Genomic DNA, 115343 nt, shown 5'->3' with positions numbered 1-115343 from the left:
TCTCAACCGTACTCAAGCCTGTGTACTCGCTGCTCTTTTAGACAGTAAATCCATTACGACATCGGGTTATACTATTCCTGCTGATTACGGTGTAAAGCGAGCTTCTGCTGTGATCCATGCCTTAGAGAAGGAATACTCCTTCCCTATCTCAAGTCGCCGTGTCGAAACAGAGTCAGATGTGGGGAACCGGACTAAACAGTCACTCTTTTTCATTACCCCAGAGGATCAAGAAAGGCTTAAAGCTGAGCCGGAAGTGGTATTCAAAGAACGTCATGACAGTGCCTGCCGTAAAAAGGAAAGCCAAGCTCAGAAAGATATCAGACGATTGGTGAAAGAATACGGTGAGGATGGTGTTCAAGAACTTCTGAGAAGAGCGGCAAACGACGAAGCTGGCCCGGATTCTAACGCAGGTTGATAGCGTGAACTTTAATCTTGGTTGGGGCTTCGGCCTCAACCAATTCTAGCTATCGATCAACGCGGAAAACGTATGAGTAAGGTGCTCAGCTTGATGAATATGAGACTCGATGGACTCACAGTGATTTAAAGTGTTGTAGAAAATCCGCATCTAATGTGTCGTAATCCCACTCCTGCTGGCGCAGGTCTCGAAGCCTCTTCCTGTTTAATTTAACACTACGCGTGTTACGTTTAGCCTCGTGTGCAAGCAATCGACCTTCAACTACCTTTAGCACCTTCTTCTTACGCATACATCACCAGAGTTCAAATTCCACTCTATTTTAGTGCGCTACCTGTTTCAGGACAATAGTAGCCATAAAGCCCCGTTGGTGGTAAGACAACAAGCGGAGCGGAGCGACATCATCAGGTTTATGTCAGTCAGTGAAGTTTATCAGGATAACCGTGTACCCTTGCGGGAGCGTGGCTGAAACGCTGGCAGAGCTTGCATTTGGTGTGCAAGTACCGAGACCACCATAAAACCTGTTTATCCTCTGCATTGTCATCACGACAGGTAGCATTAAGAGGGCATCGGGCTGAAATGCGATTCACTGAAAGTTTGCGGGAGAGTTTTGAGACGTTGGCTACGTCATTAGCTTCAAGTTTGATGCTGAACGGTGCGACTGTTCACGCTTATACATGTTTGAGCCTAGAATTACACGCCGCTGGAGGTTAACATCCCGATTCGCCACTACTAACCACAGCGGCAATTTCAGGCGAAGCGAAGATAGCAATTTTCCCGTGCAGAAAAGACAGAAACTTTTTTCTAATCCATTGATTTTACAGGAAAATGAATAGATGGTGCGAAGGCCGGACTCGAACCGGCACGTATTTCTACGGTTGATTTTGAATCAACTGCGTCTACCGATTTCGCCACTCCGGCATGGATAAGGATACGGAAAACGCTGGCGATTATACCGTTACCCGTGGGGTGTGCAACCGCTATTGAGCAGCGCGTGCGCTGAGCGTTGAAAAAAACAGCGTCATCATCTCATCTGAAACCAGAACACTCTCAATCTGCATGGCCCTGCCCCCTTCTCCGGAACTTTCTGAGATCTTCCTCCTCATATCCTGCATTATCGGCGTCTGAAAGACGGAACCATGAGGTTACACATGAATAAATCAATGCAACGCGGCGTTTGGGCATGGGGTATGGCGGCAGCACTGGTCGCGGGCAGCGCGTCGGCGGCGAGCTGGCAGGATCAGCTGAGCAGCGCCGCTTCACAGCTCTCGCAGCAGCAAAACAGCAATACCACCAGCAGCAATGGCGCGCAGAGCGGAGGGCTCTCGCTCTCCACATTGACCGGCCTGCTGAACGGCGGCGATAAAGCGGTAAGCGCCAGCAATATGACCAACGCGGCGGGCGTGATGGAGTACTGCGTGCAGCATAACGTGGTGGATAACAACGTGAAGTCGGTGAAAGAGCAGGTGCTGAGCAAACTCGGCCTGAGCACGCCGGCGGCGCAGGAGCAGAAAACTGATTATCAGCAGGGTATCGCGGGTCTGCTTAATACCGGTAACGGCCAGCAGCTTAACCTGCAGAGCCTGAGCAACTCGCCAATGGGCGAGAAGCTTAAAACCAAAGCGTGTGATGTGGTGCTGAAGCAGGGCAAAAAATATATCGGCATGTAATCAGCGCCGTGTGCCGGGGCGCTCTCCCGGCCTTATCGTGCTGATGAATGAGATTTTTTATGGCCAGATGCGTACGCTGCTGGCCTCCCCATGTTTTTCTGTGCGCCCTGACGCTATAGTGAGATTTTGTAGCAAACAGGACAGCGCGCATGAAAGGCATCAACATAGCGATTTACTTCGATCCCGATCTGATTCGACTCTGCGTACATGAGCAGGATGACAGCTACCTCAACCAGACCTTTCAGTATGACGACAGCGTCATTGAAGAGATCTATCAGTGGCTGGAACAGTACACGCCAAAGCGCACCCATATCTGCCTGATTGAGCACGACACCGCTGATATCCTCGCCGATGAGCTGACCGATAACGGCTATCACGTCCATCAGGTGAGCCAGCATGACCTGCTGAGCTGGTTCGCCAGCGAGCCGCCCGCTACGCCGGATGGATCGCCGGTGCGCGCCCTGCTGCGCTATCTCGAGAGCGAACGCCCGGCGGAGTATGAGTCGCGCACGCCGCAGATCGAAGCGCTGATGGATCTGCTGGATGAGCTCGACGCGCTGGAAGGCGTGGATGAGGTGGAGGATGAAGATAGCCTGCCGGATAACGTGCTGCGCCTGATGAAGCAGAAAAAAATCAGCGCTGATGATGCCGCGCAGCGCCTGCTGCCGGAGGTCAATGAGCGCATTCGTGAACACCTCATTAACTACCCCGAACTGATGACGCCCGAGCTGCTGGAAGATTTTTTCCCCGAGATGATCGAAGCGCTCGATACGCCAAAGCACTGAGTAATACATCCTGTCACAGGGCTGCGCACGCGGCCCTGCCCTGCGGAGATGCATGATGCTGGAACTCTTCAAAGCGATAGGCCTCGGGCTGGTGGTGATCCTGCCGCTGGCCAACCCTCTGACGACCGTGGCGCTGTTTTTAGGGCTGGCGGGCGAGATGAATTTTCAGGAGCGTAACCGTCAGGCGCTGCAGGCGTCGGTCTATGTGTTTCTGATCATGATGGTCGCCTGGTACGCCGGCAACGCGGTGCTGCACACCTTTGGCATCTCGATTCCCGGCCTGCGCATGGCGGGCGGACTGATTGTCGCCTTTATCGGCTTTCGCATGCTGTTTCCGGCAAAACCGGTCGGTCATTCGGTAGAGGCGCGCCATAAAAAAGATGAGCAGGATGCCAGTGACGATCCGCGCGAGACGGTGAATATCGCCTTTGTGCCGCTGGCGATGCCGAGCACCGCCGGTCCGGGTACCATTGCGATGATCATCAGTTCAGCCTCAACGGTGAAAGCCGGCGTCGATTTCCCCGCCTGGGTGGTGATGGTCGCCCCGGTGCTGACCTTTCTGGTGGTAGCCCTGATTTTATGGATTTCACTGCGCAGCTCCGGCGCGATTATGAAGCTGGTGGGCAAAGGCGGCATTGAAGCGATTTCGCGCCTGATGGGTTTTCTGCTGGTCTGTATGGGCGTGCAGTTCGTGATCAACGGCGTGCTGGAAGTGGTGCGCACGTTTCATTGAGTTTGGTGCGGGCATCGGCAAGGGCGCCATGAATGGCGCCCCTACGGGGCCGGTGTAGGGGGCGCATTTATGCGCCCCTGGTTAAATCCGGGCGTTATCGAATGTCGTATGAATCCCGTAGGGAGGCGCATTTATGCGCCCCTGGTTGAATCCGGGCGTATTGAATGTTGTGCGGGCATCGGCCAGGGCGCCATTAATGGCGCCCCCACGGGGCCGGTGTAGGGAGCGCATTTATGCACCCCTTGCTAAATCCGGGCGTTATGGAATGTCGTGCGGGTATCGGCCAGGGCGCCATTAATGGCGCCCTTACGGGGGCGGTGTAGGGGGCGCATTTATGCGCCCCTGGTTGAATCCGGGTGACGATTAATGCAGGGTTTTGCGGACGTCGGCGACCTGCTCTTTGGTCACGGCCGGGGCGCGGTTGCTCCAGCCCTGGCGAACGAAGGTGGCGAGCTGTGCGACCTCTTCATCGCTCAGGCGCTGGCCGAAGCCCGGCATCGCCAGCGTCGACGGCGCTTTAGCCGTTGAAGGCTGCTGCGCGCCGACGAGGATCGTGTGGATCAGCCCCGTCGGATCGCCTGCGTTCACGATCGTTGCCTGATCCAGCTCGGGGAAGATCCCCGGCGCACCCTTACCGGTCACGAAGTGGCAGGCGCCGCAGTTGTCGAGATAGAGACGCTCGCCTTCGCTCAGGTTCTTCGCGGCCGTCAGCTTCGCTTCGGTCTGCTGCTGCGCCTGCACGTTGTAGGCCTGCAGCGGCGGGTTACCGCCGAGGAACTTCAGGTAAGCAGCAATCGCTTTCAGATCGGCGTCGGTCATATGGGAGCTGGAGTGCTCAATCACCGACTTCATCTCACCGCCTACGGCAGCTTTATCGTTCCGCCCGGTCTGCAGGTAATCGATCACCTCCTGCTCGCTCCAGTGCGGCATGCCGCGCAGCGACGGCACATCCCAGTTATTCAGGCTGCCGCCGGCAAGAAAGGTTTTGTCGCTGCTGTCGAGCGATTTCTCATTCATACCGAAACCGCGCGGCGTATGGCAGCTGCCGCAGTGGCCAAGACTCTCAACGATATAAGCCCCGCGATTCACTTCAGCAGAAGCGCCGCCAATCGGCTGAAACGGCTTGTCGGAGGTAAACGCCCAGTTCCAGAAGCGCATACCCCAGCGCTGGCTGAACGGGAAGCTCAGCTTCGTCTCCTGCGGCTGTTCGCTGCTCGGCTTTACGCCCTTCATAAAGTAGACCCAGAGCGCATGCATATCAGCATCGCTGATCTTCGCATAGTCCGGATACGGCATGGCCGGATAGAGGCGTGAACCATCCGGCAGCACCCCTTTACGTACCGCGTCAGAGAACTGCTGTTCGCTGTAGTTACCGATGCCGTGCGCTTTGTCCGGCGTGATGTTGGTGGAGTAGATCGTGCCCAGGTTCGATTCAATCGCCAGCCCGCCCGCGTACGCCGCTTTACCTGCCACGCTGTGGCACGCCATGCAGTCACCCAGCCGCGACAGATACTCACCCTGCTTAATCAGGGCCGCTTCATCTTCCGCCTGCGCCTGCAGCGCCACGCCGCTCAGCGCCAGCGCTACAAGTAATGTTAGTTTTTTCATCTGCTTATGCCTGTACCAGTGGGCCGGGGTTCTTCAGATACTGCTCTTTGATCGCCTGCGCCGCCATCAGGGTGATCGCGCCGATGGTATCGGTCGGGTTCGCCTGGAAGTTTTGCGGGAAGGCGTTGCCGCCCGGCACAAAGACGTTATGCACGTCCCAGCTCTGCAGGTATTTGTTCAGCGCCGAGGTTTTCGGGTTATCGCCCATCACCGCACCGCCCACGTTGTGGGTTGAGACATATTTGGTGAGGTCAAAATCGGCGCCCATCGGCAGGAAGCTCATGCTCATGCTGTCCGGGTTCAGCTCTTTGGCAATATCGCCCACGATGCCTTTCAGATGCTGCTGCAGCTTCAGCTCGTTCTCTTTCCAGTTAAAGGTCATACGCAGCAGCGGGTTGCCGCGATGATCGGTGTAGTGCGGATCGAGATCGAGATAGATATCGCGATAGGACTGGCAGGTGGTGGTGATGCTGATCTTCATCGAATGGTTGTACCACTGCTCCAGCCCCTCTTTGTATCCCATGCCCCAGGCAGGCGTGCCTTTCGGCAGCGCAGCGGCCATCGGCGTACCGGTCGCCTGCGAGCTGTGGATCTTGGCGCCGCCGAGGAAGCCGAGGCCCGGGCCGTCGAAGTTGCCTGGTGAGATGTCATTGAACATCTGGCCGGTCGCGCCGGCGGTGGCGTAAGAGTTAAAGTTCTTATCTTTAAAGAACAGCGTGGCGCCGCCGTTGGAGAGAAACGCATAGTTGCGCCCTACCACACCCTCTTCAGTGATCGGGTTATACGGCTTGCCGATGCCGGAGAGCAGCATCAGACGCACGTTGTAGAGCTGGAAGCTGGAGAGCACCACAATTTTGGCTGGCTGAAATACTTCGTTGCCATCCGCGTCGTAATAGATCACGCCTTTTGCGGTTTTGCCATCATCGTGCAGCACGACTTTAGCCACTTCAGCGTTCACTTCGTAGGAGAAGTTCGGCAGACGCTTCAGCGCATCCATCACCGCCGTCTGCGGTGACGCTTTGGAGTAGTTCAGGCACGGATATTTTGAGCAGTAGCCGCAGTAGTTGCACGGTGCAATCTGGTTGCCGTAAGGGTTTTTCCACGCGCGCGATACGCAGGCAGAAGGGTTCGGGAACGGATGATAGCCGAGCTTCTTCGCCGCCTCTTTAAACATCACGTTGTTAAGCGTATCGTCCAGCGCCGGCAGCGGGTAAGGCTCTGAGCGCGGCCCTTCAAACGGATCGCCGCCTTCAAGGATCTGACCGCGCAGATTGCCGGTGGTGCCGGACTGCCCGCAGATCAGCTCAAATTTATAGAAGTAAGGCTCAATCTCTTCCCAGCTGAACGGGAAGTCCATAACGCGCATATCATCCTGCAGAATGCCCGGCTTATACGCCTGATCAACATAGGTTTTCAGTTTGATATCGGTCGGAGTCGGACGGATCAGTACCGCTGTCCAGTGCATGCCTGCGCCGCCCACGCCGGTGCCAGGTGCAAAGGCGCCCCATTTGCGGGTAGGCAGCGCGGTCTGGTCCATATTGTAACGCACCGTCACCGCCACCTCTTTCGGCGTGGCGAAGACTTTATTACGCACGTTGTAAGCGTATTCATCGGCCGGTTTCGGGTAGGCGAAGTCGGGATAGTCACGCTCGCCGCCGCGCTCCAGCGCGCGCACCTCAAGTCCGGCCAGCGCCAGCTCGATACTCATCAGCGAGCCGGCCCAGCCGAGGCCGCATACAACGACATCGACTTCTTTTTTTGTAATCTGTGCCATGTTAGTTCTGTCTCATATACCAAATAGGGAAATTCAGGCGCGCTGGCCCAGCAGGCTGACCGGTCCGAGCGGATACGGCACGTTGTGCTGCTTCACCCATTCGGTAAAGCTGGCGCGGGCACCCGGGAAGCCGATAGCGATCCACGCCTTCATACCTTTATTACCGCCGTACATCGGGTCGGCAAGATAGCCATGTTTGGTATCAGCCAGCAGCTGGCTGAAGAACTGTGAGGCTTTCAGCGACGGCTCGCCCAGCGCCGCAAAATCGAGGCCATCATTCTTGTTGATACGGGTCAGCACGGCATCTTTCTCTTCCGTGCTCAGCTCGTGGAAGGCTTTCTGATAGGTCGTCTGCGTCCACTGCTCCACCAGCTTGATGGCGGTGCGGTACATTTGCTGCGGCGTAAACGGGATCTGATAGCCCATGGTCGCCGGGGCGTGCACATCAAACGGCCCCTGCAGATAGATTTCTGCACCGAACTCCGGCGTGTGCAGCTGCTGGTCGATAAAAATTGGCACGTTGGTTTCCAGCGCGCCGGGCGCCTTGCCGCTGCCGCCAGCCGGGATCAGACGGTCGGTTGCCGCCAGGATAAACTGCCATTCACTGGCGCTGAAAAAGATCGGTTTATAATCGGCGAGTTCCGGCGCAGCCATTTCTGCCGCCTGCGCGGCGGTAACGCCTTTTAATAAAAGGTCGCTGACCGGCAAAGCCAGCAGCGCCCCGAGTAAAAATTTACGTCTGGTGGTGGGTTTTTCTAACAGCATGGCGCGACAATTCTCACTAGCTAAGAAAGATAATTTATATTTTTGTTAATGACGTTATAAATCGGCAAACAAGCGGGCAATCTTATGGATACAAATATTTCAGGATGTAAAAATTAAATTTAAAATGTGTTTAAGTGAAGGATGGTTATTTTTTTACAGTGTCATGCGCGTGCAACAGTGCCATTTATTAACTGAAATTGTGGTTTAAACCCGCTAAAAGCAGGGGTTTTTAGCGCTTTATCTTGGTATAACGCTGAAAGCGCTGTATTAAAGAAATAATCGCCTGGCGCAACTGTTGAAAATAAATCACGCTTAACATGCAGTTATTGTGAGCGTAAATATTCACCTTTGTTAACTTTGAGCCAGATTTCTCTCTATCTGCGTTTTATTTATCCAGCTGGCGTAGAAAAATCAGGCACAATAATTAATTTCGGGTATTAATTTTATATTCTGGCAATGCTCAGCATAAACCAGCTTATTGATGTGGTACCGTCTGTCTTTATTTGCCGGGAGGATGACGTCGATCCCAGCGCCCGCATCTTTGCCTGTAACCTTCCGGTGGCCTCTGCTTTTTCAGGCAATCAGTTGCGCTACCGCAGGCTGCGCTTGCTATCCTTGGTGTCATAACGCATTGCTGAAGAGCGAGAGATTATGACCACCCCTCTGCTGATTGCTCAAACCCACGATATCCGGCTGTCGCTGCTCCCGGCGATGGCCAATCGCCACGGGCTGATCGCTGGCGCCACCGGTACCGGCAAAACCGTTACGCTGCAGAAGCTGGCAGAATCCTTTTCACAGGCCGGCGTGCCGGTATTTATGGCTGACGTCAAAGGGGATTTAAGCGGCATTGCCACTCCCGGCAGCGCCTCTGAGAAGCTGCAGGCGCGGCTGTCACAGATTGGCGTCAGCGACTGGCAGCCGCATGACAACCCGGTGATGCTGTGGGATATCTTCGGTCAGCAGGGCCACCCGGTACGTGCCACCGTTACCGATCTGGGCCCCCTGCTGCTGGCGCGGCTGCTGGGGCTGAATGAGGTGCAGTCGGGCGTATTGCAGATTATTTTCCGCATTGCAGACGATCAGGGGCTGCTGCTGCTCGATTTCAAAGATCTGCGCGCGATGACGCAGTATATCGGCGACAACGCCAAAGCGTTTCAGACGCAGTATGGCAACATCAGCAGCGCATCAGTGGGTGCGATTCAGCGCGGCCTGCTGGCGCTGGAGCAGCAGGGAGCGGAGCATTTTTTTGGTGAGCCGATGCTCGATATCCGCGACTGGATGCGCTGCGACGAGCAGGGCCGCGGCTATATCAATATTCTCGCAGCAGAGCGGCTCTATCAGATGCCTAAACTCTACGCCACCAGCCTGCTGTGGCTGCTGGCGGAACTCTATGAGCAGCTGCCGGAAGCGGGCGACCTGGATAAGCCGAAAATAGTCTTCTTCTTTGATGAGGCGCATCTGCTGTTCAGTGATGCACCGCCCGTGCTGCTGGAAAAGATCGAGCAGGTCATCCGCCTGATCCGCTCCAAAGGCGTGGGCGTCTGGTTCGTGACGCAGAACCCGTCAGATATTCCGGACAAGGTATTAGGCCAGCTTGGCAATCGCGTGCAGCACGCCCTGCGCGCCTTTACGCCGCGCGACCAGAAAGCGGTAAAAAGTGCCGCTGAAACCCTGCGCGCTAATCCGGCGTTCGATGCCGTAACGGCGCTTCAGGCGCTCGGTACCGGTGAGGCGCTGATCTCTTTCCTCGATGAGAAAGGCAGTCCATCCATCGTGGAACGCGCTATGGTGATCGCCCCCGGCTCACGCATGGGGCCGCTGACGCAGGATGAGCGCAACGACCTGATCAACCATTCGCCGCTTTATGGCAAATATGATGAGGAGGTCGATCGCGAGTCGGCGTTTGAGCGCCTGCAGCAGGGTGTTGCCGCCGCACCGCAGCAGTCAGCGGCGCCGGACGTTAAAGGCGCCGACGTGAAGGTAGACAGCGGCATTCTTGGCGGTCTGAAAGATATTCTGTTTGGCACCACCGGACCGCGCGGCGGTAAACGCGACGGCGTGGTTCAGAGCGTGGCCCGCAGCGCAGCGCGCCAGGTCACCAGCCAGATCGTGCGCGGCATGCTGGGCAGCCTGCTCGGCGGGCGCCGCCGTTAAGGACTCTCTGCTAAGATCGGATAATGGATAAATATCAACAACTGAAGCGCAGCAAACAGCTGGCGCTGGCGCTGCTGCTGGCGGCAGCGGCAACCTTTATCGTTACGCTGTTTCTGCCCGCTAATTTCTGGGTGCTGGGCGTTAAAGCGATCGCTGAAGCGGCTATGGTCGGCGCACTCGCCGACTGGTTTGCGGTGGTGGCGCTGTTTCGTCGCGTGCCGCTGCCGCTGATTGCGCGCCATACGGCGATTATTCCGCGTAACAAAGATCGCATCGGCGAAAATCTTGGTCGCTTTGTGCAGGAGAAGTTTCTCGATACCGATTCGCTGCTGGCGCTGATCCGCCGCAACAATCCGGCACAGCTGCTGGCGCAGTGGCTGAATGCGCCGGGCAACGCCGATCGCACAGGGCGTCATCTGCTGCAGGTCATGCGCGGCTTTCTCGATCTCACTGACGATGCCCGCATTCAGCAGTTTATACGGCGCGCCGTGCATCGCGCGCTGGATAAGGTCGATCTGACCCAGTCCAGTGCGATGATCCTCGACAGCCTGACCAAAAATAACCGCCATCAGGCGCTGCTGGATGCGGCGATTGAACAGCTGCTGCAGCTGCTGCACAAACCCGGCACGCGTGAGTTTATCGCCCTGCAGATTGTGCGCTGGCTGAAGCGTGAACATCCGGTTAAAGCCAAAGTATTGCCAACCGAGTGGCTGGGCGAGCACAGCGCCACGCTGGTGGCTAACGCGGTGGACTCCATTCTCGACGAAGTGGCGCGCGATCAGGGGCATGAGCTGCGTCTCGGCTTTAATCGCGCGGTGCAGCGGCTGATTGACCAGCTGAAAAACGATCCGGAGATGGCGGCGCGCGCAGAGTCAGTTAAGCAGTGGCTGAAAGAGGATGAGTCGCTGAATCGCTATATCGGTGAGCTGTGGCAGGATCTGCGCGCCTGGCTGAAGCGCGATCTCAGCAGCGATGATTCCCGCGTACAGGAGCGGGTACGGCTGGCGGCGCTGTGGCTGGGAGAGACGCTGCTGGCCGATGAGGCGTTACGCAGTTCGATGAATCAGCATCTGGAGGATGCGGCGCGCAGCGTGGCACCGGAGTTTGCTGCTTTTCTGACGCGTCATATCAGCGATACGGTAAAAAGCTGGGACGCACGCGATATGTCACAGCAGATTGAGCTGAATATTGGCCGCGATCTGCAGTTTATCCGCATCAACGGCACGCTGGTCGGCGGCACCATCGGCCTGCTGCTCTATCTGCTGTCGCAGTTGCCCGCGCTTCTGCAGACGCTGCCCTGACCCGCCGAGGCTGAGCCAGGGCGCCATCATTAACCGAGGGCGCCATAAATGGCGCCCCTACGTTATCCTGTAGGGGGCGCATTCATGCGCCCCTGGTCCAGGCCGAACACCAAAAAATCAGGGCGCCATAAATGGCGCCCCTACGTTATCGTGCAGGGGCCTCATTAATGAGGCCCTGGCGCATTCATGCGCCCCTGGATCTCTCCCGCTTAACGTCGTTTCAGCAACAGATAGAGACTGATAGCGAAGAAAGCGCCGCTGGGCAGGATTGCCCCTAATATTGGCGGCAGGCCATAGACCAGGCTCAGCGGACCAAAAATCTGATCCAGCACGTAGAACAGGAAGCCGAAGCTGATACCCGTCACCACGCGCACGCCCATCGATACGCTGCGCAGCGGTCCGAAGATAAAGGAGAGCGCCATCAGCATCATGACCGCTACCGAAAGCGGCTGGAAGATTTTACCCCACATATTGAGCTGATAACGGCCCGACTCCTGCCCGCTCTGCTTCAGATATTTACTGTAGTTATACAGTCCGCTGATAGAGAGCGCGTCCGGATCCAGCGCCACTACGCCCAGCTTGTCTGGCGTCAGGTTGGTTTTCCACTCGCCGTTCAGGCTCTGCGAACCGGTGATCTGTTTTGGATCGGTGAGGTCTGACTCATCCACCTGCGCCAGCTCCCACCGCTTACGCGCCTGATCCCAGGTCGCGGTGGCCGCATAGCGCACGCTCTGCAGACGGCGGGCGTCGTTAAAGCGGTAGATGCTGACCCCATCAATCTCGTTATCGCCCTTAATGCGTTCGATATAGATAAAGTCGTTGCCATCCTTCGCCCAGAGGCCGTTCTGCGTGGAGACCAGCGACCCGCCGTAAAGCTGCTGCGCGCGGAAATTACGCGCCATCTGCTCGCCCTGCGGCGCCACAAACTCGCCGACGGCCATGGTCAGCAGCACCAGCGGGATCGCGGTTTTCATGACGGACAGCGCCACCTGCAGACGGGTAAAGCCGGACGCCTGCATCACCACCAGCTCGCTGCGCTGAGCCAGCGTGCCGAGGCCAAGCAGCGCGCCAAGCAGCGCCGCCATCGGGAAGAAGATCTCGATATCTTTCGGCACGCTCAGCAGGGTGTAGTAGCCCGCATCCAGCGCGGAATACGCGCCCTGCCCGGTTTTGCGCAGCTGATCGACAAACTTGATAATGCCCGACAGCGACACCAGCATGAACAGCGTCATCATGATGGTGTTAAAAATGGTTTTACCGATATAGCGGTCAAGAACCTTAAACATCACACCGACCCTCCGCGGCTGAAACGCGCCCGCAGACGACGCATCGGCACGGTATCCCAGGCGTTAAGCGCCACCGCCAGTGCCAGATACGCGACGTTAACGGTCCACATCCAGATAGCCGGATCGAAGCGCCCTTTGGCCGCATTGGAACGCAGCGAACTCTGCAGCAGGAAGAAGATCAGATAGAGCAGCATCGCAGGCAGCATCGACAATACGCGGCCCTGACGTGGATTGACCACGCTAAGCGGCACCACCATCAGCGCCATAATCAGCACCGAGAAAACCAGCGTCAGACGCCAGTGCAGCTCAGCCTGGAACTGCGGCGTTTTGGTGTTGATCAGCGTAAGCAGATCGGCCTGATCGGCATCGTTAGGATCGAGCGTCGCTTCTTTATAGCCGACTACCGCCTGATAGTTCACAAAGTCAGTGATGCGGAAATCACGCAGCAGCGCGGTACCTTCAAAGCGGGTGCCTCTATCCAGCGTCACCACCTGCGAGCCATCCTTGCGCTGCTCCATATGGCCGCTGTCCGCCAGCACCACCGACGGACGCGCGTTGCCTTTAGGCCGCAGCTGCGCGAGGAACACGTTGCCGAAGGTGTTGCCTTTCACATCCTCGACAAACAGCACGGTATTGCCGTCGCTGGAGGTCTGGAACTGGCCTGCGGCCAGCGCAGCAGCGCCCGGGTTCGCTTTGGCATTCTGCGTAACCTCATCCTGGTAACGCGATGACCAGGGGCCGAGCCAGATCACGTTGACCGCCGCCACCAGCGAGGTCATCAGCATCAGGATCATCGCCGCTTTAACCAGTAACCCTTTACCCAGGCCGCAGGCGTGCATCACCGTAATTTCACTTTCGGTGTATAGCCGGCCCAGCGTCATTAAAATCGCCAGAAACAGACTTAAGGGTAAAATAAGTTGCGCCATTTCAGGCACACCGAGTCCTAACAAGGTCAGAACCAGATTTGTGGGGATTTCGCCATCCACCGCCGCCCCTAAGATCCTGACTAACTTCTGACAAAAGAAGATTAGCAGCAGGATAAACAGGATAGCCAGCTGGCTTTTGAGCGTTTCCCGAACCAGATATCTAATAATGATCACGCTTAGTACGCCTGTGAAAACTTGTCTTTTTGCAGGAAAATCGCTAGTTTCAACGCTTATCAGCCATTTTTCTTCATCAATGGCCGTATTGGTCGCTAAAATGGTCTGTTAATGCGTCAGGGTGGTGAAAAAACATCATATTGTCACCCCACTCATTATGACCAGCGGCGTTAAATTGTCATGGCGTCGCGCCAAATAATGGGTGACGAACGCGCTACATTCTAACGACAGCTACGGCCGTTGTCTTTAAGATTCAGGAGAGTGCATGGAGTTCAGTGTAAAAAGCGGCAGCCCGGAAAAACAGCGGAGCGCCTGCATTGTTGTAGGCGTTTTTGAGCCGCGCCGTTTATCGCCCATTGCCGAACAGCTGGATAAAATCAGCGACGGCTATATCAGTGCGCTGCTGCGCCGCGGCGAACTGGAGGGCAAAGTCGGCCAGACGCTGCTGCTGCACCATGTGCCGAATATTCTCTCTGAACGTATTCTGCTGATTGGCTGCGGCAAAGAGCGCGAGCTGGACGAGCGTCAGTATAAGCAGGTGATCCAGAAGACCATTAACACGCTGAATGACACCGGCTCCATGGAAGCGGTCTGCTTCCTGACCGAACTGCATGTTAAAGGCCGCAACACCTACTGGAAAGTGCGCCAGGCTATCGAAACTTCGAAAGAGGCGCTCTACAACTTTGATCAGCTGAAAAGCAATAAAGTTGAGCCGCGTCGTCCGCTGCGCAAGCTGGTGTTCAACGTCCCGACGCGTCGCGAACTCACCAGCGGTGAGCGCGCTATTCAGCATGGCCTTGCCGTAGCAGCCGGCGTGAAAGCGGCAAAAGATCTCAGCAACATGCCGCCAAATATCTGTAATGCGGCCTATCTCGCTTCGCAGGCACGCCAGCTGGCGGACGCTTACAGCAAAAACGTCACGACCCGTGTTATCGGCGAACAGCAGATGAAAGAGCTGGGCATGAATGCCTATCTTGCAGTTGGTGCCGGTTCGCACAATGAGTCGCTGATGTCGGTCATTGAGTACAAAGGCAACAGCGATCCGGACGCGCGTCCTATTGTGCTGGTGGGTAAAGGGCTGACCTTTGACGCCGGCGGCATCTCTATCAAGCCTGCTGAAGGCATGGATGAGATGAAATATGATATGTGCGGCGCGGCCTCGGTCTATGGCGTAATGCGCATGGTGGCAGAACTCAATCTGCCGCTGAACGTCGTGGGCGTGCTGGTGGGCTGTGAAAACATGCCGGATGGCCGCGCAATGCGCCCGGGCGATGTTCTGACCACGATGTCAGGCCAGACGGTAGAAGTGCTGAATACCGATGCTGAAGGTCGTCTGGTACTGTGCGACGCCCTCACCTACGTTGAACGTTTTGAGCCTGAAGTGGTGATTGACGTGGCGACCCTGACCGGTGCCTGCGTAATTGCGCTGGGTCATCACGTCAGCGGCCTGCTTTCGAATCACAATCCGCTGGCGCATGAGCTGATCAGCGCTTCTGAACAGTCAGGCGACCGCGCGTGGCGGCTGCCGATGGCCGATGAGTATCAGGAGCAGCTGGAGTCGAATTTTGCCGATATGGCGAATATCGGCGGACGTCCGGGCGGTGCGATTACGGCCGCCTGCTTCCTGGCGCGTTTTGCACGCAAATATAACTGGGCGCACCTCGATATCGCCGGCACCGCATGGCGCTCCGGTAAAGCCAAAGGCGCTACCGGTCGTCCGGTACCGATGCTCTCTCAGTTCCTGCTGAACCGTGCGGGTCTGAACGGCGACGATTAATCGGTATTGCGCGTCCTGTGGCGGCATTTCCCCCGTAGGGGCGCCATTCATGGCGCCCGGTTTGATGCGCGTGCGGAACGTGATGACGCCATTCATGGCGCCCGGGGGTGATGCGCGCGCGAGACGTGATAACGTTCAATATGGCGCGGTGTTTGACCAGGGGCGCATAAATGCGCCCCCTACGGTGGTATATCCTCGCGATAAACCTCGGGACGGCGCGGTGTTTGACCAGGGGCGCATAAATGCGCCCCCTGTGGCGGCATTTTTCCCCGCAGGGGCGCCATTCATGGCGCCCGGGTTGACGCGCGTACGGGACGTGATGACGCCATCAGCAACATTCCTGCTGCTGATATCGGCCTTAATGTTGGACGCACGCCGCGCGCTGACGCACAATGCTCTCTGTTGTTACTGATGGAATTTAGCCCGCCATGAAAAACGCCACCTTCTATGTTTTAGAGTCAGAAAGCGCCAGTGATGGCCTTAGCGCTATTGAAGCGCTGGTGTGCGATCTGGCTGCTACCCGCTGGCGTGAAGGCAAACGTATCCTGATCGCCTGTGAAAGCGAAGCGCAGGCGAACCGGCTGGACGAGGCGCTCTGGCAGCGCCCGGCTAACGCCTTTGTGCCGCATAATCTGGCGGGTGAAGGCCCGCGCTACGGTGCGCCGGTAGAGCTTGCCTGGCCGCAGCGCCGCAGCAGTGCGCCGCGCGATTTGCTGATCAGCCTGCTGCCGGCATTCGCAGATTTTGCCACCGCTTTCCATGAAGTGATAGACTTCGTACCGTATGAAGAATCCCTGAAACAACCGGCGCGCGATCGCTATAAAGCCTATCGTAGCGTTGGTTTCCAACTGAAAACGGCGCCACCACCCCCGCCGCAAACGACATAGCAGAAATGGACAAGACATATAACCCGCAAGATATCGAGCAGCCGCTCTACGAGCACTGGGAACAGCAGGGCTACTTTAAACCGAATGGCGACACCAGCCAGGAAAGCTTTTGCATCATGATCCCGCCGCCGAACGTCACCGGCAGCTTGCATATGGGTCACGCCTTCCAGCAGACCATTATGGATACCATGATCCGCTACCAGCGCATGCAGGGTAAAAATACCCTGTGGCAGGCGGGCACTGACCATGCCGGTATTGCGACGCAGATGGTTGTAGAGCGTAAGATCGCCGCCGAAGAGGGGAAAACGCGCCAGGATTATGGTCGTGACGCCTTTATCGATAAAATCTGGGAGTGGAAAGCGGAATCAGGCGGCACTATTACCCGCCAGATGCGCCGCCTCGGCAACTCCGTGGACTGGGAGCGCGAGCGCTTCACCATGGATGACGGCCTCTCAAATGCGGTGAAAGAAGTTTTTGTGCGCCTTTATAAAGAGAACCTGATCTACCGTGGCAAACGCCTGGTAAACTGGGACCCTAAACTGCGCACCGCTATCTCCGATCTGGAAGTAGAAAACCGCGAAAGCAAAGGCTCGATGTGGCATATCCGCTATCCGCTGGCGGATGGCGCGACCACGGCAGACGGCAAAGATTATCTGGTTGTCGCTACCACCCGCCCGGAAACCCTGCTGGGCGATACCGGCGTTGCCGTCAATCCGGAAGATCCACGCTATAAAGATCTGATCGGCAAAGAGCTGATCCTGCCGCTGGTAGATCGTCGCATTCCGATCGTGGGTGATGAGCACGCCGATATGGAAAAAGGCACCGGCTGCGTGAAGATCACCCCGGCGCACGATTTCAACGACTATGAAGTGGGTCGTCGTCACAAGCTGCCGATGATCAACATTCTGACCTTTGACGGCGATATCCGCAGCCGTGCCGAGGTGTTTGACACCAACGGTGAAGCGAGCACCGCCTGCTCCGATGAAATCCCGGCGGCGTTTCAGGGTATGGAGCGCTTTGCCGCGCGTAAAGCGATTGTCGCTGCCGTGGATGAAGCGGGCCTGCTGGATGAGATCAAGCCACACGACCTGACGGTGCCGTACGGCGATCGCGGCGGCGTGGTGATTGAGCCGATGCTGACCGATCAGTGGTACGTGCGTACCGCCCCGCTGGCGAAAGTTGCGGTAGAAGCGGTAGAGAACGGCGACATTCAGTTTGTACCGAAGCAGTATGAAAATATGTACTTCTCCTGGATGCGCGATATTCAGGACTGGTGTATTTCACGCCAGCTCTGGTGGGGGCATCGCATTCCGGCGTGGTATGACAACGACGGCAACGTCTATGTCGGCCGCACCGAAGAAGAAGTGCGTCAGGAAAATAATCTGGCTGCAGACGTGGCGCTGCGTCAGGATGATGACGTGCTGGATACCTGGTTCTCCTCCGGCCTGTGGACCTTCTCTACTCTTGGCTGGCCAGAGAACACCGAAGCGCTGCGCACCTTCCACCCCACCAGCGTGCTGGTGAGCGGCTTCGACATTATCTTCTTCTGGATCGCGCGCATGATCATGCTGACCATGCACTTTATCAAAGATGAAAACGGCAAGCCGCAGGTGCCGTTTAAGACCGTCTATATGACCGGTCTGATCCGCGATGAAGAGGGACAGAAGATGTCGAAGTCGAAAGGCAACGTCATCGATCCGCTCGATATGGTTGATGGGATTTCGCTGGAAGCGCTGCTGGAGAAACGTACCGGCAACATGATGCAGCCGCAGCTGGCGGAAAAAATCCGCAAGCGCACCGAGAAGCAGTTCCCGGACGGCATCGTGCCATCAGGCACTGACGCCCTGCGCTTTACGCTGGCCGCGCTGGCCTCAACCGGACGCGATATCAACTGGGATATGAAGCGTCTTGAAGGCTATCGCAACTTCTGTAATAAGCTGTGGAACGCCAGCCGCTTTGTGCTGATGAATACCGAAGATCAGGATTGCGGTCAGCAGGGTGGCGAACTGAAGCTGTCGCTGGCGGATCGCTGGATCCTGAGCGAGTTTAACCGCACGGTGAAAGCGTACCGTGAGGCGCTGGACAGCTATCGCTTCGATATCGCGGCCAATATTCTCTATGACTTCACCTGGAATCAGTTCTGCGACTGGTATCTGGAGCTGACCAAGCCGGTGATGAACAGCGGCAGCGAAGCGGAGCTGCGCGGCACGCGCAACACGCTGGTAACGGTGCTGGAAGCCCTGCTGCGTCTGGCACACCCGATTATTCCGTTTATTACGGAAACTATCTGGCAGCGCGTAAAAGTGCTGAAAAACATCGATCATGACACCATTATGCTGCAGCCGTTCCCGCAGTATGACGCGGCGAATGAGGATGCCGCAGCGCAGGCAGACATTGAGTGGATGAAACAGGCGATTGTCGCGGTACGTAATATCCGTGCTGAGATGAACATCGCGCCGAGCAAGCCGCTGGATGTGCTGCTGCGCGACTGTTCCGCTGACGCACAGCGTCGCGTGGAAGAGAACCGCAACTTCCTCTCCCGTCTGGCGCGTCTCGCGAGCCTGACGATTCTGCCGGCGGGCGACAAAGGCCCGGTCTCTGTGACCAAGATCGTCGAGGGCGCAGAGCTGCTGATCCCGATGGCCGATCTGGTCAACAAAGAGGCGGAGCTGGAGCGTCTGGCAAAAGAGCTGCTGAAGCTGGATGTTGAGATTGAGAAGATCCAGACCAAGCTGGCGAACGAAGGCTTTGTGTCGCGCGCCCCGGAAGCGGTGGTCGCGAAAGAGCGCGAGCGCGTGGCGGAGATGGAGCAGTCAAAAGCAAAACTGATTGAACAGCAGGGCGTGATTGCGGCATTGTAAGCGCTTAAGACCTGTTCGTTAACTGAAGCCGGGCTCTGCCTGGCTTTTTTATTACCGGAATTCTGCCATGAGCACCCTCACCTCACTGAATCTGCAGGTCCGCCCGATCTGCGCCGCGGACAACCAGCCGATTGCACAGGTGATCCGCACGGTGTCAGCCGAGTTTGGCCTGACCGCGGATAAAGGCTATACCGTCGCCGATCCCCAGCTTGATAGCCTGTTTGAACTCTACAGCACGCCAGGGAGCGCCTACTGGATTGTGGAGCTGGAAGGCAGCGTCGTGGGCGGCGGCGGCATTGCGCCGCTGGCGTGCAGCGCACCCGATATCTGCGAACTCCAGAAGATGTATTTTCTGCCGCAGGTGCGCGGGCTCGGCCTGGCGCGTGAACTGGCGCTGCGCGCGCTGGCGTTTGCCCAGGCGCAGGGGTTCCGCCGCTGCTATCTGGAGACCACCGCCAGCCTGACGCGGGCGATTGCGCTTTATGAAGCGCTGGGATTTACGCACATTGACCGCGCCATGGGCTGTACCGGTCACGTCGATTGCGAAGTGCGGATGCTTAAAACGCTGGCGTAGAAGACCGCACTCAGAACGCGGGCACGCCGCTGTGAAAGCGCAGCTCCGTATCCGGCTCGCCGATCAGGCGCGCTTCCGCTGCGCCGATCGCCTGCACGCGCGGTGTAATATCGCGCGGTGAGATCTGCGCTGCCAGCGCAAGGTAGTCCTGATAGTGACGCGCTTCTGAACGCAGCAGCGAGATATAGAACTTCTCCAGCTGCGCATCCAGATGCGGTGCCAGGCTGGCAAACCGTTCGCAGGAGCGCGCTTCAATATAGGCGCCGCAAATCAGCTTATCCACCAGCGTATCGGGCTCATGGGTGGTGACCTCCCGCAGCAGCCCTTTTGCATAGCGGCTGGCGGTGATTTTGCGGTAAATCAGACCGCGCGCCTGCATGATCTCCCATACCTGATAAAAGTGGTGCAGCTCCTCTTTGATCAGCAGCACCATCTTCTCCACCATCTCATCCGCCCACGGCAGTTCGTTGCGCACGATAACGCTTTTGGTCAGATTTTTATGCGCATTGATGAAGTCGCTGCTGTGCGCTTCGCCAAAGACAAACGCCTCATAAGGTTCGAGCCACGCCAGAATCGCCTCACCGCTCGGTTTATCTGCCACATATTTACGGATCAGCCATACGGCGGTCTGTGCCGCTTTCAGCTCACATACCATGTGATCGGTCAGCAGCAGCGTAAGATTTTCCGGTTTGCGCGCCTCTGCGATCCACGCCTCAGGCGTGCGACAGTGCAGGAACTGGTGGATGGGTGCTAATAGCGGGGCGTAATTCATCGGTGGTCTTTACAGGCAGGTAAGTGAAACGGGCGACAGGCGCCGCCCGGTACAATCAGTGACGGACGCCGTTATCCTCGCCGTCGTCGTCCATCTCTTCATCTTCGTCTTCGTCATCTTCCGCGTTGGGATCTTCGAAGTAGGTACCCCAGCCGTCATAATCGACGTTGTATTTGCCCACCAGGTTCACCAGCTGCTCAACCTGCGCATCGATCAGTTCAGGTTTCAGGGCAGATTCGCTGAGGATATCCACACACATTACCGTGGTGCCATCTTCCAGCTCCAGCTCTTCCGGCTCGGTGACTTCATAGCCCAGCTTAAACGCATCAACTGCCGCTTTTTCCAGCGAGTCGAAGTTGTTGCAGGAGAGATGATGTTCAATGGTGTAGAGCGCGTCCGGATCGCTTCCGTCATCCAGCAGCTCTTCGATGATCAGACGCGTCTCTTCGCGCTGTTCTTCCAGCAATGCTTCGTATGCCATGTGTGAGTCCTCAAAATGGTGGCAGTGAATGCAATTATTTTCCCATACTGCCTCGCGCGCCACTACACAAAACAGAAAGTTTATTTGCGCCGGGGTTGAAAATGAATATTCATACCATTAAATTGAATTTTAATTCATTATTAAGCAGCTTACGGAGCAAAGCATGAGCCAGTTATATTCGAAACATTTCCTGCGGTTGCTGGATTTTACTCCGGCAGAGATCGCCAGCCTGCTGTCGCTGGCCGCTGAATTAAAGCAGGCCAAAAAAAGCGGCAGTGAAACGCGCTACCTTACCGGCAAAAATATTGCGCTCATCTTCGAAAAAGACTCGACCCGTACCCGATGCTCTTTCGAAGTTGCCGCTTACGATCAGGGTGCAAACGTGACCTATCTCGGGCCGGGCGGCAGTCAGATTGGGCATAAAGAGTCGATGAAAGACACCGCCCGGGTGCTGGGACGCTTCTATGACGGTATTCAGTATCGCGGCTATGGTCAGGCGCTGGTGGAAACCCTGGCTGAACACGCCGGTGTACCAGTGTGGAACGGTCTGACCGATGAGTTTCACCCTACGCAGCTGCTGGCCGATCTGCTCACGATGCAGGAGCAGCTGCCAGGTAAAGCGCTGAGCGACATGACGCTGGTGTATGTGGGCGACGCGCGCAATAACATGGGCAACAGCATGCTGGAAGCCGCCGCCCTGACGGGGCTGGATTTGCGTCTGGTAGCGCCTGAAGCGTGCTGGCCGGAGAGCAAACTGGTGGAGACCTGCCGCGCAGCGGCGGCGCAAACCGGCGGCAAAATTACGCTGACGGAGAATATCGCCGAAGGCGTGCAGGGGGCAGACTTTATCTATACTGACGTCTGGGTCTCTATGGGCGAGGCGAAATCGGTGTGGGAAGAGCGTATCGCTCTGCTGCGCCCCTATCAGGTTAACAGCGCGATGCTGGCGCTGACCGGTAATCCGCAGGTGAAGTTTCTGCACTGCCTGCCCGCTTTTCACGATGACAAAACCACGCTGGGCCAGCAGCTGGCGGCGCAGTACGGGCTGGAAGCCGGAATGGAAGTCAGCGACGAGGTATTTGAGTCGGCGCACAGCGTGGTATTCGATCAGGCGGAAAACCGCATGCATACCATCAAAGCGGTGATGGTAGCCACGCTGGCCCAGCGCTGATTAACGCCAGGCAAACGTTTACTTAGCGCTTGCTGCCCGCCCGCGAATGCGTATAATGCGCCACAATTTGCCGGAGGAAATATGCCACAGCGCCAGCCACATTTTGCCGCTCCCGTCCGCCTGAACGCAGGCGGCACCGCTGTTTCTTTCCGCTATTCACCGATCGTTATAAAGCCCCTGTAAAGGGGCTTTTTTTTGTCCGCTATCCGGCAGCACTGAGGAGAAAGCTATGGCTAACCCGCTATATCGCAAACACATCATTTCCATCAACGATCTCAATCGCGATGAACTGGAGCTGGTGCTGCATACCGCTGCCCGGCTTAAGGCGCAGCCGCAGCCTGAGCTGCTGAAGCATAATGTGATTGCCAGCTGTTTTTTCGAAGCCTCCACCCGGACCCGCCTCTCGTTTGAGACGGCGATGCATCGCCTGGGGGCATCGGTGGTCGGGTTCGCCGACGGCGGTAACACCTCGCTGGGCAAAAAAGGCGAAACGCTGGCCGACACCATTTCCGTCATCGGCACCTACGTTGACGCTATCGTAATGCGCCATCCGCAGGAGGGTGCGGCGCGTCTGGCCACGGAATTTTCCGGCGGCGTACCGATCCTCAACGCCGGCGATGGTGCGAATCAGCATCCGACGCAAACCCTGCTCGATCTCTTTACCATCCGTGAAACGCAGGGGCGGCTTGATAACCTCAGCGTCGCGATGGTCGGCGATCTGAAATATGGCCGTACCGTGCACTCGCTTACGCAGGCGCTGGCGAAATTCACCGGCAACCGTTTCTACTTTATCGCCCCGTCAGCACTCGCCATGCCTGCCTATATCACCGATATGCTGGATGAACAGAACATCGTCTGGACGCGGCATGACAGCATTGAAGAGGTGCTGCCTGAACTCGACATTCTTTATATGACGCGGGTGCAGAAAGAGCGTCTCGATCCGTCAGAGTACGCCAATGTTAAGGCACAGTTCATTCTGCGCGCCGCCGATCTGCACGGCGCGCGCGGCAATATGAAGGTGCTGCATCCGCTGCCGCGCGTGGATGAGATCGCCACCGACGTCGACAGCACGCCCCACGCCTGGTATTTCCAGCAGGCGGGGAACGGCATTTTTGCCCGCCAGGCGCTTCTGGCGCTGGTACTGAATAGCGAACTGACAGACTAAGGAGCCGACGATCATGACCCAGGATAATAAACTGCAGGTAGAAGCGATTAAACGCGGCACGGTAATCGATCATATTCCGGCCCAGACGGGATTTACGTTGCTGTCGCTGTTCCGCCTGACGGAAACCGATCAGCGCATTACCATCGGCCTTAACCTTCCTTCCGGCGAGATGGGACGTAAAGATCTGATCAAAATCGAGAACACTTTTCTTACTGAAGATCAGATCAATCAGCTGGCGTTTTATGCGCCGCACGCTACGGTAAACCGTATCGAAGAGTATGAGGTGGTGGCCAAAATTACCCCAACGCTGCCGGCGCGCATTGAGCAGGTGCTGACCTGCCCGAACAGCAACTGTATCAGCCGCAGCGAGCCGGTTTTCTCCAGCTTTGCGGTAAAGCAGCGTGAAGATGATATCCACCTGCAGTGTAAATATTGCGAGAAGTCGTTTGCCCGCCATGTGGTGCTGGGTCACTGGTAATCATCTGACCGCTCCCTATAATGGGAACCCTTGCTTACGCGGCGAGCGCCCCGCTGGCCGCGCACTTCTGAGGAGAAACGATGTCTCGCGAAATCAGTACGGAACAGGCTCCCGCCGCTATCGGTCCCTATGTGCAGGGCGTGGATCTCGGCAGCATGATTATCACCTCCGGACAGATCCCGGTCGATCCGGCAACCGGCGCGGTCGCCGATGATGTGGCAGCCCAGGCGCGCCAGTCGCTGGAGAATGTCAAAGCGATTGTTGAAGCAGCCGGTCTGCAGGTTGGCGACATTGTCAAAACCACGGTCTTTGTCAAAGACCTCAACGACTTTGCCACGGTTAACGCCACTTACGAGGCGTTTTTTACTGAGCATCAGGCCAGCTTCCCGGCACGCTCCTGTGTCGAGGTCGCCCGCCTGCCTAAAGATGTCAAAATTGAGATTGAAGCGATCGCCGTACGTCGCTGATCCCCTGCCCCTCTCCCGGCCGGGAGGGGGCACTCACCACTTCCTTGCGGCATATCAAGCCATACGCAACTAATCCCGCCAGAACACAACATATAGTCATTACACTACCTGAAATATCTATATATAGCTCAGGAGTGGTAAATGGCGACGACGGTTATAAAACGCGACGGCTGCAGAGTCCCCTTTGATATACAGCGTATTGAACAGGCTATTGCGGCGGCGGCAGAGGCGGTGGCGCAGTGCGATTCCGCCTGGTGCCGGGCGCTGGCTGAGCAGATTGGTCAGCAGCTGGCCGCGCGCGCGGAAGTCGATATCCATGAGATCCAGCTGGCGGCTGAAGAGGCGCTGATGCATGCCGGTAAACCGGCGGTGGCGCGCGCGTGGATTGAGTATCGCCACGACCGGGACCGGGCGCGCGAGCAGCGCAGCCGGCTGCATCACGCCATAAGGGGGCTGGTGGAGCAGACTGACACCGCGCTGCTGCATGAGAATGCGAACAAAGACAGTAATGTCATCCCGACCCAGCGCGACCTGCTGGCGGGCATCGTGGCAAAACATTATGCGCAGCGGCATCTGCTGCCGCGCGCGGTGGCAGAGGCGCACGATCGCGGCGAGATCCACTATCACGACCTCGATTACGCCCCCTTTTTCCCGATGTTTAACTGTATGCTGGTCGACCTGCGCGGCATGCTGACCCGGGGCTTCAAAATGGGCAATGCGGAGATCGAGCCGCCGAAATCGATCGCCACCGCTACCGCCGTCACCGCGCAGATCATCGCGCAGGTCGCCAGCCATATTTATGGCGGCACCACGCTTAACCGGATTGATGAAGTGCTGGCACCGTTTGTGGAATTAAGCATGGCGAAGCATCGGCAGGTCGCAGCGGCGTGGCAGATCGCCCGTGCGGAGGAGTATGCCCGGGAACGCACTGAAAAAGAGTGCTTTGACGCGTTTCAGTCGCTGGAATATGAAGTCAATACGCTGCACACCGCCAACGGCCAGACCCCGTTTGTGACCTTTGGCTTCGGGCTTGGCACCTGCGAAGCAGCACGCATGATCCAGCGGGCGATTCTGCACAACCGCATCGCCGGGCTGGGTAAAAACCATAAAACGGCGGTATTTCCCAAGCTGGTTTTTGCCATCCGCGAAGGAATTAACCGTCGACCGGGCGACATTAATTACGATATCAAACAGCTGGCGCTGCGCTGCGCCGCTAAACGCATGTATCCCGACATCCTCAATTATGACCAGGTTGTGGCGGTGACCGGCTCATTTAAAACGCCGATGGGCTGCCGCAGCTTTCTCGACCGCTATGACGTGCAGGGAGAGCCGGTTCATGACGGGCGCTGCAACCTCGGCGTGGTGACGATCAATCTGCCGCGCATTGCGCTGGAGGCGCAGGGAGATGACGATCGCTTCTGGCAACTGCTCGATAAGCGGCTGGCGCTGACAAAGCAGGCCCTGATGACGCGTATCGCGCGTCTTGAACGCACCAAAGCGCGCGTGGCGCCGATTCTTTACATGGAGGGAGCGTGCGGCATACGGCTGCAGGCGGATGAAGAGATTGGCGTTCTGTTCCGCAACGGACGCGCGTCGGTTTCGCTTGGCTTTATTGGTCTGCATGAGACGCTGAATGCGCTGAGCAGTAATGCGCAGCACCCTTACGATTCGCCCGCGATGCAGGCAAAAGGCGTGGCGATTGTTTCCCGCCTGCGCGCAGCGGCCAGCGCGTGGAAAGCGGAGAGCGGCTACGGCTTTAGCCTCTACAGTACGCCGAGCGAAAACCTGTGCGATCGCTTCTGTCGCCTCGATGCAGCGGAATTTGGTGTGGTTCCGGGCGTGACCGATAAAGGCTACTACACCAACAGCTTCCACCTCGATGTAGAGAAGAAGGTGAATCCGTACGACAAAATTGATTTTGAAGCGCCCTATCCGGCCATCAGCAGCGGCGGCTTTATCTGTTACGGCGAATATCCCAGCCTGCAGCACAACCTGAAAGCGCTGGAAGATGTCTGGGACTACAGCTATCACCGCGTGCCCTACTACGGCACCAATACGCCGATCGATGAGTGCTACGCCTGCGGCTTCAGCGGCGAGTTCAGCTGCACCAGCAAAGGCTTTACCTGTCCCGCCTGCGGCAATCGCGACCCCGCCCGGGTCTCCGTCACGCGCCGCGTCTGCGGCTATCTTGGCAGCCCGGACGCCCGCCCCTTCAATGCCGGTAAACAGCAGGAGGTGCAGCGACGCGTGAAGCACATGAGTAGCGGGCTGCCGAAATGATGCGTATTCATGGCTATTATGACATTGACGTGGTGAACGGGCCGGGCACGCGCTGCACGCTGTTTGTCGCGGGCTGCGAGCATCGGTGCCGGGGCTGCTATAACCCGCGCACCTGGCGTCTCGATGCGGGCACACCCTTTACGCTGCAGATGGAAGAGCAGCTGATTGCCGATCTCAACGATACCCGCGTGCCGCGTCAGGGCCTGTCGCTCAGCGGGGGCGATCCGCTGCATCCGCACAATGTGCCGCATATTCGCCGGCTGGTGCGCCGCGTACGCCGCGACTGCCCCGGTAAAGATATCTGGCTCTGGACCGGCTATGAGCTGGCTGAACTTTCTGCCGCCCAGCGGGTAATACTCGACGCTATTGATGTACTGGTTGATGGCCGGTTTGTTGAGGCTGAAAAGGATGCAAAGCTGCAGTGGCGGGGCAGCCGGAACCAGACAATCTGGTGGTTGCGTCTGCTGCCGCTGACGCCGCCTGCAGAAGACATTACGCCGTCCGGCTTGCGTTTCAGTGATTAGCGTCCAGACTTGTCAGGTCACTCATGCAACGAACCCTGGGTTCGTTAACCACATGGAGAAGAGAAGATGGGCAAGAAAATAGCGGTTCTGATCACCGATGATTTTGAGGATTCTGAATTTACCTCACCAGCGGATGCTTACACCCAGGCGGGCCATGACGTGGTCACCATTGAGATGCAGGCAGGAAAAACGGTTAAAGGTAAACAGGGCAAAGCGGAAGTGAAGATCGATAAAGATATCGATCACGTCAGTGCAGCGGAGTTTGATGCGCTGCTGCTGCCGGGCGGTCACTCCCCTGACGCCCTGCGCGGTGACGATCGTTTTGTGCAGTTCACCAAAGATTTTGTTGCCAGCGGCAAACCGATTTTCGCTATTTGTCACGGTCCACAGCTGCTGATCAGCGCCAACGGCGTGCGCGGCCGCAAGATGACCTGTGTGAAAGCGATTGCGATCGATTTGCGTAACGCGGGTGCCGATTTTTACGACAAAGAAGTGGTCGTGGATGATGACAAGCTGGTCACCAGTCGCACCCCGGAAGATCTGCCGGCATTTAACCGCGAATCGCTGCGCATCCTGAGCGCATCATAATATCCCGGCCGCCCGTAGTATCCAGGGCGGCATGATATATCTGACCCAGGGCGGCATGAATGCCGCCCCTACAATTATACGACCTGTAGGGGGCGCATTCATGCGCCCCTGGTGTATTTATGCGCCCCTGGTTTTTGCGATATACCCGCCCCAGGGCGGCATGAATGCCGCCCCTGTGATTGCACGATCTGTAGGGGGTGCATTCATGCGCCCCTGGTGTATTTATGATGCGATACGCTGCCAGCTGATTTTCTTGCCAAAACCCAGTGTGTTATCCGTCATCTTCAGCTCATCTATCGTGAGCTGCCAGAGAGGCGCGGTGACTTTTTTTGCGACCGGAAAACGGCGCTGATAGGCGCTTAACGCCTGCGCATCCTCGCTTAGCCGGATATGTCCGCGATACTGGACGCCTTTAAGCAGCTGAACACTTTTCGGCTGGCCATTAATGGTGCCTGCGACCTGCGGGTTATGCAGCATCATGGCACCGTGACGCGTGGCGGTGTCGCTCATCAGCCAGAATGCCATCTGTGCTTCATCAAACAAATAGTAGCAATTAGCGCACCACAGCTCTTCCGGTGCACTGGCGCAAAGCGAAAGCACATGCTGTTTCTTCAGGTAGCGCAGTAAATGAGACAGATCGGACAAAGGTCGCTCCCTGCACATAGCCGTGAACGCGGCGGCACGTTACACTGCTGGTGCTTTGTTTTGAGGTCTGAGAAATGGAACAGAACTGGCAGCTTTATATGCTGCAAACCGCTGCCGGGATGATCTATACCGGAATTACCACCGATGTGGCGCGCCGGCTGCTGCAGCATCAGCAGGGACGCGGCGCCCGCTCGCTGCGCGGCAAAGGGCCGCTTACTCTGATGTTTCACTGCCCTGCCGGTGACCGCGCTGCGGCTTCACGCCTGGAGTATCAGGTCAAACAACTCGCCCGTACCCACAAACTGCTGCTGATAGCGCAACAGCCGGCGTGTCTGACCACCTGGTTTACTCAGCGTGGTTAAAAGGCGCAGCAAATACCACTAACCCTTCTGCGCCGCTGAACGCATCGTCTGCCAGCTTGTAAATCTGGAATGTCGCCTCGCTGTCAGGCCAGCGGCAGTGCAGCCCATGATGGGCCGCCGGCTCAAAGCCCAGCGGCTGGTAAAATGCGGGATCGCCCAGCACCACGACCGCGCTGTAGCTGAATTCATTCAGGGAATCGAGCCCCTCATAAACCAGCTGCTTTGCCAGGCCCTGCCCGCGTACCGAACTGTCAACGGCCAGTGGAGCCAGCGCCACCCAGTTACGATCTTCACCCTGCAGCGTTACCGGACTGAAAGCAGCATAGCCCAGCACCTGACCTTCATCATCGGTTGCCACCACGCCCAGCGTGAGCAATCCATCTTCGCGCAGCTGCTGTACCCGTTCAGCTTCAGCTGGGGTCGCAAAACTGCGTTTTAACAGGCTGTCGATGCCGGCAGCATCAACGCCAATCTCAGTACGAATTAACATGGCATCCCCGTGCGTGACGCATAAGCCTGCGCCTTCTGTTCCCTTCTGCCTTAGCCCGAGCAGCTACCAGCAGCAAGTCGTTGGCTTCGCCGCGAAACCCGGCATCTGTTTCGGCATCGCGTGAAACGGTCAGACGCCTCCTGCAGCGTGGCGATGCGGCAAAACTGACTCGCAGCAATCCGATCGCCCAGGCCGCGCCCTTGCAGAAAGTCTAACTCACCTTCAGCGAAAACATGACGAAATTGCGCGTTTAAGAGTTGTTGCAAAAGAGTTTTTTCCATCTCCGCACTCGCTTTGCCCGCAATATACGCCTATTCAGCAGGCTTTTTCCCCTAACCGGCGGCGTACGGTTACGAACGGTATGGCTCTGCGTATTTATAACAGATTATCAATTATGCCATCTCTGTCGCGCAGTCCTCCCTGCTGAGATCAACAAGCCTGCTATTACGCGTCAGGAAAATAGTGCAGCGGCAGGGGTATACCTTCCGGAAAAATGGTTAATAAAGGCACAATCCGGCTACATCCCTGCCCTTAATAGCAGTTTTAATATGGGTAATGTTGCGTAATACTTATGGCAGCAGGCTGTTCAACGCCTGCGCCATCATTTGCTGGAGTACTCATGTCTGAGAAAAAACCTGTTCGCCTGTCCGTGCTGGATCTGGCTCCTATTCCGCAAGGCGCGTCTGCGCGCGACGCCTTTCACCATTCACTGGCGCTGGCGCGTCAGGCGGAAGCGCTGGGTTTCCACCGCTACTGGCTCGCTGAGCATCACAACATGACCGGTATTGCCAGCGCGGCGACCTCGGTGCTGATCGGGTATCTCGCGGCAAATACCGAAACCCTGCGGCTTGGATCCGGCGGGATTATGCTGCCTAACCATGCGCCGCTGGTGATTGCCGAGCAGTTCGGTACCCTGGAGTCGCTCTACCCTGGTCGCATCGATCTCGGGCTGGGCCGTGCACCGGGTTCCGATCAGCGCACGATGATGGCGCTGCGCCGTCATCTCTCCAGCGCCCAGGCCGACAGCTTCCCGGAAGATGTCGCTGAGCTGCTGCGCTGGTTTGATGCTGAAGAAGGCGAGCATCATCCGGTACAGCCAGTGCCGGGCCTCGGCCTGAAAATTCCGGTGTGGCTGCTCGGCTCAAGCCTTTACAGCGCTCAGCTGGCGGCGAAGCTTGGGCTGCCGTTTGCCTTTGCCTCGCACTTCGCCCCGGATCTGCTGCTGCAGGCGCTGCATCTGTACCGTGAGAAGTTCCAGCCTTCGGCGCGCCTGGCTAAGCCATACGCTATGGTCTGTGTGAATATTGTGGCGGCAGAGAGTGAGCGCGACGCGCGCTTCCTGTTTACCTCCATGCAGCAGCAGTTTATCAACCTGCGCCGCGGCAAGCCGGGCCCGTTGCCTGCGCCGGTGGAAAATATGGATAGCCTCTGGTCGCCGTCAGAGCAGTATGGCGTGCAGCAGGCGCTGAGCATGTCGATTGTGGGCGATAGCGAAAAGGTGCGTCACGGTCTGGCAGCGTTGCAGCGCGAAACGCAGGCGGATGAGATCATGGTCAACGGTCAGATCTTCGATCCCAAAGCGCGGCTGCGCTCATTTGCGCTGGCGATGGAAGCTGCCGGCACGCTGTAGCAGGTTGAGTAAAAGAGATAAAAAAAGGGACGCCGCATGGCGTCCCTTTTTATTGCTTAACTTTTAGCTATCAGGCATCACGACGACGTGAGGTGCCTTCGTCGCGACGTGGGCCACGGCCCGCTTCGCGGCTAAAGCGTCCGCCTTCGCGGCCACCTTCACGACGCTCGGAGAAGCGACGCGGTGCGCCTTCGCCACGTGGTGCATCACCACGCGGTGCGCTGCTGCGACGCTCACCACCGAAATCACGACCGCCGCTGCGGCGCTCAGTACGCTCGTGTGGCTGTGCATCACCCAGCAGTTGCATATTCATCGGCTTGTTCAGAATACGCGTGCGCGTGAAGTGCTGCAGAACTTCACCCGGCATGCCTTTTGGCAGTTCGATGGTGGAGTGCGTGCCAAACAGCTTGATGTTACCAATGTAGCGGCTGCTGATATCGCCTTCGTTAGCGATAGCGCCCACAATGTGGCGAACTTCAACGCCGTCATCGCGACCCACTTCAATGCGGTAAAGCTGCATGTCGCCAACGTCACGACGCTCACGACGTGGACGATCGCCATCACGGCTCTCACCACGGCTGTCGCGGTCACGACGCGGACGGTCAGCGCGGTCATCACGATCGCGGAACTCACGACGCTGCGGACGTGGTGCGTCAGCCGGTACGATCAGCGGACGTTCACCCTGAGCCATTTTCAGCAGGGCAGCCGCCAGCGTTTCGATATCCAGCTCTTCTTCCGGCTGCATTTTGCTCAGCAGCGCGCGATACTGATCCAGATCGCTGCTTTCCAGCTGCTGCTGTACTTTTGCTGCAAATTTGGCCAGACGACGCTCACCCAGCAGCTCTGCGTTTGGCAGTTCTACTTCCGGAATAGTCAGCTTCATGGTGCGTTCAATGTTACGCAGCAGACGACGCTCGCGGTTCTCAACGAACAGCAGCGCACGGCCAGCTCGGCCCGCACGACCGGTACGGCCGATACGGTGAACATAAGACTCCGCATCCATCGGGATATCGTAGTTAACAACCAGGCTGATACGCTCAACGTCCAGACCGCGCGCCGCAACGTCGGTTGCAATCAGGATATCAAGACGGCCATCTTTCAGGCGCTCCAGCGTCTGCTCACGCAGTGCCTGGTTCATGTCGCCGTTCAGCGCGGCACTGTTGTAGCCACTGCGCTCTAAGGCTTCAGCCACTTCCAGCGTTGCGTTTTTGGTACGCACGAAAATGATGGCTGCATCAAAGTCTTCTGCTTCCAGGAAACGCACCAGCGCTTCAGTTTTACGGCCGTAAGCGGTCCAGTAAGACTGTGAAATATCCGGACGCGTGGTTACGCTTGACTGGATACGCACTTCCTGTGGATCTTTCATGAAGCGTTTGGTAATACGACGAATCGCTTCTGGCATAGTTGCAGAGAACAGTGCGGTCTGATGACCTTCCGGGATCTGCGCCATGATGGTTTCAACGTCTTCGATGAAGCCCATACGCAGCATTTCATCAGCTTCGTCCAGAACCAGACCACGCAGGTTAGAGAGGTCCAGAGTACCACGCTTCAGGTGGTCCAGCAGGCGGCCCGGGGTACCCACAACGATCTGTGGTCCCTGACGCAGGGCGCGCAGCTGTACGTCATAACGCTGGCCGCCATACAGGGCCACGACGTTGACGTTACGCATATGTTTAGAGAATTCTGTCATCGCTTCAGCCACCTGCACCGCCAGTTCGCGGGTCGGTGCCAGCACCAGAATCTGTGGTGCGCGGACAGAAGGATCAACGTTGTTTAACAGCGGCAGTGAGAACGCCGCGGTTTTACCACTACCGGTCTGCGCCATACCCAGAACATCGCGGCCCGCCAGCAGGTGAGGAATACACTCAGCCTGGATTGGGGAAGGCTTAACGTAGCCCATACCGTTCAGAGATTCGAGGATGTCGGCGTTCAGGCCCAGATCAGCAAAAGTGGTTTGAATATCAGTCATGTAGTACACGTGCCTCTTAGATTGCGGCGGCCAGTCTACATAACTCGTCGTGAAAATTTTCAGTCATTTTCATCAAAAAGTGTGAACCGGCTCAAATTAGAAGTTTTGACGAACAGAAAAGCCCTCACCTCTGGAGATGATGACTTTACAGGTACAACAGGCAATAAAAGTTCGTCAGCTATTGCTGGTCAGATTCTGATAAATCGTCTTGTGTCTGGCCGAGTTGCGCCAGTTCCAACAATGCGTATCGGTGTTCAACAAAGTTGTTAACGTTGTTAGACACCGCCAGTTTGAACAACGCTTTCGCGTCGTCCTTCTCCCCCAGACTTAGGTAGTACTTACCTAAATAGAAGTTGGTTTCACTGAGATGTTCAGCGAGCGAGGTGTTATCCGTTGCGTCCGCCTTGAGACGTTCCATCAATGTTTTTTCACTGATGTCGCCCAGGTAGAACTCGACAATATTCCATCCCCATTGGTCCTTAGCCGCTTTGTCATAACGCTGTTTCAGCGCTACTTTAGCCTGGTCTTTGTCTATCTCGCTTTCAGTGAGATAAAGCCAGAGGCTGCGGAACGGATCGTTAGGATCGTCTTGATAAAACGCCAGCAGATCATCTTGCGCTAACCTGTATCGACCACCGTAATAGAGAGCGATACCGCGGTTTAAATGCGCATAATTGTAAGTTGGATCAAGCTCAAGTACAGAATCAAACGCTTCGTAGGCGGCATCAAAGTTGCCAGCCTGCGTTAAGTATATACCAAGATAGTTAAACACTTCTGGCATATCTGGTCTTATAGACAGCGCTTGCGAGAAATCGTTCCGCGCCAGTGCCCTCAGACCCAAACTATCATACAACACTCCGCGCTCATATAACAGCTGTGCGCGTTCATCGTCGGTCAGGGCCCGACTGGCAAGAATTTGTTCCATTCGCGCCAGAATGACCTCTTGCTGCAGTGTGGGCTGCAAAGGTACTGCCAGAACTTCGTTCTTACGCCAATTGGAGTTGCTGCATCCTGCCAGCGAAATAGCTGTCGCAACAATACACCAGCGCAAAAAAGGCTTCATTTCCCACTCCCGATACAAACATTGGGATAACCATCCTGTCATCCGCCTGCTATGCACAAGGGTTCCCGCCCTCGCGATGATACTCCGGCGGTGTCAACTTATCGGCACAGCGACCGTGAGTTGACGCTACCAGAGTATACAAACACCCCTTTCTGCCGGGCAGAAAGGGGCTAATCAGGACACGCTTATTCAGCGTCAGAAGCGTCCACAGCAGTAGCAGCTTCTGCCGGCTTCTGCTCAGTTGCCTCTTTGATGCTCAGACGTACGCGGCCCTGACGGTCAACTTCCATCACCTTAACCGGTACTTCCTGACCCATCTGCAGGTAGTCGGTCACTTTCTCTACGCGCTTGTCGGCGATCTGAGAAATATGAACCAGACCTTCTTTACCGCCACCGATAGCCACGAACGCACCGAAATCAACGATACGGGTAACTTTACCGGAGTAGATGCGGCCCACTTCAATCTCAGCGGTGATCTCTTCGATACGACGAATCGCTTCTTTCGCTTTCTGACCGTCGGTCGCAGCGATTTTTACGGTGCCGTCATCTTCGATTTCGATGGTAGTGCCGGTTTCTTCGGTCAGCGCACGGATTACCGAGCCGCCTTTACCAATCACATCTTTGATCTTGTCAGAGCTGATCTTGATGGTGTAAATGCGCGGTGCGAATTCAGAGATCTCCTGACGCGGCGTGCTGATAGCCTGCTCCATGACGCTCAGGATATGCAGACGCGCACCTTTAGCCTGGTTCAGCGCAACCTGCATGATTTCGCGGGTGATGCCTTCGATTTTGATGTCCATCTGCAACGCGGTAATACCCTCACGGCTACCCGCTACTTTGAAGTCCATATCGCCGAGGTGATCTTCATCGCCCAGGATGTCAGACAGCACGACAAACTTCTCATCTTCCTTCACCAGACCCATAGCAATACCGGCAACGGCTGCTTTGATCGGTACGCCTGCGTCCATCAGTGCCAGTGAAGCACCGCAAACGGAAGCCATAGAAGAAGAACCGTTTGATTCAGTGATTTCTGATACAACGCGTACGGTGTACGGGAACTCTTCCTGCTTAGGCATAACTGCCAGCACGCCACGCTTCGCCAGACGACCGTGACCAATTTCACGACGCTTCGGTGAGCCAACCATGCCGGTTTCGCCCACTGAGTATGGAGGGAAGTTGTAGTGGAACAGGAAGCTGTCGGTACGCTCGCCCATCAGCTCATCCAGGTTCTGCGCATCGCGTGCGGTACCCAGCGTAGCAGCAACCAGCGCCTGCGTTTCACCACGGGTGAACAGCGCAGAGCCGTGCGTACGCGGCAGTACGCCGGTACGCACGTCCAGACCGCGGATCATATCTTTTTCGCGACCGTCGATACGCGGTTCGCCGCTCAGGATGCGGGTACGAACCACATTCTTTTCGAGGCTATGCACAATATCGCCGATTTCTGCATCATCCAGCGCAGCATCTTCAGCCAGCAGCGCAGCGATCGTCTCATCTTTGATCACGCCAACCTGTGCGTAACGCTCCTGCTTATCGGTGATGCGGTAAGCATCAGCGATGCGCGCTTCCGCCAGCGCGGCAACACGTGCAATCAGTGCATCGTTAGTCGCTTCTGGCTTCCAGTCCCAGCGCGGTTTACCCGCTTCGGCGACCAGCGCGTTGATGTTTTCGATAACAACCTGCTGCTGGTCGTGGCCAAATACCACGGCGCCCAGCATCTGCTCTTCGGTCAGGATATCGGCTTCCGATTCAACCATCAGTACCGCGTTCTGGGTACCGGCAACCACCAGGTCCAGACGTGACTGTTTGATCTCATCTGCGGTCGGGTTCAGGACATACTGGTCGTTGATGTAACCAACGCGAGCAGAACCGATTGGACCGTTGAACGGAATACCTGACAGTGACAGCGCAGCAGAGGCACCAATCATTGCCACGATGTCCGGGTTAACCTGAGGGTTAACAGAAACGACAGTAGCGATAACCTGCACTTCGTTAACGAAGCCTTCCGGGAACAGCGGACGCACCGGGCGGTCAATCAGACGCGCAATCAGGGTTTCGCCTTCGCTTGGCCGGCCTTCGCGACGGAAGAAGCTGCCCGGGATACGACCAGCAGCATAGGTACGCTCCTGATAGTTAACGGTCAGCGGGAAAAAGTCCTGGCCTGGTTTCGCTTTCTTCTGGCCAACAACGGTTACAAATACCGCTGTGTCATCCATGCTTACCATAACAGCAGCGGTAGCCTGACGTGCCATCATGCCGGTTTCCAGCGTGACGGTATGCTGACCATATTGGAATTTGCGTACGATCGGATTCAGCAAAATTAACATCCTTAAATTCAGGGCAGAGCCATTGCGGCTCGCCAGTGATAACCGATCTTTGTCGCATCCTCGCGACTAATGACAACCCTCAACCGCCCCTGCGGCAAAGCCTCTCATTAGCCGCGCGAACCTCTGCAAACAAAGATCACACTCAGCAACAATACATGAGTTTGGTCTGGATTGCTGCGGATTGCTCGAAAAAAGGGGGCCTTAAAGGCCCCCTTTTCGCGAAACTCGCACAAATCTGATCGTCAGATGCGTTTTTTTGCATAGTGCATGCGCTACATCCTTGATCAGATTCTTCAGACTTAGCGACGCAGACCCAGGCTCTCGATCAGGCTGGTGTAGCGAGCAACGTCTTTACGCTTCAGATAGTCCAGCAGCTTACGACGCTGGGATACCATGCGCAGCAGACCGCGACGGCTGTGGTGGTCTTTCTTGTGCTCAGAGAAGTGACCCTGCAGGTGGTTAATCTGAGCAGTCAGCAGAGCAACCTGAACTTCAGTTGAACCGCTGTCGTTAGCGCCACGACCATATTTAGCAACGATCTCTGCTTTAGCTTCTACGCTTAGAGACATAATAAACTCCAGTAAAAAAATGAATGTATGGGTGCCGATCTCTAATTCAGCAGCCCGCTTTTAAAGCCGCGCTATTCTACTCTGCGCCCGCAGGCAACGCAAATGCGCTGTTGCAGCAAAGATGAGCAGCACGGTCAGCCAGGAAACTCCACCACCAGCCGGCGTGGCGCTACCCGTCCATCGGCGGCGATTTCAGCCATGCCGATGATTTTTTGTGCCTCACCTTCCGTGACCCTTACCAGACCTGCTGCCGGCGTATCCGCAGCCTGGACCGGCATACCCTGCTTAAAGCTGGCGGCAACCGTAACGGGCAGATTGACCACCGGAAAATCTTCCGCCGGGCTGTCCATTGGCAGCAGCAGCGCATCGAGCGCGCTGTAGTCAGGCGTTTCAGCCGCGGTGGCTTCTGCTGCCACTGCCTGCAGCTGCTCCAGCGTCATCATTCGTGCAATCGGGTAGCGTGCGACCTGCAGACGACGCAGCATAATGACATGCGCGCCACAGCCCAGCTTCTCACCCAGATCGTCGATGATGGTACGAATATAGGTGCCTTTGGAGACGTGGATCTCCAGCTCCAGCTCATCACCTTCATGGCGAATAAACTGCAGCTCAAATACGGTGATGGGTCGGGCTTCACGCGGCACGGTAACGCCTTCGCGCGCATACTCATAGAGCTTGCGACCCTGATATTTCAGCGCCGAGAACATAGTCGGCACCTGCATCGTATCACCGCGAAAACTCTCCAGCGCCGCATCCAGCTCAGGCTGGCTGAAGGTCACCGGGCGGGTTTCCACAATGTTGCCATCTGCGTCTGAAGTATCGGTACGTTCGCCCAGCCGGGCGATAACGCGATAACGCTTATCAGAGTCGAGCAGATACTGCGAAAACTTGGTGGCCTCGCCCAGACAAACCGGCAGCATACCGGTGGCAAGGGGATCCAGCGCACCGGTATGACCCGCTTTGTTAGCATTAAACAGGCGCTTAACTTTTTGCAGCACATCATTGGACGACGCGCCCTGATGCTTATCCAGCAGGAAGACACCGTGTACGTCGCGGCCGCGACGACGAGGACGACTCATCAGTCCTCCTTGTCATCTTCCGCCGGGGTTTCACCGCGCCGTTCTGCATCGTTTCTGATCACGTTAGAGACCAGATTTGACATGCGCATCCCTTCAATCAGTGAGTTGTCATAGAAGAAGGTCAGCTCCGGCACAATGCGCAGACGCATCGCTTTGCCCAGCAGAATGCGGATGTAGCCTGACGCCTCTTTCAGCGCTTTCAGACCATTTTTTACCGCTTCTTCATCCTGATCGTTCAGGAAAGTCACAAATACTTTGGCATAGGCCAGATCGCGCGACACTTCAACGCCAGAGACCGTCACCATCATACCCAGACGCGGATCTTTGATTTCACGCTGCAGAATAATCGCGATCTCTTTTTGCAGCTCCTGAGAAACCCGCTGCGGGCGACCAAATTCTTTCGCCATAATGATATCTCCCAAATAATTCGGGAGGCCAGTGGCCTCCCAAATTGCAGTACATCGATAAGTGAATTATGCGATGGTGCGTTTAATTTCAATGATTTCGAACACTTCGATCATATCGCCAACGCGAACGTCGTTGTAGTTCTTCACACCGATACCACACTCCATGCCGTTACGCACTTCGTTGACGTCATCTTTGAAGCGACGCAGGGATTCCAGCTCGCCTTCATAGATAACCACGTTGTCGCGCAGGACACGAATTGGGTTGTGACGCTTGATGTTGCCTTCGGTAACCATACAGCCCGCGATCGCGCCAAATTTCGGTGATTTAAACACATCACGTACTTCGGCCAGACCGATGATCTGCTGTTTGAATTCCGGCGCCAGCATACCGCTCATCGCAGCTTTTACTTCGTCAATCAGATTATAGATGACGGAGTAGTAACGCAGGTCGACGTTTTCAGCATCAATCACGCGACGCGCAGAAGCGTCAGCACGGACGTTAAAGCCGAGGATGATCGCATTGGAAGCGGCCGCCAGCGTAGCGTCGGTTTCGGTGATACCGCCCACGCCAGAACCGATAATCTTCACCTTCACTTCGTCGGTGGAGAGTTTCAGCAGCGAATCGGAGATCGCTTCTACCGAGCCCTGTACGTCAGACTTCAGAACGATGTTCAGCTCTGAGACTTCGCCTTCAGTCATGTTCGCAAACATGTTTTCCAGCTTCGACTTCTGCTGACGCGCCAGTTTCACTTCGCGGAATTTACCCTGACGATAGAGAGCAACTTCACGCGCTTTCTTCTCGTCACGGACCACAGTCGCTTCATCACCCGCTGCCGGTACGCCAGAGAGACCCAGGATCTCAACCGGAATCGATGGGCCTGCTTCCTGTACTTCGCGTCCCAGTTCGTCACGCATCGCACGTACGCGGCCATACTCGAAGCCACACAGTACGATATCGCCTTTGTTCAGCGTACCTTCACGTACCAGCACGGTAGCGACCGGACCACGACCTTTATCCAGGAAGGATTCGATAACCACACCGCTTGCCATACCTTCACGAATAGCGGTCAGCTCAAGCACTTCCGCCTGCAGCAGAATGGCGTTCAGCAGATCGTCGATACCGGTACCCGCTTTCGCAGAAACGTTGACGAACATGTTTTCGCCGCCCCACTCTTCCGGAATGATGCCGTACTGAGTCAGCTCGTTCTTCACGCGATCCGGATCGGCTTCTGGTTTGTCGCACTTGTTCACTGCAACCACAACCGGTACACCGGCCGCTTTTGCGTGTTGAATCGCTTCGACGGTCTGTGGCATCACGCCATCATCCGCAGCAACGACCAGGATAACGATATCCGTTGCCTGCGCACCGCGAGCACGCATTGCGGTAAACGCGGCGTGTCCCGGGGTATCCAGGAAGGTGACCATGCCGTTTTCGGTTTCAACGTGATAGGCACCGATGTGCTGGGTAATACCACCCGCTTCGCCAGAGGCGACTTTCGTTGAGCGGATGTAATCCAGCAGGGAGGTTTTACCGTGGTCAACGTGACCCATGATGGTCACGACCGGCGCACGGCTCTCCTGCGCTGCATCAGTATCACGATCGTCCATTACCGCTTCTTCCAGCTCGTTCTCGCGGCGCAGGATCACTTTATGACCCATCTCTTCCGCGACCAGCTGTGCAGTTTCCTGGTCGATAACCTGGTTGATAGTCGCCATCGCGCCCATCTTCATCATCGCTTTGATGACCAGTGAACCTTTCACTGCCATCTTGTTCGCCAGTTCAGCTACGGTGATGGTTTCGCCGATAATCACGTCGCGGTTAACGGCCTGCGCTGGCTTGTTAAAGCCCTGCTGCAGTGCGCTAGGTTTGCGATGCTTACCGCCTTTACCACCGCGAACCTGCGCACGCGCTTCTTCACGATCGGTTTTAGCTTCGGAGTGCTTGTTGCCTTTTTTGGCAGGACGCGTGGCTTTAGCCGTGGTGCGTGCACGTGCACGACCCGCTTCAACCTGACGATCGTTTTCGTCTTCTGCCTGACGGGCATGAGTTGAAGTTGTGACGTGATAGTCACCTTTATCTTCTTCCTCAGGTTTGTCCCACTCCGCGCCTTTCTCTTCTGCCAGGCGGCGTGCTTCTTCCGCTACGCGGCGTGCGCTCTCTTCGAGCTTACGACGGGCTTCTTCTTCAGCTTTACGCTTCAGTTCAGCCGCTTCAGCTTCGCGACGGGCTTTATCAGACTGCGCAGCCTTGGTCACTTCATCGGTAGGTTGGTTTGTCACTTTATCTTTTTCCGCTGCTTCACGCTTAGCCTTGTCAGCGGCTTCGCGCCTGGCTTTATCTTCGGCTTCACGTTGCGCTTTTAATTCAGCCTCGCGACGGGCTTGTTCTTCCGCCTCGCGACGCGCCTGCTCTTCCGCTACGCGCTGTGCCTCAGCTTCCGCTTCTGCCTGAGCCTGCTGCTCAGCCTCTGCATCACCCTTCACATATGTGCGCTTTTTGCGAACTTCAATTTGCACCGATTTACTTTTACCCCCGGTGCCCGGAATATTCAAGGTGCTGCGCGTTTTGCGCTGCAACGTCAGTTTACCTGAACTGGTTTGACCGTGCTCACGGTTCAGGTGGGACAGTAAGGTCTCTTTCTCTTGCTGGGACACCGCGTCGTTTTCAGACTTAGGGATCCCCGCATCAGCAAATTGCTGTACCAGGCGATCGACCGGAGTCTGAATTTCGGCGGCCAGCGATTTTACGGTTACATCTGTCATGCTGTTCCTTCCTGTTATTACGCGTCATCGCCGAACCAGCAGATATTACGTGCAGCCATAATCAGCGCACCGGCCTTCTCATCATCCAGCCCTTCAATATCTGTCAGATCGTCAACACCTTGCTCAGCGAGATCTTCCAGCGTGCAAACGCCTTTTGACGCCAGGCGATAGGCCAGCGCACGATCCAGGCCTTCAAGATTCAGCAAGTCCTCAGCGGGCTCCTGATTACCAAGGCTTTCTTCTTTCGCTAATGCCAGGGTGGTTAACGCATTTTTGGCTCGTTCACGCAGGGCTTCAATGGTCTCTTCGTCGAGGCCGTCAATTTCCAGCAGCTCGTTCATTGGCACATAGGCCAGTTCTTCCAGCGAAGAGAAGCCCTCTTCCACCAGTATGGTGGCGAACTCTTCGTCGATGTCGAGATGTTTCGTGAACATATCGATTGCTGCGTGGGCTTCAGCCTGATGCTTAGCCTGCAGATCGTCGACGGTCATCACGTTCAGCTCCCAGCCGCTCAGCTGGGAAGCCAGACGCACGTTTTGGCCATTACGGCCGATCGCCTGAGCCAGATTACCGGCCTCAACAGCGATATCCATGGTGTGATTATCTTCATCCACCACGATTGACGCCACATCGGCAGGCGCCATGGCGTTAATTACAAACTGTGCCGGATTATCATCCCACAGCACGATATCGATACGCTCGCCGCCCAGTTCACTGGAAACAGCCTGCACGCGTGCGCCGCGCATACCGACGCAGGCACCTACCGGATCGATACGTTTATCGTTGGTTTTTACCGCAATTTTAGCGCGTGAACCCGGATCGCGGGCAGCCGCTTTGATTTCGATAACTTCTTCACCAATTTCCGGCACCTCAATGCGGAACAGTTCGATCAGCATTTCAGGTTTGGAACGGGTAACAAACAGCTGAGCACCACGCGCTTCAGGACGCACGGCATACAGCACGCCGCGAATACGGTCGCCCGGACGGAAGTTCTCACGTGGCAGCATATCTTCACGTACGATCACCGCCTCGGCGTTGCTGCCCAGGTCCAGCGTGATGTTGTCGCGATTCACTTTCTTCACCTGACCGGTGATGATGTCGCCTTGCTGCTCGCGGAACTGGTCCACAACCATTGCGCGCTCAGCTTCACGTACTTTCTGAACGATAACCTGCTTCGCAGTCTGTGTAGTGATACGGTCAAAGGTGACAGATTCAATCTGATCTTCAACGTAATCGCCCAGATTGAGCGCTTCATCTTCGAAGCGAGCCGCGTCCAGCGTGATTTCACGCGTAGGCTGAGTAACTTCATCAACGATTACCCAACGACGGAACGTGTCGAAATCGCCGCTGCGACGATCGATACTGACGCGCACGTCGATTTCCTGCTCATACTTCTTTTTGGTCGCAGTGGCCAAAGCGCTCTCCAGCGCTTCGAAGATTTTCTCACGCGGCAGAGCTTTTTCATTAGAAACGGCTTCTACTACAGCTAAGATTTCTTTATTCATCCTGGTTAGCCTCAATCCGGACTTTTAAAAGTGGGGGACCAGGTTCGCTTTCTGAATATTGCTCAGTGCGAACACTTCATCGTTACCCTCGACGGTCACAGTGATCATCTCGCCTTCCACCGACTTGATGATGCCCTGCCATTTGCGACGGTTCTGTACCGCCATCCGCAGGACCAGGCTGACTTCCTCACCCGCAAAGCGCGCATAGTGTTCTGCAGTGAAAAGTGGACGATCGAGACCCGGCGAGGAAACTTCAAGGTTGTAAGCCACCGTAATTGGATCTTCCACATCCATCACAGCGCTCACCTGGTGGCTAACATCGGCGCAATCATCAACATTGATACCCTCTTCGCTATCAATATAGATGCGCAAGGTTGATGTGCGACCACGAACGAATTCAATACCGACCAGTTCGTAGCCAAGCGCTTCTACCGGAGCAGAGATCAACTCTGTCAATTTTTGCTCTAATGTGGACAAGCCCACCCCCAAGACATAAAAAAAGGGCCTAAAGCCCAGTGTTACGATTTCCTGATAACAAAAAACCCCGAAAAATCGGGGCTTTTTATGACTGGACCCTGTATGCCGCAGTGCGGCTTCGGCGCACAATCCAGAAGAATTTTTTTCAAAAACTCACTGATAATGCGTCCGTCGATGCATACAGTATATTTGAAAAAGAACTCTAAGGGAAAGTGGTTGCGGGGGCCGGATTTGAACCGACGACCTTCGGGTTATGAGCCCGACGAGCTACCAGGCTGCTCCACCCCGCGTCCGAAAACGTGGCGAATATTACGCCGATCTTGCGAAAATAGCAAGTTTTACTGAGAATTGGTACCGAGGACGGGACTTGAACCCGTAAGCCCTTTCGAGCACTACCACCTCAAGGTAGCGTGTCTACCAATTTCACCACCTCGGTACTGCACTGACTGCGACGATAGTATAGTCGCTTAAGCGTTGACGATTTACTGCTTACTGCGGGATATCATTGCCCGGGGTTGCCGGTTTAGCTGGCTGAGTCTGCTGTTCAGACTGAGCTGGCGCAGTGAGGTTTTCCCACTCGCTTCCTTTGGAAGTCTTATTGCTGTTCAGGTTACCCAGAATCAGACTGATAATGAAGAACAGCGAAGCCAGTATCGCGGTCATACGTGTCATAAAGTTACCTGACCCGTTTGAACCAAACAGCGTACCGGAAGCGCCTGCACCGAATGAGGCTCCCATATCAGCGCCTTTGCCTTGCTGCAGCATGATCAGACCAACCAGGCCAATCGCCACAATAAGGAAAACAACTAACAGAGCTTCGTACATAATCAACCTGTTTCCTTGCGCGTAACCGCACAGTTAAAGCTTCAACCAATACAGACGGGTAGTCTCGTCATTACCCATCAGAAGCGGGTGTGAATACTAACCAAAGGCGCCTGGCTCTGCAAGTGCAATTTTAGCCATAAAATTCAATTGCAGAAAAAAGCGCCAGCATGATGATTTACCAGGCGAAAAGGCATCCCACCTGCCGCCTGGCCGGGTTTAAACTGCTTTTACCGCTGCGGCAATATTATGCGCCAGCGCGGTTACCTGCGCTTCATCTTCGCCTTCCACCATCACGCGGATCAGCGGCTCCGTGCCTGATTTACGCAGCAGTACCCGCCCGCGCCCTGCCAGCGCCTGCTCTGCTTCGGCAGCCGCAGCTTTCACGCTTTCACTCTCCAGCGGATCGTGGCTGCCGGTAAAGCGCACGTTAACCAGGATTTGCGGCAGCATTTTCATACCGCTGCACAGATCGTGCAGACTCATGTGGTTGCGCACTATGGCAGTAAGCACTTGCAAACTGGCTACAATTCCGTCGCCGGTACTGATTTTATCCAGCAGAATAACGTGCCCGGAGTTCTCAGCCCCCATGCGCCAGCCTTTCTCCTGCATTTTTTCCAGTACGTAGCGGTCGCCCACTTTGGCACGGGTGAACGGAATGCCCAGCTGTTTCAGGGCCAGCTCCAGCCCCATATTACTCATCAGCGTCCCGACCACGCCGCCGCGCAGCTGTCCCTGACGCAGCGCTTCGCGCGCAATGATATAGAGAATCTGGTCGCCATCCACTTTCTGTCCCAGATGATCCACCATCATGATGCGATCGCCATCTCCGTCATAGGCGAGACCAAGGTTAGCCTGCTCTTCCAGGACGCGCTGCTGCAGCTGACGCAGGTCAGTCGCTCCGCACTCCTTGTTGATGTTCATGCCGTCCGGCTGCACGCCAATCGCGATGACCTGCGCACCCAGCTCACGCAGCACGTTAGGGGCGATGTGATAGGTGGCACCATTCGCGCAATCGACCACAATTTTCAGACCGTTGAGACTCAGCTCGCCGGGGAAAGTGCCTTTACAGAATTCAATATAGCGACCGGCGGCATCCACGATACGGCTGGCACGCCCCAGTTCAGCAGATTCCACGCAGGTCAGCGGTTTTTCCAGCTCGCGCTCAATCGCTTCTTCCACATCATCCGGCAGCTTGGTGCCTTCGGCTGAGAAAAATTTAATGCCGTTATCATCAAACGGATTGTGAGAGGCGGAGATCACGATCCCCGCTTCCGCACGAAACGTTCGCGTCAGGTAGGCGATTGCCGGGGTTGGCATCGGTCCGGTAAAAGCTGCCGAGAGGCCTGCTGCTGCCAGCCCCGCTTCGAGCGCCGACTCCAGCATATAGCCAGAAATGCGCGTGTCTTTGCCAATCAGTACTTTTCTTGAACCTGAACGCGCCAGCACTTTGCCTGCGGCAAAACCCAGCTTCAGTACAAAATCGGGCGTAATCGGCGCTTCGCCTACTTTGCCGCGGATGCCATCTGTACCAAAATATTTACGCTCACTCATGCCTGTTATCCTTTTGCTCTCTGGGTCGCTTCCACGATGCGCATCGCTTCAACTGTCTCTTTCACATCATGCACGCGAATAATCTGGCGCCCTGCATCGCAGCAATGACTGCGCAGCTCAGGCTGCCGGTAAGACGCTGTGCCGGGCCGACATTAAGCAGCTGACCAATCATCGATTTACGCGACATTCCCACCAGCAGCGGTAAGCCGTAATGATGAAAATGGCTCAGGTGGGCCAGCAGCTCATAGTTATGGCTGAGATTCTTACCGAAACCAAAGCCCGGGTCGAGCAGCAGTTGCGCTTTTTTGATGCCCGCCGCCTCACAGCGCGCAATTTGCGCAGCGAAGTAAGCGTCCACTTCGCTGATCACATTGTTATACGTGGGTGTCTGCTGCATGGTGCGGGGTTCACCCTGCATATGCATCAGACAAACCGGTAAACCGCTCTCTGCCGCTGCATCGAGCGCGCCAGGCTCTGAAAGCGAGCGAATATCATTGATGATGTGAGCACCCGCTCTCGCTGCTTCACGGATGACGTCAGGCTTTGAGGTATCTACTGAGATCCAGACTTCAAACCGCTGTGCAATGGCCTCCACGACCGGGATAACCCGCTCCAGCTCCTCCTCAACGCTGACCTCGTCCGCTCCGGGCCGGGTCGACTCGCCGCCGACATCGATGATTGTCGCGCCCGCATTTACCATCTCATTGGTATGCGTCAGCGCGTTTACCAGAGAGTTATGCGCGCCGCCGTCAGAAAAGGAGTCGGGCGTTACGTTCAGAATACCCATTACATGGGGGAAGGAGAGATCGAGAAAGGAATCACGCGCGTGGAGTTTCATGGCAGGTATGTCCTGAAGTGGTCAAACGTTAAATGTAAAAAACCCCGGACTGGCCGGGGTTTTTGCTGAGGTGATGGCCTCTTATTTATTGAACTGCTCAGACATGGTATTACCCGGATTCGGCGTACGCGGTTCATCAACCGGACGTGGCGCCTTTGGCGTACCGTTGCTGTCAGAGTTGTTGCTGCCGGGATCTTCCCAGCCAGCTGGCGGTCGCACATCGCGGCGCGCCATCAGGTCATCAATCTGCGGAGCATCAATGGTTTCATACTTCATCAGCGCATCTTTCATCGCATGAAGAATATCCATGTTCTCGCCCAGAATACGACGTGCACGCTGATAGTTGCTGTCGATCAGGTGTTTAACTTCCTGATCGATGATGCGCGCAGTCTCATCTGACATATGCTTGGCTTTCGCTACGGAACGGCCAAGGAACACTTCACCCTCTTCTTCCGCATAGAGCAGCGGGCCAAGCTTCTCTGAGAAGCCCCACTGCGTCACCATGTTACGAGCCAGATTGGTCGCCACTTTGATGTCGTTAGATGCACCGGTAGAGACATGTTCTGCGCCGTAGATGATCTCTTCAGCCAGACGACCGCCATAGAGCGTGGAGATCTGACTTTCCAGCTTCTGACGGCTGGCGCTGATAGCATCACCTTCCGGCAGGAAGAACGTCACGCCCAGCGCACGGCCGCGCGGAATGATCGTAACTTTATGTACCGGATCGTGTTCTGGCACCAGACGGCCGATAATCGCATGCCCGGCTTCATGGTAAGCGGTTGACTCTTTCTGCGCTTCCGTCATCACCATGGAGCGGCGTTCTGCACCCATCATGATTTTGTCTTTGGCTTTTTCGAACTCGACCATCGACACTACGCGCTTGTTGCCACGAGCGGCAAAGAGTGCGGCTTCGTTGACCAGGTTTGCCAGGTCAGCTCCCGAGAAGCCCGGTGTACCGCGTGCGATAATAGCCGCATCGATGTCGGTTGCCAGCGGCACACGGCGCATATGCACTTTCAGGATCTGTTCACGACCGCGCACGTCCGGCAGGCCAACGACAACCTGACGGTCAAAACGGCCCGGACGCAGCAGCGCAGGGTCGAGTACATCCGGACGGTTGGTTGCGGCGATAACAATAATGCCTTCATTGCCTTCAAAACCATCCATCTCAACCAGCATCTGGTTCAGCGTCTGCTCACGCTCATCGTGACCACCGCCTAAACCGGCACCACGCTGACGTCCTACCGCATCGATCTCATCGATAAAGATGATGCACGGCGCAGCTTTTTTCGCCTGTTCGAACATGTCACGCACGCGGGATGCGCCCACGCCGACAAACATTTCTACGAAATCGGAACCGGAAATAGTGAAGAACGGCACTTTCGCTTCGCCGGCGATAGCTTTAGCCAGCAGCGTTTTACCTGTACCCGGCGGGCCCACCATCAGGACGCCTTTCGGGATTTTACCGCCCAGCTTCTGGAAACGGCTTGGTTCACGCAGATACTCTACCAGCTCACCCACCTCTTCTTTCGCTTCATCACAGCCAGCGACATCGGCAAAGGTGGTCTTGATCTGGTCTTCCGTCAGCATGCGGGCTTTGCTTTTGCCGAAGGACATCGCGCCCTTACCGCCGCCGCCCTGCATCTGACGCATAAAGAAGATCCATACGCCAATCAGCAGCAGCATCGGGAACCAGGAAATGAAGATAGAAGCCAGCAGGCTTGGCTCTTCAGGTGGTTCACCCACTACTTTGACGTTTTTGGTCAGCAGGTTATCGAGTAACTTGGGATCGTTGACAGGAATGTAGGTGGTATATTTATTACTGTCTTTTTTGGTTACGTTAATTTCACGCCCGTTAATACGTGCCTCGCGGACCTGATCCTGGTTCACTTCCGACAGGAAGGTTGAATAATCAACCCTACGGCCATTCGACTCGCTGGGCCCAAAGCTCTGGAATACTGACATCAGCACGACCGCGATGACTAACCAGAGAATCAGGTTTTTCGCCATGTCACTCAAGGGATTAACCTCATATTACAACGGTGTTAACAGACAGCGTAGGGTACTATATATCCTTCATACCTGGAATCGCAGCATGGATGAATTTGCTGGTTTACCCTGAAACTCAGAATCAGGCCGGGATAAACGTACTATTCAGCTTGCTTTGACGCCGGTATTCGGGCCTACAGTTTGCGCCCTGTCGCCACAATATACACTTCACGTGAACGTAACCGCGAAGCGTCTGGCTTACGAATTTTCACTTTCGTAAATAGGGAGCGAATTTCCCGGAGGTATTCATCGAAGCCATCTCCCTGAAACACTTTCACAACAAAACTGCCGCCGGGAGCCAGTACATCCCGACACATTTCCAGCGCCAGTTCAACTAAATACATTGAACGAGGAATATCCACAGCTGGCGTACCGCTCATGTTGGGTGCCATATCTGACATCACCACCTGAACTTTCTGGTCCCCTACCCGCTCAAGCAGCGCTTTCAGCACGGCCTCGTCACGGAAGTCACCCTGCATAAAATCCACGCCGACAATCGGATCCATCGGCAGCAGGTCGCAGGCAATCACCCGCCCGCTATTGCCAATCTGCTGTACCACATATTGTGACCAGCCGCCGGGTGCCGCGCCTAAGTCCACCACGGTCATACCGGGTTTAAACAGCTTGTCACCCTGCTGAATTTCATCAAGTTTAAACCAGGCGCGCGAACGCAGCCCTTTTTTCTGTGCCTGAAGCACATATTTATCGCTAAAGTGTTCCTGAAGCCAGCGACTGGAACTGGCCGAACGCTTTTTACCCGTCATAATTTTTCCAGTTAAATCGTCATCGTAGCGATAAATCAGCGCGCAATGGGTAGCGATGATTTGGCGATATACCCGAGATGGCGGTAGAATGACCCGTTTTCAATCCCTGAGTAAGCAAAAAATACGATGAATCTGAGTACCAAACAAAAACAGCACCTGAAAGGCCTGGCCCACCCACTAAAGCCGGTGGTCATGCTGGGCGGCAACGGCCTTACTGAAGGCGTGCTCGCCGAAATCGAACAGGCGCTTGACCATCACGAACTGATTAAGGTGAAAATTGCCTCAGAAGATCGCGAAACCAAGCAGCTGATCGTCGAGGCCATTGTGCGTGAAACCAAGGCCAGCAATGTGCAGGTTATCGGCAATGTGCTGGTGCTGTACCGCCCGGCGAAAGAGCGCAAAATCACGCTGCCTCGTTAAGCTCTATACTAAGCGCGGCGCAGCGGGCAGAGAAAGTGCCACGCTCACGCATGCGATAAAAGGCCGCCATGCGGCCTTTTTCCTTTCTTTACATTCTGCCCGGCATTACAGCAGCGGGTGCTTACAGATATTCAACCTTCAGCACTTCATACTCCACGTCACCGCCTGGCGTTTTCACAATGGCTACGTCATCGGCCTCTTTACCCACCAGACCACGCGCCATTGGCGAGTTAACCGAGATCAGATTTTGTTTAAAATCTGCTTCATCGTCACCCACAATGCGGTAAGTAAACTCTTCGTCGGTATCTACATTCAGCACAGTTACCGTGGCACCGAAAATGACGCGACCGGTTTTTGGCATAGATGTGATGTCGATCACCTGCGCATTAGAAAGTTTAGCTTCAATCTCCTGAATACGCCCTTCGCAAAACCCCTGCTCTTCACGCGCAGCATGGTACTCGGCGTTCTCTTTCAGGTCGCCATGCTCACGAGCTTCAGCGATGGAGGCGATGATGCGCGGACGCTTTACGGTTTTCAGTTCGTTCAGCTCTTCACGCAGCTTCTCAGCGCCTTGTAACGTCATCGGAATCTGATTCATTTTGGCTCCTCGTCTCTATCCTGGTTAACGGTGTCATCCTGACTGGTGACAGCAGAATAATCGCTTCTGCGGCACACGGCCCCTTTTCAAAAGCAAAAGAACCCTGACCCGGAAAGCTTTCCGGGTCAGGGATCGGTTTTGCATTTTGATACGTATTTTACCCCAGAGTTCCCTGTGGGTCATCGTTTACTTTGCCCTGCCCGGGGACGTAGTATTGACGCCCCATCCGTCAGTTACCGCGAGATTATGCGATTTTCACGACTTGTTACCGGATTAACCTGCGCGGTAATGCTGCAGGCACAAGCGGCCCCCGTTGAAGAATACATGCAGTATTTACCTGACGGCGCGAACCTGGCGCTGATGGTACAGAAAGTGGGCGCATCAACCCCTATTATTGACTACCACGGAAAACAGATGGCTTTACCGGCCAGCACCATGAAAGTGATCACGGCGCTGGCGGCACTTCTGGAGCTGGGACCCGACTTCCGCTTTCAGACCACGCTTGAGACACGCGGTGCTATTACCGACGGCACGCTGAACGGCGATCTGGTGGCCCGCTTTGGCGGCGATCCTACGCTGAGCAGGCAGAATCTGCGCAATATGGTCGCCGCGCTGAAGCAGCAGGGTATCACGCACATCAAAGGCAACCTGGTGATTGATACCTCCGTATTTGCCAGCCACGATATGGCTCCCGGCTGGCCATGGAACGATCTGACCCAGTGCTTCAGCGCACCACCTGGCGCGGCGATTGTCGACAAAAACTGTTTCTCGGTTTCGCTTTACAGTGGCAAAACCGCTGGTGAAACCGCCTTTGTGCGTATTGCGTCTTACTATCCGGCCCATATGTTCAGCCAGGTCCGGACGCTTGCCCCTAACAGCGGCGAAGGTCAGTACTGCGAGCTGGATGTGGTGCCTGGTGAGCTTAACCGCTATACGCTGACAGGCTGTATGCGCCAGCGGGCAGAACCGCTGCCGCTCGCCTTTGCGGTTCAGGATGATGCCGCCTGGTCAGGTGAAATCCTGAAAGGGATGCTGCGTGCGGCTGATATTGATTATAGCGGTCATCTGGTACGCCAGACGCAGGTTACGTCGCCGGGTACCGTGCTCGCCTCGACCCAATCCGCGCCGCTGCATACGCTACTGCGCATGATGCTGAAAAAGTCGGACAACATGATTGCGGACACCGTGTTCCGCACCATCGGCCATCACTACTTTAACGTGCCGGGTACGTTTCGTGCCGCCTCTGACGCCGTGCGTCGTATTCTGCGCGAAAAAGCGGGTATTGATATGGGCAACAGCATTCAGGTTGATGGTTCCGGCCTGTCGCGTCACGATTTGATCTCGCCAGAGACAATGATGCAGGTGCTGCAGTACATTGCTAAAAACGACGCCACGCTCGACTATATCTCTATGCTGCCGCTGGCTGGCTACGACGGCACGCTGCAGTACCGTGGCGGGCTCCATGAAGCGGGCCTCGATGGCAAAGTCTCAGCAAAAACCGGTTCTCTGCAGGGCGTCTATAATCTGGCAGGGTTTATTACCACGTCCAGCGGTGCGCGCGTTGCCTTTGTGCAGTTTCTGTCAGGCTATGCCGTGCCCCCGGAAAATCAGAAAACGCGGCGTATTCCGCTGGTTCGCTTTGAAAGCCGCCTCTACACGGACATTAACAAGAACAACTAATGAAATTGTTGATTGTTGAAGATGATGCGCTGCTGCAATCGGGCCTGGCACAGGCGCTGGGCGCTAAGGGTTATGCAACAGATTGCGCCAGCAGCGCCGCAGAGAGTAATGCGCTATTGCGCAGCGGTCAGTATACGCTGATCGTGCTGGATCTTGGCCTGCCGGATCGCGACGGCGCTTCGCTGCTGCGCCAGTGGCGGCGCGAGGGCGTTGCGATCCCGGTGCTGATCCTTACGGCGCGTGATGCGCTGGAGGATCGCGTGGAGGGCCTGGATGCCGGTGCGGATGATTATCTGATCAAGCCTTTTGCACTGGCAGAACTGCAGGCGCGGGTTCGGGCGCTGATCCGCCGCTATCAGGGGCAGAGCGATAACCAGCTGCAACAGGGCGATCTGACGCTCAATCTCAGCACGCAGCAGGTGCTGCTTGAAAATCAGTCGGTGGATATTACGCCTAAAGAGTTTGCGCTGCTGACGCGCCTGCTGATGCGCATCGGACAAAATGTGCATCGCGAAACGCTGCAGCAGGATCTTTATAGCTGGAACGACGATCCCGGATCGAACACGCTGGAAGTGCATATTCATAATCTGCGCCGCAAGCTGGGAAAAGATCGGATTAAAACGGTTCGCGGTGTGGGTTACCGGCTGGAACTGCGCGAATGAACAGTATGCGGCAGCGCTTACTGATCATGCTGGCGCTGATCCTGCTTATCTGTCAGGTCATGAGCGTGATCTGGCTCTGGCACGAGAGCCGGGAGCAGATCAGCTTTCTTGTCAATGAGACGCTCTCAGCTCAGGCGCGCAATCAGCGGGTCGAGAATGAGATCCGCGAAGCGATCGCTTCGCTGCTGCTGCCCTCACTGGTGATGGTATGCCTGACGCTGCTGCTCTCGTTCTGGGCGATTAACTGGATTATTCGCCCGCTTAAGCTGCTGCAGGATAGCCTGGCGCATCGTTCCGCCGACAACCTCACTCCCCTGCCGGTGTATGCGGATATGGATGAAATTGTTGCCGTCACCGGGGCGATAAATCAGCTGTTTTCCCGTCTGGACCACACGCTGCAGCAGGAGCGGCTTTTTACTGCCGATGCTGCCCATGAGCTGCGTACGCCCCTCGCCGGGCTGCGGCTGCATCTGGAACTGCTGCAGCAGCAGCAGGTGCCGCAGAGTGAAATGCTGATTAGCCGTATCGATCAGCTGATGCACACCGTAGAGCAGCTGCTCATGCTGTCACGTGCCGGCCAGGCGCTGGCGGGCGGACACTATCAGCAGCTGTGGTGGCTGCAGGATATCATGCAGCCGCTGAAACCAGAGATGGACGAGCTGCTGCTACAGCGTCAGCAGCGGCTGCGCTGGCCAGAGGGGAGTGATATCCCGCAGCAGGGCGAAGCGGTGCTGTTGCGCCTGATGCTGCGCAATTTGCTGGAGAACGCCTCGCGCTATAGCCCGGAAAACAGCGAGGTGCAGGTTAAGCTATACCGGGATGCGCAGCAGGTAACGGCAGAGGTATGGGATGAAGGGCCGGGTATTGATGCCGGAGCCGCAGAGGAGTTAACCCAGGCCTTTCGCCGTCGCGATCAGCGCTACGGCGGCAGCGGACTGGGTCTGAATATTGTGCTGCGTATTGTACAAATGCACCGCGGTACGCTGACGCTGGAAAACCGTGAAGACCGCAGCGGACTGATTGCCCGCTGTACGCTGCCGTATCAGCTCAACGGCTAGCTCTGCAGATAAAAAAAGCGGCCCGAAGGCCGCTTTTAGCTGCGATTAACGCTGATAGATAATTTCGACGCCTTCGTCGTCTTCATCATCCCAGTCGTCATCCCAGTCATCATCTTCTTCCACTTCCTGAGCGGTCTCCAGCGCTTCACGATGGTAATCATCCCACATGAACGCGACCTTCTCAGGCTGCTTCTCTTCCAGTTCCGCTTCTTTAGGATTAGCAATGATAAAGCTCATCACATCCCAGCAGAGTTCATTCACGCCGGTACGGCTGGCGGCAGAGATAAGATAATATTTGTCATCCCAGCCGAGCGCCTCTGCAATCGCTTTAGCGCGGCTTTCAGCTTCTTCCTGACTCAGCAGGTCAGTTTTGTTAAACACCAGCCAGCGCGGCTTCTGATAGAGCTTCTCGCTATATTTTTCCAGCTCGCCAAGAATGATGCGGGCGTTTTCAACCGGATCGGTTTCGTCGATAGGCGCAATGTCGATCAGGTGCAGCAGGACGCGACAGCGCTCAAGATGCTTCAGGAAGCGAATGCCCAGCCCGGCGCCTTCCGCTGCGCCTTCAATCAGCCCCGGGATATCGGCCACGACAAAGCTTTTTTCGCTGTCCATGCGCACAACGCCCAGGCTGGGAACCAGCGTGGTAAACGGATAGTCCGCCACTTTTGGCTTCGCTGCAGAAACGGCGCGAATAAAGGTCGATTTACCCGCATTCGGCAGACCCAGCATGCCGACATCGGCCAGCAGCATCAGCTCCAGCTGCAGATCGCGTTTCTCGCCTGGCGTACCCATGGTTTTCTGGCGCGGGGTGCGGTTAACCGAGGATTTAAAACGCGTGTTACCAAGACCGTGCCAGCCGCCTTTCGCTACCATCAGCTTCTGCTCATGGCGCGTCATATCGCCCAGCGTTTCACCGGTGCCCTGATCGATTATGCGCGTACCGACCGGCACTTTGATGGTGATATCTTTACCACGTTTGCCGGTGCAGTCGCGGCTCTGACCATTCTGACCGCGCTCAGCGCGGAACGCTTTTTCAAAGCGATAATCGATCAGGGTATTGAGGTTTTCATCTGCCAGCAGATAGACGTCACCGCCATCACCGCCGTCACCGCCGTCCGGGCCGCCTTTAGGAATATATTTCTCGCGGCGGAAGCTAACGCAACCGTTGCCGCCATCGCCTGCGACCACAAGGATCGTCGCTTCATCAACAAACTTCATTCTATTTCTCCGTCACACTGTCGTCTGTCGCTGCAGAGAGCGGCAGACGGGTCCGCCAGGGTCTTCTGTGCTGACCGGCGGCGGATAATGCAAATCTGGTAATATAAGATGTACAGAAAGTGTACAACAAACCGCGCAGCTCAGTTAGCGGGGATTCGATAACCGGCGGCAGAATGTAAAAAGCCCCGCAAAGCTGCGGGGCCTTTCCTTCGTGTGTTCAGACGATTATCGTCTGCAGCACGACAACCTTACTCAGCAACGATGCTGATATATTTACGGTTGTTCGGGCCTTTCACTTCGAATTTAACTTTGCCGTCTGTGGTAGCAAACAGGGTGTGGTCACGACCACAGCCTACATTGGTACCGGCGTGGAACTTGGTGCCACGCTGACGAACGATGATGCTACCTGCCAGAACAGATTCACCACCGAAACGCTTAACACCCAGACGTTTTGCGTTGGAGTCGCGACCGTTACGGGTCGAACCACCAGCCTTCTTATGTGCCATTTGTCAGATCTCCTCTTACGCGCTGATCGTCGTGATTTTCACATCAGTGAACCACTGACGGTGACCAGCTTGCTTACGGTAGTGTTTACGACGACGAAACTTAACAATCTTGATTTTTTCGCCGCGACCGTGAGCAACAACTTCTGCCTTGATCATTCCGCCTGAAACCAGTGGCGCGCCGATTTTCACGTCTTCGCCATTTGCAATCATCAGAACCTGGTCGAACTCAATGGTTTCGCCGGTTGCGATGTCCAGCTTTTCCAGGCGAACGGTCTGACCTTCGCTTACTCGGTGTTGTTTACCACCACTTTGGAAAACCGCGTACATATAAAACTCCGCTTCTGCGCTTGCCTTTCTGTGTAATCAGGCGGCGCGATAATATTCACAATAGGGCGCGAATTCTACGCAAATATCCAGCAGAAAACAAGCGCACTTTGCACTCTCCTGCAGAAAAAAAGCGCAGAGTGAATGCAACCGTTTCTCATCCTGAATTTTCAAGTACAATCAGTAACAGATTACCTGAACTCACGCTGGGTAAAAGCGCCTACCATGCAAAAAACGAGTCAAAGCTGAACAGACGAATGAACCTAGAACAAATTAACGAACTAACCGCGCAGGACATGGCGGCCGTCAACCAGACCATCCTCGACCAGCTGAATTCAGATGTCTCACTGATCAACCAGTTGGGCTACTACATTGTCAGCGGCGGAGGTAAACGCATTCGTCCGATGATTGCCGTGCTTTCAGCGCGTGCGCTCAACTATCAGGGTTCGCTGCATGTCACGAACGCAGCGCTGATTGAATTTATCCACACGGCAACGCTGCTGCATGATGATGTGGTGGATGAGTCTGACATGCGTCGCGGCAAAGCGACTGCGAATGCGGCGTTTGGTAATGCCGCCAGCGTGCTGGTAGGTGATTTTATCTATACGCGCGCTTTTCAGATGATGACCAGCCTCGGATCCTTAAAGATCCTCGCGCTGATGTCAGAAGCGGTGAATGTGATCGCAGAAGGCGAAGTGCTGCAGCTGATGAACTGTAACGATCCTGACATCACTGAAGAGAGCTACATGCGTGTGATCTACAGTAAAACGGCGCGTCTGTTTGAGGCTGCTTCTCAGGCCTCAGCGATTCTGGCAGAGGCTTCGCCTGCTCAGGAGAAAGCGCTGCAGGATTATGGTCGCTACCTTGGCACCGCTTTCCAGTTAATTGACGATTTGCTCGACTACAGCGCAGATGGCGAGACGCTGGGTAAAAATACCGGTGACGATCTCAGCGAAGGGAAACCGACGCTGCCCCTGCTGCATGCCATGCACCATGGCACACCCGAGCAGGCCGCTATGATCCGCAGCGCGATTGAGGAAGGCAATGGACGCCATTTGCTGGAGCCGGTGCTGGCCGCTATGCAGCAGACGGGTTCACTGGAGTGGACGCGCAAACGCGCTGAAGAAGAAGCGGATAAAGCGATTGCTGCGCTACAGCTGCTGCCTGAGAGTCCGTGGCGTACTGCGCTTGAAGCGCTGGCGCATATGTCAGTGCAGCGCGACTTTTAATCCCAAACGGAGCCGCCCGGCTCCGTTTTTCATTTCCCCGCCGTTTCCTGCGCCGTTTGCATAAGTTTGCACGCTTTTTGCGAATACCCGCCAGATTTTGCTACCTGGGTGTAACAATTACTGGAAATTAATGGAACCTTTTTGCTATATAGAGCCGTTAATTTCCAGTTTTACCCTTCACTGCCGCGGCAGCGATTACGCATTACATGGATATGGAGAACAAGTTATGCAGACAAGGAAAGAGGATTGGCATCCTGCAGATATTATCGCAGCGCTACGCAAACGTGGTACTTCACTGGCGGCGCTGTCACGTGCGTCAGGGCTTTGCTCCTCAACGCTCGCCAATGCGCTGTCTCGCCCCTGGCCCAAAGGCGAGTGGCTTATCGCTATGGCGCTTGAGGTGCATCCGGCAGAAATCTGGCCAAGCCGCTATTACGATCCTGACACCCTGCTTTTGCTGGATCGCAAAAAACGGATCCGATCGCCCGATAGTTTGAAAAAGATCCCGGAAAAAAAATAAAAAAAACCAGCCACGCTGCTGTGACTGGTTCTGGTCCATCATACTGACTGGCTTATTCGCCGCTGATACGCTCAATGTTCGCGCCCATCGCTTTGAGCTTATCTTCGATATGCTCATAGCCGCGATCGATATGGTAGATCCGGTCAACAACCGTAGTGCCTTCAGCAATACAGCCTGCCAGTACCAGACTCGCCGAAGCACGTAAATCGGTCGCCATAACCTGTGCACCCGAGAGCGTTTCCACACCGTGACAAATCGCCGTGTTGCTCTCGATTTCCGCATGCGCACCCATACGGATCAGTTCCGGGATGTGCATAAAGCGGTTTTCAAAGATGGTTTCTGTGATCACGCCCGTGCCTTCCGCCAGCAGATTCAGCAGAGTGAACTGCGCCTGCATATCGGTTGGAAAACCCGGATGCGGTGCAGTGCGGATATTCACCGCTTTTGGCCGCTTGCCGTGCATATCAAGACTAATCCAGTCATCACCGGTTTCAATCTCTGCACCCGCGTCGCGCAGTTTAGCCAGTACCGCATCCAGCGTATCCGGCTGTGCATTGCGGCAGATGACTTTGCCGCGCGAGATAGCCGCAGCCACAAGGAAGGTGCCGGTTTCGATACGATCCGGCAGCACGCGATAGACACCGCCACCCAGACGTTCCACACCTTCAATCGTAATTTTGTCCGTGCCTGCGCCAGAAATTTTTGCACCCAGCGTATTGAGGAAGTTTGCCGTATCAACAATCTCCGGCTCGCGCGCCGCGTTCTCGATTACCGTGGTGCCGGTTGCCAGCGTTGCCGCACTCATAATGGTTACGGTAGCGCCGACGCTGACTTTATCCATGACGATGTGCGCGCCTTTCAGGCGGCCATTGACTGAGGCTTTAACATAGCCCTCTTCCAGCTTAATCTCCGCGCCAAGCTGTTCCAGACCAGTGATATGCAGATCGACCGGACGGGCACCAATCGCGCAGCCGCCCGGCAGTGATACCTGACCCTGACCAAATCGTGCCACCAGCGGCCCGAGCGCCCAGATAGAAGCACGCATCGTTTTAACCAGATCGTAGGGAGCGCTGAAGACGTTAACTTCGCGCGCATCAACATGCACCGAACCGTTACGCTCTGTGCGTGCACCCAGCAGGCTCAGTAGCTTCATGGTGGTATCAATATCACGCAGCTGCGGGACATTCTGAATTTCTACCGGCTCTTCTGCCAGCAGCGCGGCAAACAGAATCGGCAGCGCTGCATTTTTTGCGCCGGAAATGGTCACTTCACCACTTAAGCGGGTGGGGCCTTGCACACGAAATTTGTCCATTAACACGGCTCTCAATTATCTATCAACAAAACAACCAGACTGGTACTCAGAATCCGTTAAGTTTACGGTCGCGAGCCCACTCGGCGGGAGTATAAGTCTTGATGGAAACCGCATGAATGCGATTATCCGCAATGTATTCCATCAGCGGCGCATAAACAGCCTGCTGTTTTTTTACCCGGCTCAGTTCACCAAACATTTCGCCCACGGCGATCACCTGGAAATGGCTGCCGTCGTTGCTCATCACGTGGACTTCATCTAATGACAGCGCCTGCATCAGGACTGCCTGAACTTCACTATTTTCCATGGTTTATAACTTCACTTGATAATAATAAGGCGGATATCTTAGAGGAAAGCGGCTGAGTCTTAAATATGCAAAAGCCCCTGAACGCATCAGGGGCCTGGTTTTTCAGCCGTCAGATCAGACGCTTTTCTCCGCAGAAACAATAATCTGCTGAAGATTATAAAGCGTAATAAGAGAATGGAGTTTATCTGTCACACCCGTGAACAGCGGCGTACTTCCCTGCGCGCGTACCATCTCGCGCAGATGCACCAGCAGCGCCAGCCCGGCCGAATCGACCCGCTCCAGAGCCGCCACATCAATGACGTTTATATTCTGCATAACCGTTTCACGCTGCTGCCATAGTGTCAGCAGCGTATCCCGGTCAAGCTTGCCGCTCAGTACCAGCGTATCAGTACTGCGCTGCCAGCGTAACGATTCACTCATTATTGCTGTTTATCCAGTGTAATAGGTTGTGCCGCATAGGTTTTCAGCTGTGCAGTCAGGCCATCAATGCCTTTAGTGCGCAGCAGATCGCTCCACTCATTCTGCTTGGTGGTGATCATACTGATCCCTTCGGCAATCATATCGTAAGCCTGCCATTTTCCGCTCTGGCTGTTTTTACGCCACTGAAAATCGAGACGCACCGGCGGACGGCCGTTAGGATCAACAATGGTGACGCGAATAGCCACAATATTGGCATCGCCCAGCGGTTTTTCCGGCTGAATCTGGTAAGTCTGACCGTGATACAGCGCCAGCGCCTGCCCGTAAGCCTGGGCCAGGTAGTCACCGAATGCGGCAAAGTAGGCGTCGCGCTGTGCCGGCGTCGCTTCACGATAGTAGCGGCCTAAAACCAGCGCGCCGGCATATTTAATCTGCACATAGGGCAGCAGCTCCTGGCGCACAATATCGCGCAGATAGTTGGGATCCTGCTTGATTTTCGGCTGTTCATTTTTCAGCCGGGTAAAAGTTTTGGCTGCGGCTTCATTCATCAGCTTATACGGGTTGCTCTGATCCGTATCCGCTGCTGTGGCGGCCAGGGGAGCGATTGCCAGCAGGGCAACCATCAGAAAACGTTTCAACATCGTGTTTTACCTCTCTGGATTATTCCGTTGTGGCAGGCGCAGGTGCACGCTCGCCATCCTGTGACTGATTCTCTTTGCTGCCGTCGCCGCTTTTGTAAAGGAACTGACCAATCAAATCCTCAAGCACCAGGGCAGATTTGGTGTCGCGCAACGTTCCGCCATCTTTCAGCATAGCTGAACCGAGATCCGGATCGTCAAAGCCCAGATTCAGCGCCAGAAACTGTTCGCCCAGCAAACCCTGCGTACGAATAGCCAGGGAGCTGGTATCCGGGATTTTATCGGCATACTGCTCGCTGATATCCATGGTCACGCGCGGCGACAGGCTTTTCTCATCCAGTGAAATATCCGTTACGCGGCCAATGACGACGCCGCCAATTTTCACCGGTGAACTGATTTTCAGGCCGCCAATATTGTCAAAGGTGGCGTAGAGCTTCCACGTGGGCTCGGTGCCCAGTGATTTAAGATCGGCCACGCGCAGACTGAGAAACAGCAGCGCCACCAGCGCCGCCAGCATAAATACCCCTACCCAAATTTCATTTTTCTTGCTTTGCATTGCATCAGTTCCCAAACATCAGTGCGGTCAGCACAAAATCAAGCCCAAGCACCGCCAGTGAAGCGTGTACGACGGTACGCGTTGTTGCCCGGCTGATACCTTCCGACGTCGGAATCGCATCGTAGCCGTTAAACAGCGCAATCCAGGTTACCGTAATGGCAAAAACTGCGCTCTTGATCAGGCAGTTAAGGACATCATTATGAAAATCTACCGCGCTTTGCATCGCGGACCAGAAAAAGCCGGGATCGATACCTTTCCAGCCAACGCCAACCAGTGCACCACCGGCAATACCGACGGCCGTAAAAATCAGCGTTAACAGCGGCATACTGATAAAACCCGCCCAGAAGCGTGGCGAGACCACGCGGCGCAGCGGATCCACCGCCATCATCTCCATACTGGAGAGCTGCTCTGTGGCTTTCATCAGACCAATCTCTGCCGTCAGCGCCGAGCCGGCTCGTCCGGCAAACAGCAGCGCCGTGACAACCGGCCCCAGCTCACGCAGCAGCGACAGCGCCACCAGCATGCCAAGGCTGGTCTCCGCGCTGTAGGTGGTCAGCACCAGATATCCCTGCAGTCCCAGCACCATGCCGATAAACAGACCAGAAACCACAATAATCAGCAGCGAGAGTACGCCAACGCTGTACAGCTGCCTGATCAACAATGGAGCATGGCGGCGAAAAGCGGGTTTTCCCACCAGCGCATGAAACAGCATCAGACCGGCCCGACCAAAGGTCGCACAGCTGTTTATTCCCCGACGCCCGAGCGACGCCAGTGCCTGTAACACCATGAGTTTACTCTCTCCCTGTCCGGGTCAAATCACTAAGATAGTCGCCGGCGGCGAAACGAAACGGCACCGGACCATCAGCATGCCCATCAATAAACTGGCGTACGCGCGGATCGGCGTTCTCCTTCAGCTGCCGGGTGCTGCCTTCAGCAATGATTTTTTGCCCGGCAACAATATAGGCGTGATCGGCGATGCTCAGGACTTCAGGCACATCATGCGATACCACAATACAGGTCACGCCCAGCGAGTGGTTCAGCTCATCAATCAGCTTGACCAGCACGCCCATAGTTATTGGATCCTGCCCCACAAACGGCTCATCAAACATAATGAGTTCCGGTTCCAGCGCAATGGCACGTGCCAGCGCAGCACGTCGCGCCATCCCGCCGGAGAGCTCTGCCGGCATAAGTTTTGCCGCGCCGCGCAGTCCGACCGCTTCAAGCTTCATCATCACCGTGCTGTGCAGCAGTTCCGGCGGCAGCTGAGTGTGCTCGCGCAGTGGCCAGGCGACGTTTTCATAGACGTTAAGATCGGTAAAGAGCGCGCCTGACTGAAACAGCATGCTCATTTTCTTACGGGCTTCATAGAGCTTGCGCCGTGACAGGCTGGGAATATTCTGGCCCTGAAACCAGATTTCGCCGTGGTCAGGCTGCAGCTGACCGCCAATCAGGCGTAACAGCGTTGTTTTTCCGATGCCGGAAGGTCCCATAATCGCGGTCACTTTGCCCGCCGGAACCGTAAGTGAAATATCATCGAATATCGTGCGATCGCCACGGGTGAAACTCACACCGCGCACCTCGACCAGATTCGTTTGCTGCTGAGTCATTATTACCTCGTTAAGCGGGTCGGGCGTACTAAATGGGGTGGATGGTAGCCTGGTAAACCGCAATTCACGATAGTTTTACAGAAACTTACCGGTTCAGTGTGGCGAAAACGGTCATAAAATTTACTTTTGTCGCTCAGAGAGTCAAAATCAGCGGCTGACTCTCCCCGCATCTCAGGTTTTTTTGCCGGCCAGGGTCCGCCGGCACCGTATCCATCAAGGATTTTTCATGTTTGTAGCTACCGCCCTGTTGTTTATCGGATTGCTGTTACTGGTTTACGGGGCCGATCGACTGGTCTTCAGCGCCGCCATTCTGTGCCGCTCATTCGGTATTCCGCCGCTGATTATCGGCATGACGGTAGTCAGTATCGGCACATCGCTACCGGAGCTGATTATTTCGTTTTCAGCTGCGCAACATGGACAGATGGATTTGGCCGTAGGCACCGCGCTGGGCTCAAACATTACGAATATCCTGTTAATTCTGGGTGGCGCCGCGCTGCTTCATCCTTTAACCGTACACTCCAATTTGATTCGGCGCGAACTTCCGCTGCTGCTGCTGGTCTCTTTGCTGAGCGGCATTATGCTGTTTGATAATTACCTGAGCCGGCTGGATGGTGTGGCGCTGTTGCTGATGGCGCTGTTCTATCTGCTGATCGTGATCCGCATTGCCCGCCGCGCCGGACATGACAACAGCGATACACTCACCCGGGAACAGCTGGCAGAACTGCCGCGCGATGAAGCGGGTAACACGGTAGCCTTTCTCTGGCTGGCGGTCGCGCTGATTATATTGCCGATGTCGACCCGTATGGTCATCGACAATGCCACCGTCTTTGCTGATTACTTTGGCGTAAGCGAGCTGGTGATGGGGCTGACGCTTATCGCGGTAGGGACCAGCCTGCCGGAGCTGGCCACGGTTGTCGCTGGTGCGCTGAAAGGTGAAGATGATATGGCGATTGGTAATCTGATCGGCGCCAATATTTTCAACCTGGCGATTGTTCTTGGCCTGCCCGCGCTGTTTCATCCGGGCGAGGTCAATCCGCTCGCGTTTAGCCGTGATTACTGGGTCATGCTCGGCGTCAGCGTAGTGTTTGCCCTGTTTTGTCTGCTGCGTAAGCGGCGCGTCGGCCGGATAGCCGGCGCGCTGTTACTGAGCGGATTTCTTCTCTGGGTGCTATGGCTGTGGCTCAGCCCCACCCTTCTTACTGGCTATTAAGGATGCACTGATATGTCACAGCAGCATGCAGAGTTTGATTTTCAGCAGGCGGGTAAAAAGGTTCTGCGCATCGAACGTGAAGGACTTGAACAGCTTGATCAGTATATCAATGACGACTTCAGCCGCGCCTGCCAGCTGCTTTATGCCTGCCAGGGAAAAGTCGTGGTGATGGGCATGGGCAAGTCAGGACATATCGGTAAGAAAATGGCCGCGACCTTTGCCAGCACCGGCACCGCCTCCTTTTTTGTGCATCCGGGCGAGGCGAGCCATGGCGACCTCGGCATGGTGAGCGCCAGCGATGTGGTTATCGCCATCTCGAACAGCGGCGAGTCGGCAGAGATCCTGGCGCTGATCCCGGTGCTGAAGCGCCAGAAAGTGCAGCTGATCTGTATGACCAGCCGCCCGGAGAGCGCCATGGGCCGCGCGGCAGATGTTCACCTGTGTGTGAAAGTGCCGCAGGAAGCGTGCCCGCTGGGACTGGCGCCAACGTCCAGCACCACGGCAACGCTGGTGATGGGCGATGCGCTGGCGGTGGCGCTGCTTGAGGCGCGCGGTTTTACGCCAGAGGATTTTGCGCTGTCGCATCCTGGCGGCGCGCTGGGTCGTAAACTGCTGCTGCACGTCAGCGACATTATGCACAGCGGCGATGAAATTCCGCACGTCACGCGCGAGGCGTCGCTGCGTGATGCCCTGCTGGAGATCACGCGCAAAAACCTCGGTCTCACGGTGATCGTCGATGACTTAATGAAAATTGAAGGGATTTTTACCGATGGCGATCTGCGCCGTATTTTTGATATGGGCGTCGATTTTCAATCAGCGCGTATTCAGGACGTCATGACGCGTGGCGGCATCCGCGTCCGGCCAAATATGCTGGCGGTAGAGGCCTTAAATCTGATGCAAAATAAAAATATCACTGCCGTCCTGGTAGCCGATGAAGATCGGCTGCTGGGCGTCGTCCACATGCATGACATGCTGCGCGCTGGCGTGGTCTGAACAGGAAATGTAAATGAACGCTGAAAATGCGCTGGTTGCCACCTGCTATGGTCCGGTATCAGCTGAAGTCATGGCACGGGCAGCGCAAATCCGCCTGCTGATTTGTGATGTCGATGGCGTCATGTCAGACGGCCTGATCTATATGGGAAACAGCGGTGAAGAGCTGAAGGCGTTTAATGTGCGGGATGGCTACGGCATACGTTGCCTGCTGACCTCCGGCATCGAAGTCGCTATTATAACCGGCCGTCGCGCTAAGCTGCTGGAAGATCGCTGTGAAACGCTGGGCATTACGCATCTTTACCAGGGACAATCAGATAAGCTTTTGGCGTGGCGCGAACTTCTGGATAAACTGTCACTGGACAGCACGCAGGTTGCCTATATTGGCGACGATCTGATCGACTGGCCGGTCATGGCGCAGGCGGGTCTGAGTGTTGCCGTAGCGGATGCACATCCGGTCTTGCTGCCGCGTGCAGACTATGTCACACGCATCGGCGGCGGACGCGGTGCGGTACGCGAAATATGCGACCTGATATTACTGGCGCAGAATAAATTTGAGGATGCCAGAGGGCAATCAGTATGAGTAAAAGCAGGCGTTGGATAACGCTGATTCTGGCTCTGGTCGCGCTGATATTGATCGGCTGGAACCTGACGAATCAGGATGAGAGTGCCACGCCGTTGGCTTCAAACGATCAGGAGCCAACCTACACCAGCGCGAACTCTAATACCGTGGTATACAACCCAACGGGTGCACTGGCCTACAAGCTTGTCTCCGATAAAGTGACCTATTTTTCAGCTGATGAAGTCAGCTGGTTTGATCGTCCCGTTATGACAACCTTTGATGAAAACAAAGTGCCAACCTGGTCAGTACGGGCGGACAAAGCAAAGCTAACGAAAGATCGTATGCTTTATCTGTATGGCCACGTTGAAGTGCATACGCTGACGCAGGATTCTCAGCTGGAACGCATTATCACTGATAACGCGCAGGTCAATCTGGTGACCCAGGATGTCATGTCTGACGACCAGGTGACGCTATTTGGCCGCAGTTTTAACTCCACGGGCATGAAGATGCGCGGCAATTTGCGGACAAAAAACGCCGAACTGCTTGAAAAGGTCAAAACCTCTTATGAAATTCAAAATGAACAAAAATAGCGTTAACGCGCTGCTGCTGGGATCGCTGCTGATTGGCAGCCTGCCCGCGCTGGCTGTCACCGGCGACTCAGAAAAACCGGTTAATATCGACTCCGTTAATCAGGCGCTGGATCTGCAGGGCAACGTGGCGACCTTTACCGGCAATGTTATTGTCACGCAGGGCACGATTAAAATTACAGCGGATAAAGTCGTGGTGACCCGTCCCGGCGGCGACAGCAACAAAACTATTGTTGATGCCTATGGCAATCCGGCTACGTTTTATCAGATGCAGGACAACGGCAAGCCGGTTAAAGGCCATGCCGCTAAGCTGCACTATGAGCTGGCCAACGATTTTGTCGAGCTGACCGGTAATGCTTTCATTGAACAGCAGGACAGCAACATCAAAGGCGATCGCATCACCTATCTGGTGAAAGAGCAGAAAATGCAGGCCTATAGTCAGGGTCAAAGCAAACGCGTCACCACGGTGCTGGTTCCTTCACAGCTGCAGGATAAAAACGGTTCCGCTGCGAGCCCTAAAAAGAGTAACTGACCGATGGCAACTTTAGTCGCTGAAAATCTGGCCAAAGCGTATAAAGGCCGCCGCGTAGTGGAAGATGTCAGCCTGCAGGTTAAATCGGGCGAGATTGTCGGACTGCTGGGTCCTAACGGCGCCGGTAAGACCACGACATTTTATATGGTGGTCGGCATTGTCCCGCGCGATGCGGGCCGCATTATTATCGATGATGAGGATATCAGTATCCTGCCCCTGCACGCCCGTGCGCGTCGTGGTATCGGATACCTGCCGCAGGAAGCCTCTATTTTCCGGCGGCTGAGCGTGTATGACAATCTGATGGGCGTGCTGCAGATCCGCGACGATCTGACCGAAGAGCAGCGCCAGGATCGCGCCAATGAGCTGATGGAAGAGTTCCATATTGAGCATCTGCGCAACAGCCTGGGCCAGGCGCTCTCCGGGGGAGAACGTCGCCGCGTTGAAATTGCACGCGCGCTGGCAGCGAATCCAAAGTTCATTCTGCTGGATGAGCCGTTCGCCGGGGTTGACCCCATCTCCGTTATCGATATCAAAAAGATCATCGAACATTTGCGCGACAGCGGCCTCGGTGTCCTGATCACCGACCATAACGTGCGTGAAACGCTGGCCGTCTGCGAACGCGCCTATATTGTCAGCCAGGGCAATCTGATTGCACACGGCACGCCGGATGAAATTCTGGCAGATGAGCAGGTTAAGCGGGTTTATTTGGGCGAAGAGTTCAGACTCTGATAAGGTGTCGATTAACCCGATATTCGCTTAGGACATTCAAGCCGGATTATGAAGCAAGGTTTGCAACTCAGGTTCAGCCAACAGCTGGCGATGACCCCCCAGCTGCAACAGGCCATTCGCCTGCTGCAGCTCTCTACGCTTGAACTCCAGCAGGAGCTCCAGCTGGCGCTGGAGAGCAATCCGCTGCTTGAGCAGACCGATAATCATGATGAAGTGGACGCACGCGAAACGCAGGAAAGCGATACGTTAGATACCCGTGAGGCGCTGGAACAGAAAGAGATGCCTGACGAGCTGCCGCTGGATGCGTCGTGGGATGAAATTTATACCGCCGGCACCCCTTCCGGCACCGGAACAGATTATCAGGATGATGAACTGCCGGTGTATCAGGGAGAAACCACGCAGTCGCTGCAGGATTACCTGATGTGGCAGGTGGAGCTGACCCCGTTTACCGATACCGATCGCGCTATTGCGACATCAATTGTTGATGCGATCGACACGACCGGTTATCTCACCGTGACGCTGCAGGAAATTTGCGACAGTATCGGTGACGATGAGCTGACGCTGGATGAGGTAGAGGCGGTTCTCAAGCGCGTCCAGCGGTTTGATCCGGTTGGCGTAGGCGCGCGCGATCTGCGCGACTGTCTGCTGGTTCAGCTATCGCAATATGCGGCTGACGCTCCTATGCTAAAAGAGGCGCGCCTGATTGTCAGTGAACATCTCGATCTGCTGGCTAATCACGACTTCCGCAGCCTGATGCGGGTGACCCGCCTGAAAGAAGAGGTGCTGAAAGAGGCGATGCTGTTGATACAGTCGCTCGATCCGCGCCCCGGACAATCGATTAATACGGGTGAACCGGAATACGTTATTCCGGATGTGCTGGTGCGCAAAGCGGGCGCACGCTGGATAGTGGAATTGAACGCTGAAAGCCTGCCGCGTCTGCGGATCAACCAGCACTATGCCGCCATGGGCGGTTCAGCGCGCAGCGATAGCGACAGCCAGTTTATTCGCAATAATCTGCAGGAAGCGCGCTGGCTCATTAAAAGCCTGGAGAGTCGTAATGACACTCTGCTCAAGGTTACCCGCTGTATCGTTGCGCAGCAGCAGGCGTTTTTTGAGCAGGGCGAAGAGTATATGCGTCCGATGGTGCTCGCAGATATCGCGCAACAGGTCGATATGCACGAGTCCACCATCTCACGCGTGACCACGCAAAAATATCTGCACAGTCCGCGTGGTATTTTTGAGCTGAAATATTTTTTCTCCAGCCATGTCAGCACGGAAGGCGGCGGCGAAGCCTCGTCTACGGCCATTCGTGCGCTGGTAAAAAAACTGGTCGCGGCAGAAAATCCCGCAAAGCCCTTGAGCGACAGCAAACTGACCGCCATGTTATCTGAACAGGGTATTATGGTAGCGCGACGTACGGTTGCGAAGTATCGCGAGTCTTTATCTATACCGCCATCAAACCAGCGTAAACAGCTGGTCTGACCGAACTCAGAAGGAAGACCTATGCAGCTAAACCTTACCGGACTCAATGTCGAAATCACTGACCCGCTGCGCGAATTTGTGAACAGCAAATTTGGCAAACTTGAACACTATTACGATCGCATCAATCAGGTTTATATTGTTCTGAAAGTGGAGAAAGTGACTCAGATTGCAGAGGCAACTCTGCACGTTAACGGCGGTGAGCTGCACGCCACAGCGGAAGCGGAAGATATGTACGCGGCCATTGACGGGCTGGTTGATAAGCTGGCACGTCAGTTGACCAAACATAAAGACAAACTGAAAAAACACTAACCTTCACGTTTGCAGAGCGCTGACCCGTTCAGCGCTCAGGGAAAAATGGGGCGGAAGAGCGCCCCGTTTTATCATCTGCGCAAGCGCCAGCAGGGCTTTTCGCTCTGTGGCTATGTGAACTCGCAAGTGAAACCACGATGAACAACGATCTGACACTGGAATTGAGCTCGGTTCTGACGCCTGACTGCACCCGCAGCGGCGTACACTGCCAGAGTAAAAAACGCGCGCTGGAGATTATCAGCGAACTGGCGGCTAAGCAGCTCAATCTGCCGCACCAGACGCTTTTCGAAGCGATTCTGACCCGCGAGCGTATGGGCAGTACCGGCATTGGCAACGGCATTGCTATTCCGCATGGCAAACTGGAAGAGGACACGCTGCGGGCAGTGGGGGTGTTTATCAGCCTCGATCAGCCTATTGCTTTTGACGCCGTGGATAATCAGCCGGTCGATCTGCTGTTCGCTCTGCTGGTGCCTGCCGATCAGTGTAAGACGCACCTTCATACCCTGTCGCTGGTCGCAAAACGCCTGGCAGATAAGACGGTCTGCCGTCGCCTGCGTGCGGCCCAGAGTGATCAAGAGCTCTACGCCATTATCACAGAAGCTCAGGAAGCGCATTCGTAATCAGTACATAGCGTTACCGGTCTGCAGGCCGGATAAAACAGGGGAGAATAGTGATGGTGCTGATGATCGTCAGTGGTCGATCAGGCTCAGGTAAATCAGTTGCGCTGCGTGCCCTGGAGGATATGGGCTTTTACTGTGTCGACAATCTGCCGGTAGTTCTGCTGCCTGAGCTGGCGAATACGCTGACAGAGCGGAATATTTCGGCGGCGGTAAGTATTGATGTACGCAACATGCCGGAGTCGCAGGAAGTCTTTGAGCTGGCGTTAAATAATCTGCCTGACTCTTTCTCTCCTCAGCTGCTGTTTCTGGATGCCGATCGCAATACGCTGATCCGACGCTACAGCGACACCCGTCGCCTGCATCCGCTCTCCAGCAAAAACCTGTCGCTGGAAAGCGCCATTGATGAAGAGAACGATCTGCTGGAGCCGCTGCGCTCGCGTGCCGATCTGATTATTGATACCTCAGAGATGTCAGTGCATGAGCTGGCTGAGATGCTGCGCACCCGCCTGCTGGGCAAGCGCGAACGCGAACTCACGATGGTGTTTGAGTCGTTCGGTTTCAAACACGGTATCCCGATCGATGCCGACTACGTGTTTGACGTGCGCTTTTTGCCTAACCCGCACTGGGATCCCAAGCTGCGTCCGATGACGGGCCTCGATCGACCGGTGGCGGCGTTCCTGGATCGGCATACAGAAGTACATAATTTTATCTACCAGACGCGCAGCTATCTTGAGCTATGGCTGCCGATGCTGGAAACCAACAACCGCAGCTACCTTACTGTGGCGATCGGCTGTACCGGTGGCAAACATCGTTCCGTGTATATCGCCGAGCAGCTGGCTGACTATTTCCGTTCGCGCGGTAAAAACGTGCAGTCGCGTCATCGCACACTGGAAAAGCGTAAATCATGACCGTAAAGCAAACTGTCGAAATCCGTAACAAGCTGGGTATGCATGCGCGCCCGGCGATGAAGCTGTTTGAGCTGGTGCAGAGCTTTGACGCGGATGTTCTGCTGCGCAATGAAGCGGGCACCGAGGCTGAGGCGAGCAGCGTTATTGCGCTGCTGATGCTGGATTCAGCAAAAGGCGGTCATATTGAAATTGAAGCCAGCGGACCGCAGGAAACTGCGGCGCTTGCCGCCGTTATTGAGCTGTTTGAATCGGGCTTTGACGAAGAGTAAAGGTTTTAGTGTAGCCGGTAGCGATTCAGGAAACCCTCCCCTCCCAGCTGGCGCATCTGACGCATGATCCACTGCTGACGCTGGCGAACATAGCCTGAAGGCGCATCCGCGCGAAAACGGATCGGATTAGGCAATACTGCAGCCAGCAGGGCAGCCTCTGCGATAGTCAGGCGGCTGGCGGGCTTATGGAAATAGTGCTGCGCTGCGGCTTCAGCGCCAAAAATACCGGGACCGAACTCAGCGATATTAAGATAGACCGTCAGAATACGACGTTTACTCCAGACGGTTTCAATGCCAACCGTCATCCCCGCCTCCAGCCCTTTACGTAGCCAGCTACGTCCGTCCCACAAAAAGAGATTTTTCGCGGTCTGCTGAGAAAGCGTTGACGCGCCACGCATGCGCTCGCCGCTGCTGTTGTCGAGCACCTGCTGAATAGCGCCAACGTCAAAACCCCAGTGCTCAGGAAATTTCTGATCTTCGGCGGCAATCACGGCCAGCGCCATCCACGGGGAGATGTTATCCATGCTGACCCACTCTGAATGTGCGACATAACTGATATCTCCGTGCAGCCAGGCGCCTGCCTGACGTTCCGCCATAACCGCGGAAAAAGGCACGGGTAAAAAAGCGAAAACGGCAATTCCTCCGATCCAGAGTACTGCCCATGCCAGCAGACATTTAACCATCAGCGACCTGAAAAGGCTGAACCCTTTCCCTCTGTATTTTTTCATTACGTCTTCCTGTATCCCTTCCCTGTATTAATTAATCACTCTGGTCATGATTGCGTCCAGTGCGCATTGTTATACCTGCCTGCATGCAGCCAGCCGGTTTCCGGAGCTGAAAAAGCGTTCAGGCCAGCAGCGGCTCTTGTGCTGATACCCTGAAACATCAAAGACTTCCATCTTTAAGGAATCGGTTCCATGCATAAAAAACACGCAAAGCAAACTTCAGACCGCCGTTAACCTGCACTAATAGTCATGTTAATAAGACTTTCATATAGCTTAACATTTGCAAAGAATAGCTTAGCGTTTCCTGACTATCGTCTGCTATGAGATCGGTTTCAGACACATATTATGCTGCCAGAAAGCCGAATCCCCCGGTAATTGTCCGTAAATCAAATTTTACACTCTGACCGGCCTGTTTTTCAGAATGACCGTTCTGGAAGTTTAACCGCCTGCTTTCCAAAACGTTTCGGATAAATGTGACGCAGTACGGGTATTTTTATTACAAAACAATAGCATAAAGGCTATTTTCCTGATAACAATCCGCCCCCTTATAGCTATCAGGTCTTTCGCCGCTTCACTCAATCATGATGGCGAAAAATCAGTCAAAACCGGTTAATATCGATTAAATAACAAACAAATCAGCGGGGAAATTGACTCCCCGCTTGACAGTGTTGTCAAATTAATGTTTTCTGTAGCGGAACGTTGTTCAACATCACACAATTTAATGAATCTTGTCGCGCAGGCTGGCAAATTTGCTAAGGTGATTTTGTAACGTTAACCAATACCTGACTGCTGCTTTTTACTTCAATTAACCATAACAGCAGCAGTCACTTTTTCCCTGGTGTTGGCGCAGTATTCGCGCACCCCGGTTTCGACCGGGGTCATTTTTTTTAGCGCTTCTGATTTTCCCGCCCGGCAACCCATTCACGCAGTACGGCAACATCCTGTCGCCACTCCTGCTTCAGTTCATCGATCCACTCCTGCACATTGTCCCACCAGGCCGGCAGTTCCGGTGACTGGATCTGTTTTGCCAGCTGCTGCAGATGCAGCAAGCCTACCGATCCCGCGGCACCTTTAATTTTGTGCCCCTCTTCGGCAATGCCTTTTTGATCGCGCGCCATCATATTGGAATCAAGTACATCAAGATAACCAGGCATCATCTGTTCAAACATTGTCAGGCTCTGTGTGATCAGGCCAGGCCCGACCAGCTCGATATACTGCTCCAGCATCGCTACATCCAGCAGCATGCGCGACTGCGTATCCGCGACAGGCATATCTGTCTCTTCTTCCTCGCCCTGATAATCCCAGAATTTTTTGATCACTGCCGTCAGCGCCGGTACCGCCAGCGGTTTACTGAGTACTTCATCCATTCCGGCATCGAGATACTCTTTTTTATCTTTAAGTACGTTGGCCGTCAGCGCGACCAGCGGCGGCAGCTGCACGCCCTTATGCTGCTGATGGATAGCGCGCGCAACGTCCAGTCCGGTCATATCCGGCAGCTGAATATCCAGCAGCACCAGGTCAAACTCCTGCGGATCAAACAGGCTTAGCGCGTCATGGCCATTCATGGCGACCTCAACGCTGCAGCCGAGCTTCTCCAGCACCGAGCGGGCGACAATCACATTCAGTTCAATATCTTCCACCAGCAGTACGTGCAGCGCCGGCAGCGGCAGGCTGTCATCCAGGCCGGTATCTTCCACTTCGTCAGCCACGCGCGGCGCGTTAATCTCAACCACAAAGCAGGAGCCTTTACCCGGCGCGCTGCTGACGGTGATATCTCCGCCCATCGCCTGCGCCAGGCGGCGCGATACCGCCAGCCCGATACCGGTACCGGTCGCGGGTTTGCCGCCGTGCTGATCTTTAACCTGATAATACATGGCAAAGATTTTGTCCTGCTCCTCCTGCGGAATACCCATTCCTGAATCCTGCACTTCAAAGCGCAGCGTTTCATTCGCGCTGTACGCGACCCGCACGACAATCTCTCCCTCGCGGGTGAATTTCACGGCGTTTCCAATCAGGTTCCACAGGATCTGCCGTAAGCGCGTGCCGTCAGCCAGAATTTTATGCGGCAGCGGCAGCGCGGGCTGCATAACAAACTTCAGATCTTTCGGCTGGGCCAGCAGGCCGGATAAGTTTTCGAGATCGGCAAGGAAACCGGTGAAATCAAGCGGCTGGTTATCCAGCTGAACTTTGCGCCGCTCGATTTTGTCCACTTCGATCACATCGTTAAAGATATTGCCCAGCGTAATGGCTGAGACGTGAATCGTTTTCAGGTACTTCAGCTGCTCCTGGCTGAGCTCGGTATCCAGCAGAATACGGCTCAGACCCACGATGCCGTTCAGCGGCGTGCGCAGCTCGTGGCTGATCGTTGAAATAAAGGTGGTTTTCTCCCGGCTGGCGTTCTCCAGCGCATCCTGATAGCGCTTACGCTCCGTGATATCGCGTCCGAATCCCATCAGGCCGCTGCGCTTGCCCACCCGATCGTAATAGGGCACTTTACGGATTTCAAAACAGGCTTTGCGCCCGTCCGGATACTGCAGCCACTGCTCATAGGTGAGCGATACGTTATGGCGAAACACCTTTTCGTCTGTTTCCAGTACCTTGGTCGCTGCCTCATCATCATAAATATCGCGCGGCGTCAGTCCGATCAGCTGTTTTTCACTTAGGCCGGTCAGCAGCTCCATGGCGCGGTTGCAGCCGGAGAACTGTTTGTCGATATTACGGTAGAAGACCAGATCGGGCGATGCATCCAGAAATGAGCGCAGGAAAGAGGATTGCTGCTCCAGCTCAATCTGCGCCTGCTCGCGGCGCGCCATCTCTTCACGCAGCTTATCCATCACCTGTTTACGCGCCTCTTCTGCGCTGATGCGATCGCTGATCTCCTGATTCAGCTGCGTGATGGTCTGTTTCATCTGCTGATTAAGCTCGAGATCGCGCGTGCGCATCTCTTCCAGCTTATCAACCAGCTTCGTTAGCCGCTGACGCGACTCCTCCAGCTGATCGACCACGACTGACAGGAAATAGACCGCCCAGGGCGTAATCAGCAGACCAAAGAAGACCGAGCGCACCACGTCGATACTTTCCACATGCCCGCGCAGTACCATAGTGACCGCCATCTGGACAATCATCGCCAGCACCACCAGCGCCGACGCCAGCAGCAGTGAAAAGCGCACCAGACCGAGTTTGACCATCAGGTCGACATAATATTGAGCTAACAGACGAATTTGTTTCATGGCAGATCCCCTGAACGAATGGCGCCATCATAACGTAATTAGCCTGCGTCTGCCCGGGCTGACCGGGATATTGCGCCCGCCTGACGCCCCATCATAGTGCATCCGCGCCCGGCTTGAACGTTATCTGGCGCGCGCTGAGTAAAGCACTTGACTAATTTGCACAGGTGAATAATCTGAAAGGCCGTCTGCGCGCAGCTAAGCGTCAGACCTTATTGCTCTCTTTCGCCTGTGGCAGCTGATTTCTCAGCATACTGCCACCCCTCCTTATTGCATACTGATTCACATTTAACGAAATTTTACTCAGTTACCTTCTGATTAGTTTTGCTTATACAGACCTATATTTAATTCAAAACAGACGCCATAAGAAAAACAGATACATGACATGCCGGTCTGCACAGCTACGATATTTTATGCTGCTATAAGCAGCACTGCCAGCAGGGTAAAGTAATATCGCCGCCTGCAGATAGTGAGACGGCTCACACTTAGCAGGGGTTTAAATCGGCGCTTATTGACATAAATTTACTGTTAAAAAATATAAAATTCATAAGGTTAACCTCTTTTTTCTGCAGATATAGGGCTCAGCGCTCTCTATTTGACCTCTGTGCGCTTTCCCGATAAGTTGAAATTCCGCTGGATGCTTTCCAGTCGGGACTGTGTCTCGACATATCTATGCAGCAAGAAGACTCCCTCTGGATGCAAGTTATCTCCCGTTAGAGACCGGATTGAAGAGCAACTCATCAAGGACGTTATACCCGGATCCTGAGAGTCATTGCTCGGTGTGGCGACGCCCGCGTACAGCGCGGAAAAAACCAGTGAAACAGCACGCGTCAGCGCTCTGTGCCTGAAACAGAACAGGCAATGTCTAAAGCAGTTTAAGGAGACTCTCAATGTCCACGCAAAAACCTCATTCCTATGGTTTGTACGACCCGGCCGCAGGCAGCGATAGCTGTGGTGTAGGTTTTATTACCCGCAAGGACGGCGAGCAGACACATGACATTCTGCAGATGGCGCACAGCGCACTCTGCACCGTGCCGCATCGCGGCGGGATGTCCGCAGAGGGTGTCGGTGATGGTGCCGGCGTTAACGTCGATCTCTCGCTTAACTTTTTCCGTAAATTAACCGGCCAGGCGCTGGAAGCTGGCCAGTTTGGCGTAGGCAACTTTTTTGTCCCGAAAGATGCCGCGCTGCGGGCTAATGCCGAACGTCTGGTTGAAGAGACGCTGGCCGCATGGAATTTCCCGGTGCTGCTGAAGCGCGATATGCCGCTGGATAATAGCGTAACCCGCCCTGCCGCCGTGGCGTTTCAGCTGCCGATTGTGCAGTGGGTGTTTGCCGCTCCGCCTGCGCTGACGAATCAGACTGACTTCGAACGTCAGATCTACCGGGCGCTGCTGGATATCGAAGCGCGCGCGTTCACCGAAAGTGAGTTTGGCGGCCTCTATCCGCTCTCACTCTCTTCCCGCACGCAGGTGTTTAAAGCGCGTCTGAACTCGAATGAAGTGATCCCTTACTTTAAAGACCTCACCGACAGCGATCACCAGGTGCGCGGACTCTTTTTCCATACCCGCTTCTCGACCAATACCGATCCCCATACCACTATGGCACAGCCGTTCCGCCTGATGGCGCATAACGGCGAGCTGAATACCGATCGTAAAAACCGCATTGCTGAAGCGGCGCTGATGCTGGCGCGCGGTAAAAAAATTGTCCGCCCTAAAGGCCAGTCTGACAGCTCGCGTCTTGACCAGAGCATCCACAGCCGCCTGATGGAAGACGATCTCGACCTGATCACCGCCGTGGTCTCCATGATGCCCCCGGCGTGGGAGAACGACAGTTCACTCTCCGCTGACGTGCGTGCGATGCTGGAGTACTTTTCGCTGTATGAAGAGAAAAATGATGGTCCGGCCGCGCTGATTTTCGGCAACGGCGAGGTCATCGGTGCCCGTCTGGATCGCCTGGGCCTGCGTCCGCTGCGTTCAGTGGAAACTGCCGACTATATCGGTGCCATGTCAGAAGCGGGTCAGATTGCCTTTCCGCCAGAAAGCGTACTGCGTCGCGGCCGCATCGAAGCGGGCGGTATGCTCTATTACGATCACAAAGAGAAGCGCGCCTATACCACGACCGAAGCGCTGGAAAAACTGGCGGCCGCAAAAGATTATCGTGCCCTGCTGCAGGCGGCGCGCGTCGAGCTGCATGAGCTGCCGGAAATTCCGGCCGAGAAGCTTGGCTCTCCGCTGCGCTATCGCGGCGATCTCAAAACCTACCAGCGTTTTGTCGCCTACTACTACAACCAGGAAAGCTTCAAGTTCATGATGGATCCGATGCTGCAGACCGGTGCGGAGAAGATCTCCGCAATGGGTTACGGCAACGCCATCAACGGCCTTTCCGATCATGAAGGCGGCATGGCGCACTACTTTTCGCAGCGCTTTGCGCAGGTGACCAACCCGCCGCTCGACTCTATCCGTGAAGCTGACGGCATGACGCTGCGCGTGGCGCTGGGCGCAAAACCCCACCTTGGCCGTAGCAAAGGGCAGCAAATTATTGTTCCCAGTCCGATCCTGACCCACCTTGATATGCTGCGCCTGCGCGAGCAGAACGTGGCACCTTACGCGCGCTTTGAAATGCTATATGAGCCGGTGACCGGCAAAGATATCGTCAGCCGCGCCGCTAATGCCAGCGCGCTGGAAAAAGCGATAGATAATCTGGCTCAGCAGGTGGTGGATTTCGCCCGTACGCAGGGCGGCATTGCCGTGATCACCGATCGTCACGTATCAACCACGCATGCCGCCATGCCGATGCTGCTGGTGATCTCCGCCATTAACCAGCGTCTGGTGCAGGAAGGGCTGCGTCTGGATGTCTCTCTGGTGGTTGAGAGCGGTCAGAGCATCTCGTCGCACCATATCGCTGCCACGCTCGGCTTCGGTGCTTCCGCCGTCTATCCGCTGGGCGTACAGATGCGCGCAGAAGAGAAATTTGGTGAAGGCGAAGAGGGTAATAAGGCGTTCAGGCGCTATGCCAAAGCCGCTGAGAAAGCGCTGATGAAGACCATGGGTAAAGTGGGCCTCTGCACCGTCGAGAGCTACAGCTGCGGTGAGTTTTTTGAGCCTAATTTTCTCGATACTGAAGATCCGGTGCTGAAAAAATATTTTCCGAATATCAAAACCCCGGTGGGTGGCGCAGGCTTCCCGGCGATCGCCCAGATGGCAGTAGACTGGCATCAAAGCGCGCTGAAAATCCAGGGTGAAGCGGAAGTGCCGCTGCTTGGCCTGTTCAAAGAGCGTGCGGAAGGTGCCGGTCACTCCTACGGCACCATCGCCGTGCGAACCTTTATCGATATGACTGAACAGCCGATCCGCTTTGCCGATAAGGCGCGCGAAGAGGATAACTTTATCCGTCTGATGACGCTCGCCAGGCTGGAAAACGCGTTTGGTATTAAAGCGGACGCATTCAAAGAGAGCAGCTTTGAACGGATCCCGAATGCGGTCATCGATACCTTTGCCATTACGCCGGATTACCGTCAGTTCTCCAGCCTGATGCATGCTGAGCGCAAACGCCGTCCGGCAGCGCTGCGTGACATTCTTGCCCTGCCCTGCGATCTGACCCACGTTGACAGTGAAGCGGAGTTTGGCCGCAAGCTGGGCCGCTATTCGCTGGTGAACAATGGTTTCGCCATCCGTGGCCTGCAGTGTCAGACGGTGGCGGGCAGCCTGAATCAGTTTGAACTGCGCCTGATCGACGCGATTGCCGGTCTGAAACCGGAGCAGGAGCGTCTGGCGGCGCTGGCGCGTGCGCTCAGCACCCGCTTCCGGGATGACATTGAGAGCAGCAGCGTGGAAGAGAGCGTGCTGCGCATTACCGCCTATGGTAAGGCCGCAGAGTACCTGGCAAAAATTTTCACGGCGCAGCCTTCGCTGCCGCTGGAGGAGATTCAGCCGGCACACGAAATCACCCGCACCTTCGCTTCCGGTGCAATGAGCCACGGAGCGCTGGTTGCGCCTGCGCATGAAGCCGTCGCGCACGGCACCAATATGGTGGGCGGCATGAGTAACTGCGGTGAAGGCGGCGAGCACTATTCGCGTCACGGCACCATCCGCGCCTCGCGCATTAAACAGCTGGCTTCAGGACGTTTTGGTGTCTGGGCGGCCTACCTGGCCGATCCGATGCTGGAAGAGCTGGAGATCAAAATTGGTCAGGGTGCAAAACCTGGCGAAGGCGGTCAGCTGCCGGCGCCTAAAGTCACGGTAGAGATTGCTGCCGCACGCGGCGGCACGCCCGGTGTGGAGCTGGTGTCGCCTCCGCCTCACCATGACACCTACTCCATTGAGGATCTGGCACAGCTGATCCACGACTGCAAAGCCGCGCGCGTGCGCGTTATTGTCAAACTGGTCTCTTCAGAAGGTATCGGCACCATTGCGGTGGGCGTAGCCAAAGCCGGCGCCGACGTCATTAACGTGGCGGGCAACACCGGCGGAACCGGTGCGGCATCGGTAACCAGCCTGAAATATACCGGCCGCGTGGCAGAAATCGGTATTGCTGAAGTTCATCAGGCGCTGTGCGCCAATGGCCTGCGTGACAAAGTACAGCTCCGCTGCTCCGGCGCGCAGCAGACCGGCAGCGACGTGATTAAATCCGCGCTGCTGGGCGGCGATAGCTTTGAGTTTGGTACCACGGCACTGATGATGCTGAAGTGCGTGATGGCGAAAAACTGCAACGTGAAGTGCCCGGCGGGCTTAACCACCAATGCCGAAGCCTTTGATGGCGATCCGCGTCAGCTGGCGCAGTACTTCATCAACGTGGCGCAGGAAGTGCGCGAGTTTCTCGCCCGCCTCGGCCTGCGCTCGCTGCGTGAGGCGCGCGGCCGGGCCGATCTGCTGCACCTGATGGATCATCCGCTGGAAGTGGGCAAACTCGATCTGCGCGCCATGCTGACGGTAGTACCGGAACAGAAAATCGCGCATCCGGTCTATCTGGAAAAAGATTTTACGCTCGACGACGGCTGGGTAACGGAAGTGACGGCGCAGCTGGTTGAGCAGGCGGGCCGTGAGGTTACTCTGGGCAACGGCGTGACGCTGAATAACCGCAATAAAAGCGTTGGCGGACAGCTGGCTATCGATATCGAGCGCCTGCTGAACCATACGCTACCGGCTGAGCAGCGCCTCCTGCTGCCGGCGGTGCTGAAGGACGATCGCGGGCGCCACTACCTGGCGCCACGCACGGTGCAAATCCATACCCAGGGCGCAGCCGGACAATCATTCGGGGCGTTCTGTAACGACGGCATGCTGATGCAGCACTACGGCACCTGTAACGATGGCGTAGGCAAAGGTCAGTGCGGCGGTGAGCTGGTGGTGATGTCACCAGGCGGCGGCGCACAGGATAGCGATGGCAACGTGCTGATCGGCAACTTTGCGCTGTTTGGTGCCACCGGCGGCCGGCTGTTTGTGCAGGGCCAGGCGGGCGATCGCTTCGCGGTACGTAACTCCGGCGCCACCGCCGTGGTGGAAGGCGTGGGCGATTTCTGCTGTGAATATATGACCAACGGCGCCATCCTTAACCTCGGCACCTTTGGCAAAGGCTTTGGCAACGGCATGAGCGGCGGCTTCGCTTATCAGTATGACCCGTACGGCAACCTTGCCGGCCATGCGGCGGGAGACTCCGTACTCTTTGGTTCCATTGCGGATGATAACGAGATGGCGCGCGTGCATAAGCAGGCGGTACTGACCATGCTGAACTGGCATCTGGAAGCGACCCGCTCGCCACGCGCCGCCTGGCTGCTGGCGAACTGGGAGAGCGAATGTCAGCACTTTGTGTATGTTATGCCGCGTTCGCTGCTGCTCTACCAGGATGGTGGTGAGATCCTGAAAGCAAAATCGCGCAAAGATCTGCTGGAAGAGCTTTCAACCTCGCTGGCTGCACACCAGGTAGCCAAATTTAAAGCGGCGTGGCGCAGCGGCAAAACCATTGCTGACGGGGCCGTACCCGCCTACGGTGCGACCGATACGCAGGAGATGTTTATCCTGCTTAACAACTACACCGTGCTGAGCTTTGCGCAGCAGCTGGCGCTGGGCAAGCTGCCGAAAGGCACCGCAGTGGAAGATCCGGCGGTTGAAAAAGCGGTACGCAATCTGCTGATGACCGAGGATTTTGCGCTGGTCAGTAAGCTGCAGCGGCACGCCCGCGCGGCAATTGAGAGCTACAGCGATGATGAGCTGGCAAGCCTGATCGCGGCAAAACGCATGGCTGATTACAAAGCGGCATTAACGCAGCGTAATATCCGCTCTATGGATAGCCTGGCGACCTATGGCTGGATCATCTATCAGGATGCGCGCCATCGCGAGGTGCTGGGCCACCTGCCGGACTTTGAAGAGCTGTTTGCGCGTGCGGCGCTGCCGGAAATTGCCGCTGCGGTCGGAAAACTGTCCTGATCGCGTCAGCCCGGCATTTGAGCCTTAAGAGTGAACATTACTAACAGGATTGAGTACCCGTATCATGAAGATTCCTTACATTCCTGAAGACGCACCGTTTAACGGTGAGCAGAAATACTGGCTGGCGGGTTTTCTCGCCGGTCTCCACTCGCGCCTGTTAGTGCTGGAAGATAAGCAGACGGCGCCTGCCGCTGGCGCCAGCGCAACTACGCAGCTGCACATTCTGTACGGCTCCCAGACCGGCAATGCCGAAGCGCTGGCCCAGACCGCGGCTAAAGCGGCTCGTGCCAAAGGTCTGGTCCCGGTGGTGCAGGCGCTGGGTGAGGTCGATCTCGAAGTCTTCACCACCATGCGTCATGTGCTGATTGTGACCTCAACCTATGGTGAAGGTGAGATGCCTGACAACGCGCAGCTGTTCTGGCAGGCGATTTCAGCCAGCACCGCACCGCGCCTGGAGCAGATGCACTTTGCCGTGCTGGCAATTGGCGATACCGGCTACGACGGTTTCTGCCAGGCGGGTAAATTCATCGATATGCGTCTTGAACAGCTGGGTGCGCGCCGCGTGGTGGATCGCATCGACTGCGATATCGATTTTGAAGAGCCATCCGATGCCTGGATTGGCAGCGCGATGCCGCAGTTTGCCGCCAGCGCCGGCAGCAGCGGCACCGTGCTGGAGAGCGCACCGGAAGCGCCGGTGATCCCCGGCAGCAATAAGCAGAATCCTTATGCGGCTGCGCTGACCACCAATAAACGCCTCTCTGGCGAACAGTCGGCTAAAGATATCCGCCACTTTGAATTTGATCTCAGCGGTAGCGGTCTGAAATATGAAGCGGGCGATGCGCTGGGGATTATTCCGGTCAACGACGCCGCGCTGGTCACGCTGCTGCTGACTGAGCTGAAAGCGGACTATGAAACACCGGTACCGGGCTTCGATCGCAATCTGGGCGATCTGCTGACCTATCAGTTTGAGATCGCCGAGCCGTCACGCAAGCTCATTGAGTGGATTGGCCAGCACACCGCCAACCAGGAGCTGCTGCATGTGCTGCAGCACGACGATAAAGATACGCTGGCCAACTGGCTGTGGGGCAAAGACAGCCTCGATCTGCTGCAGCTGGAGCTGAAGCGCAGCCTGTCGGTGCCGGAATTTGTGGCGATGCTGCGGCCGCTGCAGCACCGCGCTTACTCCATCTCCTCCAGCGCCAAAGCGCATCCCAATCAGGTGCACCTGACCATCGCCTCTGTGCGCTATCACAGCGGCGGACGCGAGCGTAAAGGCGTCTGTTCCACTTATCTGGCAGAGCGCGTACGCCGTGGCGAGAAGCCGGCTATTTTTATTTCGCCTAATAAAGCGTTCCGCGTGCCGGCTGATGGCAATGCACCGTTGATCATGGTCGGACCGGGTACTGGTATTGCGCCGTTTCGCGCGTTTCTGCAGGAGCGTCAGGCAACGGAAGCAAAAGGCAAAAACTGGCTCTTTTTCGGCGATCAGCATCAGGAGCATGACTATATCTACAGTGATGAGCTGCACGGCTGGCAGCAGAGCGGTCTGCTGACGCACCTCGATCTCGCCTTCTCGCGCGATCAGGAAGAGAAAATCTATGTTCAGAACCGGATGCTGGAGAAAGGCGCTGAGCTCTACGCCTGGCTGCAGGAAGGCGCATACTTTTACGTCTGCGGTGATGCATCGCGCATGGCGAAAGATGTCGACGCCGCGCTGTATGAAGTGGTACGCCAGGCTGGCGGTCTGTCCGGTGAACGTGCCGCAGCGTATATCGACCAGCTGAAGAAAGAAAAACGCTATCTGCGCGACGTCTACTGAGTGACAGCATAAAAAAACGGGCCATCAGGCCCGTTTTTTCTGCGCGAAAAGATTACTTAACGACGCGCAGTGAAGGACGTCCGCCGCGCGGCGGTGGCTCGTCATCAGGGGAATGATCCTCATCCTGAGCATCATCCGGACGATCGCCATCGATAACGGACATGACCGTCTCTTCCTGACCCGCTTCCTGATCGTCCATCGCCTGATCGTAGACCGGCTCCGGTTCGAACATGGTGCCCGCACCATTTTCACGCGCGTAGATTGCCATTACAGCAGCCATCGGCACGGAAACCTGACGCGGCACGCCGCCAAAGCGCGCGTTGAAGCGCACTTCGTCATTGGAGAGATCGAGATTGCCTACCGCACGCGGCGCAATATTCAGCACGATCTGTCCGTCGCGCGCATACTCCAGCGGGACCTGTACGCCAGGCAAATTGATATCCACCACCAGATGCGGCGTCAGCTGATTATCCAGCAGCCAGTCGTAAAATGCCCGCAGCAGATAGGGGCGACGCGCAGTGAGTTGCGACATTTCCATACTTAGCCCCGAGCCTGCAGGCGCATTTCCCGCTCAGCTTCCGTCAGTGAGGCGAGGAAGGAGTCGCGTTCAAATACGCGTGTCATATAACCTTTCAGCTCTTTCGAGCCGGCACCGCTCAGATCAACGCCCATCTGCGGCAGACGCCACAGCAGCGGCGCCAGGTAGCAATCCACCAGGCTGAACTCTTCGCTCATAAAGAACGGCGTGCGCGCAAACAGCGGCGCAATCGCCAGCAGCTCTTCACGCAGCTGTTTGCGCGCGGCATCTGCCTCAGCGCCGCTGGTGGTTTCGATGGTACGCAGCAGGCTATACCAGTCCTGCTCAATGCGGTGCATCATCAGGCGGCTTTCACCACGCGCAACCGGATAAACCGGCATCAGCGGAGGATGCGGGAAACGCTCATCCAGATACTCCATGATGATGCGTGATTCATACAGCGTCAGTTCACGGTCGACCAGCGTAGGTACGGTGCGATACGGGTTGAGGTCAATCAGATCCTGCGGCAGATTATCTGGTTCAACCTGCTCGATCTCCACGCTGACGCCTTTTTCAGCCAGTACAATACGTACCTGATGGCTGAAAATGTCAGTCGGACCAGAAAACAGCGTCATTACCGAACGTTTGTTGGCAGCGACAGCCATGAAAACCTCCAAGTTTGTTCACAAAAATATACTGCGAATAGCCAACCACACGGCGACTCACCCGATCATCAGACTCGCACACTGCCGGGCAGCGCTGATATCCGGCTCATGTCCGGAGCGGAGCGTCAGTTCAGGCCGCAGCTCGCGGGCGCAAAGTGTCAGTGAGTTTACCAGATTTTAAGCAGCTTGTGGGGCGGGGTTGCGCATTTGCGGGCAAATAGCCGGGAAAGCTCGCGTTTTTACACTGCTTTACCGGGATAACAGCCAATAAAAAACCCGCCGAAGCGGGTTTTTTGAGCCAATTGACACTGCCGAAGCAGTAAGCAATTAACGCTTGGAGAACTGAGGACGACGACGTGCTTTACGCAGGCCGACTTTCTTACGTTCAACCTGACGAGCATCACGGGTAACAAAGCCCGCTTTGCGCAGTTCTGCACGCAGAGATTCGTCGTATTCCATCAGAGCGCGGGTGATACCGTGACGGATCGCACCAGCCTGACCAGAAATACCACCACCTTTAACGGTGATGTACAGATCCAGTTTACCAACCATATCAACCAGCTCCAGCGGCTGACGCACGACCATGCGTGCAGTCTCGCGACCGAAGTACTGCTCCAGAGAGCGCTGGTTAATTACGATGTTACCGCTACCCGGCTTGATAAAGACGCGAGCGGCAGAGCTTTTGCGGCGACCAGTGCCGTAGTTTTGAGTTTCAGCCATTGCCTATAATCCCGATTAAATGTCAAGAACTTGCGGTTGCTGCGCCGCGTGGTTGTGCTCGTTGCCTGCGTAAACTTTCAGTTTACGGTACATAGCACGACCCAGTGGGCCTTTTGGCAGCATGCCTTTAACCGCGATTTCAATCACACGCTCAGGACGGCGGGCAATCATCTCTTCGAAGGTCGCCTGCTTGATACCACCGATGTGACCAGTGTGGTGATAGTAAATCTTGTCGGTACGCTTGTTGCCGGTTACAGCAACTTTGTCCGCGTTCAGAACGATGATGTAATCACCGGTGTCAACGTGCGGAGTATATTCCGCTTTGTGCTTACCACGCAGACGCGCGCCAGTTCAGTCGCCAGGCGACCCAAGGTTTTGCCAGTTGCGTCAACAACATACCAGTCACGCTGTACGGTTTCTGGTTTAGCTGTAAAAGTTTTCATTGAAAAGCTTACCCAAATAAAAGTTACACGTTGGTGAAATCCCAAACGCTAAGTTAACGATTGAGGCTCACGCGACCATTTCGCCCAGCAAGCCCACCCCCTCAGGTAGAGTTACCGGATCACACAGCTTTCCGGGAAAAGAAATGCTGTGCTGTAACGTGGGGTCGCAAGATTATAGAGAAGTCAGATTTAAAAATCGAACCTTTTTGCGACAAAATTCACGATTTCTGGCCGGGCGTCACGGCAGATGCGGCAGCCGGAGATACTCCTCGCTCTGCATCTCCTGCAGGCGTGACAGGCAGCGCTGATACTCGAACTTCAGCCGGGTTCCCTGATAAATTTCAAACAGCGAGGTTTCCGCTGCCACCACCAGTTTGACGTGGCGTTCATAAAATTCATCCACGAGCGCCAGAAAGCGGCGCGCCTGATCTTCAGTTTTATAAATCATCACCGGTACATCAAACAGCAGCACGCTATGGAAACGCCGCGACAGCTCAATGTAGTCGTGCTGGCTGCGCCCCGCTCCGCACAGCGTCAGGAAATCAATGGCGAGTACGCCTTCATGTACTCCACGGGTGGGCATCTCCCGGTGATTGATCTCCAGCACCGGTGCATCATCGGGTGCTCCGCCCGCCAGCGCACGAAACATGCGCGTCATCTCCGCCTGTGTGGCGTCATTAAGCGGATGGTTCCACAGATGTGCTGACGTCAGCGTACGCAGGCGATAGTCGATGCCGGCATCCACGTTCATCACCTCACAGTGCTGTTTAATCTGCTCAATAGCGGGCAGGAAGCGCGCGCGCTGCAGACCGTTGCGGTAGAGATCGTCCGGCGGAATATTGGAGGTGGCGACCAGGGCGATACCGCGTGCGAACAGTGCCTCCATCAGCGTACCCAGCAGCATGGCATCGGTAATGTCGGAGACAAAAAACTCATCAAAGCAGAGGATATCGGTCTCTGCTTTAAAACGGTCAGCCACAATCTGCAGCGGATCGCTTTGTCCCTGCAGCTGCGTCAGCTCTTCATGTACCCGCAGCATAAAACGATGAAAGTGCAGCCGCAGTTTGCGATCGCCAGGAATTGACTGAAAAAACAGGTCCATGACCCAGGTTTTTCCCCGGCCGACGCCGCCCCACATATAGAGACCGCGTACCGGTGCTTCCGGCGCTGCCTTCTCTTTGCCGACCAGTCGGGAGAGGCGTCCCAGCAGGCCGCGACCGCTGTTTTCACGCGGCTGCTGACGGGCAATAAGCCCTTGCTGGATAGCGTCTAAGCGGGTTATAGCTTCACGTTGTACGTCGTCCGGGCGGAACTCGCCCTGCGACAGCGCCTGCTCATAGCGCGCAAGCGGAGATGAGGTTTGCATGGTTCTCTCAGAATCCCTGAAAAGTCCGATTCACGTGTCGGTTGCTGAAAATTAGGCCGCTCTACACTAAGCGATACAGTCCGATAGTTCCACTTCCTGCAGATTAACGGGTATAGTGACTTATAGTGAAGCTGAAGTTGAAGTTGAAGCAATGCCCTACGAAGCAACGGAAATTACACGGGAGTTATTATGACCTGGGAATACGGGCTGATTGGTTTAGTGATTGGCATTATTGTCGGCGCAGTCGCTATGCGTTTTGGCAACAAAAAATTGCGCGAACAGCGCAGCATGCAGTATGAACTGGAAAAATCAAAAGCGGAGCTGGCAGATTATCGCGAAGAGCTCACCAACCATTTTGCCCAGAGCGCAGAGCTGCTGGACAATATGGCGCGCGATTACCGCCAGCTTTATCAGCACATGGCAAAAGGATCCAACGATCTGCTGCCTAATCTGCCGGGTGAAAAAAATCCGTTCGCCTATCAGCTGACGGAAGCGGAAGCGGATAACGATCAGGCGCCGGTGCAGATCCCGCGTGACTACTCTGAAGGCGCTTCCGGGTTACTGCGCGGCAGCGATCGCACTACCCCGCCCCGCAGTTAATCTTTTCAGGGCACCGCCTCATGCGGTGCCCTTTTTGTTTCGAACACTTGCAGTAAACGATTGTCACACTTTCTGTACTCCCCTATTCGCAGCGAGAGCCTGATAACCCATGAAAAAACAAACAAAACTATTAAGCGCACTGGCGCTGAGTATCAGCATGAGCCTGGCCGCAACGTCAGGCGCGATGGCCGCGCTTCCGGCACAGATTCAGGGGCAGGCGCTGCCAAGCCTGGCACCGATGCTGGAGAAAGTGCTGCCGGCGGTGGTCAGCGTACACGTTGAGGGCAGCGACAGTGGTCAGCAGGCGCAGGAGATCCCGGAACCGCTGAAGCGTTTTTTCGGCCAGGCGCCCGGTCAGTCACAGCCCCAGCCGTTTGAAGGCCTCGGTTCAGGCGTCATTATCGATGCGGCAAAAGGCTACATTCTGACGAATAATCACGTTGTAAACGGCGCGGACAAAATCAGCGTCCAGCTCAGCGACGGCAACGAATATGATGCCAAACTGATTGGCCACGACGAGCAGACAGATATCGCTCTGATTCAGGTTGAAGGGGCTAAGAACCTGACGCAGGTGAAAATCGCCGATTCTGATGCGCTGAAAGTCGGCGACTTTGCGGTAGCCATCGGTAACCCGTTTGGTCTGGGTCAGACAGCCACCTCCGGGATCATCTCGGCACTCGGCCGCAGCGGTCTTAATCTTGAAGGACTGGAGAACTTTATTCAGACGGATGCGGCGATTAACCGCGGTAACTCCGGCGGCGCGCTGGTCAACCTGAACGGTGAGCTTATCGGTATTAATACCGCGATTCTGGCATCAAGCGGCGGCAATATTGGTATCGGCTTTGCCATCCCCAGTGATATGGCGATTAACCTGGCGCAGCAGCTGATTCAGTTCGGCGAAGTGAAGCGCGGTCAGCTGGGTATCAAAGGCACCGAGATGACGGCGGATATTGCGAAAGCGTTTAACGTTGACGCGCAGCGCGGCGCATTTGTCTCTGAAGTGTTGCCAAAATCGGCCGCGGAGAAAGCGGGGATAAAATCGGGCGACATCATCACCTCTATCAACGATAAGCCGATCGCCAGCTTCGCCGAGCTGCGCGTTAAAGTAGGCACCACGCCGCCAGGCCAGCAGGTGAAAATCGGTCTGCTGCGCGACGGTAAGCCGGTCAGCGTGACCGTTACGCTGGAGCAGAGCGCGCAGAGCACCGCCAGCGCGCAGCTGATGTCTCCTGCCCTGCAGGGCGCGCAGCTGAGCGACGGCACCACCAAAACAGGCGATAAAGGCATTAAAGTCGACGCCATCGAAAAAGGCACGCCGGCTGAGCAGGTCGGTCTGCAGAAAGATGATGTGATTGTGGGCGTAAACCGTACCCGGGTGCAGAGCCTCGCTGAGATGCGCAAAGTACTGGAGGGCAAACCGCCGGTGCTGGCGCTGAATGTGGTACGCGGCGACGAGAGTATCTACCTGCTGCTGAGATAATCCCCCCGACAGGCGGACAAGCAGGTGTGTGTCCGCCTTTCTCATGTTATTCTGCCCTGCGATCTCACCTGGCTTGAAATAACACCATGTTTCTTAAACTTTTGCGTGCAGTGGTGATGGGCCTGATCGTAGCAGGCTTGCTGCTTGTTGCGATCCCGGCGCTGCGGATGGGCAGCGACGTCACTTTTGATCATGAAAGCAGCGCTGACGAAACCCCTTTCAGTTTTAATCCGGGGGTGCGCCGCGCCGTGCCCGCCGTAGTCAATGTCTACAACCGCAGCGCCCACGGTAACAATAATCGCGGTATCACCACGCTCGGCTCGGGTGTGATCATGAACGCGAAAGGGTACATCCTTACCAACAAACACGTTATCAATAACGCCGATCAGATCATCGTGGCGCTGCAGGATGGCCGCTTTTTTGAAGCGACCCTGGTGGGCTCCGACGCCATGACCGATTTAGCCGTGCTCAAAATCAGCGCCTCAGGCCTGCCGGTTATCCCCATTAACCCTGCGCGGCTGGCGCACATTGGTGACGTCGTGATGGCGATTGGTAACCCTTATAACCTCGGGCAGACGGTCACACAGGGCATTATCAGCGCGACCGGGCGCGTCGGCCTGAGCTCTTCCGGCCGGCAAAATTTTCTCCAGACCGATGCCTCAATTAATCAGGGTAACTCAGGCGGCGCGCTGATCAATTCGCTGGGCGAGCTGATGGGTATCAACACGCTGACCTTTGATAAAAGCAACGACGGAGAAACACCGGAAGGCATCGGCTTCGCTATTCCTACCGCGCTGGCGGCCAAAATCATGGATAAGCTGATCCGCGACGGGCGGGTGATCCGCGGCTATATCGGCATTACCGGACGTGAACTGCCGCCGCTGCACGGCCAGGGCAGCAATCTCGATCGCGTACAGGGTATTATTGTTAACAGCGTCGCGCCGGGCGGTCCGGCCGATAGCGCCGGGATCCAGGCCAACGATGTGCTGCTGCAGGTTAATGGCAAGCCTGCGCTCTCCGCGCAGGAGACGATGGATCAGGTGGCGGAGATCCGCCCCGGTTCAGTGATTGATGTGCAGGTGCTGCGCAATGAGCAAAAAATGACGCTGCCGGTTACGATTCAGGAATTTCCGGAAGCTGCCGCGCCCGTCACCACCGCCCAGTAAGCCGCGGCGCCAGCCGGCGCCGCGCTTAACCTGACGTTCTCAGCTTCTGTCGACCGGAAACGCGATCACATCGCTCAGCGCGCTGGCTTTCAGCGCCAGCATAATCAGGCGATCCACGCCCAGCGCCACGCCGGAACAGGCTGGCATACCATGCGCCAGGGCATCCAGCAGATAGTGGTCAATCGGATGCTGCGGCAGCCCGCGCGCCGCACGACGACGGTTATCCTGTTCAAAACGCTGACGCTGCTCACGGCTGTCGGTCAGCTCGCGAAAACCGTTCGCCAGCTCAACCCCTTTGTAATAGACCTCGAAGCGTTCAGCAACGCGATGATCTTCCGTGCTGATCTCCGCCAGCGCAGCCTGACTTGCCGGGAAGTGATAGACAAAGCAGGGTTTGTCGTTGCCAATTTTCGGCTCTACGCCCAGCATAAACAGCAGCTGCAGCAGCGTATCGCGATCCTCTTCACGCTGCGCCAGCTCCCCCTCGCCGAGCTTTGTCGCGGCTTCGCGCAGCTGCGTTTTATCCGCAGAGAGCGGATCAATCTCCAGATGACGGATAAACGCCTGCTGATAGGAAAGGGATTCTGCAGTGTCGCACTCCAGCACCTGCTGCAGCAGATCGTCCACCTCGTTCATCAGGCGATACATATCGTAGTGCGGGCGATACCACTCCAGCATGGTGAATTCAGGATTGTGATGACGCCCCGCCTCTTCATTACGGAAGCAGCGACCCATCTGGTAGATCGGCCCGCTGCCAGCGGCCAGCAGCCGTTTCATATGGTATTCCGGGCTGGTCATCAGCCAGAGATCGCGGCCTTCGCTGGCGCCGGGTCCGACAAAACGCGTCTGAAACGGCACCAGATGGATATCGGTAATGGTGGCCTGGCTCATCGCCGGGGTATCCACTTCCAGCACGCCGCGATCGGCAAAGAAACGCCTGATTTCCGCCAGAATCGCGGCGCGTTTCAACAAATTGGCAATGGGTGCGCTCGGCTGCCAGCTTGCCGTTTCGCTCATGGTGATGACTCCTCATACAAATAAGGGGTGGAAGTCTACCCGGAACAGAAGCAGCAAACAACGAGGCGTAGCGGAAGAGAAGCTGGCAGATCAGAGGAAAAGAAGAGCGGTGCGAAAGCTTTCGCACCGGCAGATTTTACTGGGTGCTGCGCTGAATTGCCTGACCACCCGCTTCGACATCTTCACCGACGCCGCGCGTGGTGTTACAGCCGCTCAGTACCGAAGAGAGCACCAGCACAGAGAAAATTGCGACAATACTTTTCTTAAACATAGCCATATCCTTGTTGGTTGCAGTAAAAGTACAGCTTTTAAAGCATAGTCCGCTTCTGCAGCCTGGTAGCTAAGTCCCTGAAAAATTCACGCCGCCGGCGCGTTTCGCGGGCATAAAAAAAGGCGCATCACAGATGCGCCTGATTTAGTGCTTATTTTACGCGGGAAACGTATTCACCCGAGCGGGTGTCAACTTTCACCACTTCGCCAATCTGAACGAAGAGTGGCACTTTGATGACTGCGCCGGTCGACAGGGTCGCTGGCTTGCCGCCGGTTCCGGCGGTATCGCCTTTCAGGCCCGGATCGGTTTCAGTGATTTCTGCTTCGATGAAGTTTGGCGGCTGAACGGCAATCGGTTTATCGTTCCACAGGGTTACGATACACTCTGCGTTGTCCTGCAGCCACTTGGTCACGTCATCCAGTACTTTGGCTTCAACCTGGTACTGTTCAAAAGACTCAGGGTGCATAAAGTAGAAGAAGTCACCGTCGTTGTAAGAGTACTGCAGCGTCATATCACGAACGTCTGCGCCTTCGGCAGAGTCGGTAGATTTGAAGGTCTTCTCAACGCGAGAACCGGTCAGCAGACGACGCATTTTAACGCGTGCGAAAGCCTGGCCTTTACCCGGTTTTACGAATTCACTGGATTCGATGGCATACGGTTCGCCTTCGAACATGATTTTAAGACCGGAACGAAAATCGTTGCTAAGATAAGTCGCCATAAAGGCCCTCTGTAGATATTAACTGGTAATAGCCAAAAAAATGGCACACATTGTAACCCTAAATTCCCCTGTCAGAGAAGATTGGTTGCAGCAACTTGCTGATGTTGTCACCGATCCTGCTGAATTACTGCAACTTTTAGGCCTCGAACATCATCAGGAATTAGCTGCCGGCCACGCTGCACGCCAGCTTTTTGCCCTGCGCGTGCCGCGCGCCTTCATTCAGCGCATGCGCCACGGCGATGCCGGTGACCCTCTGCTGCTGCAGGTGCTGACCAGCCGCCAGGAGTTTACCGATGCGCCGGGCTACACTACCGATCCGCTCGATGAGCAGAGCAGCGTGGTGCCGGGCCTGCTGCACAAGTATAAAAACCGCGCGCTTCTGCTGGTTAAAGGGGGCTGTGCGGTAAACTGCCGCTACTGTTTCCGTCGTCACTTTCCCTATCAGGATAATCAGGGCAACAAGCGTAACTGGCAGGCGGCGATCGACTATATTGCCGCGCACCCGGAGCTGGATGAGATTATCCTTTCCGGCGGCGATCCGCTAATGGCTAAAGATCATGAGCTGGCCTGGCTGATTGCGGCGCTGGAGCAGATCCCGCATCTGAAGCGACTGCGTATTCACAGCCGGCTGCCGGTGGTGATCCCGGCGCGCATTACGGAAACGCTGTGCCAGCTGCTGGCTGACACCCGCCTGCAGGTGCTGCTGGTAAGCCATATCAATCACGCGCAGGAGATTGATGAGGCGCTGCGCGCGCGTCTGCAGCTGCTGAAGCGATCGGGCGTGACGCTGCTGAATCAGAGCGTGCTGCTGCGCGGCGTTAATGATAATGCGGATGCGCTGGCTGAGCTAAGTAATGCGCTGTTTGATGCCGGCATTCTGCCCTACTATCTCCACGTACTCGACAAAGTTCAGGGCGCTGCCCACTTCTTTGTTTCAGACGCCGAAGCGCGCACGCTGATGCGTCAGCTGCTCAGCCGGGTCTCCGGCTATATGGTGCCCAGACTGGCGCGTGAGATTGGCGGTGAGCCGAGCAAAACCCCGCTGGACCTTCAGCTGCGTCAGGAGTAACGCTCGCTCTCCGGTGCGCATGAATGCGCACCCTACAAAGACGTGCCGCAATTGATGCGCACCCTGCAAACAGACGTGCCGCAACTGATGCGCACCCTGCAAACAGACGTGCCGCAACTGATGCGCACCCTGCAAACAGACGTGCCGCAACTGATGCGCACCCTGCAAGCAGACGTGCCGCAACTGATGCGCACCCGGCGTGCTTATGTAGGGTCGCCATTAATGGCGACCACAGCGGCTCGTAACCCCCACATTCCGCTGCAAATAAAAAAAGCCGCTCTCGCGGCTTTTTTATTGCTGCTCTGCTATTACGGACACTTGTAAACCTGGCCGGTCATTTTGCTGTCGAGCGGCGCGAACGCAGAAAGCAGATTCTGCGTCGGGCTGGTGGCACCATAAATAACGTTGCCGCCCATTTCAGCCGCCCGGTTGCGCAGATCGTTGGCAGCACCGCGCAGCGCGCTATTTTCGCCGCCCGCCCCGCTCAGCCAGTTGCTCTGTGAGCCGGTGACGTTGCCCAGAAGCTGACATTGACTTGCTGGCTGCTCATCGACAAACGTGACGCGTTCGCCAGCGGCGCTCAGCTGATTTGAGCTGCTGCAACCCGCCAGCAGCATGATGCCCGCTGCCAGTCCGGGCAAGAGGTTAATCCGCATTGTAATCCCCATTTTATTATCATCAGTGTCGGGCGGCAGCGTAGCAGAAAAGCGCACTTTTTTTCTGAACATTCATTGCCCTGAACCCACAAAGCCGAAAGATCGCGTCCCTACTTATACCCTGTTCGCCAGCAAAAGAAAAACCCCCGACCGTTTCCGGTCGGGGGTTTCGCAGATAGCTTACGCTGTCGGGGACAATTACATCATGCCGCCCATACCGCCCATGCCACCCATACCGCCTGCGCCCGCGCCTAAATCAGGTGCGTCGCCTTTAGGCAGATCGGTAACCATGCACTCGGTAGTGATCATCAGACCAGCTACAGAGGCCGCGTACTGCAGCGCAGAACGGGTTACTTTGGTTGGATCCAGGATACCGAAGTCGATCATGTTGCCATACTCTTCGGTCTGCGCGTTGTAACCGTAGTTACCGTCGCCCGCTTTCACGTTGTTTGCCACAACGGAAGGCTCTTCACCGGCGTTGGAAACGATCTGACGCAGCGGAGCTTCCATTGCGCGCAGCGCAACTTTGATACCGACGTTTTGATCTTCGTTCTGACCACGCAGATCGGTCAGCTGAGCCGCAACGCGAACCAGCGCGACACCGCCGCCCGCTACCACGCCTTCTTCTACCGCAGCACGGGTAGCGTGCAGGGCATCTTCAACGCGGGCTTTCTTCTCTTTCATTTCCACTTCAGTAGCGGCGCCTACTTTCAGTACGGCTACGCCGCCTGCCAGTTTCGCTACGCGCTCCTGCAGCTTCTCTTTATCGTAATCTGAGGTCGCTTCTTCGATCTGCTGACGGATCTGCGATACGCGGCCAGAGATAGCGCCCTGATCGCCCACACCATCGATGATGGTGGTGGTATCTTTGTTGATCACGACACGCTTGGCCTGACCCAGATCTTCCAGAGTGGATTTCTCCAGCTCCATACCGATCTCTTCAGAGATCACGGTACCGCCGGTCAGGATAGCGATATCCTGCAGCATCGCTTTACGACGGTCGCCAAAGCCTGGCGCTTTAACCGCAGCCACTTTCACGATACCGCGCATGGTGTTCACCACCAGCGTTGCCAGTGCTTCACCTTCCACATCTTCCGCGATGATCAGCAGTGGTTTGCCCGCTTTCGCAACGGCTTCCAGTACTGGCAGCATTTCACGAATGTTGGAGATTTTCTTGTCAGCCAGCAGAATGAACGGGCTTTCCAGCTCAACTGCGCCGGTTTCTGGCTTGTTGATGAAGTAAGGAGAGAGGTAGCCGCGATCGAACTGCATACCTTCCACTACGTCCAGCTCGTCCTGCAGACCGGTGCCTTCTTCAACGGTGATAACGCCTTCTTTACCCACTTTTTCCATCGCCTGGGCGATCAGGGTACCAACGCTCTCATCGGAGTTAGCAGAAATAGTACCAACCTGCGCGATTGCGCGGGTGTCCTGGCAAGGTACAGACAGCGCTTTCAGCTGCTCAACAGCAGCGACAACGGCTTTATCGATACCGCGCTTCAGATCCATCGGGTTCATGCCGGCCGCAACGGCTTTCAGGCCTTCGTTAACGATAGACTGTGCCAGTACGGTTGCGGTGGTGGTGCCGTCGCCTGCTGCATCGTTTGCTTTAGACGCGACTTCTTTCACCATCTGCGCACCCATGTTCTCGAACTTATCTTCCAGCTCGATTTCACGCGCAACAGAAACACCATCTTTAGTGATGGTCGGTGCACCAAAAGATTTATCCAGAACCACGTTACGGCCTTTCGGGCCCAGGGTAACTTTTACTGCATCTGCCAGTACGTTCACGCCACGCAGCATTTTTACGCGTGCGTCATTACCGAATTTTACGTCTTTAGCTGCCATTTCAAATTTCCCTTAAATTCGTTTCGTTCAGTGAATTACGCGTAAATTACGCTTCGACAATCGCCAGGATGTCGCTTTCAGAGATGATCAGAACTTCTTCGTTGTCGATTTTCTCGGTTTTTGCACCGTAGCCTTCGCTGAAAATCACCAGATCACCCACTTTCACGTCCAGCGGCTTGATCTCGCCGTTGTCCAGGATGCGGCCATTGCCAACAGCCAGAACTTCACCACGGGTTGATTTGCCAGCTGCAGAGCCGGTCAGAACGATACCGCCTGCTGATTTAGCTTCAACTTCTTTACGCTTGACGATAACGCGATCGTGCAACGGACGAATTTTCATTTGGTAGCTCTCCTTTGAGAAGTCCAATCATTCATTTTTGGGTTGAACGCCGGGCTTGAGGGTTCCGGCCTCGTGCAGGAAGAGATAGGGGCAGACAAGAGAGTTTCAAGGGGAAAAAAATAAAAAAATTTTTGTTTGTGCTACAAACGCTTAAAAAGAATACAAATAAGGCGGCTTGCGCCGCCTCGCTTACCTCAGCGATCTTTATCGTGGCCGATGCGATCCTGATCTTTACGCTCAAATTCACCATCCATCGTTACGCCGCTGTCGGGTCCCTGGCCAGGACCGCGCCAGACGCGCAGATGCGGCATCAGCCTCAGCGTCAGGAGCTTTTGCACCGGCGGCAGCAGCAGCAGCAGGCCGAGAAAGTCGGTAAAGAAGCCGGGCAGCAGCAGCAGCACACCGGCGATGATCAGCGAGACGCTTTTAATCATCTCCGCTGCCGGGCTTTCGTTACGCGCAAGCTTCTCCTGCATCAGCATAAAGTTTTTCATGCCCTGATTTTTCACCAGCGACACACCGATACAGGAGGTAAAAATTACCAGCAGCATCGTCAGCAGCACGCCCAGCGCATGTGCCACCTGGATAAACAGCGTGATCTCAATCCACGCCAGGACAAAAAAGAGTAAAAACGGTAACCAGCGCACTGGTGTCTCCTGTGAGTTGGGCCGCCTCGCGACAGGCCAGGCGGCAGAAACAGAGCGATCGTAACGATCATAGGTAGTGAGATGGGCACCCGCGCGGTGGATTTCAACCGCACCGGCCAAATAATTCCTTTTGACATAAAAGTGAGAGATACATCACATATCGTTATTACCACTTGCCGGGCAAATGTCCGTAAAGTGATCTGTGTACGAGCATTTCTGCCGTGACAGAATATGATCGTGCCCGCCAGCCCGAAGATGGATAAAATGTCGGCACTGGTATTCCACGACAATATAATTGCTTCACCTGCGTGTTATTCGCTCTCCATCCATGCCGGATGCGTGGCGGTATCAGAGCAGCAATAATAAGAAGGTAATCATGGCGAACAACATTCGTATCGAAGAAGACCTGTTAGGCATGCGCGAAGTGCCGGCGGATGCTTACTACGGTGTTCATACTCTGCGTGCGATTGAAAATTTCTATATCAGTAGCAGTAAAATCAGCGACATTCCTGAATTTGTCCGCGGCATGGTGATGGTTAAAAAAGCAGCCGCGCTGGCTAACAAAGAGCTGCAGACGATCCCGCGCAACATTGCGAATACCATTATTCAGGCCTGCGATGAGGTGCTGAACAACGGCAAATGCATGGATCAGTTCCCGGTAGATGTTTACCAGGGCGGCGCCGGCACCTCGGTGAACATGAATACCAACGAAGTGCTGGCAAACATCGGCCTGGAGCTGATGGGTCACCAGAAAGGTGAGTATCAGTATCTCAACCCCAACGACCACGTTAACAAATGCCAGTCAACCAATGATGCCTACCCGACCGGCTTCCGGATTGCGGTTTACGCCTCTATTCTCAAGCTGCTGGATGCGATTGCCCAGCTGAGCGAAGGCTTCCAGCGCAAAGCCGTGGAGTTTGAAAACATTCTGAAGATGGGCCGCACCCAGCTGCAGGATGCGGTGCCGATGTCGCTGGGCCAGGAGTTCCACGCGTTTAACGTGCTGCTGAATGAAGAGACCCGCAATATTCTGCGCACCGCCGAGCTGTTGCTGGAAGTGAACCTTGGCGCAACCGCAATCGGTACGCGCCTTAATACGCCGGATGGCTATCAGCAGCTGGCCGTGCAGCGCCTGGCAGAAGTCAGTAATTTGCCGGTGGTGCCGGCGGAAGATCTGATTGAAGCAACGTCCGACTGCGGCGCCTACGTGATGGTGCATTCAGCGCTGAAGCGTCTGGCGGTGAAGTTGTCAAAAATCTGCAACGACCTGCGTCTGCTCTCTTCCGGTCCGCGCGCCGGCCTGAACGAAATCAACCTGCCGGAACTGCAGGCGGGCTCCTCGATCATGCCAGCCAAAGTCAATCCGGTGGTGCCGGAAGTGGTGAATCAGGTCTGTTTTAAGGTTATCGGCAACGATACCACGGTGACCATGGCGTCTGAGGCGGGTCAGCTGCAGCTTAACGTAATGGAACCGGTGATTGGCCAGGCGCTGTTTGAATCCGTCAGCATTCTGACCAACGCCTGCTATAACCTGCTGGAAAAATGCGTTAATGGCATCACGGCGAACAAAGCGGTCTGCGAAGCCTACGTATTCAACTCTATCGGTATTGTCACCTATCTCAACCCCTATATCGGCCACCACAACGGCGATATTGTGGGTAAAGTCTGTGCTGAAACCGGCAAAAGCGTACGTGAAGTGGTGCTGGAACGCGGCCTGCTGACCGAAGCGGAGCTGGATGATATTTTCTCCGTCCAGAACCTGATGCATCCGACCTATAAAGCGAAACGCTATACCGACGAAAACGAACAGTAATCTGTTTCCGATCATGTTGCCCCGGGCACGCCTGTATACAATACGGCGTGCTTTTTTTATATGTGGCGACTACAACATTCAGGGGACACGTTCTGCAGCCTGAGGAGAGAAACGGATGATAGCAGTGGAACTGGCAGTGGTATTCGTGGCGATCTGGCTCGGTGCCCGCCTGGGCGGTATCGGAATCGGCTTTGCCGGCGGTCTGGGAGTGCTGATATTGACGCTGGTGTGCGGCATGAAGCCCGGCGCAATCCCGTTTGATGTGATCGAAATTATTATGGCCGTTATCGCCGCGATTGCTGCTATGCAGGTCGCAGGCGGTATGGATTACCTGGTCGGGCTGGCGGAAAAGCTGCTGCGCCGTCATCCGCGCTACGTGACTTTTCTGGCGCCGCTGGTGACCTATCTGATGACGCTGCTGGCCGGCACCGGCCACACCGCGTTCTCCACCCTGCCGGTTATCGCTGAAGTTGCCAAAGAGCAGGGCGTCAGGCCATAGCGTCCGCTCTCTATCGCGGTGGTGGCCTCCCAGATTGCGATCACCGCCTCTCCGCTCTCTGCGGCAGTGGTATTTTTTGCCTCCATACTGGAACCCCGCGGCGTCAGCTATCTGGCGCTGCTGGGTGTGGCGCTGCCCTCAACGATGGCGGCAATCTTCTGCGCGGCAGTGATCACCAACTTTCTCGGTACAGAACTAAAGGATGATGCAATCTATCAGGCGCGGCTTGCCAGAGGCGACGTGACGCTGCGCGGTGAGAAAGTGTATACCACCCGACCCGGCGCGCGCCGCGCCGTATTGCTGTTTCTGACCGGCATTGTGGCAGTGGTGCTCTATGCCACCGCCATCAGCGACAGCGTGGGCCTGATCGCCAGCCCGGTGCTGCCGCGTAACGAAGCGATCGTCGTGTTTATGCTCACGGTCGCTACGCTGATCTGTCTGACCTGCCGCGTGGACAGCAGTGAGATCCTCAGTGCCAGCACGTTTAAATCGGGCATGAGCGCCTGCATCTGCGTCATGGGCGTGGCGTGGCTGGGCGATACCTTTGTCAAAGCGCACCTGAGCGAGATCCAGACTCTGGCGGGCGACATGCTGCAGCGCTATCCCTGGATGCTGGCGCTGGTGCTGTTTTTTGCCGCCACCTTGCTTTATTCGCAGGCGGCAACCACCAAAGCATTGATGCCGGCAGCACTGATGCTCGGCGTCTCGCCGCTGGCGGCAGTGGCCTCGTTTGCGGCGGTATCAGCGCTCTTTGTCCTGCCTACCTATCCGACGCTGCTGGCCGCGGTGGAAATGGATGACACCGGTTCGACGCGAATCGGCAAGTTTGTCTTTAACCACTCCTTTATTATTCCGGGCGTACTGGCCATCGCCTTTTCCGTGGCGTTTGGCTTTCTGTTTGGCAGTCTGATCCTCTGACGCCGTTACATTGTGAAATCCTGTGCCGAAGCGGGCGTGCTATGCTCACCGCTTCTGCACTACCGGAGTTGATTAATTTGTTATGGCTGCATCTCTTTCCCGCCTGCTGACGCTCTGCCTGACGCTGCTGCTTTGCCTGTCGGCTCAGGCCGATCTCTTTGCGCCGAAATCCACCAGCCGCTTTGTGCCGGTCGATCAGGCTTTCAGTTTGATTTTTCTCAGCGGGGCTCAACGCTGACGCTGAACTGGCAGGTCAGGCCCGGCTACTATCTCTATCGTCAGCAGATGAAGATTACGGCTCAGCACGCGCAGCTGGCTCCGCTGACGCTGCCGCCAGGTGAGGCGCATGAGGATGAATTTTATGGCAAAAGCGAGATCTATCGTCAGGCGGTGACGCTGCCGGTGACGCTGCAGCGGGCGGATGCGGGCGCCACGCTGACGGTGACGTATCAGGGCTGCGCCGCGGCCGGATTCTGCTACCCGCCGGAGAGCCGTACCGTTCCGCTGAGCGCCGTCAGCAGCGGCAGCGCGCCGGTTACGGCGCAGCCTGCCGCCACGCCGCTGCCCTTCTCGCCGCTCTGGGCACTGCTGATCGGTATCGGCGTCGCCTTTACCCCCTGTGTCCTGCCGATGTACCCGCTGATTTCCGGCATTATCCTCGGCGGCGCACGCCGCTACAGCGTCGGCTGGCTGCTGTCGCTGGCGCTGGTCTATGTGCAGGGCATGGCGCTGACCTACACGCTTTTGGGCGTTGTGGTCGCGGCGGCCGGGCTGCGCTTTCAGGCGGCGCTGCAGCATCCATACGTCCTGGCGGGTCTGTCGCTGCTGTTTATTCTGCTGGCGCTGTCGATGTTTGGCCTGTTTTCGCTGCAGCTGCCCGCCAGCCTGCAGACGCGTCTTGCGCTCTGGAGCAATCAGCAGCGCGGCGGCTCGCTGCCTGGCGTATTTGTCATGGGCGCGCTGGCCGGGCTTATCTGCTCCCCCTGCACCACGGCGCCGCTCAGCGCGATCCTGCTGTATATCGCACAGAGCGGAAACCTGTGGGCCGGCGCCGGCACGCTGTGGCTCTACGCCGTGGGAATGGGGCTGCCGCTGATCGCCGTCACGCTTTTTGGCCATCGGCTACTGCCCAAAAGCGGCCCGTGGATGCAGACGGTAAAAGAGGCATTCGGGTTTGTTATCCTGGCGCTGCCGGTATTTCTGCTGGAGCGTATCCTCGGCGACACCTGGGGTTTGCGGCTCTGGAGCCTGCTGGGCGTAGCGTTTTTCAGCTGGGCATTTATTCACAGCATCAACGCGCGCGGCAAGTGGCGCTTCGTGCCGCTGGTGATGTTAGGGGCAGCGCTGATTATGGCGCGGCCGCTGCAGGAATGGGCGTTTGGCGCTACGGCAAGCCAGAGCGTGGCACACCTGCCCTTTAAGCGCATCAGCAGCAGCGCGGAGCTTGAGCAGGCGCTGCAGCAGGCACCGGGGCGCATCACCATGCTCGATCTCTATGCCGACTGGTGTGTCGCCTGCAAAGAGTTTGAAAAATATACCTTCAGCGATCCGGCAGTCGCCAGCGCGCTTGCTGACGTGCAGCTGCTGCAGGCGGATGTCACCGCAAACAGCGCGCAGGATAATGCCCTGCTGAAGCAGCTGCAGGTGCCAGGATTGCCGACCATTCTGTTTTTTGACGCGCAGGGTCGGGAGATCCCCGATTCCCGTATCAGCGGCTTTCTGCGTGCGGCAGCGTTTCGCGCGCATTTGCAGAATTTGCCGCGTTAAACGACACTGGTTCAGCCACTACCCGCTCATCGACGAGCGGGCCGATATTCCAGAGGAGAGTCATGTGCAACGCGAACAAATTCTGGAGCATGCGCTGAATGTGCTCGAACAACACGGCCTGGCGGCTACCCTGTCGCTGCCGCAGCTGGCAGGTGAAACCGGACTCAGCACTGAACAGCTGACCCGCTACTGGCCCGACTGCGATGCGCTGCTCTATGATGCACTGCGCTATCACGGTCAGCAGATCGATAGCTGGCGGCGTCAGGTACAGCTGGATGAGCGGCTCACTCCGGCGCAAAAGCTGATGGCGCGCTATGACGTGCTGGCAGAGTATGTCAGTAAAGGCCGGTTTCCCGGCTGCCTGTTTATTGCGGCCTGCAGCTTCTATCCGCAGCCTGACCAGCCGGTGCACCAGCTGGCGGAGCAGCAGAAGCGCCACTCATGGCAGTTTACCCATGAGATCCTGGTTGAGCTGGCGCTGGACAATCCCGCGATGGTAGCCGATCAGATGGAGCTGATCCTCGAGGGCTGCCTGAGCAAACTGCTGGTGAAACGCAACGTTCAGGATGTGGCGACCGCCCGGCGGCTGGCGGAAGATGTCTTCAGCATTGCGCTCTGTCGTCAGAACGGCGCACTCGCCTGAAAACGGGCTGACATGCCTGAAAAGCAGGCAGTCAGTCACGGATAGTGCGCTTTTTTGCTAAAACCCGTTGACGATCTGCGGCCATTAAGGTTTAATGCGCCCCGTTGCCCGAATAGCTCAGTCGGTAGAGCAGCGGATTGAAAATCCGCGTGTCCCTGGTTCGATTCCGGGTTCGGGCACCACAATTCAGAAAACCCGGCCTTATGGCCGGGTTTTTGCTTTTCTGCGTTGTCCATTTCACCTGTCCTGCTGCCTTTCCGCACCGTACCCGGTGCCATAATGATGGTTTTACATCAGCAAAATCGTAGAACGCGCCGACTTCCCTTCCTATAGTGGCTGATAAACACATTCTCCGTCTGCCTGGCGTTTCTGCATCAGCTTCCGCCTGTCCGGAACAACCCTGGCAGCGGAATAGCGCAGGAGAAGCGACAGCATGAAAATTGCTTTTGACGTGGACGTTATCCGGGATCTCGGCATTACCCGGATGGTGCATCAGGTGGCGGAATGGGGCTATAAATATATTGAGCAGTCACCCCATCCGCAGATCAATCCCTTTTATAAACACCCCAAAGCCAGCCGCGAAATCCTGCGTGAATATAAAAATGCGCTGAACGCCACCGGCACCGAAATCTCTTCCTTCATCACGGTTTATCGCTGGTCGGGACCCGACGAGCTGCGGCGTCAGGCGGCGGTAAAAAACTGGAAGCGTATGATTGAAATTGCGGTTGAAATGGGCGTGCAGGTTATCAATACCGAACTCTCCGGCAACCCTAATGAGCCAGAGATCTGCGAAGAGATGTTCTACCGCTCTATGGAGGAGCTGCTGCCGATTGTCGAGCGGGAAGGGATCCGCATTGAAATCCAGGCGCACCCGTGGGATTTCTGCGAAGAGAACAATGAAACAGCGGATATCGTGAAGTCGTTTCGCAGCGATAACGTGAAGTATATCTATAGTGCGCCTCACACCTTCTATTATGACAAAGGCAAAGGGGATGTGAAAAACATGCTGCACTACGCTGGCGACGATCTGTCGCATATGCTGATCGCCGATACCATGAACCACACCAAACACTGCCGCTACATTGTGAATCCGCCCGGCGTGGACGCAACCATCCATCAGCACGTCGCGGTGGGAGAAGGCGAAGTCAACTTCGATGCGCTGTTTGAAGCGCTGCGCGAGATGGATTTTGCCCGGCGCAGCTTCAAAGTCGGCGGTGAGTCGATTATCTCAGCGGCGCTGTTCGGCTATCCGGAGAAGATGCGCTATCAGGCGGTAGAGACGCGCGAACTGATTGAGCGCGAACTGCTGAACCTCTGATTGCCGCATCGGGTAGTATTCTCCCCCTGGGCCCTGCAGGGGGAAACGCACCGCTTACATCGCGCCAGGCATCACCGCGCCCTTCTGCAGCGGCACTATTATCATCGCCATATCAACAGCAAAGCTGCGGATCTCCTCCTTTAGCTCACACTTCAGAATGCCCTGTCTTGTCAAAATATCCCGTTCTGGCAGGCTGTCAGAACGCAGTTTTTTGATGGAATTCACTCGAATGAAAGCAACCACGCTGGCCGGACTGGCTAAGCGCGCAGGCGTTGGCGTCGCAACCGTGGATCGGGTCCTGAACGATCGCGGGGGCGTCTCGCCCGCGATGACGCGAAAAGTGCTGCAGGCGGCCCGGGAGGCGGGCTTAAAACGTATTCTCCCGGAGGAGCATCGTCACAGCTGGCAGATAGAGGTCATCCTGAGCGGCAACGGCTCATTCTTCTTTCAGCAGCTGGCGCAGGAGTTTGCCCGCCTGGCAGATGCGCTGGGCTACCGGCGCGTCCGGCTGCATCGCACGCTTATCCCGGAAGATGCGCCGGAGAAACTGGCGGCCCATATCGATGCCAGCAGTAAAAGAATGGACGGGCTGATTGTTTTTGCCCACGCCAGCCCGCTGATTTATCAGGCGCTGGCCAGCTGCCAGGCGCGGGGCGTGCCGGTCATCACGCTGGTGAGCGATCTGCCTGACGCGCCGCGGCTCTGCCATGTCGGTATCGATCAATACAAAGCGGGACGCACGGCGGGCCTGATGCTCGGCAGCATGGCGGCCAGTACAGGGGATGTGGTGCTGATCAGCGGTCGCGCTGACTACCTCGCGCACCAGCAGCGTATTGAAGGTTTTCAGCAGGTGCTGGCTGAGCGCTTTCCGCAGCTGCGACTGCGTGAGATCCTCGCTGGCCAGGACGATCGCGAACGCATCAGCCGGCTGCTGGAAAAAACGCTGGCGGGATCGCGCCAGATCGCCGGACTCTATAACACCGGCATGGGCAATACCCAGATTTATGAAGCGCTGGCGCGCCACCGGCTGTGCGGCAGCACGGTTTATGTGACGCATGAACTTTATGCAACTACGCGCCAGCTGCTGCAGCAGCGCATCCTGACCCTGACCCTCGATCAGAACACGCAGCGCCACGCTGAACTCGCTCTGTCCCTGCTGCTGCGGCATCTGGAAGAGCGCGAGCAGCCTGATACTTACGCGCCGGGCAAAGTCGACTTTATGCTCTATACCCAGGAGAACTGTACCTGATCCCGCAAACCCGCTCACCGCCAGCGCGGTTAAATCGGCGCGGAATTGCGCTGCTACACTCAGTGGCAGCGCAACGCTCACGACCATAAGGTGAAATGACGATGTCAGATAATCAGTATCAGCCCGCAAAAGTCTGGACCTGGGAACCGGAAGCCAAAGGCAACGGCGCCAGCACGAACCGCCCTGCCGCTGGCGCCACGCATGAGCAGGCGCTGCCGGTCGGGAAGCATCCGCTGCAGCTCTACTCGCTCGGTACGCCAAATGGTCAGAAGGTCACTATTCTGCTGGAGGAGCTGCTGGCGGTGGGCGTAAAAGAGGCGGAGTATGACGCCTGGCTCATCCGCATTGGTGAAGGCGATCAGTTCTCCAGCGGTTTTGTTGATGTGAACCCTAACTCTAAAATTCCGGCGCTGAGCGACCACTCCATGACGCCACCGCAGCGGGTGTTTGAATCAGGTAATATCCTGCTCTATCTGGCGGAGAAGTTTGGCTACTTTATTCCGGAAGATGTGGCGGGCCGCACTGAAACCCTGAACTGGCTCTTCTGGCTGCAGGGTTCTGCACCCTATCTTGGCGGCGGCTTTGGCCACTTCTACCACTATGCACCGGAGAAAATTGAATACGCCATCAACCGCTTTACGCTGGAAGCGAAGCGTCAGCTGGATGTGCTGGATCGCCAGCTGGCGGATCACCGCTTCCTCGCAGGTGACGCCTATACCATTGCGGATATCGCGACCTGGCCCTGGTATGGCAACCTGGTGCTGAATGGCCTGTATGGTGCAGCAGAGTTTCTGGATGTGCAGGCTTACACCAACGTGGTGCGCTGGGCGAAAGAGATCGCGGAGCGTCCGGCGGTAGTACGCGGACGTAAAGTTAATCGCGCCTTTGGCGCTGAGCCGCAGGATCAGCTGCTGGAGCGGCATGACGCCAGCGATTTTGAACACAACACCGAAGATAAACGTCAGGCACGGGGAGAGAAGTAATGACCGCTTACATGGTAATGATTAAGGATGAGACGCTGGACAAAGATGAGCTGGCAACCTACTCACAGAAAGCGGGCGACGCGCGTGGCGATCATCAGATCACGCCGCTGGCTTTTTATGGCGAGCAGGAAGTGCTGGAAGGCCGGGATGCCGAAGGCGTTGTCGTTCTGGCATTTGCCGATATGGACGCCGCGCGCGCCTGGTATCACAGTCCGGCTTATCAGGAAGCGAAAGCGCACCGCGTGAAAGGCGCTAACTACCGCGTTATCCTGGTCAACGGGGTCGCATAACGCGCCGACGCCAGGCAGACCGGCTGCCGGTCTGCTGATGTGCCCGGCGGCGTGATGCTGCGCCGGGCACCCTCATCTACACGCCGCTTTCATTCTCCAGCTTTTGCCGTTTGCGCAGATGCGGGAAAAGCGTCATCCAGACGGCGACCACTATCAGCGTACCTATTCCGCCCAGCGCGGCCGCCGGTACCGCCCCCAGCCATGCGGCCAGCAGGCCAGATTCAAACTCCCCCAGCTGATTGGACGTATTGATAAAAATAGCGTTCACGGCGTTGACGCGGCCACGCATATCATCCGGCGTATCGAGCTGGACCAGCGCACCGCGGATCACCATACTGACCATATCAAATCCCCCCAGCGCAGCCAGCGCCAGCAGCGACAGCCAGAGCTGAGTGGAGAGCGCAAACAGCAGCGTCGCCAGACCAAAACCGGCTACCGAGCCAAACATAATCATACCGACGTGCTTCTCCAGCTTATTACGGCTGAGCCAGACGCCCACCACCAGCGCTCCGACTGACGGTGCGCCGCGCAGCATGCCCAGCCCCCACGGCCCGGTATGCAGAATATCCTGCGCAAAAATCGGCAGCAGCGCCGTGGCCCCGCCCAGCAGCACGGCAAACAGATCAAGCGAGATCACGCCCAGCACATCTTTGCGCTCGCGAATAAAACGCACGCCAGCGAACATATTGGTCAGGTTCATCGGCATGCGCGACTGCGGCGGCCGCGCGTAGCGCAGGCGGCTAATCAGTACGATAGAGAAGAGATAGAACAGCGCGGAAACGCCATACACCACTTCAGGCCCGGCGACATAAAGCAGGCCGCCCAGCGTCGGGCCGACGATCACCGCCGCCTGACCGCCTACTGAACTGGCAGCCATCGCACGGGCCAGAACCGGCGGCGGCACCAGCGCCGGCAGCATAGAGGTGATAGCCGGCCACTCCAGCGCCTTTGCCACTGAGATCAGAAACACCAGTCCCCAGATCTCAACGCTTCCTGCCCAGTGCAGCAGCGTCAGCGCCACCAGCCCAAGCAGCGCTGCCCACTCAATCAGTTGTCCCACCAGAACAATGCGACGACGGTCGTGCTGATCGGCCAGATGACCAGCCGGCAGCGCCAGCAGTACCGAGGGTAAAAACTGCATTAAACCGATCATACCCAGCGCCAGCGCACTGTGTGTCAGGGCATAGATTTGCCAGCTGACCGCCACTGAAAACATCTGAAAGCCGAATGACGAGCAGGTGCGCGCCAGCCAGAAAGCCACAAACGGTCGATGCCGCAGCAGAGAGTCTTCTGCAGCAGAGCTTTTTATACCTGTCATGCGATCCCATCCTGAAATGATTAACTGATTAGCGTCATTGCACTAATCTGGTCAGAAGCCAGGCAGTGACTTCTGTTATCGTTTTGTCTCTCTGAGGGTGCGTGATATCACTCTGGCAGGCAATGGCAGGTTGTGCGCTTTTGAAACAAAAACTTAACTGCCTGGCAGATAAACATTGGTCTCTATATATCAGGAGAGTGATTGTTATTGATTGAATACCGGTATTGATTTATTGATTACTGAATTAACAGCTTAATTATCCCTTTTAACGCCAGGAATATCTCTGTATCAGAGACAGGTAAAAAAAGGTGATTTAACACTCTCTTTCGATCTATATTAGCCGCCGGTAAATTTCAGTCATAACACGCATTTATAATAAAACATATCTTTCCGGTTAATAATTTTTTTGCAGAGATACATGAAAAACAGTACTTATAATCCTTATGTTACTGAGCGTATTCATCGCTTTGACAACACGCTGTGCGGCGTGTGTTATTCAGCACCCTTTATGCATTGCGAGCAGGACGCTGATACATTACTTAATGGACATAACATAATTGCTTTGCATAATCAGCTGCCTGATACCCCTGAACTAATAATTATTCCGCTGGCGGGAAATAGCCTGATGGAATTTTTACGTGCCCCGGAAAATTATCCGATGCTGCAGGCTGCCCACGTCCGTCTGGCAATTGATTATGCAGGGCTGCTACAGGGTGGTGCCCCCCTGCTTGCCGTTGCGCACCACTTCTCATTCTGGCTGTGCGATCTCGCGCCGCCGGGAACAGAGTGGAAAAAGATCGTGGCGTTTCCATTTAGCGGTGTGGTTTTATCCGAGGATTTTTTTAACGATAATTACCTCAAGTTCAGCTTTCCGTTTTTAATTGAGTCTCTGAGAGAAAGAGAAGCAGACGTTATATTACGCACCGCACAGCTGACGCTGAATAGCGAACATTACCAGCGCCTGCAGTTAAGCGGCTGGCAGCAGCAGCGCACACCCGGCACGCTTTTTTAGGGTAACCGTTTACACAATCTGCTACTTCGCGGCGCAGCCACCTGATTTGATCGGAATTAACGCCGCTATTCCGCCATAAAATGTCGTGTGATTTGGTCCGACAGAGTTAAAACCGCTAAAAAAAGCAAACTCGTTAACGTTTTTAAGATAAAATTTAACGCAAAGGGATCATCTGGCGTCACGGAAGAACGCTGCGTGAACATTTCTGCTCACTTCGTACTCTATGTCGGGAAACAGCCTGAAGCGTTGTTTCCTTTGTTTTTCTATGGCAAAGAAAGAGGTCAATATTATGGGGAAAGCTTCCTCATCTTTTGGCGTAATCCGCCTGCTCACGGTGCTGTTCGCACTGCTGACGGGCGCGTTTATGCTGGTTGGTGGCATTTGGTTAGCCACCATTGGAGGTTCCTGGTACTACGTTATTGGCGGTGTGATGATGCTGATCACCGCTGTTCTGCTCTGGCGTCGCAGCAGCGCCGCGCTGCTGCTGTATGCGCTGCTGCTGCTTGGCACGCTGATCTGGGGCGTATGGGAAGTCGGCTTTGACTTCTGGGCGCTGGCACCGCGCACCGATGTACTGGTGATTTTCGGTATCTGGCTGATCCTGCCTTTCGTCTATCGCACGTTTAATCCTGCCGGCAGAGGCGCGATGCTGGTGGCGCTGATTGCCAGCGTACTGGTTCTGGCGTGGGCCGTTTTCCACGATCCGCAGGAGCTGAATGGCGAGCTGCCCGCTGCAGCGACCACCCCGCAGACTCAGCCTATCAGCAATATTGCTGATGCTGACTGGCCGGCGTACGCGCGCGATCAGCAGGGCACCCGCTTTTCTCCGCTGAAGCAGATCAACGCCAGCAACGTCAAAGAGCTGCAGGTTGCCTGGCAGTTCCAGACCGGCGATCTGAAAAATGCTAACGATCCGGGTGAAATCACTGATGAAGTGACGCCGATTAAAATCCGCGACACGCTCTATCTCTGCTCACCGCATCAGATCCTGTTTGCGCTGGATGCCACAACCGGTAAGCAGAAGTGGAAGTTTGATCCGGCTCTGAAGCAGAATCCGACCTTCCAGCACATCACCTGCCGCGGCGTTTCCTATCATGAAACCCCTGCAGCAGCGGATAGCGCGGCAACTCAGCCGGCACTCTGCGCACGTCGCATCTATCTGCCGGTCAACGATGGTCGTCTGTTTGCTCTGGATGCGGAAACCGGCGAACGCTGCCCGGCATTTGGTAACAACGGTGAGCTGGACCTGCAGCACAAGCAGCCGGTTACCACCCCTGGTCAGTATGAACCGACCTCGCCACCGATTATCACCGATACCACTATCGTGATCGCCGGTGCCGTAACCGATAACTACTCTACCCGTGAGCCATCGGGTGTGATCCGCGGCTTTGACGTCAACACCGGCAAACTGCTGTGGGCATTCGATCCGGGCGCGAAAGATCCTAACGCGATTCCGGAAGATGAGCACACCTACACCCTGAATTCACCGAACTCATGGGCACCGGCGGTTTACGATCCGAAACTGGATATCGTTTATCTGCCAATGGGCGTCTCTACTCCGGATATCTGGGGCGGCAACCGTACGCCTGAGCAGGAGCGTTATGCAAACAGCGTTCTGGCGCTGAATGCCACCACCGGTAAGCTGGTCTGGTCTTATCAGACCGTGCATCACGACCTGTGGGATATGGACCTGCCTTCTCAGCCGACGCTGGCTGATATCACCGACAAAGATGGCAACACCGTTCCGGTGATCTACGCGCCGGCGAAAACCGGTAACATCTTTGTGCTGGATCGCCGCAACGGCAAGCTGGTTGTACCGGCACCGGAAACCCCGGTTCCGCAGGGCGCAGCGAAAGGTGACCACGTATCACCGACGCAGCCTTACTCTGAGCTGACCTACCGTCCTAAGCAGAATCTGACTGACAAGGATATGTGGGGCGCGACGATGTTCGACCAGCTGGTGTGCCGCGTGATCTTCAAGCGCCTGCGCTATGACGGTCCGTTCACGCCGCCGTCTGAACAGGGTACGCTGGTCTTCCCGGGTAACCTCGGTATGTTTGAATGGGGTGGTATCGCCGTTGATCCACATCGTCAGATTGCCATCGCTAACCCAATGGCGCTGCCGTTTGTCTCGAAGCTGATCCCACGCGGACCGGGCAACCCGGCTGAGCCACCGAAAGGTGCGGAAGGCGGCTCCGGTACTGAAACCGGCGTGCAGCCACAGTATGGCGTGCCGTTTGGCGTTGAGCTGAATCCATTCCTGTCACCTTTCGGCCTGCCGTGCAAACAGCCAGCCTGGGGTTATATTTCTGCGGTGGATCTGAAAACCAACGAAACCGTGTGGAAAAAACGCATTGGTACCGTGCGCGACAGCGCGCCTCTGCCGCTGCCGTTTAAGATGGGTATGCCTATGCTGGGCGGCCCAATCACCACGGCGGGACACGTTGCCTTTATCGGCGCAACGGCAGATAACTACCTGCGTGCGTTTGATACCAACACCGGTGAAATGCTGTGGCAGGCGCGTCTGCCAGCCGGTGGTCAGGCAACGCCGATGACCTATGAAGCGAACGGCAAGCAGTACGTTGTCATCGCAGCTGGCGGTCACGGTTCGTTTGGCACCAAACTGGGCGACTACGTGGTTGCCTATGCGCTGCCTGATACGAAATAACCTTTCGTAACAGCAGAATAAATCAGGCGGGCCGGTGGCCCGCCTTTTTTATGCGCTCTGTCTCTCCTGCACCACGCCGCGTACCAGTAAAGCACACAGCGCCATCATCAGCGCGGTGAGCAGAAACACCGGCTGCATGCCAAACGCTCCGCTCACGATCCCGCCGCAGAGCGGTCCGGTCACCTGCCCGGCATACTGTGCCGAGGTCGCATAGCCCAGCATTTTTCCCGTCTGCTGCTGCGGGACATGGTGGCGTATCAGCGCGGTAATGCAGGGCAGCAGTCCGCCCAGCGCCACGCCCATCAGAAAACGCAGGCCGGTAAGCTGCCATACGTGGCTGATAAACGCCTGCGGGATCAGCAGCAGCGCGCTGGCCGCGAGCCCGGCAAGCAATACACGCCCGTGTCCGATGCGATCCGCCAGCCGCCCGGCCAGCGGCGCAGCAAGAATACTTCCCAGCGCCGCCGCCGCCATCACAATCCCGGCGTTGACGGTTATCGCGTGCTCGCCCTGCACAAACTGCGCAATATAGAGCGTGATAATAGGTTCCACTGACATCGTGGCAAACATCATCAGCATGGCCGTGAGCCACATCAGTCGCACCACCCGAAGATTCGCCGGCGGCTCATCAGCGGCCTGCCCTGCCGTGGCTGCGCCTTTGGGCTGCCGCGGTGCCTCTTTCAGCAGACACGCCGTGCCGAGAAACGCGAGGAAGATCGCCGCGCCCGTCAGCCAGAAGGTGTGACGGATGCCAATCAGCGGCGGCAATATTCCGCCCAGCAGCGGCCCCGCGACGTTGCCCGCCATAATGCCCGCTGAGAGGATACCCAGCGCCCAGCCGGTGTGGGCTTTTGGCGTCTGCGCAGCGACCAGAATCGTGGATCCGGAAGCGTATCCCCCCAGCAGCCCGGCCAGCAGGCGCAGCGCCACCAGCTGCCAGGGTGCGGTGGCCATACCAATCAGCGACATGGCTATCGCCATGCCGAGGCTGGCGCGGATCAGCATCAGTTTGCGTCCGTAGCGATCTGCCAGCCGGCCCCACAGCGGCGCCGTCAGCGCGGCGCTCAGAAACGTGGCCGCATAGGCGGCACCCGACCAGCGGGCGATCGCCGCCGGCTCCTCAACCCCAAGCTGCTGAACATAGATCGGCAGAAACGGCAGCAGCAGCGTCATGGCGACGATAGTGGTAAATGACCCCAGAGTGCAGACCAGCAGGTTGCACTTCCAGTGTTGCTGTTCAGCTGTTAATGATAATGAAGCGTGTGACATACCCTCTCCCGCCGGCTGTTTTTTATCAGGCTACCTGCGCGGAGGGAGAGAAAACAGAGGGCGTCGGAGAGTTACCTGCCAGCCTGCCACTGTTGCCAGCGAGCAACAGTCAGGATACCTGCAGCGCGGTGATCAGCGCATCGCAAAGCTGCGTAACCGGAGAGGAGGGCTGCGGCTGCTCTTTCAGCAGCAGGTAACTGTGAAAGCGGTCCATTTGCCAGTCGCTCAGCACCGGCTGGATATCGCCGCGCGCCAGCGCCTCGCGCGTCATATAGGAGGGCAGATAGGCAATGCCGCCGCCGGCCAGCGCCGCGTTCAGCAGCGCCATGCTGTTGTTGGCGCGAAAGCGGCTGCGTACCTCCAGCGCCAGCCGCTGCTTATCACGCCGGAACGGCAGAGCGGCGGTATGGGCCGGCCCGTGAAACAGCAGCAGGTTGTGGCGCGTCAGAGTGCGGGGATGATCAATCAGCGGATGCGCGGCCAGGTAGCCGGGCGTAGCGTAAAGACCCCAGTCGATGATACTGAGTTCGCGCCAGGTGCCTCCCTGCGGCGCGCGGCTGCGAACCACAATGGCGACATCGGCATCGGGGTGAGGGTCTTCGCTGGTGGTGAGATCCAGATCCACATGCAGATGAATATGCCGGCGAATAAAGGCGTCCACCACCGGCGCCACGCACTGGCAGCCAAAGGTTACCGGTGCCTGCAGGCGAAGATTGCCGGCCGGCAGCTGGTGCAGCTGCTGCACAAACGCATCCGCCTGATGCAGCTCGTCCAGCATGCGCAGGCAGAATGGGTAGTACGCCTGCCCGTGGCCGGTCAGCGCAACATGACGCGTGGTACGCTGCAGCAGTTTGATCCCCAGCCGCACCTCCAGCCGGGCAATTTCACGGCTGACATAGGATTTGGAGACGCCGAGAATACGCGCGGCTTCGCTGAAACTTTGGCGCTCCGCCACGTGCGCAAACAGCAGCATGGCTGTCAGATTATCACCAGGGTTCATGGGTCCGGCTGTCAGAGAAACATGACCCGCAGCTTAAAAGGTATTGCGCCGTTCTGCACCCGATTTTCTTTCCGCTGCTGGCCGGTCATACGGCGACGGCGAAAGGCAGCAGCAGCCGCTCCGGCTCAACGCGACGCTGACGACGCAGCTGGCCTGGCGTAATGCGAAAATAATTTTTAAAGGTGCGGGTGTAGGCCTGCTGCGTATCAAAACCGTAGTTCATGGCGACCTGTAAAATGGCGTCGTCGCTGTTAAGCAGCGTTAATGCCGATTCAGTCAGACGGCGCTGGCGGATATACTCAGCCAGTGAAAAACCGGTGTGCTGACGAAACAGACGCTGCAGATGCCAGCGTGAATAGCCCGATCGACGCGCCACCTCATCCAGATGCAGATCGTGACCTAAGTTATCTTCAATCCACTCCAGTAAACTACGGATAAACTCTCGCTGATTCATCGCACCCTCCGGCTTAACAGACTGTTCCTGAAGAGCCACTGTAGCGCAGGAGATTTATCCCTTAATTAGCGAAGAATTAGCGCAGAATTAGCAAAGCGCGCAGCGGTAAAATTCAGCGGTGATAATTTTTCACTAAGAATGCAGCGTTACACTGCCCCACACTGATAAGGAGACTCCATGCGCGTGCTGCTGGTAGAAGATGATGAGATGATTGGTGCCAACCTGCAGCAGGCCCTGGAAGCCGCAGGCTGGTCGGTGGACTGGGTGCGCGACGGCCGGTTTGCCTCGCACGCCTGGTCGGAAAGCAATTACACCTGCGTGCTGCTCGATCTTGGCCTGCCGCGTGAGGATGGTATCGACGTGTTGCGGCGTGCCCGCGCCCGCGGTGATATGACGCCGGTGCTGGTGCTGACCGCCAGGGACAGCGTTGCCCAGCGCATTCAGGGGCTGGATAGCGGCGCGGATGATTATCTGCTCAAGCCCTTTGATCTGCAGGAGGTGCTGGCACGTATGCGCGCTATCACCCGACGCCGCCACGGTGCCGCCGACTCGCTGCTCGGCAGCGGCGACGTGCAGCTGGATATGATGACGCGGGAAGTGCTCTATAAGGGCCAGCGTGAACAGCTTACCGCTCGCGAATATGCACTGCTCTATGCGCTGCTGGAGCGGCCCGGCGCGATCCTTTCACGCGAACAGCTGGAGAATCGTATCTATGGCTGGGGCGAAGAGGTCACCAGCAACGCCGTTGATGTGCTGATCCACGGCATGCGGCGCAAACTGGGCAACGAAGCGATTCGCAACGTGCGCGGCCTTGGCTGGCGGGTACCGGCACAATGAAAAATTTTACGTTTCTGCGCTCCCTGCGCAATAAGCTGCTGATGAGCCTGGTGCTGCTGCATCTGGCGATGATTGGTGGCGTGACCTGGTACTTTTTCCACTGCTACGGCGACATGATGGGCTCAATGAAGGACGATCAGCTCGCAAAAGTGGCCGACGTCTGGTCAGCCAGTCAGACCATGCCCGCGCTGATCCCGACGATCCTCGATCAGGACCGGCTCAAAAGCGCTTACATCGTCCAGCTGTGGGATACGCATAATCAGCTGCGTGCCAGCTCGTGGCCGGCGCTGAAAGCCCCGCTGCAGGCGGTGCACGGCTGGTCCGATTTACGCCTTGGCGACTGCGGTGACGATTGTGAATGGCGCGTCTATACCCGCCCCGGCGAAGCGGGCAGTGAAATCGGCACGGTTCAGGTGCTGCATAATATCGGCTATATGAAAAGCCTGATGGTGAAACGCGTGCTCTCGGCGGTGATCCCGCTGATCCTGATGATGCCGCTGTCGCTGCTGCTGATCTGGCTGATCGTACGCGCCATTACGCGCAATCTGCTGGTGGCATCCCGGCAGATCGCGGCGCAGGAGAGCCTGCACCCGCATACGGTATCGCCGGATGGCCTGCCTGACGAAGTGCTGCCGCTGGTCGCCGCCTATAATGCGCTGCTGGATAAACTGCGCGCCGCCTGGTCCGCCCAGCGGCAGTTTCTGGAGGATGCCGCGCATGAGCTGCGCACGCCGGTCACCGCCGTTACGCTGCAGCTGGAGAATCTGCGCCAGCATATTCAGCCCGGCGAGGCGCGCCGTCAGTTTGATCAGCTGGAAGCGGGCGTCAGCCGCACCCGTCATCTGGTGACGCAGTTGCTGGATGTGTCACGTCAGGAGGATCGGTCCGCGGTGCCGGTCGCGGAAACGATCGAACTCGACGATCTGCTGAAAGAGAGTATTGAGCAGCTGATGGTGGTTGCCGATAAGCGCGGCATCGATATCGGCTATAGCGGCAGCACGCGTTACCGGCTGCAGGCCAGCCGCTCTGAGCTGCGCACTCTGTTTGATAACGTCATCGGCAACGCAATGCTGCATACGCCAGAAGGAAGCCTGGTCGATGTGCTGCTGCACCGCACAGGCGATCGTACGGTGGTCGATATCGTCGATAACGGTTCCGGTATGCCGGAATCGTTTCTTGAGCGGGCGTTTGACCGCTTTACCCGTTCGCCGGACGTGCAGGCGCAGGGCAGCGGTCTCGGCCTGTCAATTGTGCGCAGCGTGGCGCAGAAGCATCAGATGCAGGTGGCGCTCTCTAACTGTCTTACCCCTCAGGGCGAGCGCTGCGGACTGCGGGTGCGGGTGACGTTGCCATAGGGGCTGGCGCTGAGCAGCGCGGGGCTGATTGCGGCAGCGCGCGGCACCGGAGGGGTTC

General features: G+C 56.2%; 105 protein-coding genes, 4 tRNA genes and 5 pseudogenes (1 of these 114 running past the window's edge). 56 read left to right on the top strand and 58 right to left on the bottom strand.

The genetic code is table 11. The features are described 5' to 3' along the window. Positions 1-415, top strand: the 3' portion of a protein-coding gene (locus tag HA43_RS00565) for a hypothetical protein (protein WP_094110688.1). It extends 119 nt beyond the left edge of the window; 415 of the gene's 534 nt are visible here — the last part of the coding sequence; its start codon lies beyond the left edge, outside the window; it ends in the stop codon at positions 413-415. Between the two features lie 834 nt (positions 416-1249). Here the strand turns inward: HA43_RS00565 and HA43_RS00560 are convergent. Next, positions 1250-1333 (bottom strand) — tRNA-Leu (locus HA43_RS00560). Between the two features lie 230 nt (positions 1334-1563). On the opposite strand from HA43_RS00560, the gene HA43_RS00555 reads away from it, so the two are divergent. The 3 genes from HA43_RS00555 (at position 1564) to HA43_RS00545 (ending at position 3600) form a co-directional block, all read left to right on the top strand. Next, complete coding sequence (locus HA43_RS00555; RefSeq protein WP_416339812.1) at positions 1564-2082, top strand: YjjA family protein; 519 nt, start codon at positions 1564-1566, stop codon at positions 2080-2082. 149 nt (positions 2083-2231) lie between these two features. Next, positions 2232-2867, top strand: coding sequence for a hypothetical protein (locus HA43_RS00550; RefSeq protein ID WP_071669124.1), 636 nt, complete (start codon positions 2232-2234; stop codon positions 2865-2867). Positions 2868-2922: 55 nt separating this feature from the next. Continuing rightward, complete coding sequence (locus HA43_RS00545) at positions 2923-3600, top strand: MarC family NAAT transporter (protein WP_065650243.1); 678 nt, start codon at positions 2923-2925, stop codon at positions 3598-3600. Between the two features lie 363 nt (positions 3601-3963). Here the strand turns inward: HA43_RS00545 and HA43_RS00540 are convergent, their stop codons facing one another. The 3 genes from HA43_RS00540 to HA43_RS00530 are packed head-to-tail and all read right to left on the bottom strand — an operon-like array spanning position 3964 to position 7747. Beyond that, positions 3964-5208, bottom strand: coding sequence for a c-type cytochrome (locus tag HA43_RS00540; RefSeq protein WP_094110687.1), 1245 nt, complete (start codon positions 5206-5208; stop codon positions 3964-3966). A 4-nt stretch (positions 5209-5212) separates the two neighbouring features. Next, the gene (locus tag HA43_RS00535; RefSeq protein ID WP_039382349.1) at positions 5213-6982 is read right to left on the bottom strand and encodes a GMC family oxidoreductase; all 1770 of its coding nucleotides are present in this window, start codon (positions 6980-6982) and stop codon (positions 5213-5215) included. 33 nt (positions 6983-7015) lie between these two features. Next, positions 7016-7747 (bottom strand): gluconate 2-dehydrogenase subunit 3 family protein, encoded by a 732-nt coding sequence (locus tag HA43_RS00530; protein WP_071669127.1) that lies wholly within the window; start codon positions 7745-7747, stop codon positions 7016-7018. A 651-nt stretch (positions 7748-8398) separates the two neighbouring features. On the opposite strand from HA43_RS00530, the gene HA43_RS00525 reads away from it, so the two are divergent. Beyond that, complete coding sequence (locus HA43_RS00525) at positions 8399-9901, top strand: helicase HerA-like C-terminal domain-containing protein (RefSeq protein ID WP_094110686.1); 1503 nt, start codon at positions 8399-8401, stop codon at positions 9899-9901. Between the two features lie 23 nt (positions 9902-9924). Next, positions 9925-11202 (top strand): DUF445 domain-containing protein, encoded by a 1278-nt coding sequence (locus tag HA43_RS00520; protein WP_094110685.1) that lies wholly within the window; start codon positions 9925-9927, stop codon positions 11200-11202. Between the two features lie 209 nt (positions 11203-11411). Here HA43_RS00520 and lptG read toward each other — a convergent pair whose 3' ends face one another. Both lptG and lptF read right to left on the bottom strand, forming a co-directional pair. Next, a complete protein-coding gene (lptG, locus tag HA43_RS00515) occupies positions 11412-12488 on the bottom strand; it encodes an LPS export ABC transporter permease LptG (RefSeq protein ID WP_039382335.1) in 1077 nt (358 codons plus the stop codon). Beyond that, positions 12488-13588, bottom strand: coding sequence for an LPS export ABC transporter permease LptF (gene lptF / locus HA43_RS00510; protein ID WP_039382331.1), 1101 nt, complete (start codon positions 13586-13588; stop codon positions 12488-12490). Before lptF ends, lptG begins: the two co-directional genes overlap by 1 nt. A gap of 265 nt (positions 13589-13853) precedes the next feature. Between lptF and pepA the strand changes: the two genes are divergently transcribed. From pepA to HA43_RS00485, 4 genes are all read left to right on the top strand, one after another. Continuing rightward, positions 13854-15365 carry a leucyl aminopeptidase gene (gene pepA, locus HA43_RS00505; RefSeq protein ID WP_039382329.1) on the top strand — a complete coding sequence of 504 codons (1512 nt, stop codon included), beginning with the start codon at positions 13854-13856 and terminating at the stop codon, positions 15363-15365. A gap of 428 nt (positions 15366-15793) precedes the next feature. Then, positions 15794-16252 (top strand): DNA polymerase III subunit chi, encoded by a 459-nt coding sequence (locus HA43_RS00495; protein ID WP_039382327.1) that lies wholly within the window; start codon positions 15794-15796, stop codon positions 16250-16252. A 5-nt stretch (positions 16253-16257) separates the two neighbouring features. Then, on the top strand, positions 16258-19113 hold the full coding sequence (locus HA43_RS00490) for a valine--tRNA ligase (protein ID WP_039382324.1): 2856 nt from the start codon (positions 16258-16260) through the stop codon (positions 19111-19113). Positions 19114-19180: 67 nt separating this feature from the next. Beyond that, positions 19181-19687: a GNAT family N-acetyltransferase gene (locus HA43_RS00485; RefSeq protein ID WP_039382322.1), complete on the top strand. Its 507-nt coding sequence runs from the start codon at positions 19181-19183 to the stop codon at positions 19685-19687. 10 nt (positions 19688-19697) lie between these two features. Here HA43_RS00485 and miaE read toward each other — a convergent pair whose 3' ends face one another. Both miaE and rraB read right to left on the bottom strand, forming a co-directional pair. Then, a complete protein-coding gene (miaE, locus tag HA43_RS00480) occupies positions 19698-20459 on the bottom strand; it encodes a tRNA isopentenyl-2-thiomethyl-A-37 hydroxylase MiaE (RefSeq protein ID WP_039382319.1) in 762 nt (253 codons plus the stop codon). Between the two features lie 55 nt (positions 20460-20514). Then, positions 20515-20940: a ribonuclease E inhibitor RraB gene (gene rraB, locus HA43_RS00475; protein WP_039382316.1), complete on the bottom strand. Its 426-nt coding sequence runs from the start codon at positions 20938-20940 to the stop codon at positions 20515-20517. Positions 20941-21103: 163 nt separating this feature from the next. On the opposite strand from rraB, the gene argF reads away from it, so the two are divergent. The 7 genes from argF to HA43_RS00440 all read left to right on the top strand — a co-directional run bounded on the left by argF (position 21104) and on the right by HA43_RS00440 (position 27613). Continuing rightward, entirely contained in the window at positions 21104-22111 is a 1008-nt protein-coding gene (gene argF / locus HA43_RS00470) for an ornithine carbamoyltransferase (RefSeq protein WP_094110683.1), read from the top strand. A gap of 229 nt (positions 22112-22340) precedes the next feature. Continuing rightward, on the top strand, positions 22341-23276 hold the full coding sequence (gene pyrB, locus HA43_RS00465) for an aspartate carbamoyltransferase (protein ID WP_039382311.1): 936 nt from the start codon (positions 22341-22343) through the stop codon (positions 23274-23276). A gap of 13 nt (positions 23277-23289) precedes the next feature. Continuing rightward, entirely contained in the window at positions 23290-23754 is a 465-nt protein-coding gene (gene pyrI, locus HA43_RS00460) for an aspartate carbamoyltransferase regulatory subunit (RefSeq protein WP_094110682.1), read from the top strand. An 80-nt stretch (positions 23755-23834) separates the two neighbouring features. After that, on the top strand, positions 23835-24221 hold the full coding sequence (gene ridA / locus HA43_RS00455; RefSeq protein WP_039382308.1) for a 2-iminobutanoate/2-iminopropanoate deaminase: 387 nt from the start codon (positions 23835-23837) through the stop codon (positions 24219-24221). Positions 24222-24362: 141 nt separating this feature from the next. Beyond that, positions 24363-26501 carry an anaerobic ribonucleoside-triphosphate reductase gene (gene nrdD / locus HA43_RS00450; protein ID WP_094110681.1) on the top strand — a complete coding sequence of 713 codons (2139 nt, stop codon included), beginning with the start codon at positions 24363-24365 and terminating at the stop codon, positions 26499-26501. Further along, on the top strand, positions 26498-27025 hold the full coding sequence (nrdG, locus tag HA43_RS00445; protein ID WP_094110680.1) for an anaerobic ribonucleoside-triphosphate reductase-activating protein: 528 nt from the start codon (positions 26498-26500) through the stop codon (positions 27023-27025). The genes nrdD and nrdG overlap by 4 nt, the downstream gene beginning before the upstream one ends. A 66-nt stretch (positions 27026-27091) precedes the next feature. Beyond that, positions 27092-27613, top strand: a complete 522-nt coding sequence (locus HA43_RS00440) for a type 1 glutamine amidotransferase domain-containing protein (protein WP_094110679.1) — start codon at positions 27092-27094, stop codon at positions 27611-27613. Between the two features lie 222 nt (positions 27614-27835). Here HA43_RS00440 and HA43_RS00435 read toward each other — a convergent pair whose 3' ends face one another. Next, on the bottom strand, positions 27836-28258 hold the full coding sequence (locus HA43_RS00435; protein WP_094110678.1) for a YhbP family protein: 423 nt from the start codon (positions 28256-28258) through the stop codon (positions 27836-27838). A gap of 74 nt (positions 28259-28332) precedes the next feature. Between HA43_RS00435 and HA43_RS00430 the strand changes: the two genes are divergently transcribed. Beyond that, the gene (locus tag HA43_RS00430) at positions 28333-28620 is read left to right on the top strand and encodes a GIY-YIG nuclease family protein (protein ID WP_039382299.1); all 288 of its coding nucleotides are present in this window, start codon (positions 28333-28335) and stop codon (positions 28618-28620) included. Here the strand turns inward: HA43_RS00430 and HA43_RS00425 are convergent. Together HA43_RS00425 and HA43_RS19375 are read right to left on the bottom strand one after the other, a co-directional pair. Next, positions 28604-29110 (bottom strand): GNAT family N-acetyltransferase, encoded by a 507-nt coding sequence (locus HA43_RS00425; protein ID WP_094110677.1) that lies wholly within the window; start codon positions 29108-29110, stop codon positions 28604-28606. The two genes, HA43_RS00430 and HA43_RS00425, sit on opposite strands and share 17 nt — an antisense overlap. Positions 29111-29165: 55 nt before the next feature. Next, positions 29166-29391, bottom strand: a pseudogene (locus HA43_RS19375) (ubiquinone anaerobic biosynthesis accessory factor UbiT); the annotation flags it as partial. Positions 29392-29729: 338 nt separating this feature from the next. On the opposite strand from HA43_RS19375, the gene HA43_RS00420 reads away from it, so the two are divergent. Next, positions 29730-30740, top strand: a complete 1011-nt coding sequence (locus tag HA43_RS00420) for a luciferase-like monooxygenase (RefSeq protein WP_039382294.1) — start codon at positions 29730-29732, stop codon at positions 30738-30740. Between the two features lie 70 nt (positions 30741-30810). On the opposite strand, the gene HA43_RS00415 is transcribed toward HA43_RS00420, so the two are convergent. The 17 genes and pseudogenes from HA43_RS00415 to rlmE form a co-directional block, all read right to left on the bottom strand. After that, positions 30811-32709 carry a DEAD/DEAH family ATP-dependent RNA helicase gene (locus HA43_RS00415; RefSeq protein WP_094110676.1) on the bottom strand — a complete coding sequence of 633 codons (1899 nt, stop codon included), beginning with the start codon at positions 32707-32709 and terminating at the stop codon, positions 30811-30813. Between the two features lie 16 nt (positions 32710-32725). Continuing rightward, positions 32726-32782 carry a protein YrbN gene (gene yrbN / locus HA43_RS19370; protein WP_100229640.1) on the bottom strand — a complete coding sequence of 19 codons (57 nt, stop codon included), beginning with the start codon at positions 32780-32782 and terminating at the stop codon, positions 32726-32728. Between the two features lie 105 nt (positions 32783-32887). Then, positions 32888-33772: a lipoprotein NlpI gene (nlpI, locus tag HA43_RS00410; RefSeq protein WP_039382290.1), complete on the bottom strand. Its 885-nt coding sequence runs from the start codon at positions 33770-33772 to the stop codon at positions 32888-32890. A gap of 185 nt (positions 33773-33957) precedes the next feature. Next, positions 33958-36090 (bottom strand): polyribonucleotide nucleotidyltransferase, encoded by a 2133-nt coding sequence (pnp, locus tag HA43_RS00405; protein ID WP_094110675.1) that lies wholly within the window; start codon positions 36088-36090, stop codon positions 33958-33960. Between the two features lie 308 nt (positions 36091-36398). Further along, on the bottom strand, positions 36399-36668 hold the full coding sequence (gene rpsO, locus HA43_RS00400; protein WP_010615981.1) for a 30S ribosomal protein S15: 270 nt from the start codon (positions 36666-36668) through the stop codon (positions 36399-36401). 134 nt (positions 36669-36802) lie between these two features. Then, positions 36803-37747, bottom strand: coding sequence for a tRNA pseudouridine(55) synthase TruB (truB, locus tag HA43_RS00395; RefSeq protein ID WP_094110674.1), 945 nt, complete (start codon positions 37745-37747; stop codon positions 36803-36805). Then, on the bottom strand, positions 37747-38154 hold the full coding sequence (rbfA, locus tag HA43_RS00390; RefSeq protein WP_039382283.1) for a 30S ribosome-binding factor RbfA: 408 nt from the start codon (positions 38152-38154) through the stop codon (positions 37747-37749). The genes truB and rbfA overlap by 1 nt, the downstream gene beginning before the upstream one ends. Positions 38155-38220: 66 nt before the next feature. Next, on the bottom strand, positions 38221-40917 hold the full coding sequence (infB, locus tag HA43_RS00385) for a translation initiation factor IF-2 (protein WP_071669136.1): 2697 nt from the start codon (positions 40915-40917) through the stop codon (positions 38221-38223). A gap of 17 nt (positions 40918-40934) precedes the next feature. Then, on the bottom strand, positions 40935-42422 hold the full coding sequence (gene nusA, locus HA43_RS00380) for a transcription termination factor NusA (RefSeq protein ID WP_039382278.1): 1488 nt from the start codon (positions 42420-42422) through the stop codon (positions 40935-40937). Between the two features lie 24 nt (positions 42423-42446). Then, positions 42447-42899, bottom strand: a complete 453-nt coding sequence (rimP, locus tag HA43_RS00375; RefSeq protein ID WP_039382276.1) for a ribosome maturation factor RimP — start codon at positions 42897-42899, stop codon at positions 42447-42449. Positions 42900-43112: 213 nt separating this feature from the next. Then, positions 43113-43189, bottom strand: a tRNA-Met gene (locus tag HA43_RS00370). A 59-nt stretch (positions 43190-43248) separates the two neighbouring features. Continuing rightward, positions 43249-43335, bottom strand: a tRNA-Leu gene (locus HA43_RS00365). Positions 43336-43388: 53 nt separating this feature from the next. Further along, positions 43389-43724, bottom strand: a complete 336-nt coding sequence (secG, locus tag HA43_RS00360) for a preprotein translocase subunit SecG (RefSeq protein WP_039382274.1) — start codon at positions 43722-43724, stop codon at positions 43389-43391. A 216-nt stretch (positions 43725-43940) separates the two neighbouring features. Next, positions 43941-45275, bottom strand: coding sequence for a phosphoglucosamine mutase (gene glmM, locus HA43_RS00355; protein WP_071669137.1), 1335 nt, complete (start codon positions 45273-45275; stop codon positions 43941-43943). Positions 45276-45280: 5 nt separating this feature from the next. Further along, positions 45281-46113 (bottom strand): annotated as a pseudogene (gene folP / locus HA43_RS00350) (dihydropteroate synthase). 81 nt (positions 46114-46194) lie between these two features. Beyond that, complete coding sequence (ftsH, locus tag HA43_RS00345) at positions 46195-48123, bottom strand: ATP-dependent zinc metalloprotease FtsH (protein WP_039382268.1); 1929 nt, start codon at positions 48121-48123, stop codon at positions 46195-46197. A 173-nt stretch (positions 48124-48296) separates the two neighbouring features. Next, entirely contained in the window at positions 48297-48926 is a 630-nt protein-coding gene (gene rlmE / locus HA43_RS00340; protein ID WP_039382266.1) for a 23S rRNA (uridine(2552)-2'-O)-methyltransferase RlmE, read from the bottom strand. A gap of 126 nt (positions 48927-49052) precedes the next feature. On the opposite strand from rlmE, the gene yhbY reads away from it, so the two are divergent. Then, on the top strand, positions 49053-49346 hold the full coding sequence (gene yhbY / locus HA43_RS00335) for a ribosome assembly RNA-binding protein YhbY (RefSeq protein WP_039382264.1): 294 nt from the start codon (positions 49053-49055) through the stop codon (positions 49344-49346). A gap of 121 nt (positions 49347-49467) precedes the next feature. Here the strand turns inward: yhbY and greA are convergent, their stop codons facing one another. Further along, positions 49468-49944, bottom strand: a complete 477-nt coding sequence (gene greA / locus HA43_RS00330; protein ID WP_039382260.1) for a transcription elongation factor GreA — start codon at positions 49942-49944, stop codon at positions 49468-49470. Between the two features lie 246 nt (positions 49945-50190). Here greA and dacB point away from each other — a divergent pair, with 246 nt between their 5' ends. The 3 genes from dacB to pmrB are packed head-to-tail and all read left to right on the top strand — an operon-like array spanning position 50191 to position 53344. Continuing rightward, complete coding sequence (gene dacB, locus HA43_RS00325; protein ID WP_039382258.1) at positions 50191-51624, top strand: serine-type D-Ala-D-Ala carboxypeptidase; 1434 nt, start codon at positions 50191-50193, stop codon at positions 51622-51624. Further along, positions 51624-52286 (top strand): two-component system response regulator PmrA, encoded by a 663-nt coding sequence (pmrA, locus tag HA43_RS00320; protein ID WP_071669139.1) that lies wholly within the window; start codon positions 51624-51626, stop codon positions 52284-52286. Before dacB ends, pmrA begins: the two co-directional genes overlap by 1 nt. Then, positions 52283-53344, top strand: a complete 1062-nt coding sequence (gene pmrB, locus HA43_RS00315; protein WP_039382254.1) for a two-component system sensor histidine kinase PmrB — start codon at positions 52283-52285, stop codon at positions 53342-53344. Before pmrA ends, pmrB begins: the two co-directional genes overlap by 4 nt. A 45-nt stretch (positions 53345-53389) precedes the next feature. Here pmrB and cgtA read toward each other — a convergent pair whose 3' ends face one another. The 3 genes from cgtA to rplU all read right to left on the bottom strand — a co-directional run bounded on the left by cgtA (position 53390) and on the right by rplU (position 55398). Beyond that, on the bottom strand, positions 53390-54565 hold the full coding sequence (cgtA, locus tag HA43_RS00310) for an Obg family GTPase CgtA (RefSeq protein WP_094110673.1): 1176 nt from the start codon (positions 54563-54565) through the stop codon (positions 53390-53392). Between the two features lie 248 nt (positions 54566-54813). Then, positions 54814-55071 carry a 50S ribosomal protein L27 gene (gene rpmA / locus HA43_RS00305; protein WP_039382249.1) on the bottom strand — a complete coding sequence of 86 codons (258 nt, stop codon included), beginning with the start codon at positions 55069-55071 and terminating at the stop codon, positions 54814-54816. A 15-nt stretch (positions 55072-55086) separates the two neighbouring features. Further along, positions 55087-55398 carry a 50S ribosomal protein L21 gene (rplU, locus tag HA43_RS00300; RefSeq protein ID WP_039382246.1) on the bottom strand — a complete coding sequence of 104 codons (312 nt, stop codon included), beginning with the start codon at positions 55396-55398 and terminating at the stop codon, positions 55087-55089. A gap of 254 nt (positions 55399-55652) precedes the next feature. Between rplU and ispB the strand changes: the two genes are divergently transcribed. Further along, a complete protein-coding gene (ispB, locus tag HA43_RS00295) occupies positions 55653-56624 on the top strand; it encodes an octaprenyl diphosphate synthase (RefSeq protein ID WP_039382243.1) in 972 nt (323 codons plus the stop codon). 226 nt (positions 56625-56850) lie between these two features. Next, positions 56851-57144: a helix-turn-helix domain-containing protein gene (locus HA43_RS00290; protein WP_039382241.1), complete on the top strand. Its 294-nt coding sequence runs from the start codon at positions 56851-56853 to the stop codon at positions 57142-57144. Between the two features lie 52 nt (positions 57145-57196). Here HA43_RS00290 and murA read toward each other — a convergent pair whose 3' ends face one another. The 7 genes from murA to mlaF form a co-directional block, all read right to left on the bottom strand. Then, positions 57197-58456, bottom strand: coding sequence for a UDP-N-acetylglucosamine 1-carboxyvinyltransferase (murA, locus tag HA43_RS00285; RefSeq protein ID WP_039382238.1), 1260 nt, complete (start codon positions 58454-58456; stop codon positions 57197-57199). Between the two features lie 46 nt (positions 58457-58502). Next, positions 58503-58760 (bottom strand): BolA family iron metabolism protein IbaG, encoded by a 258-nt coding sequence (gene ibaG, locus HA43_RS00280; RefSeq protein WP_039382236.1) that lies wholly within the window; start codon positions 58758-58760, stop codon positions 58503-58505. Between the two features lie 114 nt (positions 58761-58874). Continuing rightward, the gene (gene mlaB, locus HA43_RS00275) at positions 58875-59180 is read right to left on the bottom strand and encodes a lipid asymmetry maintenance protein MlaB (RefSeq protein WP_039382234.1); all 306 of its coding nucleotides are present in this window, start codon (positions 59178-59180) and stop codon (positions 58875-58877) included. Then, a complete protein-coding gene (gene mlaC, locus HA43_RS00270; protein WP_039382232.1) occupies positions 59180-59818 on the bottom strand; it encodes a phospholipid-binding protein MlaC in 639 nt (212 codons plus the stop codon). Before mlaC ends, mlaB begins: the two co-directional genes overlap by 1 nt. A 19-nt stretch (positions 59819-59837) precedes the next feature. Next, positions 59838-60371: an outer membrane lipid asymmetry maintenance protein MlaD gene (mlaD, locus tag HA43_RS00265; RefSeq protein ID WP_094110672.1), complete on the bottom strand. Its 534-nt coding sequence runs from the start codon at positions 60369-60371 to the stop codon at positions 59838-59840. Between the two features lie 4 nt (positions 60372-60375). After that, on the bottom strand, positions 60376-61158 hold the full coding sequence (gene mlaE, locus HA43_RS00260) for a lipid asymmetry maintenance ABC transporter permease subunit MlaE (protein ID WP_094110671.1): 783 nt from the start codon (positions 61156-61158) through the stop codon (positions 60376-60378). A gap of 4 nt (positions 61159-61162) precedes the next feature. Continuing rightward, a complete protein-coding gene (gene mlaF, locus HA43_RS00255; protein WP_039382224.1) occupies positions 61163-61978 on the bottom strand; it encodes a phospholipid ABC transporter ATP-binding protein MlaF in 816 nt (271 codons plus the stop codon). A 226-nt stretch (positions 61979-62204) separates the two neighbouring features. Between mlaF and HA43_RS00250 the strand changes: the two genes are divergently transcribed. The 11 genes from HA43_RS00250 to npr all read left to right on the top strand — a co-directional run bounded on the left by HA43_RS00250 (position 62205) and on the right by npr (position 70176). Next, positions 62205-63188, top strand: a complete 984-nt coding sequence (locus tag HA43_RS00250; RefSeq protein ID WP_039382222.1) for a calcium/sodium antiporter — start codon at positions 62205-62207, stop codon at positions 63186-63188. A gap of 12 nt (positions 63189-63200) precedes the next feature. Next, complete coding sequence (gene kdsD / locus HA43_RS00245) at positions 63201-64181, top strand: arabinose-5-phosphate isomerase KdsD (protein WP_039382218.1); 981 nt, start codon at positions 63201-63203, stop codon at positions 64179-64181. Positions 64182-64194: 13 nt separating this feature from the next. Then, a complete protein-coding gene (gene kdsC / locus HA43_RS00240; protein WP_039382215.1) occupies positions 64195-64761 on the top strand; it encodes a 3-deoxy-manno-octulosonate-8-phosphatase KdsC in 567 nt (188 codons plus the stop codon). Further along, a complete protein-coding gene (gene lptC, locus HA43_RS00235) occupies positions 64758-65330 on the top strand; it encodes an LPS export ABC transporter periplasmic protein LptC (RefSeq protein ID WP_065650292.1) in 573 nt (190 codons plus the stop codon). Before kdsC ends, lptC begins: the two co-directional genes overlap by 4 nt. Continuing rightward, positions 65305-65859, top strand: a complete 555-nt coding sequence (gene lptA, locus HA43_RS00230; protein ID WP_039382207.1) for a lipopolysaccharide ABC transporter substrate-binding protein LptA — start codon at positions 65305-65307, stop codon at positions 65857-65859. Before lptC ends, lptA begins: the two co-directional genes overlap by 26 nt. Positions 65860-65862: 3 nt before the next feature. Beyond that, entirely contained in the window at positions 65863-66588 is a 726-nt protein-coding gene (gene lptB / locus HA43_RS00225) for an LPS export ABC transporter ATP-binding protein (RefSeq protein ID WP_039382204.1), read from the top strand. Between the two features lie 48 nt (positions 66589-66636). Then, the gene (gene rpoN / locus HA43_RS00220) at positions 66637-68070 is read left to right on the top strand and encodes an RNA polymerase factor sigma-54 (RefSeq protein ID WP_094110670.1); all 1434 of its coding nucleotides are present in this window, start codon (positions 66637-66639) and stop codon (positions 68068-68070) included. Between the two features lie 21 nt (positions 68071-68091). Next, positions 68092-68379, top strand: coding sequence for a ribosome hibernation promoting factor (gene hpf / locus HA43_RS00215; RefSeq protein ID WP_039382198.1), 288 nt, complete (start codon positions 68092-68094; stop codon positions 68377-68379). Between the two features lie 137 nt (positions 68380-68516). Then, positions 68517-68999 carry a PTS IIA-like nitrogen regulatory protein PtsN gene (gene ptsN, locus HA43_RS00210; protein WP_039382195.1) on the top strand — a complete coding sequence of 161 codons (483 nt, stop codon included), beginning with the start codon at positions 68517-68519 and terminating at the stop codon, positions 68997-68999. A gap of 53 nt (positions 69000-69052) precedes the next feature. Continuing rightward, on the top strand, positions 69053-69907 hold the full coding sequence (gene rapZ / locus HA43_RS00205) for an RNase adapter RapZ (protein ID WP_039382191.1): 855 nt from the start codon (positions 69053-69055) through the stop codon (positions 69905-69907). Beyond that, complete coding sequence (gene npr / locus HA43_RS00200; RefSeq protein ID WP_039382188.1) at positions 69904-70176, top strand: PTS phosphocarrier protein NPr; 273 nt, start codon at positions 69904-69906, stop codon at positions 70174-70176. The genes rapZ and npr overlap by 4 nt, the downstream gene beginning before the upstream one ends. 5 nt (positions 70177-70181) lie before the next feature. Here the strand turns inward: npr and mtgA are convergent, their stop codons facing one another. Together mtgA and arcB are read right to left on the bottom strand one after the other, a co-directional pair. After that, positions 70182-70859 (bottom strand): monofunctional biosynthetic peptidoglycan transglycosylase, encoded by a 678-nt coding sequence (gene mtgA / locus HA43_RS00195; protein ID WP_370513617.1) that lies wholly within the window; start codon positions 70857-70859, stop codon positions 70182-70184. A 929-nt stretch (positions 70860-71788) separates the two neighbouring features. Then, positions 71789-74131, bottom strand: a complete 2343-nt coding sequence (arcB, locus tag HA43_RS00190) for an aerobic respiration two-component sensor histidine kinase ArcB (RefSeq protein ID WP_039382181.1) — start codon at positions 74129-74131, stop codon at positions 71789-71791. 887 nt (positions 74132-75018) lie between these two features. Between arcB and HA43_RS00185 the strand changes: the two genes are divergently transcribed. Together HA43_RS00185 and HA43_RS00180 are read left to right on the top strand one after the other, a co-directional pair. Next, positions 75019-80550 (top strand): glutamate synthase-related protein, encoded by a 5532-nt coding sequence (locus HA43_RS00185; protein WP_039382177.1) that lies wholly within the window; start codon positions 75019-75021, stop codon positions 80548-80550. Between the two features lie 64 nt (positions 80551-80614). After that, positions 80615-82369, top strand: coding sequence for a sulfite reductase subunit alpha (locus HA43_RS00180; protein WP_039382173.1), 1755 nt, complete (start codon positions 80615-80617; stop codon positions 82367-82369). Positions 82370-82421: 52 nt separating this feature from the next. Here the strand turns inward: HA43_RS00180 and sspB are convergent, their stop codons facing one another. From sspB to zapE, 5 genes and pseudogenes are all read right to left on the bottom strand, one after another. Next, the gene (gene sspB, locus HA43_RS00175; RefSeq protein ID WP_039382169.1) at positions 82422-82907 is read right to left on the bottom strand and encodes a ClpXP protease specificity-enhancing factor; all 486 of its coding nucleotides are present in this window, start codon (positions 82905-82907) and stop codon (positions 82422-82424) included. 2 nt (positions 82908-82909) lie between these two features. Next, a complete protein-coding gene (gene sspA / locus HA43_RS00170) occupies positions 82910-83551 on the bottom strand; it encodes a stringent starvation protein SspA (protein ID WP_039382163.1) in 642 nt (213 codons plus the stop codon). A gap of 327 nt (positions 83552-83878) precedes the next feature. Further along, positions 83879-84271: a 30S ribosomal protein S9 gene (rpsI, locus tag HA43_RS00165; protein WP_039382160.1), complete on the bottom strand. Its 393-nt coding sequence runs from the start codon at positions 84269-84271 to the stop codon at positions 83879-83881. Between the two features lie 15 nt (positions 84272-84286). Next, positions 84287-84714, bottom strand: a pseudogene (rplM, locus tag HA43_RS00160) (50S ribosomal protein L13). A 238-nt stretch (positions 84715-84952) separates the two neighbouring features. After that, positions 84953-86080, bottom strand: a complete 1128-nt coding sequence (zapE, locus tag HA43_RS00155; protein ID WP_094110669.1) for a cell division protein ZapE — start codon at positions 86078-86080, stop codon at positions 84953-84955. A gap of 189 nt (positions 86081-86269) precedes the next feature. Here zapE and zapG point away from each other — a divergent pair, with 189 nt between their 5' ends. From zapG to degS, 3 genes are all read left to right on the top strand, one after another. Beyond that, positions 86270-86680 (top strand): Z-ring associated protein ZapG, encoded by a 411-nt coding sequence (gene zapG / locus HA43_RS00150; RefSeq protein WP_094110668.1) that lies wholly within the window; start codon positions 86270-86272, stop codon positions 86678-86680. A gap of 109 nt (positions 86681-86789) precedes the next feature. Beyond that, entirely contained in the window at positions 86790-88160 is a 1371-nt protein-coding gene (degQ, locus tag HA43_RS00145; protein WP_039382149.1) for a serine endoprotease DegQ, read from the top strand. A gap of 86 nt (positions 88161-88246) precedes the next feature. After that, on the top strand, positions 88247-89326 hold the full coding sequence (gene degS, locus HA43_RS00140) for an outer membrane-stress sensor serine endopeptidase DegS (protein WP_039382147.1): 1080 nt from the start codon (positions 88247-88249) through the stop codon (positions 89324-89326). 39 nt (positions 89327-89365) lie between these two features. Here degS and epmA read toward each other — a convergent pair whose 3' ends face one another. The 3 genes from epmA to efp form a co-directional block, all read right to left on the bottom strand. Beyond that, a complete protein-coding gene (gene epmA, locus HA43_RS00135) occupies positions 89366-90343 on the bottom strand; it encodes an elongation factor P--(R)-beta-lysine ligase (protein WP_039382145.1) in 978 nt (325 codons plus the stop codon). 136 nt (positions 90344-90479) lie between these two features. After that, positions 90480-90614: an entericidin A/B family lipoprotein gene (locus tag HA43_RS00130; protein ID WP_039382142.1), complete on the bottom strand. Its 135-nt coding sequence runs from the start codon at positions 90612-90614 to the stop codon at positions 90480-90482. A 151-nt stretch (positions 90615-90765) separates the two neighbouring features. Then, on the bottom strand, positions 90766-91332 hold the full coding sequence (gene efp, locus HA43_RS00125) for an elongation factor P (protein ID WP_039382139.1): 567 nt from the start codon (positions 91330-91332) through the stop codon (positions 90766-90768). A 40-nt stretch (positions 91333-91372) separates the two neighbouring features. Between efp and epmB the strand changes: the two genes are divergently transcribed. Both epmB and HA43_RS00115 read left to right on the top strand, forming a co-directional pair. Continuing rightward, positions 91373-92401 carry an EF-P beta-lysylation protein EpmB gene (gene epmB, locus HA43_RS00120; protein ID WP_094110667.1) on the top strand — a complete coding sequence of 343 codons (1029 nt, stop codon included), beginning with the start codon at positions 91373-91375 and terminating at the stop codon, positions 92399-92401. Between the two features lie 54 nt (positions 92402-92455). Then, positions 92456-92725: a hypothetical protein gene (locus tag HA43_RS00115; protein WP_094110666.1), complete on the top strand. Its 270-nt coding sequence runs from the start codon at positions 92456-92458 to the stop codon at positions 92723-92725. Here the strand turns inward: HA43_RS00115 and HA43_RS00110 are convergent. The 4 genes from HA43_RS00110 to HA43_RS00095 form a co-directional block, all read right to left on the bottom strand. After that, a complete protein-coding gene (locus HA43_RS00110; protein ID WP_039385686.1) occupies positions 92710-93057 on the bottom strand; it encodes a DUF4156 domain-containing protein in 348 nt (115 codons plus the stop codon). The two genes, HA43_RS00115 and HA43_RS00110, sit on opposite strands and share 16 nt — an antisense overlap. A gap of 198 nt (positions 93058-93255) precedes the next feature. Then, complete coding sequence (groL, locus tag HA43_RS00105) at positions 93256-94905, bottom strand: chaperonin GroEL (protein ID WP_039382134.1); 1650 nt, start codon at positions 94903-94905, stop codon at positions 93256-93258. A gap of 46 nt (positions 94906-94951) precedes the next feature. Then, positions 94952-95245 carry a co-chaperone GroES gene (locus HA43_RS00100; protein WP_039382130.1) on the bottom strand — a complete coding sequence of 98 codons (294 nt, stop codon included), beginning with the start codon at positions 95243-95245 and terminating at the stop codon, positions 94952-94954. Positions 95246-95439: 194 nt separating this feature from the next. After that, positions 95440-95892 carry an FxsA family protein gene (locus HA43_RS00095; protein ID WP_039382127.1) on the bottom strand — a complete coding sequence of 151 codons (453 nt, stop codon included), beginning with the start codon at positions 95890-95892 and terminating at the stop codon, positions 95440-95442. 376 nt (positions 95893-96268) lie between these two features. On the opposite strand from HA43_RS00095, the gene aspA reads away from it, so the two are divergent. From aspA to HA43_RS00065, 6 genes and pseudogenes are all read left to right on the top strand, one after another. Continuing rightward, positions 96269-97705 carry an aspartate ammonia-lyase gene (gene aspA / locus HA43_RS00090; RefSeq protein ID WP_039382126.1) on the top strand — a complete coding sequence of 479 codons (1437 nt, stop codon included), beginning with the start codon at positions 96269-96271 and terminating at the stop codon, positions 97703-97705. A gap of 115 nt (positions 97706-97820) precedes the next feature. After that, positions 97821-99122: pseudogene (locus tag HA43_RS00085) on the top strand (anaerobic C4-dicarboxylate transporter). 82 nt (positions 99123-99204) lie between these two features. After that, positions 99205-100889 (top strand): annotated as a pseudogene (locus tag HA43_RS00080) (protein-disulfide reductase DsbD). Positions 100890-100953: 64 nt separating this feature from the next. After that, positions 100954-101532 carry a division control transcriptional repressor DicD gene (gene dicD, locus HA43_RS00075; protein WP_094110665.1) on the top strand — a complete coding sequence of 193 codons (579 nt, stop codon included), beginning with the start codon at positions 100954-100956 and terminating at the stop codon, positions 101530-101532. Positions 101533-101638: 106 nt separating this feature from the next. Next, a tRNA-Phe gene (locus tag HA43_RS00070) sits at positions 101639-101714 on the top strand. A 251-nt stretch (positions 101715-101965) separates the two neighbouring features. Continuing rightward, positions 101966-102850, top strand: coding sequence for a sugar phosphate isomerase/epimerase family protein (locus tag HA43_RS00065; RefSeq protein WP_039382117.1), 885 nt, complete (start codon positions 101966-101968; stop codon positions 102848-102850). Positions 102851-102904: 54 nt separating this feature from the next. On the opposite strand, the gene HA43_RS00060 is transcribed toward HA43_RS00065, so the two are convergent. Then, positions 102905-103093, bottom strand: a complete 189-nt coding sequence (locus HA43_RS00060) for a hypothetical protein (protein WP_039382115.1) — start codon at positions 103091-103093, stop codon at positions 102905-102907. Between HA43_RS00060 and HA43_RS00055 the strand changes: the two genes are divergently transcribed. From HA43_RS00055 to HA43_RS00045, 3 genes are all read left to right on the top strand, one after another. Next, entirely contained in the window at positions 103080-104099 is a 1020-nt protein-coding gene (locus HA43_RS00055) for a LacI family DNA-binding transcriptional regulator (protein ID WP_094110664.1), read from the top strand. The genes HA43_RS00060 and HA43_RS00055 overlap by 14 nt on opposite strands. 101 nt (positions 104100-104200) lie before the next feature. Beyond that, positions 104201-105082 (top strand): glutathione-dependent disulfide-bond oxidoreductase, encoded by an 882-nt coding sequence (yghU, locus tag HA43_RS00050; RefSeq protein WP_094110663.1) that lies wholly within the window; start codon positions 104201-104203, stop codon positions 105080-105082. Then, complete coding sequence (locus HA43_RS00045) at positions 105082-105372, top strand: DUF1330 domain-containing protein (RefSeq protein WP_039382107.1); 291 nt, start codon at positions 105082-105084, stop codon at positions 105370-105372. The genes yghU and HA43_RS00045 overlap by 1 nt, the downstream gene beginning before the upstream one ends. Before the next feature lie 76 nt (positions 105373-105448). On the opposite strand, the gene HA43_RS00040 is transcribed toward HA43_RS00045, so the two are convergent. Then, a complete protein-coding gene (locus HA43_RS00040; RefSeq protein ID WP_039382105.1) occupies positions 105449-106690 on the bottom strand; it encodes an MFS transporter in 1242 nt (413 codons plus the stop codon). Positions 106691-107315: 625 nt separating this feature from the next. Here HA43_RS00040 and HA43_RS00035 point away from each other — a divergent pair. Together HA43_RS00035 and HA43_RS00030 are read left to right on the top strand one after the other, a co-directional pair. Beyond that, the gene (locus HA43_RS00035; RefSeq protein ID WP_233496264.1) at positions 107316-107702 is read left to right on the top strand and encodes a hypothetical protein; all 387 of its coding nucleotides are present in this window, start codon (positions 107316-107318) and stop codon (positions 107700-107702) included. 289 nt (positions 107703-107991) lie between these two features. Beyond that, positions 107992-110370: a glucose/quinate/shikimate family membrane-bound PQQ-dependent dehydrogenase gene (locus HA43_RS00030; RefSeq protein WP_071669153.1), complete on the top strand. Its 2379-nt coding sequence runs from the start codon at positions 107992-107994 to the stop codon at positions 110368-110370. 48 nt (positions 110371-110418) lie between these two features. On the opposite strand, the gene HA43_RS00025 is transcribed toward HA43_RS00030, so the two are convergent. The 3 genes from HA43_RS00025 to HA43_RS00015 form a co-directional block, all read right to left on the bottom strand. After that, entirely contained in the window at positions 110419-111639 is a 1221-nt protein-coding gene (locus tag HA43_RS00025) for an MFS transporter (protein ID WP_094110662.1), read from the bottom strand. Between the two features lie 109 nt (positions 111640-111748). Then, positions 111749-112639 (bottom strand): LysR family transcriptional regulator, encoded by an 891-nt coding sequence (locus HA43_RS00020; RefSeq protein WP_094110661.1) that lies wholly within the window; start codon positions 112637-112639, stop codon positions 111749-111751. Positions 112640-112724: 85 nt separating this feature from the next. Then, positions 112725-113093 (bottom strand): helix-turn-helix domain-containing protein, encoded by a 369-nt coding sequence (locus HA43_RS00015; RefSeq protein WP_039382095.1) that lies wholly within the window; start codon positions 113091-113093, stop codon positions 112725-112727. Positions 113094-113270: 177 nt separating this feature from the next. On the opposite strand from HA43_RS00015, the gene HA43_RS00010 reads away from it, so the two are divergent. After that, positions 113271-113930, top strand: a complete 660-nt coding sequence (locus HA43_RS00010) for a response regulator (RefSeq protein ID WP_039382093.1) — start codon at positions 113271-113273, stop codon at positions 113928-113930. Continuing rightward, positions 113927-115285 carry a sensor histidine kinase gene (locus tag HA43_RS00005; protein WP_071669147.1) on the top strand — a complete coding sequence of 453 codons (1359 nt, stop codon included), beginning with the start codon at positions 113927-113929 and terminating at the stop codon, positions 115283-115285. The genes HA43_RS00010 and HA43_RS00005 overlap by 4 nt, the downstream gene beginning before the upstream one ends. Positions 115286-115343 lie beyond the last annotated feature (58 nt).

The organism is Pantoea eucrina (assembly GCF_002095385.1).
Classification (GTDB): Bacteria; Pseudomonadota; Gammaproteobacteria; order Enterobacterales; family Enterobacteriaceae; genus Pantoea; species Pantoea eucrina.
Note: the sequence above shows the minus strand (reverse complement) of the source record. Positions and strands in the feature narration are given on the sequence as shown.

Coding starts and splice junctions, on each gene's coding strand:
- HA43_RS00555 (WP_416339812.1), top strand. CDS start 1,564: ATGAATAAATCAATGCAACGCGGCGTTTGGGCATGGGGTATGGCGGCA.
- HA43_RS00550 (WP_071669124.1), top strand. CDS start 2,232: ATGAAAGGCATCAACATAGCGATTTACTTCGATCCCGATCTGATTCGA.
- HA43_RS00545 (WP_065650243.1), top strand. CDS start 2,923: ATGCTGGAACTCTTCAAAGCGATAGGCCTCGGGCTGGTGGTGATCCTG.
- HA43_RS00540 (WP_094110687.1), bottom strand. CDS start 5,208: ATGAAAAAACTAACATTACTTGTAGCGCTGGCGCTGAGCGGCGTGGCG.
- HA43_RS00535 (WP_039382349.1), bottom strand. CDS start 6,982: ATGGCACAGATTACAAAAAAAGAAGTCGATGTCGTTGTATGCGGCCTC.
- HA43_RS00530 (WP_071669127.1), bottom strand. CDS start 7,747: ATGCTGTTAGAAAAACCCACCACCAGACGTAAATTTTTACTCGGGGCG.
- HA43_RS00525 (WP_094110686.1), top strand. CDS start 8,399: ATGACCACCCCTCTGCTGATTGCTCAAACCCACGATATCCGGCTGTCG.
- HA43_RS00520 (WP_094110685.1), top strand. CDS start 9,925: ATGGATAAATATCAACAACTGAAGCGCAGCAAACAGCTGGCGCTGGCG.
- lptG (WP_039382335.1), bottom strand. CDS start 12,488: ATGTTTAAGGTTCTTGACCGCTATATCGGTAAAACCATTTTTAACACC.
- pepA (WP_039382329.1), top strand. CDS start 13,854: ATGGAGTTCAGTGTAAAAAGCGGCAGCCCGGAAAAACAGCGGAGCGCC.
- HA43_RS00495 (WP_039382327.1), top strand. CDS start 15,794: ATGAAAAACGCCACCTTCTATGTTTTAGAGTCAGAAAGCGCCAGTGAT.
- HA43_RS00490 (WP_039382324.1), top strand. CDS start 16,258: ATGGACAAGACATATAACCCGCAAGATATCGAGCAGCCGCTCTACGAG.
- HA43_RS00485 (WP_039382322.1), top strand. CDS start 19,181: ATGAGCACCCTCACCTCACTGAATCTGCAGGTCCGCCCGATCTGCGCC.
- miaE (WP_039382319.1), bottom strand. CDS start 20,459: ATGAATTACGCCCCGCTATTAGCACCCATCCACCAGTTCCTGCACTGT.
- rraB (WP_039382316.1), bottom strand. CDS start 20,940: ATGGCATACGAAGCATTGCTGGAAGAACAGCGCGAAGAGACGCGTCTG.
- argF (WP_094110683.1), top strand. CDS start 21,104: ATGAGCCAGTTATATTCGAAACATTTCCTGCGGTTGCTGGATTTTACT.
- pyrB (WP_039382311.1), top strand. CDS start 22,341: ATGGCTAACCCGCTATATCGCAAACACATCATTTCCATCAACGATCTC.
- pyrI (WP_094110682.1), top strand. CDS start 23,290: ATGACCCAGGATAATAAACTGCAGGTAGAAGCGATTAAACGCGGCACG.
- ridA (WP_039382308.1), top strand. CDS start 23,835: ATGTCTCGCGAAATCAGTACGGAACAGGCTCCCGCCGCTATCGGTCCC.
- nrdD (WP_094110681.1), top strand. CDS start 24,363: ATGGCGACGACGGTTATAAAACGCGACGGCTGCAGAGTCCCCTTTGAT.
- nrdG (WP_094110680.1), top strand. CDS start 26,498: ATGATGCGTATTCATGGCTATTATGACATTGACGTGGTGAACGGGCCG.
- HA43_RS00440 (WP_094110679.1), top strand. CDS start 27,092: ATGGGCAAGAAAATAGCGGTTCTGATCACCGATGATTTTGAGGATTCT.
- HA43_RS00430 (WP_039382299.1), top strand. CDS start 28,333: ATGGAACAGAACTGGCAGCTTTATATGCTGCAAACCGCTGCCGGGATG.
- HA43_RS00425 (WP_094110677.1), bottom strand. CDS start 29,110: ATGTTAATTCGTACTGAGATTGGCGTTGATGCTGCCGGCATCGACAGC.
- HA43_RS00420 (WP_039382294.1), top strand. CDS start 29,730: ATGTCTGAGAAAAAACCTGTTCGCCTGTCCGTGCTGGATCTGGCTCCT.
- HA43_RS00415 (WP_094110676.1), bottom strand. CDS start 32,709: ATGACTGATATTCAAACCACTTTTGCTGATCTGGGCCTGAACGCCGAC.
- nlpI (WP_039382290.1), bottom strand. CDS start 33,772: ATGAAGCCTTTTTTGCGCTGGTGTATTGTTGCGACAGCTATTTCGCTG.
- rpsO (WP_010615981.1), bottom strand. CDS start 36,668: ATGTCTCTAAGCGTAGAAGCTAAAGCAGAGATCGTTGCTAAATATGGT.
- truB (WP_094110674.1), bottom strand. CDS start 37,747: ATGAGTCGTCCTCGTCGTCGCGGCCGCGACGTACACGGTGTCTTCCTG.
- rbfA (WP_039382283.1), bottom strand. CDS start 38,154: ATGGCGAAAGAATTTGGTCGCCCGCAGCGGGTTTCTCAGGAGCTGCAA.
- infB (WP_071669136.1), bottom strand. CDS start 40,917: ATGACAGATGTAACCGTAAAATCGCTGGCCGCCGAAATTCAGACTCCG.
- nusA (WP_039382278.1), bottom strand. CDS start 42,422: ATGAATAAAGAAATCTTAGCTGTAGTAGAAGCCGTTTCTAATGAAAAA.
- secG (WP_039382274.1), bottom strand. CDS start 43,724: ATGTACGAAGCTCTGTTAGTTGTTTTCCTTATTGTGGCGATTGGCCTG.
- glmM (WP_071669137.1), bottom strand. CDS start 45,275: ATGAGTGAGCGTAAATATTTTGGTACAGATGGCATCCGCGGCAAAGTA.
- ftsH (WP_039382268.1), bottom strand. CDS start 48,123: ATGGCGAAAAACCTGATTCTCTGGTTAGTCATCGCGGTCGTGCTGATG.
- rlmE (WP_039382266.1), bottom strand. CDS start 48,926: ATGACGGGTAAAAAGCGTTCGGCCAGTTCCAGTCGCTGGCTTCAGGAA.
- yhbY (WP_039382264.1), top strand. CDS start 49,053: ATGAATCTGAGTACCAAACAAAAACAGCACCTGAAAGGCCTGGCCCAC.
- greA (WP_039382260.1), bottom strand. CDS start 49,944: ATGAATCAGATTCCGATGACGTTACAAGGCGCTGAGAAGCTGCGTGAA.
- dacB (WP_039382258.1), top strand. CDS start 50,191: ATGCGATTTTCACGACTTGTTACCGGATTAACCTGCGCGGTAATGCTG.
- pmrA (WP_071669139.1), top strand. CDS start 51,624: ATGAAATTGTTGATTGTTGAAGATGATGCGCTGCTGCAATCGGGCCTG.
- pmrB (WP_039382254.1), top strand. CDS start 52,283: ATGAACAGTATGCGGCAGCGCTTACTGATCATGCTGGCGCTGATCCTG.
- cgtA (WP_094110673.1), bottom strand. CDS start 54,565: ATGAAGTTTGTTGATGAAGCGACGATCCTTGTGGTCGCAGGCGATGGC.
- rpmA (WP_039382249.1), bottom strand. CDS start 55,071: ATGGCACATAAGAAGGCTGGTGGTTCGACCCGTAACGGTCGCGACTCC.
- rplU (WP_039382246.1), bottom strand. CDS start 55,398: ATGTACGCGGTTTTCCAAAGTGGTGGTAAACAACACCGAGTAAGCGAA.
- ispB (WP_039382243.1), top strand. CDS start 55,653: ATGAACCTAGAACAAATTAACGAACTAACCGCGCAGGACATGGCGGCC.
- HA43_RS00290 (WP_039382241.1), top strand. CDS start 56,851: ATGCAGACAAGGAAAGAGGATTGGCATCCTGCAGATATTATCGCAGCG.
- murA (WP_039382238.1), bottom strand. CDS start 58,456: ATGGACAAATTTCGTGTGCAAGGCCCCACCCGCTTAAGTGGTGAAGTG.
- ibaG (WP_039382236.1), bottom strand. CDS start 58,760: ATGGAAAATAGTGAAGTTCAGGCAGTCCTGATGCAGGCGCTGTCATTA.
- mlaB (WP_039382234.1), bottom strand. CDS start 59,180: ATGAGTGAATCGTTACGCTGGCAGCGCAGTACTGATACGCTGGTACTG.
- mlaC (WP_039382232.1), bottom strand. CDS start 59,818: ATGTTGAAACGTTTTCTGATGGTTGCCCTGCTGGCAATCGCTCCCCTG.
- mlaD (WP_094110672.1), bottom strand. CDS start 60,371: ATGCAAAGCAAGAAAAATGAAATTTGGGTAGGGGTATTTATGCTGGCG.
- mlaE (WP_094110671.1), bottom strand. CDS start 61,158: ATGGTGTTACAGGCACTGGCGTCGCTCGGGCGTCGGGGAATAAACAGC.
- mlaF (WP_039382224.1), bottom strand. CDS start 61,978: ATGACTCAGCAGCAAACGAATCTGGTCGAGGTGCGCGGTGTGAGTTTC.
- HA43_RS00250 (WP_039382222.1), top strand. CDS start 62,205: ATGTTTGTAGCTACCGCCCTGTTGTTTATCGGATTGCTGTTACTGGTT.
- kdsD (WP_039382218.1), top strand. CDS start 63,201: ATGTCACAGCAGCATGCAGAGTTTGATTTTCAGCAGGCGGGTAAAAAG.
- kdsC (WP_039382215.1), top strand. CDS start 64,195: ATGAACGCTGAAAATGCGCTGGTTGCCACCTGCTATGGTCCGGTATCA.
- lptC (WP_065650292.1), top strand. CDS start 64,758: ATGAGTAAAAGCAGGCGTTGGATAACGCTGATTCTGGCTCTGGTCGCG.
- lptA (WP_039382207.1), top strand. CDS start 65,305: ATGAAATTCAAAATGAACAAAAATAGCGTTAACGCGCTGCTGCTGGGA.
- lptB (WP_039382204.1), top strand. CDS start 65,863: ATGGCAACTTTAGTCGCTGAAAATCTGGCCAAAGCGTATAAAGGCCGC.
- rpoN (WP_094110670.1), top strand. CDS start 66,637: ATGAAGCAAGGTTTGCAACTCAGGTTCAGCCAACAGCTGGCGATGACC.
- hpf (WP_039382198.1), top strand. CDS start 68,092: ATGCAGCTAAACCTTACCGGACTCAATGTCGAAATCACTGACCCGCTG.
- ptsN (WP_039382195.1), top strand. CDS start 68,517: ATGAACAACGATCTGACACTGGAATTGAGCTCGGTTCTGACGCCTGAC.
- rapZ (WP_039382191.1), top strand. CDS start 69,053: ATGGTGCTGATGATCGTCAGTGGTCGATCAGGCTCAGGTAAATCAGTT.
- npr (WP_039382188.1), top strand. CDS start 69,904: ATGACCGTAAAGCAAACTGTCGAAATCCGTAACAAGCTGGGTATGCAT.
- mtgA (WP_370513617.1), bottom strand. CDS start 70,859: ATGGTTAAATGTCTGCTGGCATGGGCAGTACTCTGGATCGGAGGAATT.
- arcB (WP_039382181.1), bottom strand. CDS start 74,131: ATGAAACAAATTCGTCTGTTAGCTCAATATTATGTCGACCTGATGGTC.
- HA43_RS00185 (WP_039382177.1), top strand. CDS start 75,019: ATGTCCACGCAAAAACCTCATTCCTATGGTTTGTACGACCCGGCCGCA.
- HA43_RS00180 (WP_039382173.1), top strand. CDS start 80,615: ATGAAGATTCCTTACATTCCTGAAGACGCACCGTTTAACGGTGAGCAG.
- sspB (WP_039382169.1), bottom strand. CDS start 82,907: ATGGAAATGTCGCAACTCACTGCGCGTCGCCCCTATCTGCTGCGGGCA.
- sspA (WP_039382163.1), bottom strand. CDS start 83,551: ATGGCTGTCGCTGCCAACAAACGTTCGGTAATGACGCTGTTTTCTGGT.
- rpsI (WP_039382160.1), bottom strand. CDS start 84,271: ATGGCTGAAACTCAAAACTACGGCACTGGTCGCCGCAAAAGCTCTGCC.
- zapE (WP_094110669.1), bottom strand. CDS start 86,080: ATGCAAACCTCATCTCCGCTTGCGCGCTATGAGCAGGCGCTGTCGCAG.
- zapG (WP_094110668.1), top strand. CDS start 86,270: ATGACCTGGGAATACGGGCTGATTGGTTTAGTGATTGGCATTATTGTC.
- degQ (WP_039382149.1), top strand. CDS start 86,790: ATGAAAAAACAAACAAAACTATTAAGCGCACTGGCGCTGAGTATCAGC.
- degS (WP_039382147.1), top strand. CDS start 88,247: ATGTTTCTTAAACTTTTGCGTGCAGTGGTGATGGGCCTGATCGTAGCA.
- epmA (WP_039382145.1), bottom strand. CDS start 90,343: ATGAGCGAAACGGCAAGCTGGCAGCCGAGCGCACCCATTGCCAATTTG.
- HA43_RS00130 (WP_039382142.1), bottom strand. CDS start 90,614: ATGTTTAAGAAAAGTATTGTCGCAATTTTCTCTGTGCTGGTGCTCTCT.
- efp (WP_039382139.1), bottom strand. CDS start 91,332: ATGGCGACTTATCTTAGCAACGATTTTCGTTCCGGTCTTAAAATCATG.
- epmB (WP_094110667.1), top strand. CDS start 91,373: ATGGCACACATTGTAACCCTAAATTCCCCTGTCAGAGAAGATTGGTTG.
- HA43_RS00115 (WP_094110666.1), top strand. CDS start 92,456: ATGCGCACCCTGCAAACAGACGTGCCGCAACTGATGCGCACCCTGCAA.
- HA43_RS00110 (WP_039385686.1), bottom strand. CDS start 93,057: ATGCGGATTAACCTCTTGCCCGGACTGGCAGCGGGCATCATGCTGCTG.
- groL (WP_039382134.1), bottom strand. CDS start 94,905: ATGGCAGCTAAAGACGTAAAATTCGGTAATGACGCACGCGTAAAAATG.
- HA43_RS00100 (WP_039382130.1), bottom strand. CDS start 95,245: ATGAAAATTCGTCCGTTGCACGATCGCGTTATCGTCAAGCGTAAAGAA.
- aspA (WP_039382126.1), top strand. CDS start 96,269: ATGGCGAACAACATTCGTATCGAAGAAGACCTGTTAGGCATGCGCGAA.
- HA43_RS00065 (WP_039382117.1), top strand. CDS start 101,966: ATGAAAATTGCTTTTGACGTGGACGTTATCCGGGATCTCGGCATTACC.
- HA43_RS00055 (WP_094110664.1), top strand. CDS start 103,080: ATGAAAGCAACCACGCTGGCCGGACTGGCTAAGCGCGCAGGCGTTGGC.
- yghU (WP_094110663.1), top strand. CDS start 104,201: ATGTCAGATAATCAGTATCAGCCCGCAAAAGTCTGGACCTGGGAACCG.
- HA43_RS00045 (WP_039382107.1), top strand. CDS start 105,082: ATGACCGCTTACATGGTAATGATTAAGGATGAGACGCTGGACAAAGAT.
- HA43_RS00040 (WP_039382105.1), bottom strand. CDS start 106,690: ATGACAGGTATAAAAAGCTCTGCTGCAGAAGACTCTCTGCTGCGGCAT.
- HA43_RS00035 (WP_233496264.1), top strand. CDS start 107,316: ATGGAATTTTTACGTGCCCCGGAAAATTATCCGATGCTGCAGGCTGCC.
- HA43_RS00030 (WP_071669153.1), top strand. CDS start 107,992: ATGGGGAAAGCTTCCTCATCTTTTGGCGTAATCCGCCTGCTCACGGTG.
- HA43_RS00025 (WP_094110662.1), bottom strand. CDS start 111,639: ATGTCACACGCTTCATTATCATTAACAGCTGAACAGCAACACTGGAAG.
- HA43_RS00020 (WP_094110661.1), bottom strand. CDS start 112,639: ATGAACCCTGGTGATAATCTGACAGCCATGCTGCTGTTTGCGCACGTG.
- HA43_RS00015 (WP_039382095.1), bottom strand. CDS start 113,093: ATGAATCAGCGAGAGTTTATCCGTAGTTTACTGGAGTGGATTGAAGAT.
- HA43_RS00010 (WP_039382093.1), top strand. CDS start 113,271: ATGCGCGTGCTGCTGGTAGAAGATGATGAGATGATTGGTGCCAACCTG.
- HA43_RS00005 (WP_071669147.1), top strand. CDS start 113,927: ATGAAAAATTTTACGTTTCTGCGCTCCCTGCGCAATAAGCTGCTGATG.